Raw genomic sequence first — 115,343 nt, forward strand, 5'->3', positions numbered from 1 at the left:
CAGGGGGCGGATTGCCTCGGAATTTGCATTCTGCCCGTTGCCGGGCGTTCGAAAGGGCGAGACGTGTCCGAATAGAGCGTCGCCCAGGCGTCCTCGTCGATATCGGCCTTGAGCGCCGTGCGCAGGCTCTTGTAGGGATCGTTGGCGCCGAGGAAGTAGGCGTGGCGGACGAAGAAGCTTTCCTCGTTGTAGTCTGTGTCGATGAACCAGGCGGCGATGCCGGCGGTGTCGTTCGAGCGTATGTCCCCTGTGTTCGGGTCGAACACATCGACGCCGTTCACCTTGACGCGGATCTGCGGACCGCCATCATCGAGAATATTGACATCCGGCTCGCCAAAGACGACGAACATGTTACCCCGGCCGGTGTTCTTCAGCTCCTCCGACATATGCATGTCAGGGTTGATGCGCGCCTTGAGGATTTTCAGGCTGCCCAAGCTCCCGAGTTCCGACGAATGGGCGTCGAAGTTGAAGGCGCAGGCGATCAGCACGTCGAAGCGGGCGTCGACCGCCTCGCGTGCAGCGGCGACAATGTCCTGCCGCCCCACCGTGCCGTATTCAGGCCCGATCAGGATTGCGGCACGGCGCTCCGGCCCGCTCTCGCCTTCGATGAAGGTGCCGCTCGCGCCGATGAACTTGCCACCCGGCCAAGGCGTCAAGCTGTCGAAGGTGATGCGGTCGCCCTTGTCCTGCTGCTTGACACCTTCCGACTTGAGATAGTCGATGACGATCGCCGCGAAGTCCTGGCCGGCGAGATCGGCGTCGGCGGCAGAGCGTCGGCCTTCTACGGCCGCGATGTCGTCGATCAGTTCCTCTTCGCTCGCCGGTAGAACGCGGTGCGGCGACAGGCTCTCCACCGTGAAGGGTCCGGCGACACGAACGCGATTGGTGTCGGCGTACGGCTTGTCGTAGAGATATTCGACATCGGCCCGTGCGGCGATCGAGGCGTCGATCTCAGTCTGGCGGGCAATTCGGGCTTCCCACCAGGCTTTGTGGACACCTCGGACATTATCGGACCACGACTTGTCTGGCTCTCGCGGGATATCCCATTCCTGCCAATCCTTGCCGACAAGCTGATTCAGTTCCGCCCGACGCGGCTCCAGCACCGCCTGCCACTTTTCCCAGATGTCATCGATCAGAGGGTTGTTAGCGATCGACTTCAACGTGATGTGCGGCACGCGCTCGTAGACGAAACCTTGGCGGATGTCGTTCCGGACGGGCGTGTCCGCCTGAGGACGCTGCGTCAACGCGGCTTCCTTTGCGCGTCCTTCGCGACTATCAGTCAGCAGATACCAAGGATAGCGCGCCGCCATCATACGCGTGCGAGCCAGCGCCAACGAGACGCGACTGGTGTCCATGGTGATCCAGCGCCGTCCCCATTGTTCCGCGACATAAGCGGTAGTGCCGGAACCACACGTGGGATCGAGAACGAGGTCGCCAGGGTCTGTGGCCATCAGGATGCAGCGTTCGATGATACGGGGAGATGTTTGTACGACATACACTTTCGGATCGGCAAAGCCGGAGATGACCGTATCGTCCCAGAAGTTGGTATATGGGAACACTGAGAAATCATTGAGGAAACGTACGTACCGCATTGTGTTGCCAACGAATATCATCCGCTTGGCTGCAGCTAACCGTCTTAATCCGGTCAGGTCAGTTTTGAACGTTCCCTTGCCTGTCTTGAAATTCTTGCCCTCGTACGTAAAATCTCTAACGTCTTCGCCCTGAGCCGGTCTTTGACTGGTGATATTGTCGTGAGCAAAAATTCGGACGTCAGTAAAGCCGCTCTTAGACCAATCCTTTAGTGTTCTTCGCTCTCCTTGTGCATTCTCGCCTAGGCTGTACTGCGAGGCACCTTCGGCTCCTGCAATCTTTGTTTGGAACAGCGACCTAATTTTCGGACTATCAGATTTTCCATACCACAGCACGTAGTCGAATACAGATGATAGCGCTCCAGAGGATGAAGATGTCGTCTTGAGGAAGGCTATTTGGCTGACGTAGCGCGTCGAGCCAAATACTTCATCCAGAACTGTGCGGACATTTTGAACATTGTCATCGCTAATCTGCACGAAGATCGACCCATTCTCCGTCAGCAAATCGCGCATAGCCGTCAGTCGGTCGCGGAGATAAGTTAGGTAAGAGTGAATGCCGTCTTTCCATGTGTCGCGGAACGCCTTCACCTGCTCGGGCTCGCGAGAGATATCGGATTGCTTGCCGTCCTTGACGTCGCGCGACTGCGTCGAAACCTGCCAGTTTGAGTTGAACTTGATTCCGTAGGGCGGGTCGAAATAGATGCACTGCACTTTGCCGCGCAGGCTCTCCCGCTCGGCCAGGCTCGCCATTACCTGCAGACTGTCACCAAGGATCATTCGGTTCGACCAGTGCTGGTCGTGCTGGTAGAACTCTGCGCGCTGGTCGGGCTCGATGCCGTTGAAGTCGGCGAACAGGTCCGGCGCGTCAGTCTGCGCTTCCCGGTTCGCCGCCGTCCGGCGCTTCAGGTCGTCGATGATCGCCTTGGGGTGAATCTTCTCCTGAATGTAGAGCGGCGGCACGTTGACCACGAGGTCGGACCAGTCCTGACGATCCTTGCCACGCCAGACGAGTTGCGTGTCCGACAACGTAAGCCGTCCTGTCTCGGCCAATTCCTCCATTTGCTCGTCGGTGATGGTGATGGTCGCGCCGTTCCAGATCAACTCGGGCTTGCCCGGCTCCTCCGAGGTCCGTGTCATGCCGGGCGAAAGCGGCCGAGCACGCGGATAGTGCATCGGCGGCATCGGAGAGGTGTCCTCGTCGCGCCGGAAGAAACTCTCCATCTCGGCCGTTGGAATGTTGATGCGGCTGGCGCCTGCATGCTTCAGCGCATCAATGATGCGGGGGGATTTGGGGGTACGGGCCATTAGGTCAACCTCGCTCCAGGGGAGCCATAAAATGTCGGATTCCGTGAAGCTTCACCAATGCGGCGATCTCGCCGGGCAGTTCGTTCTCGGTGACAAGTAGCGCCTCGATTGGTGTGGCCTCTCGAACATCCATGGCCTGCCGTACCGCACGATACTTGACGCATTGATATACGCCGCGTCGCAAATCCACGTCGTTCGAAATGCGGGACTTGACCTCGACGACGATGGTGCGATCAATCAATTTATAAACGACATCGATCCTGTCACCCGAGTCCAGATCAACTTCAGTGTCAGTCGTCGCCTCGGCGAAAGCGTTGTCGACCAATCCGGGATTGTCCTTGATCCACAGCCGAAGGGCTTTGTGATATGGTCCTTCGCCACCGCTGCCATAGTTTCGACCGGTCTGGATACCGTCCTTTTCGGTACCTCGCTTGCGGTCTTCGCGCTCATTCTCAATCGCATGCCCATCAAGAGGTGCATCGAAAACCTTCCGGTAGAGATCAGCCCACTCGGCTGCGGAAACCTTGTAGACTTCGCCCGCTGCTCGCTCGAAACTGTGCTGCCAGAGGTTAGGGAAGCGCGTCTTGGCGTCGTCGCGACCAAGACGCTTCTCTTTAAAGCGGTGTGCCATAAACGAGCCGGCGCCCTTGCTGGGCTGTCGATCCTTTTGGTTGACCGCCAGGACGTTGATTAGGGGAGCCGTCGGCTCGACCATCTGAATCTTGCCCATGAGGGAGCCGACGACAAACCCGAGGCGCGTCCTGAAGATAGTGGAGAAGCCTGCCTCGCCTTCGAGCTTCGCGCCAATTTCCCCGTAGGTCATCGTCGAACCATCCAAGGCAACCGCGATCAGAAATCGCATGGTCGGTGCAAGCCCGTGTGTGATCAGGTTGTCGTTTGTCGCCGCATAAGGCTTCAGTTTAGCCATTCTTCGCCTCCAGCAACCTTACAACCAGCGCGGAGAAGTCGTCCTCCATCACCGTCCAGTCCCGAAACTCAGCAAAATCCCAACGGCCGAAGCCACCGAGGGCATTGACACCCTTCACCCAAAGGTCCCGCGTCGTCTGAGCCTTCGCCTTGTCAGCTTCATCGCGAATACCCTTGACCTCCAGGACGATATTAAGCGGCTCCGCGCCGCCGTCATCAAGCCGCACAAGGAAATCAGGGACGTAGCGACGCAAGACGCCGCCATCGAGATATGGAATTTCGAAGCCCATCGCCTGGTTCTTGGCATAGGCCATAACGCGCGGGTGCCCTTCCAGCGTCAGCGCGAGCTGTTCCTCCCAGGTTGAATCGAGGACGACATGGCTGATGTGGCTCTTTGCAGGCCGAGCCCCAGTCGTCCAGCACGGCTTTGATGTGATGAAGTTGACGTGCCGCGTGGATCCCTTGGGATTGTAGGGATCGAGGACCGCAAGGATTCGACCTTCGCCGCCGCGCGTGAGCGCGATGTCAATCTTCTCGGCCGCGCGGGCAAGCTGGTCTTGGTAGAGGATCGCTCCGACAGGTACGCCCTTCGTGACGAGATAGCCCTCGTCCAGCCATCGGCGCGCCAACCGTTGGATCTGCGGAAAGAGATGTTGCTTGGGAAAGCCGTCATCATCACGGAAATGGGTGTAGAGAAGGTGCTTCGCGAGATTGAAGCTGATCTCGGATGGTCGCAGCCGCTCAAGAACGGCCGGCGTAATCGTGACACCAGCACCGACGATGCCTTCCATCACGACAGAAGTCGGTCCTATGTCTTCGGGTGTAATCACCAGACGGCTGTCGTCGTTAAAGACAGCTTCCAGCTTCTCTGATGGCAGTTCGCGCCGGTAGCCACTGACGCGTGGGAAGACGATCTCCAGGCTTGCCCGCTCCTTGACCGCGTGCACGCGGGTCACGGGCTTCGGCTTCGTCGGCTTAGCGACCTGTGGAGCGGACGCGAAGTCGAAGGGGATGCCCATGATGTCGGCATACTCGACATCAAACAGGCCGGTCTTCGGGTTCAGCTCGTAGGACTGGCGACGTAGCCCCCGGCCGACCACTTGTTCACACAGGAGCTGCGTGCCGAAGGCACGAACGCCCAGGATGTGGGTGACGGTGTTCGTGTCCCACCCCTCTGTCAACATCGACACCGACACAACGCAGCGGATCTGCTCGCCGAGTCGGCCGTGACGGCCGACTGTGTTCATCACCTCGCGCAGCAGCGCGCTCTCGTCGGTCGCGGTCCCGATGCTGCCGGCGCCTTCCCGGTCTGCCATCTCGCGTCTGAACTGCTCGATCTCCACTTTGGCGGCCTCGTGGAATCCTTTGTCCAGCACGTCCCCGGATTCAATTTGGCGCGAGTCGATGAGCAGCGTGCGCGGGCGTGGCAACCTAACGCCGTTTTCGTCATAGTTTCGGAATAGTTCGAGATGTCCTGCATGGAAGGCAGCGCGTTCGCCTTCTTCGACGTCGCCTCGCTCGAATCCTGCGATCCATTCGAACACGAGCTTGGAGATTGCGGTGTTCTGGCAGACCACGATGAAGACCGGCGGAACCTCAATTCCTTCGCGCTTCCACCGATCGAACTCACCCTCGTAGTGGCTGTAGAGGGCATTGAGGGCGGTCCTGAGCTGGTTTGGAAGATCGAATGGGCTGAGCTTGTTCGCGCCGGCTGCTGTTTTCGGTAGGTCCTTTCCGATGTGCTTCCAAAGATCGCGGTAGATTACCGAGTCGGTCTGCACGAGATTGTCCGTCACCGGGACGCGCGGAAGTTTCACGATGCCGCATTCGATAGCGTCGATCAGGCTGAAGTCGGAGACGACCCACGGAAACAAAAAGCCTTCCGGATATCCCGATCCTTTCAGGAAAAATGGCGTCGCGGAAAGATCGTAGACAGCGCGAACACCCTTCGACAGCTTTCGGTCGAGCGCCTCGATACCATTGATCCAAAGACGCGCGGCTTCCTCGTTCTCGGCTGCCTCTTTCTTGTCGTCGCCAGTCAGGGGCGCTTCATCGTCTCCATCCAACTTGTGGCGATAGCAGTGATGCGCTTCGTCGTTGATCACATTGACGCGGTCGAAATTCAGCAGTTTTTCGCATGCTCGCTTGAGCATGTCCGCGTCCGTTTCGGTAGTATTTACCGGCTCCGGCGAGTTGCCTTGAAGGAAGCTCCGAGCGACCTTGGGGAGAGCAAGCGTCTCGCGGTGCTGAAACGAGTGGTAATTTGTGATCACGATTTCGGCCCGACGAATGTCCGGCAGCATCTCCGGCGGCACGATCTCGCGAGTCTCGTAGTAGTTATCGGCCTCGCTGGGCAACAGGACTCGCAGCCGGTCGCGGATTGTGATGCCCGGTGTGATGATTAGAAAGGCGCGGGAGAAATCCTTCGAGGCACGCCTGACAGCATTAACTGTTTGCCATGCGATGAGCATTGCCATCACAGTCGTCTTGCCGCTGCCCGTAGCCATCTTCATCGCCAGGCGGAACAGTGCTGGATTGGCTTCGGCATTGGCGGCAGCTATGTCATTTATGAAAGCCTTCGTGGCGGCGCGCTTCGGCGCCACCTCTGTCAACCAGATGATCGTCTCGACGGCCTCAACCTGGCAAAAGAAAGGTCTCGGTCCGTTGAACTCGTGCATCCGCCAATGCTCCAGCAGTCTCTGCGTCGCCGCTGTTACTCCCCAATCTGCCGGATTGTGTAGCTTTCGCCATGCGTCGAGATGTCCCCGGATCGCGTTGATCAACGCGTTCTCATTGTACGTCTCCAGATCCAGGGATGTCTGGGATGCAGCCACTTTCTTGCGAGATGCTGGGACCGGGACGATGAAGCGGGAAGCGCGACGACCTTGCCGAGGCTCGCCGTCGAGAGGCTGACCATTCTTATCCAGGGGATGATGGAATTCGGGGGCGCGGTAAGGCGAATTAAGAATAGGACGTTCGTAGAAACTGCTCACTACTAACGCCCCCCGAGACGTCGATTCGATTGCGGTGTATCGGTTGCAACTCGTAGCGTCGATATGGGACAACGACCAGTAGGAAATTGACGGTACGAGAAGTCCGCGTGAAAAGAATTAAAGAGAATTCCTTTACAATTACCGGCCTCTTAAAGCTGTTCCCGCATGAGAGAAAACGCCCTGACGTCTATCCCGCGTCACGTCCAACCAGAAGCAGCGTGAAAATATGAGTATGCAATGGCTATTGGCAAAAGCTCCGGGCTTCCAGGCATTGCCCGAAGCAGATCGCGCCGCGATCTTCAACTTCACGTTTCTGTGGAGCCTTTTCGAGTCCCAAGTCATGGGCAACTTCGCGCGCGCCGACTTGATTTGCACGAAAGCCGACGAGTGGTATAAAGCCGGCACGCTCGATGCTGATTAGTACGCACCGGAGCTGGCTTATTTCCGGCAGCGCTATTTTGCCAACGGCGCCTTCACTCACCACTTTCCGCACCTGAACTTGCGACCTGCAGATCAACCCGCTGTCGTCAAGTCGGTGCTCGACGGCAACAATAACGATCCGCGCGATCGGCTACTTCCGTAATAACCTCTTTCACGGCGAGAAGTGGGCGTACCAGCTCCAAGGCCAACTTTCGAATTTCACTCACGCCAATGCGGTCTTGATGCGGCTGCTGGAACGACACGGGCGATTGGCCGCGTAGTCATCATCACATTTCAAGATCGCAGCGATCAAACGCAACTCCGGTGCTTGGCCCCGAGAGCTGTCGGTTCGCTGTAGTCCACCCAGCCACCGTCCCGCAGGTTTCCAGGAACAGCCGGCCGGCATCTTCGACGTTGTCGACGTTTAGCCATCCCGGCCCGATCTCGACCCCAAATCTCCCTTCTTGAGAATCTGAGCTCGGGATGGCTCACGACAGGAATTTGAGACGTGCGAACCCAAAAGACGGCCCGCACGCGTGTATCGGATCCGGGATACCCGCGCTCGGCTTCACCCTTCGCCGAGTCCTTGATTGATGCCTATGAGCTCGGGGCATGACTTCCTGGGATTCATAGTCCGCCAAAAAGCTGTGGTTGTCGTCAACGCCCGCTGATCGGTCAACGTTGTGAAGCCTTTGAAATGATTTGGCTGCTTCGCAACGCTCGTAGCCATGTCGTTTACGGCGAGATGTTGGCAAAAAGACTCGCAGGCGCTCAAGCAAGGATTCAATCCTTAGGCGAGTCTTTAAGGGATGGGGTCGACATGAGTCCTTTACCCAATTGTTGACATCAACTATTTGATTTCAAATGATATTTTTTAGAAGAAGCCTTGACTTGTTAATCGAGTAATTTACCCTTGCGCCCGACATGTCGCTAGAGAGATACACGCGAAGAGAGAAGAAGTTCGAAGGGCTTGGGAGCACAGAGAATGGCGTCAATGCAATTCCCCGGAGAGCGGCATGTCCCCTCCCGAAGTCGCGTGATATCGCATCTGCCGTTCATCCTGACGCAAGACGACGACTATCCCGACGGGATCAACTACTTCATGCATGATCGCTGTCGTGGCAAGATAGACCCCCGCAACATCGACAAGCCGCACACCAGGCTAAAACCGTTGGCCCAGGAAACGGTCGAGGGCATCGGCTACAAAATTTGCGACCTCGTGACTTGGGCTGAGACCGAGGAAGCACATCCCGACCTGGGCATCATTGCGTGGCACGAAATAAAAAGATGGCATGTCGAAGGCCCGTATCTCGACGCGATGCGGCGCGGATATTGGAGCCAACGATACTGGCAGACGGGAGTTCCGCACAAATTAAACCCGCGATCGACGATCGCTCCCCGGCTGCACGAGCAGCTTCTCTGTTATCAATGGATGGAAAAGCACGGCTACATTGAGGACTTCGATTGTGAGCCCGTTCCCGTCGCAGCCAGGTCTGCGATTGAATCGGCAAACGTGAACTACGCATCTAAAGCAACAGCCGACGACGATCCAAAAGAGAAGCCCCAGTTTCGCAGAACACGAAAGAAGCCCGGCGACGGCGTTCTTCCTTCACCCGACCAGATGCTCGACTTCTTCGCGGCTGTTACTCCCATTACCAATCGGAAAGCGGTCATGAACATGTACGAGCTGGGATGGCGCCTCAACGAAAACCAACGAAACGCGCTTTTGCCGGGCGTTGTGTACTCTCGCGACGTTTCGGAAAGAAACCGCGATGTTTGTCACTATAGCTGGAGCAGTGAGCCGCGACTTCTCAAATACTCTCTTAGCGACGACGCCATGATAGGTGTTCTACCCGATCGAGCACTGGCCTTCTCCAATCCGGCATCGCTGAGTATGAGAATAATCGGGAAAGGGCGAAAAGTCAGGCTTTGTCACGCACGCGTCGGCTGGATTCAGTCGCTATGGAACTTTGTGGATGGCCCTCGGCGCGACATCTTGCGACGGAATGGCATCGCAAATGTCGACGCAACCGCACACCTGTTCATAGATAGCGAGGGAAAGCCCCTCACGAATGAAGCGCTCAGTAAAGCGCTAACGCGAACCAACGACCGGCTTAAACCCTCAGTTCGGATCACCGCCCACACATGTAGACATCTCCACGCTTGCTACTTCCTGAAACACCATATTGAAGCGCGGGCCGCCGAAGCGGGAATACCGGTTGACCAGCTTACCCACGAACAGATCTATCAGATCGCCGAACTTCCTGCCCGAACGCTGCAATTGCATCTCGGGCATGAGCATTTCGAAGACACAGAAACCTACATCGAAATGCTGATCCACTCGTGGCTTGCACCGAAACTCTACGGCGCTTGGAACGAAGCATTGGATGGCCTCAATTGAAGAAAGGGCCACGGAAAGGTCAGCGAGCGGCCGGACTCTCTCTCCTGTCGAATGTCGGGCGGCATGTGGCTATCCATCCAGTGGTCGCGACTAGCGATCTGGAGAGAGGCTGTGATTTCGGAATTTTCGCTGATGTCCCACTTATCCGCGATAACGAAAGCAAGATCAGGCGCAACTTCTTCGAAGAGCGCAAATCGGCGAGTGAAATAAACAAATTCCTACGATTTTTCGCAAAATTTGTCAGGAAGTATGAAGTTGCCTTCCGCACAACAGTGCCGACGACGGCGGCAGCAGTAGACTGGTCGTTCGGCTCCTATTTCGTGTTCGAATGCCACCCCTTCGCCACCGCCGCTTCCAAGGTTCGCCTCTTTCTTCGACTGATGACTGCTATCGGCGTTCCATCGTCCGTCCTTCCGCCGAACCCGTATCGCGATCCCGACCCTACGGAACGCGATGTGCTCGACGAAAAGAAATGCCGATCACTGATGAAGCTCGCGAAAGAAGAAGCTCAGCTTGTTCGCAACCGACACGCGCTCGCGTGTTCCCTGCAGACTTCGGGAAGAGATCCCAGACGAAACTCAGGCGCACCGCATGGTTCATGGAAATCGCTCGAGAACCGTTTGTGGTTTTGCAGAGAAGTTCTTCAGCTTAAGCCAGTCACCCATGCAACGCTTATAGCCCAAGGCAATAAGTCCGCAATTGCGGGTATGGAAAGGCCTCCCGGAGTGAGCGTCATCAGTAATGAGCGCGGAGCCGAGACGGTTCACGGGATATCCGCTCACTTCAGATACTATCACCCCGGACTCGGCGACCTCCTTCCATTCGTTGTCATGTTTCTCATTCGATCGATGGCGAACTTCCAATCTCTCGCGGACATCCAAGCATCAGCAGACTGGTGGAAACCTTACCCCTTTGCTCTCGACGCCGCGACCGACGACGACCGTTACGTGATGATAATCCTCTCAAAGAGCCGAGGAGCACAAAAGGGAAAAGTAGCGGACGCTCCTGCGGCGGTAACATTTCCAAGTCTGAAAAAGCCACAATCCCATCCGTACCAGATTTTGAAGTTCGTCAAGGAACTGACCGCGCCACTGCGAAGAGAAATAGCACGGCGGATTGACGAGCTTCGAAAGCCTGAGCTTTCGGCCGATGAAGTGGCAGAGCTCGATCGTCTGCTTTTCATCAAGGATGATCTCTTCATATACAAAACTGAATTGCAGATTACCTCGCTTCGGTGGGTTGCGCACAAATTGAATGGCCCGCCTGAGGAGCTGCACAATGGAATGCGCAGGTACGGTATCACCACCGTCCGAGAGCTGCGCGATGCCGGATTACATTTTTCCTTTCGCGCATCGTCATACAACCTAGTCATTCTTCATATGCTCGCTCGGCACAGCAACGCAGCTACGGCCCGTGACTACGCTCGCCGGCGGGCATTCTTCCAAAAGAGCGAAGACCTATTTGTCGCGATATTCGACCGAACTGTGGAACTCGTTCGCAAAGGCAAATACTCATTGGAGGCCCTGAAGCTTGCGTTAAAGACACAAGGCTTGGAAGACTGGCAGATCAAAAATGTCTTGGATCCCGAAACCGAGACGAGATGGGGGAATCGATGCGCAGATCCCACACATCCACCTGAAGGGTTAAACACGGTAACCTCTCCGGGCGCTATCTGCGGCTCACAGAACTGTATCGACGGATGCAAATGGGCGCGCTTCTTACCTGATTCACTGACTATGCTCGTTCAGCACGATGTGGATATCGCTCATCAGCTCGACAACATTGGCGCAGCAAAGGAAATCGAAAACACATTAAGCCAGCGGCAGAAAAACATCCAAAGAATTCTGGCAGCCTTCCCGCAACGAACCGTGGATCGCGAGCGCCGTCGGCTGTCTGTGGCGTCAGTCGAGCAACGCACATGAGGATCAAAAAGCTTGAGGAGTATGATCTGACGCTCGACGCGGACGACGCGATACTCTGGCTCATTCGGGAGCGCACGCTAAACGAGATCCGGCCACCTTACATCGGCAGTTTCGCCGTTCTCCCGGGCTTCCTCTATCTCCATATGCTCTGGATGATGCCTCGAAAATGGTTTCCGCCGGGATCGGGTCACAAACGGATTTTGGATTTCCTTGGTGGATCACAATTGAGCGACGGCCGCACCTGGAAATTGCATGGAGAATCGCTACTCCTGGAACAACTGAAGCAGATCGCTGTGGTTCTTTTGCATCACGCGAGCCTAGTCGGCCACCGAGCAAAGCCCGTATCGATTTCAGCGACCTTCAAAGTACTTAGAAAATTCATGCATGCCGTACAGGCGTGTGGCTGCGAAAGCCTTTCGGAAGTTACGCCTCACAACATCCAGCAGATAATAGACCTTCACTCCAGAAATCAGGGTACGAGACTTATTATAGCGCTTTGGGTTGAACGCCTCGTTCGCTTGTCCGATCTCGGCTACATTCAAGATGGCCTCAATGACTACGACTTCGAAATTGAAGTCGGAAACGAAAACGCGGACACATCGACGGAAAAGGGCGAACAACCGCTCAATGACCAAGAGCGCCAACTCGTGCTTTCGAATGCGCTACGCGTTGTTGACCACAGAAGGGAGTTCACGAATTGGGTTCGCGCTTGCCTCGAGGACGTCGCTGCCGTGCCCGACGCCCGAATGTGGCTCTCGGAGAGATTTCCTGGAGCACAACGTTCTCGCTACTCATACCCGTCAATTTTCCATCGGCTCTATCATGGGGCTGCTGGTTATTTGATCGCAGATGCGATCGGACCGAGACCCTCTGAACTTCTGTCGGCCATGCGAGGCTTCATCAGAATCGTGGACGGGGAACCGGCCACAGTCTTCGATCGCTATGAACTCACCACTGAAACATCCAAGGCCCAGAAGTCGTGGCGCGGCGTCCAACGTCACCTGCGCGTGTCTAGTCTCCTTTTCGAGGTCGCAGAAGGTCTCGAGGAAATGCATGACCTGTTCGAGAAAACAACGGAGCGACTTTTTTCGCCACCGTATGGCGGTAACGAATACACTACCAATAACTTTAACCACGTTCTGCGTACGTTTTGCCGCATAACCGAAATACCCTTCAGCCTAACGGCCTACACTGGGCGAAAAACGCTTGTAAGAAATGCTGCCCGTGCCGTGACCAACGGACTCGCCGCAGCCGAAGTAATCCTTGACCACGCCCACCGGGGAGAAACCGCGGGCTATGCGCTGTCGAACTCGTTCGTTCGAGAGGATATTCACGCTGAAAGCATGGATATCTTTCAAGACAAATCCCGGACTCTCTTGGAAAGCACCGTTGCCGCCGGCGGCGCTGGTCTGGGCGGCGAACAGGGCCGCAGGATCGAAATGCGTATGGCCGCGCTCATGTCGGAAAACCAAGGCGTGGTCGTGAATGAAATAATCGAAGTTTTTTTGGAGGAACTAATGCGCCAAAATATCGCGCCGATACCTGTGATGCCGGGTGTCTTTTGTCTCAAAAGAGGATCTGTGCGCGGATCCTGTTCCAAAGCCACCGGCGATACCCTTCCCGATGTTGGCAAATGCACAGCCGAATGCCCCTACCAGGTTCAAGAGATGAATCGCCATGCACTCCTTCAGTGGGAACTGGAAAAGGTCGCAAGCGAGGGATTTGCGTCGTTGTCTCGGCTCCAAAAAGTGTACTGGGTAAATCACATCCGGGAGCAGTTGCACGCATGGCCGGATCTCAAGCCCAAGTTCGATGAAGTTCTCACCCTGCACCCGGAAATTGGGAGAATGATATGAAACCTTGTAAGCCTATTAGCGCGTCAAAAAAAGCGGCCGAAGGTCTGGCGAGGCATTCGGCCAACCGAACGGACAAGTCGTTGGACAAAATCAAGGCCGGGAGAAAGCTCGTTGAGCAGATGTTGGCTAGTGGTGAGCTCGCAGCAAAGGTGTGTGGCGACGGTAAGAAGTCACTGGAGCAAGGCGTCTTTTTGGAAATGTGTGGACTTGGCCATAACTTCCTCAACGGCAAAAAACACAAAAACGATACGAAAGGCGACGTTCTCGCCTTCCTCAGAAACGTGAATGAGCGTCTGCTGAAGTCTCTGCCTCAAGAAACCAAGGATAAAGACGACGGTTGGAGAATAAAGTACCTTAAGCTCGAGGCCCTCCACGAAAGCCTCCAAAGGTCCTACGACGACAGCCAGGAGGCGTATTCAAGGCTCGCCACCAGGGCTCATCATTGGTTCCTAGGCATCAGGGAGGCGCGGCGCGAAAACCGGGTTCTCAAGGAGAAGCTGGGGGTGAAAGTCGTTCCCATTCCTCGTTGATTATCTACCGTGGCCATTGAAATCTCCTGGCGAATGAACTATCTCCCTATTGGCCCTGCAAGGGGTCTATGGCGCTAAACCTTTTGTGCAATAGGTGTACAGGACGCGGCTTCGAAGCCGCCGCCTCCACCAAGAACAGCCGGATGCGGCTGCTGTTGATGGGGGCGAAATGGGATCGACTGGCATTGAAAGACAAAAGCTGTGCTCGGCATGATACCACCGTTATCGGGTCAAAATAGTAGTTGCAAACGACAACTATGCGGAAGCTCGTCTCGCTGCTTAATCGCAGTGTGACACTTCAAATCAAGTCCTGAAGGTTCGCACCTTAAGGCGGGGTTCGGAGGTACCTGGCAACAGAAACCTCCACCTATCCCTCCTGGTAATTTGCCTGATATTGCTAATACTTTTACGGCAAAGGTTTCCGACGCTTCTAACTCGTCCACGCCTTTTCCGCCGCCTCTGCCTTCGTGCGAAGATAAGGATGCTTTTTCCAAACCTGCTCAAGTTCAGCCTGGGCGATGCCCGGCCATTCATCTTCGTCGAGATACTCCATCATCGCACGGATGAACCAACTCATGCGATGCAAGTCGAAGCCTAGCGTCGCCTGCGGAAGGGGCACAGGGTATCCCGCGAGTAGCATCATCAGATGTGCGCAGCCGATTTCTGATGAGGAGTTGCCCATGCTGAAAGCAAGAATGAGAGGTTTGATGCTGCTGTGTTCCGGCATCGCAACCTGGTTCATCCACCGGTCCATTTTTGAATGCGAGAGGTGTTTCGACATCTACCTACCTTTTCAAGTTGAGCCGCGCACGGCCATGATGCTGCGGCCATCAGCGTAAGGTGGCAATTCTCGTGCGCAAGCGGATTCTGAGTCAACCATTTGATTTGTATGAGTCCTTGTCGCCCCGGCGTGACGAAATCGGCCCCAATTTGATACTTGGCGAATCCTTCGCAGTTGTAGTGTCCCCGCCGGAATTGGCGCGCCCGCCCCAGCGGTCATAAGTAGATTATTCAAAGCAAAACTGGCACATAAAGACTGACAATGGCTCCCGGGATGGCACATGGCGCGCGCGCGCCAGCAACCATGCGAATCCATGGTTTTCACAGAGGGGAGACATCGCTGTCGGCAAGATCGAATCCTGCATCCGACGTCACGCGAAATCGGGACCGGCGCCCGCACCGATCCAAAAATATGGCAAAACTGTGGCAGCGGGAATACCCGGCCGTGTGTCGGGAGCGCCAACCGCCCGCCATCGTTGGCGGTGAACGCGCACCTGTTCGCCAGCAGGTCTTCGAAGAGCGTGATCGCTTGATCCCCGACGGCGTTTTCGACCATGGCTGCAAGGTGATCGTTCGCGCAGTCAGCGAGTCCACTGTGAGCGACCCGTTCGATGCCGCTGTCCTAGCTGAACGCCGCGACGATTGCGTCCTCGCGATGCACTTCGAGTTGGCGGACGCTCAAAAGGCCCTCACTTGTGGATGCCGGCCGGGACGATACCTGGCGCGCGTCCGCAGCGGGTTATTGAGATCCAACCTCCGCGTATGCCCACGCGGCACGCACCTTCCAAGTCTTCTCCTCCTTGTCGAGCGCGTCGAGCAGGTGACGAAGCACCCTGACCGCGGCATGAACAAGGAGCCTGTCCCGCTCCAGGAAATTAACCTTTGACCCATGAAACAAGTTGTTCCGGATCCGCCTAACCTGGAGGAGGAGTTCCACGGCGTCTTCGGGAACCGGGCTGTCCGCGAACATGCAGTCGCCGCTTTCGGTCTTTATCAGCTTTCGCGCCGGCTGTTGAAAGAGCACGGCCACTGCGTTGTCGGCGCGCATATCCAAGAAAAAAGATGGGTGGACGTCTCTACCGAAGCTATCCCAAGTCACCCATGCATTGTCTCCAACCTCACCGCCAGAATAGCCTGATGACAGCAAGGCGAATTCGAGGCGCGAAAACATGGCAAAAAATTCCACCGCAACCGTGGGAACCGTACCCACATCAGAGATGGTAATGACGTCCCGTTGCTGAACTACGCGCTGTTCAGAATGCATATTTACGCCCTCTATGTTCGAATGCGTCGCGGCCACCTTCTTTTGTGTCGATGATAGTCCTCCGGACGTCTGGTGTTTCGATCGCTCCATCGGCTTCAATCTCGATCCCGGCGGGTTGAGACTTCAAACTGAGCCCTAAGGGGTCGCATTCTGGCGGGGTTCAGGGGGCCCTGGCAATAAAAACTCCACCTTCCCCGCCCTTCGCAGTTAGTCGACGCTGATAATATGGTAACTTACTGATATTGCGAAGATGTTTACGTCAACTAACTGTTCGTTTGTCTTTATAAAGTTCGGTACCCGGCGCCTCCACCAAAAACCGGCGGCAAGGAAGGCCGGCTTTTGATGGGGGCGAAACAGGATCGACAAGGGTGTAAAGATCGACTTTTTGCTCGGCATTGTACCGCCGTTATCGGGCTAAAATTGTAGTTGCAAACGACAACTATGCGGAAGCTCGTCTCGCTGCTTAATCGCGGTGTGACACTTCAATCAAAGTCCTAGTGGTTCGCACCTCTAGGCGGGGTCCGAAGGCACCTGGCAACAGAAGCCTTCACCTTCTCCCTGCTGACGAAATCATGTATGCTCCGAAAAAACGTGACTCGGCTCCGGTCTTTCCCAAGGCGCCCGGACGTGGCATATAACCTTGTGAAAAGACTTCCGAACCGACGAAAGACAGGAAAAGCATGGGGCAGGATCATATCCGCTACGACATTCTGGCGCAGGATGCACTTCGCGGCGTCATCCGCAAGGTTTTGGCGGAAGTCGCAACGACGGGCCGTCTGCCCGGCGACCATCACTTCTTCATCACCTTCCTGACGGGTGCGGCCGGCGTACGCATTTCCCAGCACCTGAAGTCGAAATATCCAGAGCAGATGACCATCGTCATCCAGCACCAGTTCTGGGACCTGAAGATCACCGAGACGCATTTCGAAATCGGCCTTTCCTTCTCCGACGTTCCGGAAAAGCTGGTCATTCCGTTCAATGCGATCCGCGGCTTTTACGATCCCTCCGTCAATTTCGAGCTCGAATTCGACGTGCCGCTCGCCGATGGCGAGGAGCTGCCGTCCGGCGAGATTACCGCCTATCCGGTCGATGCCGCAGGAAAGCCTGACGAAACCGCCGGCGCAAAACCGGCCGAAGGCGAAGAGAAGAAACCGGGTTCCGTCGTCTCGCTCGACTCCTTCCGCAAGAAGCAGTGATTTCAAAGGGAGGCTCAGCCTCCCTTTTTTCTTAAGGGATTTCAGCCACCGCATGAGCGCCGAAATCATTAATCTGCGCCAGTTCCGCAAGAAGCAGGCCCGCTCCGAGAAAGAGAAACAGGCCGAGCAGAACCGTATTTCCTTCGGGCGCACCAAGGCCGAAAAGCAGCTCACCCGCAGCCTGAACGAGAAGGCCGACAAGGCGCACCGCGACGGCAGGATCGAGACGGATGACGACGGCGCATGAGGCTTCACGCAAAGCTTGAGAAGCCGAAAACGAATCTGCGATCAGCCACTTGCCCGATTTGCTTGAATCGACCTTCGAAGCCGATTGCGATGTGACGTCCTTCATGATCCGCAAGCACTCGGCAACACTGCATGGCCATCGCACCAGTTTTTCGCTGGAAGATGAATTCTGGGCCGAACTGAAGACCATCGCGGCAGGCCGCTCGATGTCGCTGGCCGCCCTGATTTCCGAGATCGACGACCACCGCCAGCCGGACAGCAACCTGTCCTCCGCGCTGCGGCTCCATGTGCTTTCCTGGGTGAAGGCCGGCGGTGGCCGCCAGCCGTGACGCAGATATAAAGGCGATTTCGCTAACACGAAGACCTGCAGCGCCTCAGGTCAATCAGATCCCGCGCGCCGTCATTGCGCCTGAACGCCCGGCACCTGATCGAAATTGAGTGGACCGGGCTGCGCCTGCCCGTTGCGCCGCGCCGCTTCCGCAGCCGCCCTCGCCTGCGCATCGGCCTTGTCCCTGGCCTCGGCCGCGCGCGCGGCCTCCGCCTCGGCGGCCGCCTTCTGCGCCGCCGCTGCCTGCGCCAGTGTGCGCAGCCGCTCTTCCTCCGCCTGCCGTTGCCGCTCGATCTCGGCGGCCCTGACGCGCTCGGCGTCATTGAAGCGATAGAGCGCGGCCTCACGACGCAGCCGCTGCTTTTCGAGCACGATCGCCTGCAGCCGTTCGACGCGCCGCCGTTCGCGCTCGAAGGCGCGCAGCGACAGGTAGCTGGTGATATCGGTCACATCCATCGTCTTGCCGGGGGACGGCAGCAGGCCGGAAAAATTCAGCCTGAGCGCCGGCTCGGCGCCGGGAAGCGTTTCCGTACCGGGATTGAGGCCGATCCCGACCGTCGCGCTGATCCGCTCTTCCGGCAACGCAATCTGCGCATCAGCGGTGACGCGGGCCAGATCGTTGGCGACGGTGACATTCTGCACCCTCAGCGTCCCGTCGGCAATGTTGAAAGGAATGCCGAGCGGCGGCAGCTTCGCCTCGCCGTTGCTGAGCAGCGTCTCGACGATCGGGTGCACCTTGCCGGCATTGATCTGTTCCTGCATCGTGTCGGTCGCGGCAAGCAGCGGCGGAAGGATGGCAAGGTTCAGCCCGCGTATGCTGGTATCGCCGAGCCGCAATTCACCCGAACCGTTGAGCGAGCTGGCGATTTCGCCGACCGTCTTGCCCGAGGCCTCCATCGACAGCGACAGGCCGAACTTACCATTGGCGATCGGCGCACCGTCACGCAGCCAGACGACGCCGGCAAGATCGGAATCGGCAAGCGCAAGCTTCGTCTGCAGGAAGCCGGTGCCGTCGGCATTGGTAAAAAGCAGGTTGCCGGAGAGCTTGCCACCGTCCCAGTTGCCGGCCATGTCGTTGAGCTGCAGTTCGTCGCCCTTGTAGGCGACGTTGCTGGTAAAATCGGACACCGCCGTTTCCGGCAGGCCGGGCCAGAATTCCTTGGCCGAAAGTTTCACCTTGACGTCGAGATCCTTGAAGACGGGCAAGCCCAGCGGGGCCTTCGTCAGCGCACCGTTGGCGGGATCGACGATCTGGCCGAACACAGCCTCGCCAAGCCAGCCGGCATCGGCTTTGGACAGCGTCAGCGCGCCGCTTGCCGTCGTCTTCGCGGCCTTCCGATCGAAGTTCAGTGCCCCTGAAAATGCGTTGTCGGCCGCATGCCCCTTGATATCGGACAAGGCGATCTTGTCGCTGTCGACGGCGGCATTGACCTGCAGGCTGAACGGCAATCCCGTTCCGGTCTGCGGCAGGGCGATGCCGTTCATGATGAGATAGGGGTCGATATCGGCGCTATCGAGCGAAAGCGCAATCTGACCGTTCATGAAACTCTCCGGCCGGACATCGACCTTGCCGTTGGCGGTAAACGAAGTCCGGTCGGTGGCAAAGGTCAGCGCCGCATCGGCGGGATCATTGCCCGATGCCTTCACCTTAAGCGTCAGGCGGCCGTTGGCGCCGACATCGACCGGCAGCGGGTCGAGCCCGGCCTGGCCGAAGAGGATGGACGGCACGGCGTTTTCGAGCGTCGCCTCGAGGCTCGTCGTGCCATTGCCGGTCAGCGCCAGCAGATCGGACATGCGATAGTCGAGATTGACGCGGCTGCCGTTCGCCACACCGGCCAATGTCACCGTCAGCGCATCGCCTTCGTCGCCGCCGAGCGTCAGCGCGCCGCGCAATGCCGTATTGCCGTACCAGCCGGCATTGCGCACCAACCGGTCGAGCACCGGGTGGTGCGGCAGATGCTCGCGGAGCATGGTGAAGAAACCGCCGGGATCGGCCGATTTGAAGGTGATCTCACCTGCACCCTTGTAGTCGAGCAGCGAGCCTTCCGCCCGGCCCGTCGCCGTCAGCTCGGCGCCGGCGAGATTCTTGACCGACAGCCGGTCGACCGCAAGCGCCCCGTCGGCGATCGTGAAGGTGGTTTCGACATTCTCGGCTTCGACACCGAAGGCGGTGAACTTGTCGGCCTTGAGCTGGGCGGCGATCTTGTGATCGAGGACATTGTCGCCGCTATCCTGGCCTGTCGCGAGCCCGGCCAGCGCCTGCAACGCGTCAAGATCGAGCGTGTCGCCGTTCAGCGCCACCGATAGGGTCGGCGTCTGGCCGGAGATCGCCTGCCGCTCCAGCCTGCCCTTCAGTGTCGCCGAGCCGACGGCGATTTCGAGATTTTCGAACCGCTGCAATTCATGAGTGAGGCTGACATTGGCGGAAAAACCCGCCTGCCGCAATTGCCGGATGGCCGGATCGACCGAGCCCGCCAGCCAGGAGGCAAGCCCCGTCGGCTGGTTCGAGGCCAACACGATCTGGCCGTTGAACGAGGGCTCGCCCTGAAGCAGGAGCTTGCCCTTGCCTTCCACCAGTGTGCGCCCCGGCAGCGTGCCGATGGCGCTATCGATCATCCAGCCGGTGCCGGCCGGCTCCAGCTCCAGTTGCACGTCGCGCAGCGTCGTGTCGCCGGCGACGATTGCCGGCAGCTTGACGCTCGCTTTGCCCGGCACTTGCGGGATCGGCACCTGCGCAACGATATCGATCAGCGAATTCAATCGCTGGCGCGCCGAAACCGCGGGATCCCGCGTCGTCTTGCCAGCCGCGCCTTCATTGCCGATGCGGTTGACGTCGATCTGCTGCCCGTCGGCCGTCAGCAGGAATTCCGGCGCGTTGCCGGTGTCGAGCGTCGCCTCGCCTGTTATGACATAGGGATCGTCCGTCGGGCCGATCTCCATCCGGTATTCGGGAATGCGGATGCGTTCGTTGGTGAGTTCGAAGCGGCCCTTGACCCGCGGCGGCTGCTCGTTCTTGTTGGCCGACTTGGCGCTGTTGCGGTTTTCGATCGCCGCTGAAAGCTGGCCCTGGTAATTCGGCTTGCGATCGACGAGCTTCAGCTCGCCGTCAAGATCGATGCTGACCGGGTGCTTATCAGGGGAAAGCTTCGTGCGCATGCGCAGCACGCCCTTCTCGTCCGGCTGGCTGCTCGAGATCGAGAAATTCCCGTGTTCGCCGTCGAGAGCCGCGTCGCCCTCGATGCGCCAGGGGCCGGCGAGCGACTTGGCCGACATCTCCGCATTCAGGCCGGTGATGCGGCGGCCCCGGCCCGACTGGTCGTCGATGAATTCCACCTCGCCGCCGCTGACATGCACATTTTCGAGGACGACCGTTTTCGCCGGTATTTCGGCGCGGCTGCCGCGCATCCAGTCGAGGGTGCCGTCTTTGAGCAATCTGAGGCGCACCTTCGGATTGACGACGCGCATGTCGAAGATCAGCGCCTCGCCAGACAGGAAAGGCGCAAGCTCCGCATCCATGGAAAACTGTTCGACCTTGACGATCGGCGTGCCGTCGGCCTCCTGGCCGACACGCACGTCATGCAGCGTGACCGACGGAAACGGCAACAGGCGGGCATCGACCGTGCCGTGGACGGTGACTTTCTTGCCGATGATGCGGCTTGCCTGATCCTCGAAGTTCTTGCGGAAATCCGTCCAGTCGATGAACAGCGGCGCAAGCAGCGCCACAAACAGCGCTACGACGATCACTCCCCCCAGAAAGACGAGGAACCGGCCTACCAATGCAAGGATTCTCCATTCGGGATTCTATTGCCGACACTAGCGCTATTCATGCAGGGGGCAAGGCCCAAGTTCATGAGAATATTCCGTTTTCAGCCGTGATGGAAAATCTTGCCGGGATTGAAGATGCCGTCCGGATCGAGCGCCTGCTTCACCTGTCGCATCAGATCCACCGTCCCTCCCAGCTCCTGCTCCAGAAAGGCCATCTTTCCCTGCCCGATTCCATGTTCGCCGGTGCATGTCCCGTCCATGTCGAGCGCCCGCCGGTTGAGCCGCTGCACGAAGCTCTCGGCCACGGCAATGTCGTCGGCGCTTTTGTCATCGAACAGCAGCAGCACGTGGAAGTTCCCGTCGCCGGCATGGCCGACGATTGGGCCGAGCAGCCCGTTTTCCTCGATATCCGCCTGCGTTTGCGAAACGCAATCGGCAAGCCGCGATATCGGAACACAAACATCGGTCGAAAGTGCGGCAAGCCCTGGAGCCAGCGCCCTGGCCGACCAATAGGCATCGTGGCGCGCCTTCCAGAGTTTGGTCCGCTCCTCGGCATTGGCGGTCCAGAGGAATTCGCCCCCACCGCATTCAGCGGCAATCTCGGCAAAGGCTGCCGATTGCAGCGGCACGGTTTCGTCGGTGCCGTGGAATTCGAGGAACAGCGTCGGGCTTTCGGCATAGGAAAGCCCGGAATAGGCATTGCACGCCCGCATCTGCACAGCATCGAGCAACTCGATGCGCGCCACCGGAATGCCCATCTGGATCGTCATGATGACGGCATCGCAGGCCGCCTTGATGCTCGGGAAGGCGCAGACGCCGCCGGCGATTTTCTGCGGGATCGCCTGCAGGCGCAGCGTCACCGATGTCAATATTCCGAGTGTGCCTTCGGCGCCGACAAAGAGCCGCGTCAGGTCGTAGCCGGCCGAGGACTTGCGGGCACGCCGGGCAGTACGGATTTCCTCGCCATTGGCGGTGACCGCGGTGACGGCGAGCACATTGTCCTTCATCGTCCCGTAGCGCACGGCATTGGTGCCCGACGCCCGTGTCGAGGCCATGCCGCCGATCGACGCATTGGCACCGGGATCGATCGGGAAGAACAGGCCGGTATCGCGCAGGTGGATATTCAGGGCCTCGCGAGTGATCCCCGGCTCGACCGTGCAGTCGAGATCCTCGGGATTGACCTCGAGCACGCGGTTCATGCGGCTGAAATCGATTGAAATACCGCCATTGGCGGCATTGACCTGTCCCTCGAGCGAGGAGCCGGTACCGAAGCCGATCACCGGCACCTTGTGGGTCGCGCAGACCCTGACCGCCATCTTCACATCCTCGGCGCTCTCGGCAAAGAGCACGCCGTCTGGCAGCTGCGACGGGATATACGTGGTCGTATGGGCATGCTGCTCACGGAAGGATTGGCCGGTCTGGAAGCGCTCGCCGAAGCTCTGCTTGAGAATGCCGAGCACAGCGGCAATGCCCGCCTCGTTGCGTGTACCGGCCTTTGCGTCCTTCAGCGCCATCTCTTTGATCTCCCTGCCATTCCAAGAAACCACGTCGTGTTTCGTGGGACCAGGCAGGGTATGCGGCAAGTCAAAGCGGCTGTCCAGTTAAGATTGGGAGAAGATTTCATTCCCCTTTTGTCATAGGACGGTCCGCTTTGTCCGACACCTCAGACGATCGGCGGATTGAGCCGGGCGAAGCCCTCCTGCCGTCGATATGGGAAATAGGGATAGGGCGCCGTCTCGGCGCTGACTGCGTCGAGCCTTTCGATCTGCTCCTTCGACAGGCTCCAGCCGACGGCACCGAGGTTCTGCCTGAGTTGCTCTTCGTTGCGGGCGCCGATGATGACGCTCGACACCGTCGGCCGGCCGAGCAGCCAATTGATGGCGATCTGCGGCACCGTCCTGCCCGCCTCCGTTGCGACGGCGTCCAGCACCTCGACGATGTCGTAGAGCTTCTCGTCGTCGACAGGCGGGCCGTATTGCGCCGTCTCGTGCAGGCGGCTTGCCGCCGGCAGCGGCTCACCGCGGCGGATCTTGCCGGTCAGCCGCCCCCAGGCGAGCGGGCTCCAGACGAGAGCGCCGACGCCCTGGTCGGCGCCGAGCGGCATCAGCTCCCATTCGTAATCCCGTCCCGCCAGCGAATAATAGACCTGATGGGCGACATAACGCGGATGGCCGTGGCGCTCGGCGGTCGCGAGCGACTTCATCAGTTCCCAGCCGGCAAAATTGGAAACGCCGATATAGCGGATCTTACCGGAGGCGACGAGCCCGTCGAGTGTCGAAAGCACCTCCTCGACCGGCGTCGAGGCGTCGAAAGCGTGAAGCTGCAGAAGGTCGATATAGTCGGTCCCAAGCCGGCGCAACGCCTTCTCGGTCGCGCGGATCAGCCGCGCCCGCGACGTTCCCCAGTCCTGCGGTCCCTCGCCCGTCGGCAACGCCGTCTTCGTCGAGATCAGCACGGCATCGCGCCGGCCGCGGATCGCCTGACCGAGCACTTCCTCGGAGGCGCCGGCCGAATAGACGTCCGCCGTGTCGAAAAGATTGACGCCGGCTTCGAGACAGATGTCGACGAGCCGTCGCGCCTCCTCGGCATCGGTATTGCCCCATGCGCCAAACAGCGGCCCGCTGCCGCCGAAAGTGCCGGCGCCGAAGCTCAAGACCGGCACCCTGAGGCCGGACGCACCGAGATTTCTATATTCCATGGCTCTGTCTCCTGTGTTTCTCCTGAGATAGACCCGGCCCCTGTGGTGATATAGATTGCCTTTCAGCAAAGCATTTGTGATTTGAATTCATCATGGGCCGCCAGGACATCAACCGCTCCGGCGAGATGGAAGTCTTCGTCAGCGTCGTCGAGCGCGGTGGCTTTTCCGCGGCCGCCACGGTGCGGCGCATGACGCCGTCCGCCGTCAGCAAGCTCGTCGCCCGGTTGGAGGTGCGCCTCGGCGTCCGCCTCGTCAACCGCTCCACCCGCAAACTGCAACTGACGCTGGAGGGCTGTGCCTTCTACGAGCGCAGTATCGCCATCCTTGCCGATATCGCCGAGGCCGAACGCCAGGCCTCATCAGGCGAAGAAGCGGCAGGCCGCATCCGCATCAACACCAGCGGCTCCTTCGGCAATCATGTGCTGGCGCCGCTCGTGCCGGCCTTCATGGCGCTTCATCCCGCTGTGACGCTGGATATTGCCCATACCGACAAGGTGATCGACCTGATGGAGGAGCGCGCCGACATCGCGATCCGCGCCGGGCCCTTGAAGAGCTCCAGCCTGATCGCCCGCAAGCTCGGCGCCACCGGCAAGATTATCGTTGCCTCACCTGATTACCTCGGCCGTCACGGTGAACCGCGCACGGTCGCCGATCTCCGTCGTCATTGCCGCATCGGCTTTTCCTATGCCCGCGCCATCGAGGGCTGGCCGATGCGGGAGAGCGGCGAGACGGTGACGATCCCGATCACTCCGGGCATTCAGGTCGCAGACGGCGAAGCCATGCGGCATCTCGCTCTGTCGGGCGCCGGCCTTGCCCGACTGGCCGCCTTCACCGTGCGTGCCGATATCGAGGCCGGTCGCCTGGCACCGGTGCTCGAAGACGCAAACCCCGGCGATCTCGAGGAGTTCTACGCCCTCTATATCGGCCAGGGCGGTCCACTGCCGGCGCGGGTCCGCGCCTTGCTCGACTTTCTCGCCGGCCATGTGCGGCTCTGAGGCATCGAAACGGTGCCTTATGAAAACAGCGACTTAAGCCGGCCACTTGAATCAAACTCGCATCCCAAAGCACCGAGAAGCCAGATTTCGCGATTGACCGCGTCCGGAGCACGCCTCTATACCGGGCCTGCGCCAGCCGGCCGTTGCTGTCGGCCTCTCTTCGTCACGCCGGAGCTTCCTCCCACCTTCAGCCTCAGGGCTTGGCGCCGGCTAGGAAAGATACGGGACACATGCCATTCAGCCGCCTGCTGCGCGATGCCGGCCTGCCGAAATGGGCGCTGCTGCTGGCGCTCTCGACCGCCTTCACCGTCTTCCTCGAACTCTTTGCCTTGCCCGCTTCGCTGCTGATCGGACCGATGGTCGCCGCCATCGCGCTGGCGCTGACCGTCGGCAAGGGAAAGCTTCGCGTCCCGCTCTGGCCGCTGCAACTCGGCCAGGTGCTCGTTGGCCTGATGATGGCGCGCACCATCACCCCCGACATTCTCGGCACCATGGCGAAGGATGCGCCGCTCTTCCTGCTGTTCATCTTCTCCGTCATCGCTATTGCCACCGGCCTCGGCTGGCTCCTGACGCGCTGGCAGGTGCTGCCCGGAACGACCGCCGTCTGGGGCTCCTCGCCGGGCGGCGCCTCGGCGATGGTCATCATGTCGGAAGCCTATGGCGCCGATGCCCGGCTCGTCGCCTTCATGCAGTATCTGCGTGTCGTCTTCGTCGCCGTCGGCGCCTCGGTGATTTCACGCCTGTGGGTGGCCGCCGACGGCGCCGAGCCGCCGCCGCTCATCCTCTTTCCCGAAGTCGACTGGCCTGCCCTTGCAGCGACGATGGCCTTTGCCGCCCTCTGTGCCTACACCGTGCGGCGCCTGCGCATCCAGGGCGGGATGATCATCGTGCCGCTCTTTCTCGGCGCCTTCCTGCAAGGGATCGGCCTGATGAAGATCGAGCTGCCGATGTGGCTGCTCGCCATCGCCTATGCGCTCGTCGGCTGGAGCATCGGCCTGCGCTTCACCCGCTCGATCCTTTCGCATGTGGCGCGCGCCCTGCCGCGAGTGTCGGCCTGCATCGTGCTGCTGATGGCGCTTTGCGGCTGCATGGCAGCCGCCCTTCACGTCTTCGCCGGCATCGATCCGCTGACCGCCTATCTCGCCACCAGCCCCGGCGGCGCCGATTCCGTCGCCATCATCGCCGCCTCCAGCAATGTCGACGTGCCCTTTGTGATGGCGATGCAAACCGGCCGCTTCCTTGTCATCCTGCTGATCGGCCCGATGCTCGCCCGCTTCATCGCCCGCCGCTCCGGTCTTGCGGAAAATCCCGTTTGATTCAGATCGACCAAACAATCCGGACTTGAAGCCTCGTCTTCATTAAGCCCGAAGCGGACTTTCCATAAACCTTGACACTTTACCTATATCGCGCAGGTAACCGCAAAGAGGACATCTGGGAAGCTCAATGGCATCGCGATCAGAAGTTCATGTCTTTACGGCTGTATTCGAAAGCAACGAGGCCGCGTTCGCCTTTGTTCATCCTCACTGGGAACCCGAACCCGACGAGCATACCTCGGATGAGGACTATGTCGCGTGGGAGGATCGTAACCCGATATGGCCGATGAAGGAGGAATTGGGCGGCCTTCGCATTGATGCCGATTTTGTCGAGGTGATCTGGAAAAGCGGTATGGTGCCGGATTGGAATTACCTGGAATCACGTCTGCGCGCCGTGGACGTGCTCGGGATCAGCGATGGTACCGCACCTGCCAATACATTCGTGCTGATCGACCAAACAGCGTTTGGAGATGCGAAGCCTGAACTACGCTCCACCGCTAACCTGACCTACCGAGGATGCTATCCGAGCGTGCTATAGAGCATTTCCGAGCTTGATCGGATGTCCGCTCATGGCGCAATGCAAGCTCTAGAATCTGCGCAGGCCGCGGTGGTGGCTTTGCACCATTATGAGCCTGAGGCACGTGCGACAGGAGGCGCTGGGGGCATTCTGTTGCCACGAACGAGTACTGACCACTGCCCGGGCGTCATGCCGTAGGCCTTCTTGAAGTGGCGGTTGAGATGGCTCTGGTCGGCAAAGCCGGTCGCCGCTGCCGTATCCGAAATGCCCTCACCCGCGCCGATCATGGCGCGGGCCTGCTGCAGCCGCCGCATCAGGAGGTAGCGGTGCGGACTGGTGGCGAAGGCCGCCCGGAAATGCCGCGACAGCGCGAAACGATCGAGCCCGGTAACCGCTTCCAGTTCGCCGGAATGAACCGGCCGTGTGGCATGCGCTTCAAGATAATCGCGCGCCGCCCGTGTTTGCCGCCAGGCGATCGCCCCGAGCGGCCGGCGCGGCAACCGCGCGTGCCGTGACAAGCCGCCCGTCACCCGCGACACGAAATCGTCGACGAAGAGCTCATCCAGTTCGCGGTCGAGTTCGCCGAGGGCGGCAAGCAGCACGCCGGCCATCGCCGGATCGCCGATGACCGGTTCATCGACGAACGGCAGCCCAAGGCCTTCCGCCTCCAGGCATTCGAGCAGCAGCGCCGGCTCCAAATAAAGCATGCGGTATTGCAGCCCGTCCTCCGTTCCTGCCCCGCCGTCGTGTTCCTCGTCGGGGTGCAGCACGATAACCTGCCCCGGCAGGCTGAAGCGCCGTTCGCCGCGATAGCGAAAAGTCTGCACGCCTTTCACGGTGACGCCGAGCGCGTAGGTGTCGTGCCGGTGCGGCTCGAAGGCATTGCCGGAGAATTGCGCGCCGATGCGCTCGATGCCGGGAAAGGCGGGCGCGGTCAGAATGCCGTTGCCGGATGGCCCGGTGCACAAACGTTCAAGACCTTCGAAGACCTGCGGATATAGATCCTGGCTCAATGCCCTCGATACTCCTATTCCATGCAGAGGTGAAAGACTGTCTGATGTTTGATACCAAAATCGCCGTCGTCCTGCGAAACAATCTTGCTGCCTGGCAGAAGCTGAATGTCACCGCCTTCCTGATGACCGGCGTCGCCGGCGGGCATCCCGAGATCATCGGCGAGCCCTACCGCGACCGTGCCGGCAACATCTACAACCCCTTGTCGATCCAGCCGATCATCGTGCTTTCCGCCGACGAGGCGACGATGTCGGCAATCCACCGCCGCGCGCTGGAACGGGATGTCACCGCCTCGCTGTTTATCGAGGAGATGTTCACGACCGGTCACGACGCCGCCAATCGCGCCGTCTTTTCCGAATATGCGCCCGACGATGCCAAGGTCGTCGGCATCGCGCTGCGCGCCGAAAAGAAGATCGTCGACAAGATCACCAAGGGTGCGGCGATGCAGCATTGATGGACGCCGGGTACGTCTCTTCAGCGAACCGCCACCGAAGAGAGCAATCGATTATCAACTATCCTGAGTTGAAATCTTTTTCGGAAGCAGTCAAAAGTTCGTCCATGGCCATGGAGGAATCGATGACGGAAGTGGAGCTGGCTGTTGCAATGGTCCTGGCGAGTTCGGCGGGCGGGGCGCTTGGCGCGATGAATGCCAAGGCTCAAGCCTGGAAAGGCTTCGTCATTATCGCCGTCTCGGCCATCGCGACGGTGGTCATATTTACATTGTTGAACGTCGACAACGAGATTCTGACGTCCCTCGGCAGTATCATCATCGCAGGGATCGTCGGCGCCATCCTGAAAATGTCGCCGCGTCAGATCTCTATCGTGATCATCGGTGCGATCCTGGCGAGCGCGATCGCCGCCATTATCATCAGCCTCATTGTCTGAACGCCGCAGTCAGTTCGAGCGCCTAGGGGGGCGCTCGAACCATGGCGATGAACGGTCGGATACGTGACCGGCCGCTCCTGACACAAATGAGCTCAGCCCTGGGTGATCGGCGCGATCTGAATTTCGACGCGACGGTTCTGGGCGCGGCCCGCTTCGGACGCATTGGAGGCGACCGGCTGGGACGGGCCGAAGCCGACGGCGGAGACGCGGCGCTGGTCGATGCCCTGGCCGCCGAGATAATCGGCAACCGAAAGCGCACGGCGCTGCGACAGATCCTGATTGTGCTGCAGGCTGCCTGTCGAATCCGTGTGGCCGTTGACGTCGATCAGCGTGCGGTTGAACTTGCGCAGCACGATCGCGACCGAATTCAGCGTCGGATAGAAGCCCGGCTTCACCGCATCCTGGTCGACGTCGAAGGTGATGTTCGAAGGCATGTTGAGAATGATGTTGTCGCCGTTGCGGGTCACCGAAATGCCGGTACCTTCGAGCTGGGCGCGAAGCTCTGCTTCCTGCTGATCCATATAGTTGCCGATCGCACCGCCGGCGAGAGCGCCGATGCCGGCGCCGATCAGCGCCGCATTGCGCTTGCCGTGCCCGCCGCCGCCGACGGCGACACCGACGAGAGCGCCGCCAAGCGCGCCGAGCGCCGCGCCCCCCGCCGTATTGGAAACCTTCTGTTCACCGGTATAGGGATCGGTCGTCGTGCAGGCGCTGAGATAGCTTGCTGCGACAGCCAGAAGTATGAATTTCTTGATCATGGACAGGACAGTCTCCGTTCAAAGCTGATGCGAGCAAATGGCAAGGATTACGGCAAGAAAATGAAGATGTTCCCTTGATAGGGGAATTTCAGGCGCCGAAACAGCGGCCATGTTGCTTGAATGCGCTGATATCACCAGTTTTAGCAACGAGGGCGGGTGCCGATACCGCATGAGCGCCGGTGGCCCGGCCCCGTCCTTCGAGGCCCTGCGGGGCACCTCAGGATGAGGCCGGAGAGAGGTTACCGCTTGCCCAACGGAGAATGCAGTGCCTTGCCGCCGATAGCCTCGCGGCAGGGCACAACAACTAGCCCTCATGGTGAGGAGGCCCGCAGGGCCGTCTCGAACCACGAGGGCGGGTGGCTGGGTGATCGCACCTTTAGAAATTCTGGAACAGCTGCCGCACCGTATCGTAGGTCGCGTTGGCGATGTTCAGCGATTGCAAGCCGAGCTGCTGCTGCGTCTGTAATGCCTTGAGCTTGCTGGCCTCCTCCTCCATGTCGGCATCGACCAGCCGGCCGATGCCGGCGGTGATGTTGTCGTGCAGTTTGGCGGCGAAATCGCTTTGCAGCTCGATGCGTTTTTCCAGCGCGCCGAAGGCCGAGCCCACCGTCGTCAGCTGCGTCAGCGCCGCATCGACGACACTGATCATCTCGCCGATCTGCCCCTGCGTCGTCGCGGCCGATAGCGAAATGACGACCTGACCGGTGGTGGTGCCGTTCTTGCTGGTCATCAGCACGTAATTCTGCGAGGTCCCGAGCTCGCTGGCGAAATGGGCCGAGGTCAGTACGCCGTATTCGCCGGCGCCGGTCGCCCGGTCATCGATGAGATAGCGCGCATCCTTGGAGCTCGTGGCGCCAACCGGCGTATTGTCGATATGGTAGCTCAGCATGCCGACTGAAATCGTGCCGTCGGCATTGCGGATAAAGGAGGCCGGAATTTGCCGCGGTTGCGTCGGCGTGGCGTCGTTGTTGAGGACGACCCAGTTATCGCTGTTGAAGGTCGCCGATTCAGAGACGCTACGCAGCTGCTCCTGCAGTTGCTTGAGCTCTTCGTTGATCTTCGTTTTGTCGACCCCGTCCTCGGTCGCGGCGACCAGCTTCGCCTTGATCTCCGACACGACGTCGACGACGTTCTGGACGCCGGTATAGGCGGTACCCATCGTCGCCGCCGCCATGCCGAGCGCATCCTGGACCGCCGAAATCGCCTTGTTGTCGGTCCGTGCGGTGGTGGCGATCGACCAGTAAACCGCATTGTCGGCCGCTTTCGCGACACGCATGCCCGTCGTGATGTGATTCTGCGTGACCGTCATATTGCGGTTGATATCGCGCAGCACATGGAGCGCCGCATCGATGGAGACGCGCTGATAAATACTCACGGGAACTAAACTCCAAAAACACAACAGAACGCAACTGAACCAGGAATGAACCATCCGCGCAGACACTCATGTCCGGGGTCGCTGAATCCAGCGCGTTGCGGCCTTCGAGAAACGGAGAAGACCAGTTGGTTCCTGGTCACGATCATTGCCGCTTATGCTTAACAAACGGCTAATCTTCAGACGAAATTTATCGTATTTGGCAAGGCTTGATATACCATAAGAAACCCCGCCGAATGAAAATCCGGCGGGGGGATTCAGTCCGATGCAAGCCTCATTCTGCGGCTTGCAGCTGCTCTTCGTCTGGTGCGGCGCGAGGCCGGGTGGCGATCGCCATCTCCTCGTGCAGGCGCGCTTCTTCATGGGCGTGCGGCTTGGCAAAACGAGCGAGCAGCAGATAGGCGACCGGGGTGATGAACAGCGTCACCAGCGTCGCGAAGCCGAGGCCGCCGACGATCACCCAGCCGAGCGCCACGCGCGCTTCCGCACCGGCGCCATGAGCAAAGACCAGTGGCACGCCGCCAAGAATGGTGGCGATCATCGTCATCATGACAGGGCGAAGGCGTAGCGCGCAGGCTTTCTCGATCGACGCGCGCACGTCCTCGCCCCGGTCGCGCAGCTGGTTGGCGAATTCGACGATCAGAATGCCGTTCTTCGCCATAACGCCGACGAGCAGCACCAGGCCGATCTGGCTGTAGATGTTGAGGCTGGAGCCGGTGATAACAAGCGCGAAGACGGCGCAGGCAAGGCCGAGCGGCACCGTCGACATGATGATCAGCGACGACAGCACGCTTTCGAACTGCGCCGCCAGCACCAGGAAGATGATGACGATGGCAAAGCCGAAGGTCAGCGCCATGCCGTTCGAGTTCTCTTCCAGCGTCGCAGCTTCTGCAAGCGGCAGCAGGCGCGCACCCGGCGGCAGCAACGGCTCGGCGAGTTCGGTCACCTGCTTGACGGCATCGCCGAGCGACACGTTGTTCTTAAGCCCGGCGGTGATCGCGACGGAGGCGAGCTGCTGCTCGCGGTTGAGCTGCGGCGCGACCGAGCCCTCCTTCATCGTGGCGATGACCGACATTGGCACGATCTTGCCGTCGCCGGTCTTCAGGAACACGTTTTCGAGGTCGGTCGGATCGTCGATCGGCCGCGTCGTGGAGGTCAGAAGCACAGGGTAGGATTCGCCGTCGACGAAGACGTCGACCACCGAGCGTCCTTCGAGCAGCGACTGTATCGCCGTCGAAAGCCCCGTAATGTCGATGCCGAGATCAGAGGCACGCTCGCGGTCGATCGCCACCGACACCTGCGCCTGGCTCGGTTCGTTGGTCAGGCGCGGCGTATCATATTGGCCGGTGGCTTCGAGCGCCTGAACCAGCTTGGCGGCCGCCGCCGTCAGCGCCTGGTGATCATTGCCGACCAGCGCCATCTGCACGCCGCTGCCGGCGCCGCGGATACGCAGGCTGTTGGAGGAGATCGCGTTGCCGCGCAGCGCCGGCACCTTCGCCGCCGCCTGGTTGATGTCGGCGACGATCTCGGCCTGAGTCCGGTGGCGTTCACCCCAGGGGGCAAGTGTCAGCACCATGAAACCGCTGTTCAGCGAGCCGCCCTGGCCGGAGATCGAGAAGACGTTGCGGATGTCGCCGCTGTCGACCAGCGGCTGCAGATATTCCTCGACGAGCTGCATCTTGTCGCGGGTATATTCGAGGCTCGATCCCTGCGGCGTCGTCAGCCGCATCATCACCATCGACCGGTCTTCCTCGGGCGTCAGCTCGCTCTTGACTGTCGAGAAGGCGATGAGTGCGGCACCGGCGAAGATCACCGAAAACAGGATGACGACGAAGGGCGCGTTCAGGCAGCCATGCAGCGCCCATTTATAGAGACGGGCGAGCGCACCTCCGAAACGGCCGAGCGCACCGTGGTCCTCGATCATCGGCTTCGTCAGCATGCGCGAGGCGAGCATCGGGCAGAGCGTCAGCGCCACGATCGATGACAGCCCGACCGAGAAGGCGAGCACGAAGCCGAATTCGCGGAACAGGCCGCCGACCTGACCCGGCAGGAAAGAGAGCGGAATGAACACCGCCGCCAGCGTCGCGGTCGTGGCGACGACGGCGAAGAACACCTCGCGCGTGCCGAGCACGGCCGCCGCCCGCGGCCCCATGCCCTCGGCGCGCCGGCGCACGATGTTTTCGAGCACCACGATCGCGTCGTCGACGACGAGGCCGGTCGCCAGCACGATGGCAAGCAGCGTCAGGATGTTGATCGAGAAGCCGACCATGTAGATCGCCGCCAGCGTCCCGATCAGCGCCACCGGCATGCTGACCGCCGGGATCAGCGTCGCCCGCCAGTCGCGCAGGAAGAGATAGATGACGGCGGTGACGATGACGGCGGCAAGCACCAGCGCCAGCACCACCTCATGGATCGCCCCCTGGATGAAGACGGCGTCGTCGCTGGTGATGGCGATCGTCGTTCCCGCGGGCAGCGTCTTCGACAATTGCTCGACGGCAGCCTTGATGCCGGTCGAGATGTTCAGCGTGTTCGACTGCGCCTGGCGGATGATGCCGAGGCCGATGCCGGGCTTGCCGTTGGAACGCAACGCAGTATCCCCGTCGCGAGGCCCAAGCGTCACCGTCGCGACGTCGCCGAGGCGGACACGGTCCTGCAGCATGACATTGGAAAAATCGGCCGGCGTCTGCAGGTTGGCGGTGGCGCGCACGACAATATCCTGCGTCGTGCTCTTCAGCGAGCCGGCCGGCACATCGAGCGCGGCATTGTCGAGCGCCTTCGTCAGGTCGCCGATCGTCAGTCCGCGGCTTGCCAGCGCGCCCTGGTCGACATCGACGCGGAAAACCTTCTCCTGGTCGCCATATTCCTCGACATCGGCCACGCCGTCGACGGAGGCCAGCCGATCGATCACCTCGTTCTCGACGAGCAGCGTCAGGTCGTCCATGTTGAGGTTGGTGGAGGTGACGGCAAGGCGCATGATCGCCGAGGAGTCCGAATCCGCCTTGACGATCTGCGGCGCATCCGCCTCGTCGGGCAGGTTCTGGGTGATGCGGCCGATCGCGTCGCGCACGTCGTTGGCGGCGACTGCGAGATCGATCGCATCGGAAAATTCGAGCGTCACCCGGCTCTGGCCAAAGGAAGAGGTGGACGAGATCGATTTCAGGCCGCTGACGCGGGCAACCGCGCCCTCGATCACCTTGGTCAATTCCTGGTCGATCGTCTGCGGCGATGCGCCGTCGAAGGTGGTGCGCACGGTGACGACGGGACGATCGACATCCGGCAGCTCGCGGACCTCGACGCCGACATAGGCGGCAAGGCCGGCGACGACCATCAGCGTGTTGAACACCAGCGCCAGGATCGGCCGGCGAACGAAAAGCGCGGTGAAGCTCTGCTTGCCCGACGATCCGCCCTGATGAATCTCGGTCACGTTCATTGGGTCGCGACCTCCCCGTTCGCGGCGACATCGGCGGAAACACGCACCGCCCCGCCCTCACGCACCCGCTGCAGGCCCTGCGTCACGATCTTGTCGCCATCCTTGAGGTCGGCCTTGACGAGAATGAAATCGGGATTGCGCTGCACGATGCTCACCCGCACCTTATGCGACTTGTCGTCGGCCACTTGCCAGACGAAGGATCCTTGCGAATCCCACTGCACGGACTGCGGATCGACCGCCGGATATTTGTCGCCGGGGAATTTCATGCTGACGCTGAAGGACATGCCGGCGCGCAACTCGTCCGACGAGTTGTCGATCCGGGCGCGCAGGCGCAGCGTGCGGCTTGCAGCATCGATGCGGTTGTCGACGGCCTCTATCACGCCTGAGAACATCTGCCCCGGCTTTGCGACCGACATCGCCTCGACCGGCTGGCCGACCGCAACCGTATTGGAGAAGCGCTCCGGCACCCAGAAATCGACGAGGATTTCCGAACGGTCGTCGAGAGTGACGATCGGCGTCGTCGTCGTGACGTTGTCGCCGATATTGACCGGCACGATGCCGACGATGCCGTCGATCGGCGCGATGATATTGCGCCGGGCGAGGTTGAGCTCGGCGGCCTGGAGCTGCAGGCGGGCGCCCTGCTCGGCGATCTCGGAATCGAAGACGTCCATGCGCGACACGCTGGACTTGATGTTGTGATAGAGATTGGATTTTTCGACGGCGGCCCTAACCGCCACATCCGCCTGGCCGCGGGCGATCACCTGCTCCTCGCTGTCGAGCTTGGCCAGCACCTGGCCGGCCTTCACCCTGTCGCCCGACTTGATAAGAATCTCGCGAATAGTCCCGGATGCCTGCGGCGTCACGGCGACCGAACGGATCGCGTCACCTGTGCCGATGGCGTTGAGCCGATCGTTGACGACGCCCTGGACGACAGCCTCGGTCGCGACGAGAATCGCGCTGTTGCGCCCGCCGCCATTGCGGCGGTTCTGCCCCTCACCCTCGCCCTGGCCACGCCGCTGGCCTTGCGCCCCGGCCGGAGCCCCGGCATCGACCGTCTCTTCTGCCTTCGGTGCGATCTTGGAAACGAGGCTCTCCGGAATGCCTGCATCGCGCATCATATCGCCGGCACCCGGCACAAGGAAAACCCATGCGGCAAAGCCGGCAATAATGACGGTGAGCGAAAGTATAAACTGCTTCCAAAAGGCCATTCACGTCTCCGGAGGGACTCGAGGTTGGACCAGGGTCGGTCGAAAGAGGCGCTGTGGGAACGAAGTCCCCCAGGGATCAAGAACCCCTGTTGATGCGACAATATCGCGCGTTTACAGCTTAACGGCAAGCATAAGCACCCGGCATTACCGATTTGTAATATCAGCAAAGAATGGAAATAACCCGGACGCTCACTTTTGCTTGAACGAAGCTCGCAAACGTCTTGACGAAGCCGGCTTCGAGGCAAGATTGCTCGGCAAAACCGGTGCCGGTGAATGTCTACCGACGCATTGACCACCGCAGGCCGAGCACGGCCGCCAGTCCCAACACCGGCCACACCGCCCAGAAGCGTCCTTCCCAGGTGAAGAGGTTGATGCCGATGATGCCGAGCGCCACGATCGCCAGCGCCGCGAGCTTACGATCGAAGAGGGTCTGGCCACGGTTCCAGGCCAGCGCCGCAACGACGGCGAGCGCAAGGACGGGAAAGCGCGCCCAGAAAACGCCCTGCCACGACAAAAGATTGATACCGATCAGCACGGCGGCGATGACGCCGAGCACGGCAAACAGCCTTCGTCCGCCGGGAGCCGGCCTTGCCTCCCCCGTGACGGTGGGTGCCGGCAATGGCCGGGCAGCGGCAGGTCGCTCGGCAGACGGCGCCTCGTCGCCTCCGTCGCCGATCCTCACCGCATAGCTCGGCACGCCTTCTTCGACATTCTTGACCATCAGCGCCCCGAGAAATTCGAAACCAACCGCCACCTTGTTGCGAACCTGGTCGTAGACGGTACTCGATATGACGATTCCGCCCGGCGCGGCCGAGGCCTGCAGCCGCGCGGCGATGTTGACGCCGTCGCCATAGATGTCGTCGCCCTCGACGATCACATCGCCGAGATTGAGGCCGATACGGAACAGCATGCGCCCGTCGTCCGGGCGGCGGGCGTTGAAGCCGGCAAGTTCGTTCTGCGTGTCGACGGCTGCACGCACGGCCTCGACCACGCTCGGGAAATCGGCGATCAGCCCATCGCCCCAGGTGTTGACGACACGGCCGCCATGGCTTTCGATCAGCCGCCCCATCGCCTCCCGGCAGCGCTTCAGCGTTGCAAGCGTCCCCTCCTCGTCGGCTCCCATCAGCCGCGTATAGTCCTGCACGTCAGCACAGAAGATCGTCGTCAGCTTGCGCCGCGTTTCACCCATGGCCCTTCGTCTCCGCGCTGTCCGACCCGGAGGGATCGCAACGACAGCAGATTACGAAGGCTTTGCCTTTGTTGCCACCGGTAATTGCCGATCGATCATCCATCACTCCTGATGTAAGCGGTTCAGCTTCTTTCGCCCGTCCAGTCGTCGACCTTTAAAGGCTCAGAAATGCGAGCAAAAGCCTTGTCACGCGTGACGAGGGTTGCCGCGGTCGCAACGGCATGAGCGGCAATCATCATGTCCAGGGGCGCCAGAATCGTGCCTTTGGCTTCACAGGCGGCGCGCAGGTCACCATAGGCTCGCGTGACGTCGTGATCCCAGGGGAGAACATCGACCCTGAGGAGGAATTGCCTTACCCGCTCGGATAGCGCCTTCGGATAGCCTCGCTTGGCAAGACCGTAGAACAATTCCCCTTCCGTGATAGATGAGATGGCGATCTCGTCCATTGGAAGCGCCGCCAGTCTTTTAAGTATCTCCGGCCGATCGCCTTTGATGACATGACTGGCGATATTGGTGTCGAGCATCCATGCCGTCATCCCTTCCAACCTTCGAACGGATCACGATCTTGCGAAGGCTGGCTACGATCGGCCGGCCCAAGGAAATCGTCGGGAATCGGATCCTTCCGATGGAGTTCGAAAAGGCCATCCCATGAATCCGGCTTGCGCGATAATATGACATCACCGGTCTTCGGATCACGACGAACGAACACTTCGCTCTCCTCAAAGCGAAACTCCGCAGGGAGCCTCACCGCCTGGCTGCGGCCGGTCGTAAAAATCTTAGCCGTTTTCGTTGCCATGACAGCCTCCCCATTGCGATAGCTATCATGGTATATACCATCGACTGGCAGCAGACAAGCATGTCACCGGTGCCGGCGATTATTGAACGATCTTGCGCGGGCTCGCCGTGTGCTCCCTCGCCACCGTATTGGAACCGTCGATCTCCTGGAGCAAGACATCGTAGCCCCAGAGATCGGCAAGATGCTGCAGGACGAGTTTCGTGTCGTTTTCCTGAAGATAGCAGCCGTTCATGACGATATGCTGCAGCAGCAGACGGCGGTCGCCGGCGAGGTCGACATCGACGATGTCGATGGCCGGATCGGTCCAGCCGATATCATATTCGCGGGAGAGCTGGCGGCGGATGCGCAAGTACCCGCGCTCATTGTGGATCGCCGAAACCAGCACACCCTCGGTCTGTTCCGGATCGTCATAAAGATGGAACAGGCGCAGCTGCCGGATGAGGTTCGGGCTCAGGAACTGGCTGATGAAACTCTCGTCGCGGTAATTGGCCCAGACGTCGCGCAGGACCGCCATCGCATCGCCGCGGCCGGCGATGTCGGGGAACCATGCGCGATCCTCCTCCGTCGGCTTCGTGACGATCCTCTCGATATCCTGCATCATCGCAAAGCCGAGCGCATAGGGATTGAAACCCGAGAACCGCCGGTCGTCATAGCTTGGCTGGAAGACGACATTGGCGTGCGACTTCAGGAATTCGAGGAAGTTCCCATCGCTGATCTGCCCCCGCTCGTGAAGCCGGTTCATGATCTGGTAATGGACGAAGGTGGCAGTTCCTTCATTCATGACCTTGGTCTGCCGCTGCGGATGGAAATATTGCGCGACATGGCGGACGATGCGAAGAATCTCGCGCTGCCACGGCTGCAGCCGCGGCGCAGACTTCTCAAGAAAATACAGGATGTTGTCTTGCGGCAGGCCGAGCGCGGCACGGCGCTTTTCCAAGCCGATGTCACCCGCCTTTTTCGCCTTGCCGACGGGAACCGTGCGCCACAGGTCGTTGAACATCTGCTCTTCGTGGGCGCGGCGCTCCTGCTGCCGCTTCTCCTCCTGGCGAAGGTCGGTCGCAGTCTTGCCCGCGTATCGATGCACCCCGTGCGACATCAGCGCATGCGCTGCATCGAGCGTCCGTTCAACCGCCGTCTCGCCATACCGTTCTTCGCAGCGCGTGATATAACCCTTTGCGAAATCGAGGTAATCGAGAATTCCTTCCGCATCGGTCCAGAGCTTGAAGAGATAATTGTTCTTGAAGAAGTGATTATGGCCGAAGGCCGCATGGGCGGTGACGAGCGTCTGCATCGTCGCCGTGTTCTCTTCCATCAGATAGGAAATGCAGGGGGAGCTGTTGATGACGATCTCGTAGGCAAGGTCGCGCATCCCGCGGCGGTAGAATGTTTCATGATGCGCGAAGTGTTTTCCGAAGGACCAATGGCGGTAAAACAGCGGCATGCCGGTTGAGGAATAAGCATCCAGCATCTGCTCCGAAGTGATGACCTCGATCTGGTTCGGATAGACATCGAGGCCGAGTTCGCCGAGCGCAATCGCCTCGCAGGCGTCGTGAATGCGCTGCAGTGTTGCGAAGTCCCAGTCGGCACCTTCGAACAAAAGCCGGTCTTTCGGCCTCACCGTCATGGTCATGGCGTCACCCTCGACTGTGCGTCACGTTTCTGGAAGAGATCGTGGAAAACGGGGAATATCTCGCCTCGCCGGCAGACCTTGCGCATCGAAAGCGGCAGCGCTTCGGAACGGATCCCGTCATAGAGCATCCAGAGCGGTGACCGGGATACGGAAGAATCGCCGCCTTCCTCGCCCACCTCGATATAGGCAAAATACTGGCACAACGGCAAAATATCGCGCAGCAGCTGCCCGGTCAGGTTGCCGTCGGAATGGGCGTTGTCGCCGTCCGAGGCCTGGGCGCCGTAAATATTCCATTCGGCCGGATCGAAACGCGCCGCGATGATCGCCCGCATCGCCGCAAGGGCGCTGGAAACAAGCGTGCCGCCCGTCGCCGGACCGTAGAAGAAGGTTTCCTCGTCGACCTCTTCGGCCCTGTCGGTATGACGGATGAAGACGATTTCCACTTTCTTGTAGCGTTTCGACAGGAAAAGGTAGAGCAGCAGATAGAACCGCTTCGCCAGGTCCTTCATGTGCTCCGACATGGAGCCGGAGACGTCCATCAGGCAGAACATCACCGCTTTCGCCACAGGCTTCGGCTCGTTTTCGAAGCGGCGATACCGAACGTCGAGCGGATCGATATAGGGAATGCGCCGGCTTTTCTCCGTCAGCGATTTGAGCTTGGCCTCAAGCGCCAGACGGCTCTCGTCGTCTTCGCATTCCTCGATCTGCCGCTGCAGCGCTTCGATCTCTTCGCGGCGTGGGCGTCCCAGCGCGACGCGGCGCATCATCGCCAGCCTGGTCGTGCGACCGACGGCAATGTTGGACGGCGATCCTGACACGGAATAGCCGGCCCGGAAGGGCGTTTCCTCTTCGGTTTCGGCCAGACGCCGCTTGGCGAGATCGGGCAGTTCCAGATCGTCCAGGAACACATCGAGGAATTCCTCGCGCGTCAGCACGAAACGGAAGCCGTCCTCGCCGTCGCCTTCGCCCGCATCCTTGGGTTTTCCGCCCCTGCTCCCCGGCGGGCGCGGAAGAATGTCGCCTTCGACGAAGGCCCTGTTTCCGGGCAGAATATGATCGCGGATGCCGCCATCGCCCCTCCGCAGGTTCGGCTCGGCCATCCCGTCGATCGGCAGGCTGATTTCCCCGCCGTCGAGCACATCGCGAATGTTACGGTTTTGCAGAGAACGTTTGACCGCCTGCTGCACGGCGCCCTTCATGCGTCGAAGGAACCGCTGCCGATTTTCCAGACTTTTACCGCGCGGATTCAGCCGCCGGTCGACAATGTGCATAATGGCTCCGCATTAACTTGCCTGTTTGACGCGCATGTACCATTCCACAAGGCGTCGAACCTGCCTCTCGGTGTAACCCCGCGCGGCCATGCGCGAGACGAATTCGCTGTGTTTCTTTTCGGTTTCCGAATCCTTCTTCGACCCGAAGGAAATGACCGGCAAAAGATCTTCCACCTGCGAGAACATACGTTTCTCGATGACTTCCCGGATCTTCTCGTAGCTCGTCCATGACGGATTTTTTCCGCCGTTGGCTGCCCGCGATCTCAGCGAGAACTTGACGATTTCGTTGCGGAAATCCTTCGGATTGGCAATGCCCGCCGGCTTTTCGATTTTCGTCAGTTCCTGATTGAGGAGCTCGCGGTCGAGAAGCTGGCCGGTATCGGGATCCTTGAAGTCCACATCTTCGATCCAGGCATCGGCATAATCTACGTAGCGGTCGAACAAATTCTGTCCGTAGTCTGCATAGGATTCAAGATAGGCCTTCTGAATCTCATTGCCAATGAACTCTGCGTAGCGTGGCGCAAGATCGGCCTTGATGAATTCCAGATAGCGCTTCTCGACATCGTCGGAAAATTGCTCGCGACGGATCGCCTGTTCCAGCACATACATCAGATGGACGGGGTCGGCGCCGATATCCGTGGTGTCGTGATTGAAGGTCGAGGCGAGCACCTTGAAGGCGAAGCGGGTCGATATCCCGTCCATGCCTTCGTCGATGCCGGCAGCGTCCCGGTATTCCTGAACGCTGCGGGCGCGCGGATCGCTTTCCTTCAGGCTTTCGCCGTCATAGGTGCGCATCTTCGAGAAGAAGGTCGAGTTCTCATGCTTGCGCAGGCGCGAAAGCACGGAAAAACGAGCCAGCATTTCGAGCGTTGCCGGGGCGCATGGTGCATCCGCCAGTTCCGACCCCTCGATCAGCTTTTCGTAGATCTTCTGTTCTTCCGTCACCCGCAGGCAATAGGGCACCTTGATGACGCAGATACGGTCGATAAAGGCCTCGTTATTCTTGTTGGCCTTGAAGGTCTGCCACTCCGCCTCGTTCGAATGCGCAAGGACGATGCCGGAGAAGGGTATGGCGCCGATATTCTCGGAGCCGATATAGTTGCCCTCCTGCGTCGCCGTCAGCAGCGGATGCAGCATCTTGATCGGCGCCTTGAACATCTCGACGAATTCGAGAATGCCCTGGTTGGCGCGGTTGAGCCCGCCCGAATAGCTGTAAGCATCGGGATCGTTCTGGGAATAGGTTTCCAGCTTGCGGATGTCGACCTTGCCGACCAGCGACGAGATGTCCTGATTGTTCTCGTCGCCAGGCTCGGTCTTGGCAATGGCGATCTGGCGCAGCCGCGAAGGTTGTATCCTGACGACGCGGAATTGGGAAATATCGCCGCCGAAGTCGTCGAGCCGCTTCAGGCACCATGGGCTCATCAGCCCGTTCAGCCGCCGCAGCGGGATGCCGTACTGCTCCTGGAGGAGCGAGCCCATTGTCTCAGGATCGAAGAGGTTGAGCGGGCTTTCGAACACCGGACTGATCTCGTCGCCCGCCTTCAGCACGTAGATCGGATGAACCTCCATCAACTGCTTCAGCCGCTCCGCCAGCGACGACTTGCCGCCGCCGACCGGGCCGAGCAGATAGAGAATTTGCTTGCGCTCCTCGAGTCCCTGCGCCGCGTGCCGGAAGAAGGAAACAATGCGTTCGATGGTCTCTTCCATGCCGTGAAAGCCGGTAAAGGCTGGATAGACCCGGATGGTCCGGTTCATGAAGATCCTGCCGAGGCGCGCATCCCTGGCCGTGTCGACCATTTGCGGCTCGCCGATCGCAGCGAGCAGGCGCTCCGTCGCATTGGCATAGGCGATCGGTTCTTGCTTACAGAGGTCGAGATATTCCGAAACCGACATGTCGGCCTCGCGGCGCGCTTCATAACTGCGCGTGAACGCATCGAATACGGATTCACTCAGCATGGGACCTCCATTAAGGTTATGCCGCAGGCTCTAAGCCGTATAACCATCGAGATGGCCACGGCGTTCCTAAGAATCAATAGTTTCGTAGGTATATTCGACGCTCACCGGCTGTTTGTAGCAATGCACAAAAAATTGCATGCACCGGTAATTTTTTACTCTGCGAAACTGTTTCATATTGTAGTTGAAAAAAGGCCTATTGCGATATCAGCACATTTAGCGACGTGACATGAATGTCAAAAAGGTGTGCAATGGCGCCCGTGATTCGAGAATGCGAGAAAACAGCGATCGGCAGCCGATAAGGGCAGCCTCGATCGGGCGGATGCCGATGCGCCGCCAGTAAATTCGGTAAATTTCAGGGGAAAATGGCGCGTGGCGATCACGCGCCCCGATTCGTAATCGTGCCTCCGCCGGCCTCAGCCGTTGAACGCCCTCTCCAGCGCAGCAAGATCAATCTTGACCATGCCGAGCATCACCTCGGTGACGCGCTTGGCCCGCTCTCGATCGCTGTCGGCGACCATCTCGGAAAGCACCCGCGGCACGATCTGCCAGGAAAGGCCCCAGCGGTCCTTCAGCCAGCCGCAGGCTTCAGGCGTGCCGCCATTGGCGAGAAACGCATCCCAGATCCGATCGATCTCGGCCTGGCTGTCGAGCAGAATGGCAATCGAAAAAGAATGGTTGAAGCTGTCGAGCGGGCCGGCCTTCATCGCCAGGAAGGCTTGATCGCCGAGCGTGAATTCGATCAGTTCGACGCTGCCCGGAGGCCCGCTCGGCGTTTCCGCCGGCAATATGGTGGTGCGGCCGATCCTGGAATCCGGAATGACCGATACGTAGAATTCGACGGCTTCGCGCGCTTGCTCCGCGAACCAGAGATTTGAAACGACCTTCGGCATGAACAGCCTCCTGTTGGCGAGGGTTGCCGGACTCCTGTCCGATGCCCCGAGGACGTCTCGCCGGCATCGGTTCCGACAGGCTGGGCTCAGATTTTTTTGCTGCGCGGCCGTACGACGATCGCAGTCACACCCAGCGGCGGCCCTGCCGCCCGCATCGGTCCGCAACAGCGGTGGTTCAGGAATGAAAGCAGAACATCTTTTCTGGTCTTTCCCTCCCGAATCACTACATTACGCGCCATGAGCAATAGTTTCGACGATATTCCCTTCTTCGACGAAGAGCCGGGCGAAATGGCGCGCAAGCCGCAGCCGCCGGCCGCACCCCGGGGGGGGCACGCCCCCTTGGGAAGGGCGCCCGCTGCGGCCGGCGGGATCGCCGCCCGCGCCATGGCGGCGCGCGACGGCGGCAAGCGACCGGATTACCTCGCAGGCCTTAATCCCGAACAGACGGAAGCCGTGGAAACCCTGGAGGGTCCGGTTCTCGTCCTTGCCGGCGCCGGCACCGGCAAGACACGGGTGCTGACCACGCGCATCGCCCATATCCTCAATAGCGGCCGCGCCTTCCCTTCGCAGATTCTCGCCGTCACCTTCACCAACAAGGCCGCCCGCGAGATGAAGGAGCGCATCGCCCTGCTCGTCGGCGGCGCCGTCGAAGGCATGCCCTGGCTCGGCACCTTCCATTCGATCGGCGTCAAGCTTCTGCGCCGCCATGCCGAACTCGTCGGCCTCAGCTCCGATTTCACCATTCTCGACACCGACGACGTCGTCCGTCTGATCAAGCAGCTGATCCAGGCCGAGGGTCTCGACGACAAACGCTGGCCGGCCAAGCAGTTCGCCGGCATGATCGACACCTGGAAGAACAAGGGCCTCGGCCCGGCCGATATTCCCGAGGGCGACGCGCGCGCCTTCGCCAATGGCCGCGGCCGCGATCTCTATTTCGCCTATCAGGCGCGCCTGTCGACGCTCAACGCCTGCGATTTCGGCGATCTGCTCATGCATCCGATCGCGATCTTCCGCAAGAATCCGGATCTTCTGAAGGAATATCACGGCCGCTTCCGTTATATCCTCGTCGACGAATATCAGGACACCAACACCGCCCAGTATATGTGGCTGAGGCTGCTGGCCCAGCGCAGCAAGGGCGAGCCGCAGAATGTCTGCTGCGTCGGCGACGACGACCAGTCGATCTACGGCTGGCGCGGCGCCGAGGTCGACAATATCCTGCGCTTCGAGAAGGACTTCCCCGGCGCCAAGGTGATCAAGCTCGAGCGCAATTACCGCTCGACCGAACATATCCTCGGTGCGGCCGCCCATCTGATCGCCCATAATGAAGGCCGCCTGGGCAAGACGCTGTTCACCGAACGCGCCGATCCCGATGACGTCAAGGTGCAGGTCCACGCCTCCTGGGATTCGGAGGAGGAAGCCCGCGCCATCGGCGAAGAGATCGAGCAGCTCCAGCGGGGCAAGCATCTGCTGAACGACATGGCGATCCTGGTGCGCGCTTCCTTCCAGATGCGCGAGTTCGAAGACCGCTTCGTCACCCTCGGCCTCAACTATCGCGTCATCGGCGGCCCGCGCTTCTACGAGCGTCTGGAAATCCGCGATGCCATGGCCTATTTCCGCCTGGTCGCACAGCCGGCCGACGACCTCGCCTTCGAGCGCATCATCAACACGCCGAAGCGCGGCCTCGGCGACACGACGGTGCGCGCCCTGCACGACTATGCGCGTGCCCGCGACATCCCGATGCTGGCGGCAGCCGCCGACATGATCGAGACCGACGAGTTGAAGCCGAAGGCGCGCAAAGCCCTCTTCGACGTGATTCAATCTTTCCGCCGATGGCAGGAACTGCTTGAAAACACACCGCATACCGAACTTGCCGAGCAGATCCTCGAAGAGTCCGGCTATACCGACATGTGGAAGAACGACAAGAGCGCCGAAGCGCCGGGCCGCCTTGAAAACCTGAAGGAACTGATCCGCTCGATGGACAGCTTCGAGTCGATGCGCGGTTTCCTCGAACACGTCTCCCTCGTCATGGACGCAGAAACCAACGAGAACCTCGACGCCGTCTCGATCATGACGCTGCATTCGGCCAAGGGCCTGGAATTCGATACCGTCTTCCTGCCCGGCTGGGAGGAAGGCCTCTTCCCCCACCAGCGCTCGCTGGATGAGAGCGGCCGCGCCGGTCTGGAGGAAGAACGGCGGCTCGCCTATGTCGGCATCACCCGCGCCAAGCGCCGCTGCCATATCTGGTTCGTCTCCAACCGCCGCATTCACGGCCTCTGGCAATCGACCCTGCCCTCGCGTTTCCTCGACGAACTGCCGGAAACCCATGTCGAGGTCGCCGAGATGGAGCAGAGCTACGGCGGTTACGGCCGCGGCGGCTACGGCCAGTCCCGCTTCGACAAGGCCGAACCTTTCGCCAACTCCTATTCCACGCCCGGCTGGAAACGCGCCCAGGCCAACAGGACCGACGCCACGCGCGACAACTGGGGCACCCGCTCCGGCCACGCCGTCGAACGCATCGGCTATGGCGAAAGCGGCCCGAAGGGACGCACGATCGATGGCGAGCTGGTCGCCAAGTCGACCTCGTCGGAGCCGTCGCGCTTCACCCTCGGCGATCGCGTATTCCATATGAAATTCGGCAATGGCAACATTACCGGCATCGAAGGCAACAAGCTGACGATCGACTTCGACCGTGCGGGGCAGAAGCGAGTGCTGGACGGCTTCGTCGAGCGCGTCTGACTACGCGACGATACCGCAGGAACAGTCACCCGAACATCCGCATACTGCTGAGCCCGAGGATGTCGTTCAGCAGGGCGATCCCCATGCCGGTGGCGACGATCGACAATCCGATCAGGAACAGCCGGCGCGCCCGGTCGTATTTGACGGCGAGCAACGAGTCTCGCGCCAAAAGATCGGCAAACACCTTCACCTGAATGGCGATGCCGACGGTCAGGAATGCCATCGGCAGCAGATCGACGCGGCTCCAGTCATTGGGATTGGACACCCAGAGGCTGATGAAATTGAGGGAGAAACCGAGAATGATGCCGGTCGCCGTCAGCGATCCGTTACGGAAGGTCGCATCGATCTTTTCCTCGGAGTGAGGCTCGGACATGGTTTGGGTTCCGGCTTGCTGCTGAGGCAAGAAAGGCAGAATTCGCGCCCTTGAGCAAGGCCAGGCGTTTTGCGGTTGCTGTCACACCATTGAAAACTCCCGCATAGATTGAATTAGAGCATTCTTTTTCGGCCGATTACTACCATCAGTGACAGAATTAACACTTGCATGCGGGCCCCCGGGAATTCACTAGTTGATGCATTCGGTGCATTTGGCATTTGCATTGCCGTAACGCGAAGGGATTGGCCTTGATGAAAGCGCTGCTGCTCGTCGATATCCAGAACGGCTTCTGTCCGGGTGGAAACCTGCCGGTGCCGGACGGCGACAAGGTTGTTCCCGTCGCAAACAGGCTGATCGAGAGCGGCAAATACGATCTGATTGTCGCCTCCCAGGACTGGCACCCGCCCGGCCACGGCAGCTTCGCCTCCGCCCATCCGGGTGCCGCCCCCTTCGAGATGGGCGAATTGTCCGGCAAACCGCAGATGATGTGGCCCGACCACTGCATCCAGGGCACGCTCGATGCCGAACTGCATCCGGAGCTCAAATCCGAAGAAATCGACCTGATCCAGCAGAAGGGCGAGGATCCCAGGATCGACAGCTATTCGGCCTTCCGCGACAATGATCGAGACGCTTCGACCGGCCTTTCCGATTTCCTCGAAGACCAGGGTGTGACCGATCTCGACGTCTGCGGTCTGGCGACCGATTACTGCGTCAAATTCTCCGCGCTCGACGCACTGGAGATGATGCCGGGCGTGCGCGTGCGCTTCATCGAGGACGCAAGCCGCGGCATCACCCCTGAAGGCGTCGCCGCTGCCATCGACGAGATGCAGGCGCACGGCATCGCCGTGATCAACAGTGCGGATGCCTTGCGCGAATGAACCGCCGATCTTTATTTCAACAGATAGGCATCGAATGTCTCATCGCTGCCGGCGACGGGGCCGAAACGCTTGACGAGGGTCGTCTCGCTCCGGAAGGCGGAAATCTCCTCCGGCGTCAAAGACAGCAGCCAGCTGTAACTTTCGCGCAATGAGACGGGCGCGGCAATTCGGTCAAGCCGCTGTGAGAGAAGAATGACGATGGGCGCGTGCTCGCTCTGCTGCAGTTGCCGCGCCGTCTGCAGTATATCGGCAAGGCTGAGCGAGAGCCGCGCATTGCGGGTATACCGCACGATCGCGCCGAACCGTTGCTCCCGTAGAAGATAGGTGCGATTGGGGATGTAATAGGGCAAGGGCTCCACGAGATAATCGGGATCCGCCATGATGATCGCATCCTTGAGATCCGGGCGCGATTGAATGAACGACCCGAGATCCCGGGCTCGGCTCAGCGGAATGTCGGTGAACAGGAACTGATGGACCTTTTCGATACCGGAGGCGACCTGCAGCGCCAGCAAAATCATGAAGCACAGACGCCCGATCTTGACGACGCCACCGGCTGACTCGACACCGGCAATGCCCGCGGCTGCGGACCGGGAGCGGCTGACCAAGGCAATCATGCCGATCATGAACACCAGCCATAGGGCCTGATGTCTGTAGCTACCTGGGTAGACAAGCGTAAAGAGCAGCGAAAACCCTAGGAGAACCGCTGCGGCCGCGAACATCGCCGGCCGCCGATTGGCCAGCCCAAGCAGACTGCCATAGATGAGCACCGCCATCAGCGAGGCGAAAACCCGAGCAAGCAATGGATCGGCCACGACCAGCCGAAGGATCCTGTCGGGGTAGAACTCCATGAAATAGGAACTCGCCCCGGCAAAGGCATAAAGGACCAGCGGGGCGAAATTCTTGCCTGCGAGATCGTTCTGCCCGGCATCGTTGAAGGTGGGATAGACTGTCATCACGCACAGAACAACGCCGACCGCGGCAATGACAGCGGCCGTCGCAAAGGCCCGATATGCCGACAGAGAAGGTCTCGGACGCGCCAGGACCAGATCGAAAAACCAATAGGCAAGAAAACCGCCGACCAGCACGACCGAGTGGACGTTGGTATTTGCCAGCAAGGCAAACAACAGGCCGAGCACCATGCCGTTGCGCATTCCCCTCTCCCAGCTCAGGACGATAAGGAAGACCAAAAGCATGCTGATGCCGTAGTTTCGCGACATCGCGGCGTAGTCGAAAACCGAAAAGCTGCTGAACAACGACAGCAGCATGATCGAGCGCGGCAGTTCAAGCCTGAAAACAAGAAGGTAGGCCGAGGCGGCGGCGATCGTCAGCGCGACGATTTTCAGGACGACGGGAGAGCCGACGACAAGATGAGCGGCGCGCAACAGGACATACCAGAGTGCCGGATGACCTTCGCCATGCATCTGCCGAAGCATATCGATGAAACTCCCACCCTGAAGGGCGAGGGACAAAGCGCGAACCTCATCGCGCCACACGGTTTCTGACCAGCAAAGCGCGAATGCCAGCGCAAACCACACCACAAAGATCAACGTCTTGCCGAGCGTTGTTGATCGAGGTTCATCGATTTTAGAGACAATAACAGCCAACGGAAGCAACCCGGTCATCGAAAATGCCGTGACGATAGCGGCGCCCCGATAATTTGACGTTAAGGTGAAATATACTCGCCGGATTGAGGCGTCCGGTGTCGGTTCGGCTTATATCGATCCGTCCTTGCTTCTGAACGAACCAAACATGGGAGTTGAGAGATGAGAAAGCTTGTAACCGCGGCCTTCGTGAGTCTCGACGGCGTTATGCAGGCGCCCGGCGCACCCGAGGAAGATCCGACCGGCGACTTCAAACTTGGCGGCTGGACCGTCAATTACTGGGACGAGCCGATGGGGGAGTTCATGGACGGGATCTTTACCGATCCCTTCGCTCTGCTGCTCGGCCGCAAGACCTATGAGATCTTCGCCGCGCACTGGCCCTTTGTCGGGCAAGACGACCCCATCGGAAAGGCCTTCAATGCCGCCACCAAATATGTCGCGACGACATCGCAAGAGCCGCTCACCTGGGAAAATTCCGTTCCGCTGCGCGGCGATGCCGTCGCCGAAATCGCCCGGCTGAAGCAGGAGGACGGCCCTGACCTGCTGACGCAGGGCAGCAGCAGCCTGTTGCAATCGCTGCTCGCGCACGACCTGATCGACGAACTCCGGCTCCTGACTTTTCCGCTCATCCTCGGCCCCGGGAAGCGCCTGTTCGGCGCGGGTGTCACACCGGCAGCGCTGAAGCTCACCGCCAACTCGGTATCGACGACGGGCGTCATCATGAGCGTCTATCAGCGCGCCGGCGAGGTCAAACCCGGCAGCTTCGCGATGCAGGAGCCCTCGCAGGCCGAACTGGCGCGCCGGGAGCGGATGAAGCGCGAGGGCTAGAGCCTTTCCTGGTTAGATTGAAGCATTCTGTTGGCTCAAACGGAGTCGGATGGTCGACCGGCCGGCGCACGTCGTAGCCCAGCTCTACGGCCAAGCCGGCCGGTCGATCAGCCGGCCCGTTTCAGCCAACCCTCCCGCAGATTTGCCAGGCAAATCTGCAAGACTCAAAAGCGCCGGACGCACTTATCGCTTCGCCATAGCGAAGCGGTGCGGCCGGTGGGCCGGGCATCTCTAGCCAGGATCAGAGGCGATCGGCTCGGACGTACCTTGGGGTATGCCCATCGCCAATCGCCTCTGCCCTGACGAAAACCTGCTCCGGCAGAATGCTTCTCTAACCAGGAAATGCTCTAAGGCGGGCCGCTCAGGCGCCCGCGGCCTTGTTCTTCTCGTCACGCTCGAGCAGATAGATGTCCTCGGCGAGGTCCTCCATCTTCTTCGAAAGGGCCGCGTGCGCATCGCGAAGACCCTGATTGTAATAGTGAGCGCCGATCTCCTCGGCGAAGAAGTCGAGCAGGAACTCCGCCGGCAGCGCGCCGATCGGCTGGTCGAGTTCCGTCTCGAAATAGCGGCGGATGCGCGAGACGATCGCCGCTTTCGCCTCCTTGGTAAATTCGATCTTCTTCATTGGCACCTCTCCGCCGGTTGCGATCAGCACGTTGATGCTTCAGCGAAATCGATTGATCAATCAACGAAATTCAATTGCCGTGGCAATCCGCAGACCATAAGGGAAAGCTGAATTTCCAACAGGATCATCCAGATGAATCGCGCCGACTTTGTTGAAGGTTTGCGGGGCGGCTCCGCCGTTGCGCTGGCGTCGGCGCCCTTCGGCGCGCTGTTCGGAGCGCTCGCGGTCGAAAACGGCATGTCGCTTTCCGAAGCCGCCTTCATGAGCGCCACCGTCTATGCCGGCGCCAGCCAGATGGTCGGCATCGAGCTCTTCGGCCACAATGTCCACGCCTGGCTGATCGTGTTGTCGATCCTCGCCGTCAATTTTCGCCACGTGCTCTATTCGGCGGCCTTAGCGCGCTATATCGGCCATTTCACGCCGGTGCAGAAATTCTTCACCTTCTTCCTGCTCGTCGATCCGCAATTTGCCGAAGCGGTGAAGCGCAGCGAGGCCGGCAAACCGCTGACCTTCGCCTGGTATTTCGGCTTCGGCATCATCATCTATATTCCCTGGGTGCTGATCAGCGTCGCCGGCGGCATGCTCGGCGGCTTCATCGGCGATCCGAAGGCGATCGGCCTCGATATCCTGCTGCCGGCCTATTTCCTCGGCATCGTCCTCGGCTTCCGCAAGCGCGATAATTTCCTGCCCGTCGCACTCGTCAGCGCGGTGGCTTCGGTGCTCGCCTATCGCTACGTCGGCTCGCCCTGGCATGTGAGCCTCGGCGCTGCCGCCGGCATCGTGCTCGCCGCCCTGCTGCCATTGGCGCCGCAAGAGCCCGATCTTGAAGCGGACGCCCTTCAATCCGAAGTGCACGAGGTCTGAGCCATGGAATTCGATCTTCACATGGCGCTCGTCATCCTCGCCGCCGCTGCCGCCACCTTCGCCACCCGTATCGGCGGCTACATCCTCATCACCCGGATGAAGAGCATTCCGCCGCGCATGGAGGCGGCGCTGAATGCCGTGCCGGCGGCCGTGCTGACGACGCTGGTCGCACCCGCCTTCTTCATCGGCGGCTGGGATTCGAAGCTGGCGCTCGCCGTCGCCCTCTTCGTCGGCCTGCGTTTCACCCATACATGGATGCTGGTCGCCGCCTGGATTGTCGTGATGATCTGGCGCCATAGCGCCGGCGTTTAACGCCGGCGCTATGGCGCCACTACGCTAATATTCCAGGGGCAGCGTCGCGTTTTCGAGCCACGCCCTGACGTCGTGATCGTGGATCAGCGGCATCAGCGCCTCGCGCGTGCGGCGGTGATAGTCATTGAACCAGTGCAGCTCGTCATGGGTCAGCAGCTCGGGGATGACGAGGCTGCGGTCGATCGGGCAGAAAGTAAGCGTCTCGAAACCGAGCATGGCCATATCGCCGCCCTCGATCTCCTCGGCCCCGCGCACATAGATCAGGTTCTCGATGCGGATGCCGAAGCTGCCCGGCCGGTAATAACCCGGCTCGTTCGAAAGGATCATGCCGGGCAGCAGTTCCTGCGTCGAAAGCCTGGAGATGCGCTGCGGCCCCTCATGCACCGAGAGATAGGAGCCGACGCCGTGGCCCGTGCCATGGGCGAAATCGGCCCCCGCCCGCCACAGCGCGATACGCGCCAGCGGATCGAGGTCGCAGCCGCGCGTACCCTTCGGGAAACGCGCCGTGCTGATCTGGATCATGCCCTTCAGCACCAGCGTGAAGAAGCGGCGATGCTCCTCCGAGACCGCACCGATCCCCACCGTGCGGGTGATGTCGGTCGTGCCGTTGATATATTGCGCGCCGGAATCGATCAGGAAGAGTTCGCCGGCCTCGATCATCCGGTTGGTCTCGGTCGTCACCCGGTAATGCATGATCGCCGCATGTTCGCCCGCACCCGAAATCGTGTCGAAGGAAATGTCCTTCAGCGGGTTCTGCATGCTCAGGCCGACGCGCGCGCGCGCCGCTTCGAGCCGCTCGGCGGCGGCAATCTCGCTGACCGTGCCGGGTTTTTCCTGCGACAGCCAATAGAGGAATTCCACCATCGCCGCGCCGTCCTGCAAATGCGCGGCGGCCGAGCCGTTGATTTCGACGTCGTTCTTCACTGCGCGCGGCAGCTTGGCGGGGTCGATACCCTCCACTGCCTCTCCGCCCGCCTTGCGGATGACCTCGGCAAGCGCATAGGAAGCGATATCGGGATCGATCAGCACACGGCCGCCATCCCTGGAAACAGCGGCGAGCCGCTCTTCCAGCGCCGAACGCGGCAGCTGGGAGCAGATCTGCCCGAGATAGGCCTCCGGTTCGATGCCTGTCTTGCGCTTGTCGAGAAAAAGTTCGGCCCGCCCGTCGGCATGGATGATGGCCCGCGCCAGCGGATGCGGCGTGTGCGGCACGTCGGCGCCGCGGATGTTGAAGATCCAGGCGACCGACGACGGATCGGCGATCAGCACCGCCGCGAGCTCCTTCTTCTTAAGATTGGCAGCGATTGTCGCGATCTTGTCGCTCGCCAGCACGCCGGCCTGGGCGACATTCTGGATGGTCACGGCGCCGAGCGGCTCGGCCGGCCGGTCGTTCCACAGCCTGTCGAGCGGATTGTGCGGCAGGAAGACGAGGCTGCCGCCGATCTCCGAAAGCGCCCTTTCCAGACGGCGCACTTCGGCGCCCGCATGCAGCCATGGATCGATGCCGAGCCGCAGACCCTTGCCGCCGTTTGCGGCAAGCCAGACATGCGGCGGCTCGTTGACGAGATCGCCGCCCGAAAATACCGAACCGTCGACCTGTTCGGCAAGCTGCGTCACATAGCGGCCGTCGACGAAGACGATCGCCTGCGTGCGCAGGATCAGCGCCACACCTGCCGAACCGGTGAAGCCGGTCAGCCATGCCAGGCGCTCGGAGCAGGCGGGAACATATTCGCCGTTGAATTCGTCGGCGCGCGGCACGAGGAAGGCGTCGATGCCGAGCGAATCGAAAGTGGCGCGCAACGCCGAAACCCGATCCTTGCCGAAGTGCGGCGTGGAGGTGACCTCGAAAGACTGGAACATGCTGGAAACCCGAATGATTGAAACGAATCCGGTTAATGGGATGCCGGCCATGTTAGCGAAATTTCAATCGATGGGGAGAAAAAGCGTCGAAACGAGTCGAAGTCGCTGCAGGCGCCCAATATTTTGACAGAACTGTGACGCCAAAAGTTAATTTGGCACGCTTTATGCATTGGCCGCATGGCTCCCATGAGCAAAACCCTCTGCCTCCGCATTTCAGAATAGCTATATAGGCGCCATCGAACGGTTCGGACGAACCAGCAACCAAAGGATTTTTTGAAATGACCGCCTCTCTCTCGCGCTTCGCATACAGCAGCCCGGTGCAGGCTGGCGAACGCCAGACCGTGCGTCACGTGATCGGCGCCCGCCGCCCGCAGAGCGAAGACAGCCTCAAGCTGCTCGGCGCCGGCCAGCGCGTCACGCGCCACCAGGGCGCCCCCAGCTACGCGTTCTAAGCCTGAAAGCCCGTCCGTCTCCTCCCTCCCGGACCGGCCTATTGGAATGCAGTAGAGCCCGCTCGAGCGCTCCTCCTCCTTCGAGCTCGCGGGCATTGGCCGGATAGACCGGTCCAAGGCGGTGCCAACGGCACCGCCTTTTTTGTTCGGGAAATCAGGAAAGGTGGTCAAGGTCGCGGTTTGCTTCCTCTTCTCCCCAGCGGGGGGAAGGTGGCCCGAAGGGTCGGATGAGGGGGCCACGCGGCACACCCTATCTATTGCCCTTCGCTACGCTCAGCGCATTCGCGGCTTTGCCGCTCACCCCCTCATCTGCCCTTCGGGCATCTTCTCCCCGCTGGGGCGAAGAGGGAGCAAGCCGCCCTGTCAGGCCCAATTTTCCACCTCGTCACGGCCGATCCAAATGGATCGTCACCCAGCCGTTCCGCCAGATGGTCCTAACGTGCCGGAGCCTCGCACCGCTATAGGCGGCGATCACCTTCCATCGCTGCGCGGCCAGAATCCCCGAAAGAATCACCGACCCGCCGGGCGCAAGGTGGGCGGCGAGCTGCGGCGCCATCCGGATCAGCGGCCGGGCAAGGATGTTGGCGATGATGAGATCAAAGGGACCATGCTCGGAAAAAGCAGTCGAATGAAAGCCTGGTGCGGTTCTGGTCGCGATGCCCGAGGCAATACCGTTGCGGCGGACGTTTTCGGCGGCGACCCGTGTGGCGATCGGGTCGATGTCGGTGGCGAGCACCGGTATGTTCTTGAGCTTGCGCACGGCGATCGCCAGCACGCCGCTGCCGGTACCGAGGTCGAGTGCGTTGCGGACGCGGCGCGACCGGACGACGCGATCGATCACCTCCAGGCAGCCGGCCGTCGTGCCGTGATGGCCGGTGCCGAAAGCCTGGCCGGCATCGATCTCGATGGCGATGTCGCCGGGACGGACCTTGTCGCGGTCATGCGAGCCGTGCACCAGAAAGCGCCCTGCCCTGACGGGCTTCAGCCCCTCCAGCGACTTCACCACCCAATCGACGTCGGGAATGACCTCCCGCAGCAGCTCAGCATCAGGAAAGGGGCTTTTCAGCGCCGTCTCGACACGGGAGCGCACCTGCGCCTCGTCCTCTGCCATCATGTAGACGGAGGCTTCCCAGATATCCCTCTTCTCATCGACCTCGGTGGTGCCGATGGCAAAATCTTCTTCGCCGAAGACCTCGCTTAGAAGGTCGAGAATCTGTTCGGCCTTGCTCTCGGTCGTCGATACGTAAAGGCGGATTTCACTCACGATAGGCGGTCTTTCCCGTTTCCGTTGCCCGCCACCGGTCGGGCCAGCGCCCTATCACCCCTTGCGGACGAGATTCTCCAGCTTCTTTACCGCCGTGTCCGGGTTTTCGCCATAGGCGATCGTTCCGGAAAACCGCCCGGCCGAATCGAGCAGGAAAACCGAGGCGGTGTGATCCATCGTATAGTCGCCGTTCGGATCCTTCTCGTCGACCGGCACCTTCTTGGCGTAGACGCGGAAACCCTTGATGACATCGGCGATCTTTTCAGGCGGACCCGAAATGCCAGTGATCCGCTTGGAAACGTTGGAAACATACTCGTTAATGATCTCAGGCGTGTCGCGTTCAGGATCGACGGTGACGAAATAGGCCTGCAGTTTGTCGCCCTTGGGATCGACCTTCTCCATCCAGCCGTTCAGCTCGAACAGCGTGGTCGGGCAGACTTCGGGGCAATGGGTGAAGCCGAAGAACAGCGCCGTCGGCTTGCCGCGCAACGCCTGCTCGGTGATCGGCTGTCCGCTTTGGGAAACGAGCGTGAAAGGCACGCCGAAGGGGGCTTCCGCCACCACATCTTTCGATTTGTCGAGATTGAGCGTGGCCCAGCCGAGAATTCCGGCCAGCATCAGAACGCCGATCCAGATGGCGATACGGAATGTCTTCATTGGCACGATCCTCGATCCGAGGCGGATATGTCCGCCTGCCCTTGCCCCGCCTGATATAGTCTCGATCGGACGCGCGCAATTCAACAATATGTTTTCTGACCCGTGATTAATTGTCCCACCCACTGGGGCCGTCCGCAACGGGAGATCCACCGATCGGCATTGAGGACGGAACAAAAAATATCATTCTTTCCAGTAACTTGCCGAAACAGCCTACCGGCAATCTCAAGATAGATATCGTTAGGAAAGACTTAAGCCGTCATATCTATATTTAGTAATGCGTGCGGCGCTCTTCTGCCGTTCTGACATGATGTCTGCCGAGCGGCGAAAAAACCCCGGACCTCCGCATGAAATGAGGGAAACACGAATCCGAGCGGTTTGTGAGGGGTATTTCATGACCAATTCATTAGTGCGCAAGAGCCTGTCGGTCAGCCAGCGGCTCTGGACGCTCGGTGGCGCGGCATTCATCGGTTTCGGAACGATGCTCGGCGTCGGCTGGTATGAGAACATGCGGGTCGACACGGCCTTGCACCGCGCCACAGAGATCCAGGCAAGCGTCAATCATCTCGGCGACATGCGGCTTGCAAACCTGACAATGGTTTTGGCTGCTATGGACATCATCGTCGACAAGGACAGCAAGGTCGTCGAGCCTGCACGCATCAAACTGATCGGCGATTCACTGACCGCTCTTTCCAGCGGCTCGAAGGAAATGCGCCTTCTTGCAGATGAAATGCATGACGACGGCCTGTTGAAGAGCTATGACGCCGATGTCGCCGCAATCGGCAAGGCAATACAGGTCGATCTGATCGCGCTGGTTCAACAGGGAGCGCCCGACGCGGAGTTCGACAAGATCGACGATGCGATCGACGGCGCCGGCGAAGAGCTGACCAAGACGCTCGACAAGCTCGCCGCGGACGGAACCCTTTTTGCCAAGCAGCATGTCGAGCTCGCCAATGCCGTGTCGCGGGAGGCTCTCGTCCTGCAGGTCGGCCTCGGTGTCTTGGCTATCCTCACCATGGGCATCCTGCAATATGTCCACGGCGGCTCGATCCGCCGCGGCATCGGTGCCGTTCGGGAAAGCATGCAGCGCATCATGAGCGGCGATCTTGCCAGCGAGGTTCCGGAAAAGACCCGCGGCGACGAAATCGGCGAAATGGCTCGCGCCGCTGACGGCTTCCGCCTCGCCGCCATCGAAAAGCGTGACCTTGAAGCCCAGAACCAAACCGACCGGCAGCGCAGCGATGCCGAGCACCGCGCCCGCGAAGCCGCCAAGCTTGCCGACGCAGAGGCCTTGAACGCCGCCGTCGCCGCTCTCGGCGCCGGCCTCACCCGCCTGTCGGGCGGCGACGTGACCGTTACGATCGACCAGCCGTTCCGCGAAGAGCTGGAGCGTCTGCGCCTGGACTTCAACCAGACGACCGCGACGCTGCGCAAGGCGATGGGCGATATTGCCCTCAACAGCAGCTCGATCGAAGCCAACAGCCGCCAGATGCGCGCCGCAGCCGACGATCTCGCCAAGCGCACCGAGCAGCAGGCCGCTTCGCTGGAAGAGACCTCGGCCGCCCTCGACCAGATCACCGCCACCGTCCGCAATGCGACCAACCGCGCCGAGGAAGTCGGCCACATGGTTTCGCATACCCGTGAGAATACCGCGAAATCGGACATCGTCGTCGGCGATGCGATGGCCGCGATGGAACGGATAGAAGGTGCCTCCCGCGAAATCGGCAAGATCATCAACGTCATCGACGAAATCGCTTTCCAGACGAACCTGCTGGCGCTCAACGCCGGCGTCGAGGCGGCGCGTGCCGGCGAGGCCGGCAAAGGCTTCGCCGTCGTTGCCCAGGAAGTGCGCGAACTCGCCGGCCGTGCCGCGGGTGCGGCCAAGGATATCAAGACCTTGATCGGAAAATCCGGCGAGGAAGTGAAGATCGGCGGCGAACTGGTGACGGCCGCCGGTGAAGCGCTTCGCCAGATCGGCGAAGATGTTCTGCGCATCGACGAACACGTTAAATCAATCGTAACCTCTGCGCGCGAACAATCGGTCGGATTGAACGAAATCAATACATCGATCAGTCAGATGGATCAGGTCACGCAGAAGAACGCGGCCATGGTGGAAGAGACGAACGCCGCAAGCCACACGCTCGCCGTCGACGCGGAAAACCTGACGCAACTGATCAAGCAGTTCAAGACCGGCGAGGGCATGACGGCCCGGCAAACGCCGCGAGAGGCAACCGCCGCCTCGCATTCGAGACCTTCTCCCGCGCGCAGCCTGATCGGCAAGGTCGCGGGCGCATTCAACGGCGGCTCTGCCGCCAAAGTCATCGCCTCTCCCGCCGGGGACAACTGGGAAGAATTCTGACCATGAACAACAACGCCATCAAGCAGTCGGGCGCCTATCTCGAAATCGTTTCGTTCCACCTGGGTGATCAGGAATTCTGCATCGACATCATGGCCATCCGCGAAATCCGCGGCTGGGCGCCGGTGACGCCGATGCCGCATACTCCGCCTTACGTGCTGGGCCTCATCAACCTGCGCGGCGCGGTGATCCCGGTCATCGACATGGCCTGCCGCCTCGGCATGAAGATGACCGAGCCTTCCGAGCGCTCGGCGATCATCGTCACCGATATCGCCGGCAAGCTGGTCGGTCTGCTGGTCGAGCAGGTTTCCGACATGATGACCATCAAGAGCGAAGACCTGCAGCCGCCGCCGGAAATCATCCCGGAAGCCCAGCGCGCCTTCTGCCGCGGCATCGTCGCACTCGAGAAGACCATGGTCTGCTTCCTCAACCTCGATACCGTGATTGCGGACGAGCTGAATCAGGCGGCTTGAAATTATTCTCCACACTGACGTTGGAAGGCCCGGCTCGTCCGGGCCTTTTTCGTTGAAAAGACCGGTTACCGCCAATCTGTGCGAGCGGCACAGCACACCTTCTCCTCCCTCATCTCTGTCGTCGGGCTCCGACCTGTGACGGGCACAGGAATGAGGGCGAGGAGGAGGCAACGACCTGCCCAAAATCGAACGCTACCCTCGCCTTATTGCGGCTTCCCATTCTTCCAGGTCACGTTCTGCCCATAGAGCGGAATCGTCGAAATCGACATCTTCGCCGAGCCATCCGTCAGCTCCCTGGAATGGGCGAGATAGATCAGCGTGTCGTTCGCCTTGTCATAGATGCGGTTGACGACCAGCGTCTTCCAGATCAGCGACATGCCTTGGCGGAACACTTCGCTGCCGTCTTTGGACAGGTCGATATTGCCGACCTCGATCGGTCCGGTCTGCCGGCAGGCGATGGAATTGTTGGACGGATCTTCGAACCAGTTGCCTTTCTTGAACCTGTCGATCAGGCTGCGGTCGAAATAGGTGACATGGCAGGTGACCCCCTTGACCTCGGGATCGGAGACTGCCTCGACGATGATGTCGTTGCCGATCCAGTCAACCCCGACCTTGCCGACGACTTCAGCCGGAGCGGCGCCCGCCGAGACTGCGAGGAAAGACAGGGTGGCGAGGAAAAGATTACGCGGCTTGGACATGGCTGCTCCCTGGGAGCGCCGCGCGTCCGACGGACGTGCCAAAAGCGCTCCATCGCTTGATTTGCCGCATTCTAGATAAGTGCGCACCCATGCTTTGCAAGAAAGGCTCAGGCCTTTCGGCAGGTGCAGGGGGCATAGCCGCCCGCCGTCAGCCGCCCCGGCGTCATGCCGATCAGGGCCGGGATCGCCTCGACGGCTTTCGCCTTGACCGCCTTCGCCATCTCGATCGCCGCCGCCGCGCAGACCGCGGCGTCCTCGGCGGCATTGTGATGCATGAAACGCAGGCCGAGATGCTCGGCGATCAGGTTCAGCCGGTGCGAGAGAAAGTGCGGCCAGATCCGCTGCGCCATCTTCAGGCTGCAGAGATAGGTCAATTCGGGATAGGATTGCCGGTAGAGATCGAGGCTTGCCCGCCAGACGCTGAAATCGAAGGCGGCATTATGCGCAATCATCGTCGCGCCCCTGAAATCGTCATGGAACTCATCCATCACCTCGGGAAACTCCGGCGCGTCCTCGACATCTTCCGGCCGGATACCGTGGATCGCGATATTCATCCCGGAAAAGCGCATGTCGCGCGGCCGGATCAGCCGCTCCTCGACGCGCGTCACCCTGCCCTCCTCGATCCAGGCAAGGCCGACGGAACAGGCGCTGCCGCGCTGCTCGTTGGCCGTCTCGAAGTCAATTGCGATCGTCTTCAATGCCGCATCCGAATCGTTTCACCAACGACAGGAATAGCGCTCGGCTTGCGGCCGTGCAAATTACCCACGCGCGTTGGTTGACATTCCGCGGCAGATATCCAAAATTGCTACCCATGATCAGTTCCGTGACCATGGCAGCGCTTATCCATCACACCACGACCCTTGAAGGGTATGCGGGAGCAATGGCGCGTTAACAGCGATCCGATCATCCCGAAACCCTGCCGAGGCGAGCAGGGTTTTCGGAAACCGGCTCTCCTCCTGAACCCCAAGGAGAGCACCCAATGTCCGAAAATGAAGAGAATGAGCCCCGCGACCGAGCGCGCCTGCCAAATGGCGTCGTCGTGCGCGCCGTCCGCCTTTCCGACGCGGAAGAAATAACCGATCTCATGAATTTGCCGGGCTACCGGGCCGGCACGCTGAGGCCGCCGTACCAAACGATCGAAGAGGTTCGCAAGCGCATGGAAAATCCCTCGCCGGGCGCGCTCAATCTCGTCGTCACGCTGAACGGCAAGATCGTCGGCAATTGCGGCCTCAACCGCCTCGGCGGCCGCCGGCAGCACGTCGCCAGCGTCGGCATGGGCGTGCATGACGATTTCACCGGCCGCGGTTTCGGACGCATCCTGCTCGGCGCCATGGTCGAGGCCGCCGACGACTGGCTTGACGTCAAGCGGCTGGAACTGACCGTCTATACCGACAACGACGCCGCCATCGGCCTCTATGAGAAATTCGGCTTCGAGCGGGAAGGCCTGCTGAGGGCCTTTGGCTTTCGATCGGGAGAGTATGTCGACGCCTATACCATGGCGCGGTTGAGACCTTGAACGAACGAGGCTGACGGCCCGCCGTCAGCCGCTCACCCGCTGATCAGCGCTAGCCACTCGTCCTCATCCATGGTCTGCACGCCGAGTTCGCGCGCCTTGTCGAGCTTGGAGCCGGCGCCGGGACCGGCGACAACGATGTCTGTTTTCTTCGAGACCGATCCCGCCACCTTGGCGCCGAGACTTTCGGCCCTCGCTTTCGCCTCGTCACGCGTGAATTTTTCCAGCGAGCCGGTGAAGACCACGGTCTTGCCGGCGACCGGGCTTCCTGCCGTCACCGGCTGTTCAGCCTCCTGCGGCGTCACTTCGTCGAGCAGGCGGCCGATCACTTCGACATTGCGCGGCTCCTTGTAGAATTCGACCATGGCGCGCGCCACGACCTCGCCGATACCCTCGATGGCGTTGAGATCGTTCCAGGCGTCGCCGGAAAGCGGTGCTGCTTCTTTCATCGCCGTCGCAAAGGCTTCGTAGGTGCCATAGGAGCGCGCCAGCAGCTTCGCCGTGGTCTCGCCGACATGACGGATGCCGAGCGCATAGATGAAGCGGTGAAGCGAAATGCTGCGCCGTTCGTTGATCGCTGCATAGAGCTTGCCGACACTGACTTTGCCGAAGCCGTCGATGTTCTCCAGCTTGGTCAGCGAGTCCTGCTGCCGCTTCTCCAGCGTGAAGATCTCGGGGGCCGTGCGGATCTGCAGCGACGCATCTTCGTTCTCGAAAAAGAAGTCGACCTGCTTCGAGCCGAGCCCCTCGATATCGAAGGCGTTACGCGAGACGAAGTGCTTCAGATGCTCCGTCGCCTGCGCGCGGCAGATGAAGCCGCCGGTGCAGCGGCGCACCGAATCCATCTTGCCGGTCTTCTCGTTGACCTCGCGCACGGCATGCGAGCCGCAGACCGGGCAGGTCTTCGGAAACTCGTATGAGCGGGAGTCGGCGGCGCGCTTTTCCATCACCACGTCGAGAATCTGCGGAATGACGTCGCCGGCACGCTGGACGATGACCGTATCGCCCTCGCGGATGTCGTGTTCCTCCGGCCGGATGCGCTCGCCGCTATTGCCGATGCCCTTGATGTAATCCTCGTTGTGCAGTGTCGCATTGGTGACGACCACACCGCCGACCGTGATCGGCTTCAGCCGCGCCACCGGCGTCAGCGCGCCGGTGCGGCCGACCTGGATCTCGATCTTCTCGACCTCGGTGAAGGCCTGCTCGGCCGGAAACTTGTGCGCCGTCGCCCAACGCGGCGAACGCGAGCGGAAGCCGAGGCGCTGCTGCAGTTCGAGGCTGTCGACCTTATAGACGACGCCATCGATGTCGTAATCGAGGTCCGGCCGCTCGAGGCCGATCTCGTCATAATGGGTCAGAATGTCGGCGACCGAATTCAGCCGCTTCATCAGCGGGTTCACGGGAAAGCCCCAGTCCTTGAAGGTCTGCACCATGCCGAACTGGGTGTCGGCGGGCATCTCCGCCATCTCGCCCCAGGCATAGGCAAAAAACTTCAGCTTGCGGCTGGCCGTCACCTTGGCGTCGAGCTGGCGCAGCGATCCGGCGGCCGTATTGCGCGGATTGACGTAGGTCTGCTTACCCTCCGCCTCCATCTGCCGGTTGAGCGCCAGGAAGTCGCTCTTGGCCATATAAACCTCGCCGCGGATCTCCACCACGGCGGGAACGCCCTTCGGCAGCTCGTTGGGGATCTCGGCGATGGTGCGGATATTGGCGGTGACGTTCTCCCCGGTCGTGCCATCGCCGCGCGTGGCGGCCGTCACCAGCTTGCCGTTTTCGTAACGGATCGACATCGACAGACCGTCGATCTTCGGCTCCGCGGTAAAGGCGATCGATTGGTCCGGCAGGCGGCCGAGGAAGCGATAGACGCCGGCGACGAAATCCTGCACGTCCTCCTGCGAAAACGTGTTGTCGAGCGACAGCATCGGCCGCGCATGAACGACCGGCGAGAAGGTGACCGAGGGCGCAGCACCGACATGCCGCGACGGGCTGTCCTCGCGGATCAGCTCGGGAAACCGCGCCTCCAGCGCATCGTTGCGGCGCTTCAGCGCGTCGTAATCGGCATCCGATATCTCCGGCCGGTCCTTGCCGTGATAGAGCGCATCGTGATGCGCGATTTCCTTTGCCAGCCGCTCAAGCTCGGCGGCAGCCTCTTCGATCGTCAACGCGTCGACGGCGGAACCTTCGATGGACATACAACCTCACTCCAGGGAATCTGGCCAGAAAATCTGCATTGTTTTTAGAGCAAAATTTCCGGATGAAAAGAGAGGCCGGATATTGCTGCACGCCGGGCCGCACACCTCTCCGCCCTCATCCCTGTGCTCGTCACGGGGATGAGGGAGATTGGGGTCAGCGTTCGCGCCAAATTCATACCGCTGGGACGCTTGTCATGGCCTCCGGCCCGGCGGATCTTACCGGCCTATTCCCAGTCTCGCGCATTGCGCAGGCGAATGCCGCTGACATGCAGGCCGGTGTTCCAGAGGTCCTTCAACGGCCGCAGGTTATCGACCACCCGGAGATCCACCTTGCGTGGCGTAAACTCCAGGTCGAGCTGCGACATGGCGGTCCGCTTGACGGGAACGACGCGTCTGCTGGACACCCACATGCCTGCATCCTTAAGCTCTTCGAAGCCGTCGGACGCCATTTCATAGCGGTGGATCGTCTCCGCCTCGAGCCTTTCCAGCCAATGACGCTCGACGAAGGCAACGGCGCGCCAATCACCGAGCCAGCGCCGCCGTTCGGCCTCCGGCGTATCCGGCGTCCCCCACAGTAGGATACGCGGACAGTCTCGCGGAAAGAGGTACATAAAGTCATGATCGCCATCGATCGCCCAGACGAGCGGGCCATTCAGCCATTCCCGGCCAACCGGGCGAACCGAGGGAATGAGAACAGGGCGCGGCTCGAACACCGCGATATCAGGATCGTCGCTGAAATGGAAAAGGCGCATGGCAACGGATCACGTCGGATCGGGAAGATGCGCCTAGCGCGAAGCGCGGTGCTTGTCACGCCACAGCCTTAAATCGGGTTAGGCGATTAGCCGTTGCCGGCAAGCAGCCGCTTGGCGGCCGCCCTCGCCTCTTCGGTCACCGAAGCGCCGGCCAGCATGCGGGCGATCTCCTCGGTGCGGTCCGTCTGCGCCATCGTCGCCACGCGCGTGGCGATCTTTTCCGAACCGTCGGTCGTCGGCCCCTTGGAGATCAACAGATGCGTTGCCGCCCTTGCCGCGACCTGCGGCGCATGGGTGACCGACAGCACCTGGACACGATCGGAGAGCCGCTTCAGCCGCTGGCCGATCGCATCGGCCACCGCACCGCCGACGCCGGTATCGATTTCGTCGAAGACAAGCGTCGGCGCCGATCCGCGATCGGCGAGCGCCACCTTCAGCGCCAGCAGGAAACGCGACAGCTCACCGCCCGAAGCGACCTTCATGATCGAGCCTGGCCGCGTGCCCGGATTGGTCTGCACGTGGAACTCGACGACGTCGATGCCTTCGGCCAGCGCCTCCTGCGCATCGGTCGTGATCTCGACCATGAAACGGGCGCGTTCGAGCTTCAGTGCCGGCAGCTCGGCCATCACGGCCGCGGCCAGCGCCGTGCCGGCATGATGGCGCTTGTCGGAGAGCGCGCGCGCCGCGGTATCGTAATTCTCCCGCGCCAGGCCGACCTCGGCTTCCAGCCGCGCAAGCTTCTCTTCGCCCGCATCGAGATCGGCAAGATCGGCGATCATGCGGACGGCCAGCGCCGGCAGCTCGGTGACCGGCACGGAATATTTGCGCGAAGCGGCCCGGAGCGCGAAAAGCCGCTCCTCCACCCGCTCCAGCTCGCGCGGATCATATTCGGTCTTGCGTAGCGCCGCCTCGACTTCCATCTGGGCGGTGGAAAGCTGATCGAGCGCGGCATCGAGCAACGTCACGGTGTCTTCGAGCAGTCCCGGCGCCTCATGGCTCTTGCGCTCCAGCCGGCGTACCAGCGAGGCGATATGGGGCACCGGCGAGGCATTGCCGTTCAGGAACTCGGAGGCTTCGGCGATGTCGCCGGCGATCCGCTCGGCCTTCATCATCTTCTGCCTGCTTTCGGCGAGTTCGTCCTCCTCACCGTCCTGCGGCGAGAGTTTCTCGAGCTCTTCGACGGAGGAGCGCAGATAGTCGGCCTCGCGCGCCGCGCTTTCCACCTTCTCGCGGTGCTTCTTCAGCGTCCGCTCGCTGTCGCGCCACAGACGATACAGCCGGGAGACTTCTGCAACTTCATCGGTCAGTCCGCCGAAGGCATCGAGAAGGGTACGATGGGCGTTGGTATCGACCAGGGCGCGATCGTCGTGCTGGCCATGGATCTCGACCAGCATCTGGCCGGCCTGGCGCATCAGTTGCACGCTGACCGGCTGGTCGTTGACATAGGCCTTGGTGCGCCCGTCCGCCGATTGCTGGCGGCGGAAGATCAGATCGCCCTCGTCGTCGATGCCGTTTTCACGCAGTAGTGCACGGGCGCCATGATCCATGCCGACGTCGAACACCGCCGTCACCTGACCCTTGTCTTCGCCATGGCGCACCAGGCCGCCGTCGCCACGCCCGCCGAGCGCCAGCGAAAGACTGTCGAGCAGGATGGATTTGCCCGCCCCGGTCTCGCCCGTCAGCACGGAAAGGCCGGTCTCGAAGGCAAGATCCAGCCGCTCGATCAGGACGATATCGCGGATCGAAAGCTGGATCAGCATTGGACTTAGGAACCGAGCAGGAGTTTCTTGCCTGCCGCAGCGATCCACGAGCCCTTGTTTTCACGCGGCTCGGCGCCACCGGTCTGCAGCAGCTTGTAGGAATCGGCGTACCACTGGCTGTCGGGGTAATTGTGACCCAGAACGGCTGCCGCGGTCTGCGCCTCGTCGACGATGCCCATCGCGTAATAGGCTTCGACCAGACGGGCGAGCGCCTCTTCGATCTGGTTCGTGTTCGGATATTTCTCGACGACGATGCGGAAGCGCGAGATGGCGGCGAGATATTCCTTCCGCTCCATGTAGTAGCGGCCGATCTGCATTTCCTTGCCGGCCAGCTGGTCGCGCGCATAGCGGATCTTCGCCTGCGCGTCGTCGACATATTCGGAGTTCGGGTAATTGTCGACGACGGCCTGCATCGCTTCGATCGTCTTGGCCGAGGCGCGTTGGTCCTGCGTCACGTCGACGATCTGTTTGGAATAGGTGAGACCGACGAGATACTGCACATAGGCGGCATCCTGGGACTTCGGATATTGCGCCATGTAACGGTTGCCCGAAGCCAGCGCATCGTCGAGCCGGCCCTGGCGGTATTTGACGAAGGTGCTCATCACAAGCGCCTTGCGCGCCCATTCGGAGAACGGGTTCTCGCGGTCGATGGCGTCGAACTTGCGCGCCGCTTCCGCCATGTTGCCGGCCTTCATGTTGGCAAGGCCCTGGGTGTAGAGCACGTCAGGCGGGTCGGTTTCGAGGCCGAGCTTGGTGATGTCGATGTCGGGATCCGACTGGCAGCCGGATATCGAGGCGCCTGCGCTGAGCACCAGAAGCGATGCGAACAAAGCGCGCGCTGTCTTCATCATACCTTCAGATCCTGCATAAGCCATTCGAAAGAACCCCACTGCCGCCGCTCGCTCCACGGCAGCCACGCCTCGCTGGCGTTTCTAGCCACAAATGTGCATCGAGAGCAACGCAATGATAAGGCATTAACGCATTTTTGTGGCAGCCGCGGCCGGAATGACCGGCTTTTCACCTTCTTTCCGACCTGTTGCAACTAAGCACCTGCCGGAAATGCCAATCACTGCAGACTCGGGACGACATAAAAAAACCGCCTCCGGGAAAGAGGCGGCCTGGTCTTAAGAATATGCTGGAGGTCATGCCGACCAGGGAGCGAATTCCGAAGCGCTGACGGCGATCATTTCCCGAGCAGCGACGCGCTGGCGCGGCGTCGACGTCTCGACCACTTCATAGGCGGTGGGATCGGCGAGCAGCGCCTTCAATGCATTGGCATTCATCTTGTGGCCGCCACGGTAGGAGCGGTAGCAACCGATGAACTGGACGCCGGCGAGCGACAGGTCGCCGACGGCATCGAGCGTCTTGTGGCGGACGAACTCGTCCTTGGCGTAGCGCAGCCCTTCGACGTTGATGACGGTGTTGTCGTCGGAGATGACGACGGAATTTTCGAGCGACGAGCCGAGCGCATGTCCGGAAGCCCAGAGCCGCTCGACATCGCGCATGAACCCGAAGGTGCGGGCGCGGGAAAGCTCGGTCTTGAAGACCGCGGCGCTCATGTCGCCGGCCCATTTCTGCCGGCCGATCAGCGGGCAGTCGAAATCGATCTCGACCTCGAAGCGCGTGCCGTCATAGGGACGGAATTCGCTCCAGGAACCGCCATGCTCGATTCGCACCGGCTTGGTGATCCGGATATAGCGGCGCTTGACGCCGAGCGAGACGAGACCCGCCTGCTCGATCGCCTCGACGAAAGGCAGCGAACTGCCGTCCATGATCGGCATTTCGGCGCCCTGCACTTCGATCACCACATTGTCGAGGCCGAGCGCATAGATGGCGGCCATCACATGTTCGATCGTCGCGACCGAATGCGCCGGCGAAAAACCGAGCACGGTGCAGAGGTCGGTATTGCCGACCTGCGACGAGACGGCCTTGAGTTCGGTGATGTCGCCATTGTCATGCAGGCGCTGGAAAACGACGCCGGTGTCCGATTCGGCCGGGTTCAGCGTGATCGACACATTGGCACCCGAATGGACCCCGATGCCCGAGAGCGTCACGGGACGCGATACCGTCGTTTGAAAACCCAGCAAGCCAATTGCCATAAAATCTGCCTTTATTTTTCCGCTCCAGCGATCTGTTCCACGGTGCGGTTTTCATTCGTTCTGCAGAAGGAGCCTCGTTGAGGAGTCTCCTAGGGCAGTTTCCTTGCACCATACTTACGTGCGCCGGCGCTCCAATCCAAATCACTGTTTCTTTCGGTTTGTTACGAAGTCACACGATTGATATCGCTCAGCAATTCCAGGCTGAAAAACGCAAATGCCCGGGACCTGAATCCCGGGCATGAACGGTGTCGATTCGCAGCCTCAGTTCGACTGGCGGCGCAGGAATGCCGGGATTTCCAGCTGGTCGTCTTCCTGCATCATGCGGGCCTGCGGAACCGCACGACCCTGATCGTCGAGATTGCCGCGGCGCGGTGCGTAGAGGCTTGCCTCCGGCGACAGCGGACGGCGCTGCTGCGAAGCGGCGGGCGGTGCGGCGGTCATGTCGGCGGCAACCGCATCGTCGTCGCGACGCCCCAGCGAATTGGTGATTCGCTTGAGCAGGCCCATTGGGCCGCGCTCTTCCTGGCCATGCGCGGAAGCAGCCTGCGTGCGGTGGTCGAGTTCGGCCTGAACGACCGGCGGGAAATCCTCCACCTTCGGCATGCGGACGGGTTCAGCCGCCTGACGGATGACCGGCTCCTGCCGGACCGGCTGCGGCTGGATCGGTTGCTGCTGGATGGGCTGGCTCATCACCGGTGCCGGAGCCTGCTGCTGCACCTGAGGACGCATGGCTGGAGCCTCCGGTGCAGGCGCGAAAATCTTGCTCTGCGGACGGAAGACTTCCTGCTGCGCAATAGGCTGCTGAAGCGGTGCGGCGGCACGCGGGGCCGGAATCTCAAGCTCGCGTTCCATCTCGGCTTCGCGGATGGTCTGGGCGATCGGATCAATGGCCTTTGGTGCCTGCATCACCGGCGCAGGCTGAACTGCGGCCGCTGCCGGAGCAACAGCCGCGGAGGGACGGATAGCGGGCTTGGCAACCGGCTGGAAGTTGCGCTCGGCGGCTTCGCTGATCGCCCGGTCGATACCGGTCGCAACGACCGAGACGCGGATGATGCCTTCGAGCGATTCGTCGAAGGTGGCGCCGAGGATGATGTTGGCGTCCGGATCGACTTCCTCGCGGATACGCGTTGCGGCTTCGTCGACTTCGAAGAGCGTGAGGTCGCGACCGCCGGTGATGGAGATCAGCAGGCCCTGAGCGCCCTTCATCGAGGTCTCGTCGAGCAGCGGGTTGGCGATTGCAGCCTCGGCGGCCTGCAGCGCGCGGCCGGAGCCGGAAGCCTCGCCGGTACCCATCATCGCGCGGCCCATTTCGCGCATGACCGAGCGGACGTCGGCGAAGTCGAGGTTGATGAGACCTTCCTTCACCATCAGGTCGGTGATGCAGGCAACGCCCGAATAGAGAACCTGGTCGGCCATCGCGAACGCGTCGGCGAAGGTCGTCTTGTCGTTGGCAATGCGGAAGAGGTTCTGGTTCGGAATGACGATCAGCGTGTCGACAGACTTCTGCAGTTCCTGGATGCCCATCTCGGCCAGACGCATGCGGCGGCCACCTTCGAAATGGAACGGCTTGGTGACGACGCCGACCGTCAGGATGCCCTTGTTGCGGGCGGCCTGCGCGACGACGGGCGCTGCGCCCGTGCCGGTACCGCCGCCCATGCCGGCGGTGACGAAGCACATATGCGTGCCGTTCAGGTGATCGATGATCTCGTCGATGCACTCTTCGGCGGCCGCGCGGCCGACTTCCGGCTGCGAACCTGCACCGAGGCCTTCGGTGACGTTGGCGCCGAGCTGGATGATGCGCTCGGCTTTCGTCATCGTCAGCGCCTGCGCATCCGTGTTGGCAACGACGAAGTCGACGCCCTGGAGGCCGGCGGTGATCATGTTGTTGACGGCGTTGCCGCCACCGCCACCAACGCCGAACACGGTGATGCGCGGCTTCAGCTCTGTGATGTCAGGCTTTTGCAGCTTGATGGTCATGGTACCTGTTCCTTCTCTCTCTGGCCGCATCGCCACGCCGGCCAATTACTCAAATTTCAGAAGCTTTCCTTCAGCCACTGGCCCATCCGGGCTATGCGGCTGTTATTTCCCCCAAGCGACATGAGCAGACCGCTCTGTGACGCATGTGTCTCCATGTCCGCGACCTGCGGATAGATCATCAGGCCGACAGCCGTCGAAAAGGCCGGACCTTTCGCCGCCGTCGGCAGCCCCGACACGCCCATCGGACGGCCGATGCGGACGTTGCGGGCAAGGATGCGCCGCGCCACCTCGGCAAGGCCGGTCAGCTGGCTCGCGCCGCCCGTCAGCACGACACGCTTGCCGACGATCGGGCTGAAGCCGGAGCGCTGGATGCGGTCGCGGATCAGTTCCATCGTCTCTTCGATTCGCGCCGAAACGATGCGCGAAACCAGCGCCCGCGGCACCTGCGACGGCTGGTCGCGATCATCCTCGCCGATCGGCGGGATCGAGATCAGCTCACGCTCGTCGGAGGAATTCGAAAGTGCCGAGGCATGCACGACCTTCAGCCGTTCCGCATCCTCGATGCGGGTCGAAAGGCCGCGCGCCAGGTCGGTGGTGACGTGATGGCCGCCGAGGCCGACGGCGTCGGTGTGAACAAGCTTGCCCTCGGCAAACACCGAGATCGTCGTCGTGCCGCCACCCATGTCGATCGCCGCGCAGCCGAGCTCGACCTCGTCGTCGACGAGAGCGGCAAGACCCGATGCATAGGGCGTCGCAACGATGCCCTCGACCGACAGATGCGCCCGATTGACGCTGAGCTCGAGGTTCTTCAGCGCCGAGCGCTCCGCGGTGACGACATGCATGTCGACGCCGAGCGCATCGCCATACATCGCCAGCGGATCGCGGATGCCGCGCTCGCCGTCGAGCGAGAAGCCGGTCGCCAGCGAATGCAGCACTGAACGGTCCTGGCGCAGCGATTGCTGGCAGGCGGCCGAGAGCACCTTCTTCAGATCGTTGAGCTCGACTTCCTGGCCGCCGAGATCGATGGTCGCCGTGTAAATGTCGCTGCCGAGGCGGCCGGCCGTCAGGTTGACGATCAGGCTCTCGACGGTCAGCCCCGCCATGCGCTCGGCCGCATCGACGGCGAGCCGGATGACGCCTTCCAGCGCGTCGAGATCGGCAATGACGCCGGTCTTGATGCCGCGGGACCGCTGGTGGCCGATGCCGATGATCTCGATATTGTGCGTGCGGCCGGGCAGGATCTGGCTTTCCTCGCGCGGCGTCAGCCGGCCGATCATGCAGACGACCTTGGTCGAGCCGATGTCGAGCACCGAAACGATATGCGACCGCTTCGACGAAAGCGGCTTCAGGCGCGGCAATCCGAAATGGGATGAACCGAACAAGCTCATATATTCTGCCCCGCCTTCTTCAATTCTTTGGTACGCTCCGTGACTGCCGCCTGCCGGCGAACCGCCGCTTCCGGCGTCAGCTGGATGGCGGTTCTGTCCGGCAATCTCAGATCGACCGCGGCGATGTCGCGCTCCAGCAGCTGATGCTGCTTGTCGAACTTCGACAGTGTGGCCAGCGCCTGGTCGATGCCGTCTTCCGGCAGCTTGACGACGACGCCATTGTCCATGTGCAGGTCCCAGCGACGGCCGGATATCCAGACATAGGCCTTCACGCGGGCCTTCACGTCGGGCCACTTCGAGAAGGCCTCGTCGAGCGAAGCCGCTGCCGTTTCCGCATCGCGACCGACGACGAGCGGCAGCGCCGAAAACTTGTTGTCGCGCAGCGGCGCAATGACGCTGCCGTTCTTTTCGATCAGCGAAAGCTCCTGCCCGTGCTGCCAGATCGCATAGGCCTGGCGCTCCTTGAGCTTCACCTCGATCGTCTTCGGGTAGATCTTGCGGACCTCGACATTTTCGACCCAGGGAAGATGCGCAATCTTCCGGCGAGCGGCATCGACGTCGAGCGCAACCAGTGAGGTCGTGCCATCAAGGCCGATCAGCTGCAGGATTTCGATTTCGGAGGTTTCGGAATTGCCGGAGACCTTGACGTCCTCGATCGCAAAGCCCGCCGCCGTCGTCGTCGCCTGGGCGACGGCTTCCGTGTGACCGCCGAGCGACATGCCGTAAAGCCCTGTCGCGCCCAAGAAAGCCAGCGCCGAAACCGTGCCGGTATGGGCCGGGATATAGATGCGGCCGCTGCCGAGGCTGATCAGGAAACGAGTGACGCGGCGCAACGGACGCGGCAGGACGAATCGCTCTTCGGCTTCCACGGTCGGAAGCACGGCATGATGGCTGGGGCGCCCTATCTTCTTGACCGTCAACGCAAACAAGACGCGTCCTCCACCATCCACCGGAGAAACTCACCAAAGGAATAGCCGGCATGGCCGGCCATTTCGGGCACGAGCGAGGTTGGAGTCATGCCAGGCTGGGTATTGACCTCCAGCCAGATGATTTCGCCGTCTTCGGAGAAACGATCGTCGTAACGAAAGTCGGACCGACTGACGCCGCGACAACCGATTGCCTGATGCGCCCTTACGGCCAATGTTTGTATTTTTTGGTAAATATTCGGTGAAATTTTCGCCGGGATGACGTGTTTTGAACCGCCCGCAGCATACTTGGAATCGTAATCATAGAAATTGTGTCCCTGCGGCACCACCTCGGTGACACCAAGCGCCGTCTCGCCCATGACGCCGCAGGTGAGCTCGCGGCCATAGACGTAGCGCTCGACGAGCACTTCCTCGCCATAACGCCACTCGGGCGAGCTGACGATTTGCGGCGGATGCGCCTGATCTTCGGTGACGATGACGACGCCGAAGCTCGAGCCCTCGCGAACCGGCTTCACCACATAGGGCGGCTTCATCGGATGCGTCGAGGGAAAGGCGAAACGGTTGATAACCTGCGATTCGGCAACCGGAATGCCGGCGGCGGCGGCGACAAGCTTCGCCTTGTCCTTGTCCATCGCCAGCGCCGAGGCGAGCACGCCCGAATGCGTATAAGGGATTTCGAGATATTCGAGGATGCCCTGGATGGTGCCGTCCTCGCCGAAGGGCCCATGAAGGGCATTGAAGACGACGTCAGGCTTCAGCGCCGCGAGCCTTTCGGAAACGTCGCGCGCCACATCGATGCACGTCACCTGGAAGCCTTCGGCTTCGAGGGCTGCTGCGCAAGCCTTTCCCGAGGAAAGGCTGACCGGCCGTTCCGAGGAAAATCCGCCCTTCAGGACAGCGACATGCTTGCGACTCATCAACACCCCCAAAAATAACTTCCACTTTTGAAAACGACGCTTGCGCGAAGCTGTCTGCGCCGTTTCGGGCCTTTGTCCGATCTGCATGCATTAGAGCATCATTATGGTTAATGAAGTGTTTACTTTCGTTAACTCCTGCCCCGGAAATTCGCGATCTTTTACCTTTTGCTCATTTCGCCATCATTCCGCCGCCGTCTGGGGATGAACGCGAGCAGAGGAAAAAGATCATATATTTTCAAAAGGATATCGTGTCGCGCTGAAGCACGACGGCCTCAGTCAAAAGAGTGAGATGTCATCCCTCAACAGCGGCCGGCGGCTTGATTGATTAATGCGGAGAGCGGCAAGGCTCGGTCCGCCCTGCTTTTTTATTGATGCGGATCTGACTTCCGGCTAGCGAAGGCGCATGGATGAGCAGGGAGAAGATCATGCGATGCCTCGTCACCGGCGCTGCCGGCTTCGTCGGTAGTCCACTTGTCGAGCGGCTGCACGCAGAGAAGATTTGCGATCTTGTGGTCACCACCAGATCGGCAATCTCTGCCTTTCCTGATGACGTCAGGCATTTTCCTATTGACATAACCGACAGGACCGACTGGGCGGCGGCACTTGCAGGCGTCGACGTCATCATCCATCTTGCCGCCCGCGTTCACATCATGAACGATCGCGCAGCCGATCCGCTGGCGGAATTTCGCCGGACCAACACCGCCGCCACGCTCAACCTCGCGGAACAGGCGGCCCGCGCCGGCGTTAAGAGATTCGTCTTCGTCAGCACCATCAAGGTCAATGGCGAAGAGAACGATCGGCCGTTCCGGCATGACGACACGCCGCAGCCGATCGATCCCTACGGCATTTCGAAACTGGAAAGCGAAATCGGCCTGCGTGAAATCGCCGCCCGCACCGGCATGGAAATCGTCATCATCCGCCCACCCCTGGTCTATGGCCCCGGCGCCAGAGGCAACTTCGCTCTTCTCGTCGGGCTCGTCCGCAAGCGGATACCGCTCCCTTTCGCTTCGCTGAAGAACCGCCGCACATTGGTGGCGGTGCAAAATCTCGTCGATCTGATCATCACCTGCGCGGCGCATCCCGCCGCCGGCGGTGAGATTTTCCTTGCCGGAGATGGTGAGGACCTGTCGACCCCGGAGCTCATCCGGGGAATTGCCGCGGGGCTCGGCGTCAAGCCGATGCTGGTTCCCTTCCCCTCCGCATTGCTGCACATGGCGGCGAAGGCTGTCGGGAAGGAGGCCGTCTATCAACGCCTTTGCGGTTCGCTGCAGGTCGACATATCCCAGGCACGCAAGGTTCTCGGCTGGACGCCCGTCGTCACGCCGCGCCAAGGCCTGAAACTGGCAGTGAAGTAGCCGTTATTCGCTGGTGACACCCTGGAACGGGCGCACTTCGCGGCCGGGCATGAAGACGCCGAGACGCTTGATTTCCCATTCGAGCTTGATGCCTTCTTTCTCGAAGACCTCGCGGCGCACCTGCTCACCGAGATATTCGAGATCGTAGCCGGTCGCCTGCCCCATATTGATCATGAAGTTGCAGTGAAGCGACGACATCTGGGCGCCGCCGATCACGAGGCCGCGGCAGCCCGCCTCGTCGATCAGCTTCCAGGCAGAATGGCCCGGCGGGTTCTTGAAGGTCGAGCCGCCGGTCTTCTCGCGCACCGGCTGCACCGTCTCGCGGTGATTGCGCACGGCGTCCATCTCGGCGCGGATCTGGGCGCGATCCTCCGGATAGCCCTCGAACAGCACCGAGGTGAAGATCAGGTCGGCCGACGCTGCGGAATGCCTGTAGGAATAGCCCATCTCGGCATTGGAGAGCACATGCTTGTTGCCCTTGCGGTCGACCGCGTTGACCTCGATCAGCCGCTCGCGCGTCTCCACCCCGTTGGCGCCGGCATTCATCCGCGCCGCGCCGCCGATGGCGCCGGGAATGCCGTAGTAGAAATGAAAGCCGCCGATGCCGTTGTCCATCGCCATCGCCGCCACATGCTTGTCCGGGCAGATGGCCCCGGCAAGGATGCGGTTTTCACCGGCCAGCTCGACGAAGCCGAAGCCCTTGGCCGACAGGCGCAGCACGACGCCGGGAATGCCGCCGTCGCGCACCAGGATGTTGGAGCCGACGCCGATCACCGTCAGCGGCACCTCTTCCGGCAGGATCTTCAGGAAGGCGATGAGATCGTCGACATCATGCGGCTGGAACATCAGCTCGGCGAGCCCGCCGGCCCGGAACCAGGTGACGCGGTCCATGGGGGCATCCGGCGTGATGCGGCCGCGGATATCCTTTACACCGTCTCCGAGAGACGCGAGAAGCTTTTCCCCATTCACCTGTTTCATGCGGACTTTCCCGATAGGCCTTCCAGTTGTCTGGGCAGTGCGGCTGCCCAGGATGTGATGCTCCCAGCCCCCAACAAAACCACGAAATCGCCAGGCTTTGCAACCTCTGCAACCATCTGCGGCAGAAGCTCGGCCGAAGACAGGAAGCGGGCGTCGCGATGGCCGCCGGATTTGATGCGCGAGACGAGCGACGTGGAGTCGGCGCCTTCGATCGCATCCTCGCCTGCCGCATAGACGGGCGCCAGAAAAATGCTGTCGGCATCGTTGAAGCAGGCCGCGAATTCCTCGAACAGGCTTGCGAGACGGCTGTACCGGTGCGGCTGGTGGACGGCGATGATGCGGCCCTTGCAGGCTTCGCGGGCAGCGCGCAGCACCGCCTTGATCTCGACCGGATGGTGGCCGTAATCGTCGAAGATCTGCACCCCGTTCCATTCGCCCGTCAAGGTGAAGCGGCGCTTGACGCCGCCGAAGGAGGCAAGCCCCTTGGCGATATCGGCGCTCGATATGCCGAGCCGGTTGGCGACAGCGATCGCCGCCGTCGCGTTGGAAATATTGTGCCGCCCGGGCATCGGCATGACCAGCCCCTTGAGCTCGGTCACCTGGCCGGTGCGGCGGCGGCGGATCTCGACATCGAAGATCGAGCGCGTGCCGTCGATGCGCACATTCTTGAAGCGCACGTCGGCCTGCGGGTTCTCGCCATAGGTGATGATCTTGCGGTCCTCGATGCGGCCGACCAGCGACTGCACTTCGGGGTGGTCGAGGCACATGACGCCAAAACCGTAAAACGGCACGTTCTCGACGAACTGCCGGAAGGCGGCGCGCACCGCATCGAAACTGCCGTAATGGTCGAGATGCTCCGGGTCGATATTGGTGATGACGGCGACATCGGCCGGAAGCTTCAGGAAGGTGCCGTCCGATTCGTCGGCCTCGACCACCATCCACTCGCCCTCGCCCATCCGGGCATTGGTGCCGTAGGCATTGATGATGCCGCCGTTGATGACGGTCGGGTCGAGCCCGCCAGCTTCGAGCAGGGTCGCCACCAGCGAGGTGGTCGTCGTTTTGCCGTGGGTGCCGCCGATGGCAATCGCATTGCGGAAGCGCATCAGCTCGGCAAGCATTTCGGCGCGGCGCACCACCGGCAGCAGCTTTTCACGCGCCGCGATAAGTTCCGGATTGCTCTTCTTGATCGCCGTCGAGACGACGACGACTTCGGCCTCGCCCAGGTTTTCCGCCCGGTGGCCGACGAAGACTTCGATGCCCTTGTCGCGCAGGCGCTGGACATTGGCGCTGTCGGCCTGGTCGGACCCTTGCACCTTGTGGCCGAGATTGTGCAGCACCTCGGCGATGCCGCTCATGCCGATGCCGCCAATGCCGATGAAATGGACGAGACCGATCGCCTTCGGCAGTTTCATGCGCGTGTCCTCTTGAATTCTGAGACTGTCTTGCCGGCGGCAATAGCCTCAACCATGTCGGCAAGCAAGTTTGCCGCATCCGGTTTCCCGGCAAGCTTCGCCGCCGCCGCCATGTGCGACAGCTTTTCCGGATCGTTCATCACATGGCTCAATATAGAGGCGATGCGTTCCGGCGAAAGCTCGGATTGAGCAATCACCTTCGCCCCGCCGGTCGCAGCCAGTGCGGCGGCGTTCGCCGCCTGATCGTGGTCGAGCGCATGCGGATAAGGCACCAGGATGGCCGGGCGTCCGATGACGGAGATTTCCGAAACCGTGGACGCGCCGGAGCGGCAGATCACCAGATGCGCTTTGGCAAGACGCTCGGCCATATCATTGAAAAACGGCGCGATATCGGCACCCATCTGCAACTGCGCCACGCAGCCGCGCACCATCTCCATATCCTCAGGGCGAACCTGCTGCGTCACCCTGAGCCGCGCCCGCAGCTCGTCGTCGAGCAGGCTGATTGCCGTCGGCATGGCCTTGGAGAAATACTGCGCGCCCTGGCTGCCGCCGAAGACGACGAGATGGAATGGCTCGCCGGGATGCGACGGGTGATAGGGCTGTTCGGCCGCGGCAAGGATAGCCGGGCGCACGGGATTGCCGGTCGCAACCGTCTTGTCGGAAAAAGCATCGCCGCTTTCCGGCAGAAAGCCGCCGGCAATCGCCTTGACGCGCGGCGCCAAGGCCTTGTTGGCGCGCCCCATGACGGCGTTCTGCTCATGCAGCATCGAGGCGACGCCGAGCCGCGTGGCGGCCAGCAGCGGCGGCACCGTGGGATAACCGCCGAAACCGACGACGATGACGGGCTTCAGCCGCTGGATCAGCTTCTTGGCCGCCCGCATGCCGCTCCACAGCGTCCACAGCGAGCGGGCGACGGCAACCGGGTTCTTCGAACCGATCGTCGCCGACGGCACAACGTGAATTTCCTCGGCCGGGAACTTGCCGGCATAGCGCTCGGCCCGGCTGTCGGTGACGAGATGCACCGCGTAGCCACGCTCCTTCAGCTTGAAGGCCAGTGCCTCCGCCGGGAACACGTGGCCGCCGGTCCCCCCGGCGGCAAGCAGCACGATGCCTTTGCTCATGATCTTTTACTCCGCCGGCATGCCGTGCGGGACGCGGAAGAGGCTCCGGTCCTGCGCGCGCTTTTCCGGCCGATGGCGCGTCAGCGCCAGAATGAAGCCGGCGGTGACGCAGATCGCCACCATGGACGAGCCGCCGTAGGAAATCAGCGGCAGCGTCATGCCCTTGGCCGGCAGCAGTTCGAGATTGACGCCGATGTTGATGATCGACTGGATGCCAAGCTGCAGCACCAGGCCAGCGACAGCAAAGCGATTGAAGTCATTGCGCTCGCGATAGGCATGCGACAGGCCGCGCAGCACCAGCACGGTAAACAACGCGACGAGCGCCATGCAAAAGACGATGCCGAATTCCTCAGCCGCGACCGAAAAAATAAAGTCGGTATGGGCGTCGGGGATGATGCGCTTGACGATGCCCTCGCCCGGTCCCTGGCCGAACCAGCTGCCGCGGATGATCGCCTCGCGCGCCGTATCGATCTGGAACGTGTCACCCTCGCCGGTCATGAACTTGTCTATTCGGCCGGCGACGTGCGGAAAGACATAATAGGCGCTGAGCAGGCCGCCGGCGCCGCCGATGCCGAGCAGCACGATCCAGATCCAGGGCATGCCGGCCATGAAGAACATCCCGCCCCAGACCGCCGTCGTCAGGATGGTCTGGCCAAGGTCCGGCTGCGCGACGAGCAGGGCCGCAACGATGCCGAACAGGATGATGGCGAAGAGATTGCCGGGAATTTCCGGCTGGCGCGCATGTTCGGCAAACAGCCAGGCGCAGACCACGACGAAGGCAGGCTTCATGAATTCCGACGGCTGGATCGAAAGGCCGGCGATCCAGATCCAGCGCCTGCCACCCTTGACCTCCTGACCGATGAAAAGAACCAGCACCATCATCGCCAGCGAGATGATCAAGAGCAGGATCGCGGTTCGCCGCACCTGGCGCGGCGTCAGGAACGACAGCCCGAGCATGACGGCAATCGACGGGATCATGAAGGCCGCATGGCGCTTGACGAAGTGGAAGGGTTCGAGCCCGATACGCTCGGCAACCGCGGGAGAAGCAGCAAAGGACAGCATGAAGCCGATGCCCATCAGGAAGATGAACATCGCCAGGAAGAAACGGTCGATGGTCCAGAACCAATCGGCCAGAGGCCCACGTTCCGCGCGGCTTACCATGTCATTTCTCTCCTGCTACAGGACCGATCAGCATCGTCATTCCGTCAAGCGCGGCCACATGACCGACGAAGGCATCGCCCCTGACTTCGAAGTTCTTATACTGGTCGAAGCTTGCGCAAGCCGGGGATAACATCACGGCCGAAGCAGCCGCCTCGTCGCGATCCGCGTCGGCTGCCGCATGCGCGACTGCGCGCTCCAGCGTGCCCGAAATTTCGTAGGGCACGGCCTCGCCGAGGGTCGCTGCGAATTCCGCCGCCGCCTCGCCGATCAGATAGGCCTTGGCGATGCGCGGAAAATAGGGAGCGAGCGTCGTGATGCCGCCGGATTTCGGCAGGCCGCCGGCAATCCAGTAGATACGGTCGTAGCTCGAAAGGGCGGGTGCTGCCGCATCGGCATTGGTGGCCTTGGAATCGTTGACGAAGACGACACGGCCGCGCCGGCCGACCGGCTGCATGCGATGTTTGAGACCGGGAAATGAGGCAAGGCCGGCGCGGATGTCGTCGGCGGAAACCCCGACTGCAAGGCAGGCGGCGGCGGCGGCCGCGGCATTTTGCGCATTGTGGCTGCCGCGCAGCGTCTGAATGCCGTCGAGATCGACGAAGGGCAACATGGCGCCGCCGGCGGCCTGAACGAGTTTCGTGCCCTCGGCATAGATCCCCTCGGCCACCACGTTGCGGCGCGAGATGCGGACCACCTTGACGCCTGCCCGCTGGATGCGGTCAGCGATCAGGGCCGAATGGCTGTCGTCGACGCCGACGACCGCGACATCGCTGCCGGCGACCAGCCGTTCCTTGACGTCGGCATAATGCTGCATCGTGCCGTGACGATCGAGGTGGTCGGGCGTCAGGTTGAGCAGAATGCCGGCCGAGGGGTTCAGCGTCGGTGCCAGATCGATCTGGTAGGACGAGCATTCGACGACGAAATAACGCCCCGCTTTCGGCGGATCGAGCGTCAGCACCGCCGTGCCGATCTTGCCGCCGAGCTGCGTGTCGTAGCCTGATGATTTCAGGATGTGGGCAATCAGCGCCGTCGTTGTCGACTTGCCGTTGGTGCCTGTGATGGCGATGAACGGGCAGTCCGGCGCATGAGCGCGGCGCTCGCGCACGAAAAGCTCGACGTCGCCGACGACGTCGACACCGGCCGCGCGCGCAAGATCGACAGTCCAGTGCGGCTTGGGATGGGTGAGCGGCACGCCGGGCGACAGCACGAAGAGCGCCTGCTGGCTCCAGTCGATGCTGTGCAAATCCTCTGTCCGGATGCCTTCGGCGGAAGCCTTGGCGACGCTGTCGGGATTGTCGTCCCAGGCAGTCACATCGGCGCCGCCAGCGATCAAGGCAAGTGCGGTGGCGAAACCGGAGCCGCCGAGCCCGAAGAGCGCAACCTTCTTGTCCTTGAGCGTCGTGACCGGGATCATCGCCGCCTCACCTAAGCTTCAGCGTCGAGAGGCCGAGCATGGCAAGGCCGACCGCGATGATCCAGAAGCGGATCACCACCTGGCTCTCGGTCCAGCCCTTCTTCTCGAAGTGATGGTGGATCGGCGCCATCAGGAAGACGCGCCGGCCGGTCATCTTGAAGAAGCCGACCTGGATGATGACCGACAGCGTCTCCATGACGAAGAGGCCGCCGATGATGGCCATGACGATCTCGTGCTTGGTGGCGACGGCGACGGTGCCGATCGTGCCGCCGAGCGCCAGCGAGCCGGTGTCGCCCATGAAGATGGCGGCCGGCGGCGCGTTGAACCAGAGGAAGCCGAGGCCGGCCCCGATGACGGCGCCGAGCACGACGGCAAGCTCACCGGTGCCGGGCACGAAATTGATCTGCAGGTAGTTCGCAAACACCACGTTGCCGGCGAGATAGGCGATGACACCGAAGGAGGCGGCGGCGATCATCACGGGCACGATGGCGAGCCCGTCGAGCCCGTCCGTCAGGTTGACGGCATTGCCGGCGCCGACGATGACGAAACCGCCGAAGACGACGAACATGATGCCGAGATTGATCAGGAAGTCCTTGAAGAAGGGAAAGGCGATCGAGGAGCCGAAGGTCGAGCCGGCGGTCCCCGAGGCAAGGGCCGTGCGCATCATGAAGTAGACGGCGATGCCGGCGATGACGAACTCGATGCCGAGGCGGGCCTTGCCGGAAAAGCCCTTATGGCTCTGCTTCGTCACCTTGAGATAATCGTCGTAGAAGCCGATCGCGCCGAAACCCAGCGTCACCAGCAGGGTGGCGACGACATAGACGTTGGAAAGATCGGCCCAGAGCAGCGAGGCGCCAACGATGCCGGCCAGGATCATCAGTCCGCCCATGGTCGGCGTGCCGGCCTTCTTGAAATGCGTCTGCGGCCCGTCGGCGCGGATCGGCTGGCCCTTGCCTTGCCGGATGCGCAGCGAATTGATGATCGTCGGCCCGAACAGGAAGACGATCAGTGCGGAGGTGAAAAGAGCGGCGCCCGTGCGGAAGGTAATATATCTGAACAGGTTCAGAAACTTGAAATATTCCGACAGTTCGACAAGCCAGATCAGCATTCAGGGCCCCTTGTTACCCGATCAAAGTTCGCGTTGCGTGTCGGCAAATGCCGGGAACTTGTCAAGAAGCGCGGCGACGATCTTGCCGAAACCGATGCCCAGAGACGATTTCACCATCAACACGTCGCCCGGGACGACCGAGTTCAACACGTAGTCCGTCAATTCGTCCGTCTTTTCCCGGTATTCGACATGGACGCTTTCCGGCAGCGATTCCTTGAGCGCAGCCATGTCGGCGCCGGCAAGCCAGACATGTTCGATGCCGGCAGCAAGCAGCGGTCCGGCGAGATCGGCATGGACCTTCTCAGCATATTCGCCCATCTCGAGCATGTCGCCGAGCACGGCGATGCGGCGGCCGCGGCCGGTCGGCTCGGCGGCCGCCAGCAACGCGATCGCCGCCCGCATCGAGGCGGGGTTGGCATTGTAGCTCTCATCGATCAGCGTGAAGCTGCCGTTGCCGCCGCCGATCGATAGCCGGTGACGCTTGCCCCTGCCCTTTTCCGGCTTCAGCGTCGCAAGCGCTTCGATTGCCTTGCCCATGTCGGCGCCGACGATCCTGACGACGCCGAGCGCTGCCAGCGCATTCTCGGCGATGTGGCGGCCGGGCGCGCCGAGCGCGACCTCCAGCGTCTCGCCGCCGATCGTCAGCCACAGCGTTGAATTCTCGTCCGCACCGTTGAATTCCGCCAGGCGAAATTCGGCCTTGGCATGCTGGCCGAAGGAATGAATATGCTCGATGCCGAGCGATTGCGCCGTGCGATCGAGGAAGTTGAACTGGTCGTTATCGCGGTTGAGCACGACATGACCGCCGGGTTCGAGCCCCTCGAAAATCTCCGCCTTGGCGGCGGCGATCTCCTTGATGCTCTTGAAATTTCCGAGATGCGCCGGTGCGATCGTCGTGATCACGGCGACATCGGGGCGGATCATCGCCACCAGCGGCCGGATCTCGCCCGGATGGTTCATGCCGACTTCGAAGACGCCGTAGTCGGTATCGTCAGGCATGCGCGCCAGCGTCAGGGGAACGCCCCAATGATTGTTGAAGGAGGCAACAGACGCGTGCACCTTGCCGGAAGGCGACAGCACCTGCCGCAGCATTTCCTTGGTGGTGGTCTTGCCGACCGATCCCGTCACCGCGATGATCCGGGCCTGCGAACGCTCGCGCGAGGCAAGGCCAAGTTTGCCAAGCGCCGCGAGCACGTCTTCCACGACGATCATCGGCACCGTCAGGCGGCCCATGGCGGGGAGCCTCGCCTCGCTGACAACAAGCAGGGAGGCGCCGTTCGCCATCGCCATCGACGCGTAGTCGTGACCATCGACGCGGTCACCCTTGATCGCGAAGAAGGCCTCGCCTGATGTGATCGATCGGCTGTCGATGGAGATGCCGGTGATGCCTTCCGGCAGCGTGCCGAAAGGGCGCCCCGCCATCGCTGCGATCATGTCGTCGGTTGTCCAGAGCCAGCTCACGATTTCAGTTCCTCCAACGCCTTGCGCACCTCCGCATGATCGGAGAACGGCAAAGTGACGGCGCCAATCGTCTGTCCTTCCTCATGTCCCTTGCCGGCAACGATCAGCGTATCGCCCGATGTCAGCATGGCGACCGCCTCGCGGATGGCGGTGGCGCGGTCGGCGATTTCCGAGGCGCAAGGCGCGGCTGCCATGATCTCCGTCCGGATCGCTGCCGGCTCCTCCGAACGGGGATTGTCGTCGGTGACGATGACGACATCGGCAAGACGGCAGGCGATTTCGCCCATGATCGGCCGCTTGCCGCGGTCGCGGTCGCCGCCGCAACCGAAGACGACGACGACGCGGCCGGTCGTGAATGGCCGGACCGAGCTCAGCACGTTTTCCAGTGCATCCGGCTTATGGGCATAGTCGACATAGGCGAGCGCGCCGTCCTTGGTATGACCGACGAGTTCGAGGCGGCCGGACGCACCGACGAGTTTCTCGAGCGCGGCCATCGCAACTTTCGGCTCGACGCCCGTCGACATGGCAAGGCCTGCGGCGACCAGCGCATTGGCGACCTGGAAATCGCCGGCCAGCGGAATGTCCACCTCGAAGATCTCGTCGCCGATATGGATCTCGGCCGTCTGCTTGTGACGGAAATGCTCGACGCGTTTCAGCGTGAGGTAATCACCCTTGCGCCCGACGGTGCGAACGTCATGACCGGCATCGGCGGCGGCCTTGACCGCTTGGCGCGACCAGGGATCGTCGGCGAAGATCACCGCCGGCGCACCCTTCGGCAGCAGCCTATCGAAAAGCCGCATCTTGGCGGCCATATAGGCCTCGACGGTCGGATGATAATCCATATGGTCGCGGCCGAGATTGGTGAAGGCGGCGGCGGCAAGCTTCACGCCGTCGAGCCGGCTCTGGTCGAGACCGTGGCTGGAAGCCTCCATCGACGCATGCGTGACGCCTTCGTCGGCAAGTTCAGCCAGAAGCTTGTGCAACGACACCGGATCCGGCGTCGTCAGCGCGCCATATTCGTTGCGCGTCGGCGAAACCACGCCCGTCGTGCCGATCATCGCGGCCGCATGGCCTGCATGCGCCCAGATCTGACGGGTGAACGAGGCGACGGAGGTCTTGCCCGCCGTGCCGGTGACGGCAACCATGGTCTCGGGCTGCCTGCCGTAGAACCGCGCGGCGGCGATCGAAAGGAAGCGGCGCGGCTCCTTGACCGCAAGCACCGGAATGGAAGCATCGACCGGCTGGGAGGCGATCGCGACGGCAGCGCCTCGGCCGGCGGCATCGACGATGAAGCCCGCGCCGTCCGCCTTTGTGCCGGCGACCGCGACGAAGGCGTTGCCCGGCGCCACATGACGGCTGTCCGAAGACAGGCCTGAAATATCAAGCAGGCCTGCCGGGCCTTCGAGCTGTGCTTCAAGTTCCGGAAACTGATCTCCGGCCAGGTCTCGCAATTTCATCGAATGCACTTTTCCCTCTTGAAGCCGGTCCGCCCCTCGCGAATCGGCGCCGATATTCATTCACGCTCAATAAGACACCAGCAAGGCCGATCCGCCGTCCCCGAATTTCGGCTCGATGCCGAGAATGGGAGCCGCGCGGCGGATGATCTCGCGGGCAATCGGCCCGGCGGTGCCGGCGGAGATCGTTCCGCCATATTGCTTCTCGCCGGTCTTCGGCTCGTCGCAGAAGGTGATCACGGCATATTTGGGATTGTCGATCGGGAAGGCGGCGATGAAGGAATTGAAGTTCAGAGTCGAGGAATAACGCCCGTTCACCACCTTGTCGGCGGTGCCGGTCTTGCTGCCGACGCCGAAGCCCGGCACGCGGGCCACGCGCCCCGAACCCTTGTAGCCGTTGAAATCAAGCAGATAGCGAACCGCGTCGCTGGTCGACTTCTTGAGGACTTGCGTGGCGATCTGATCGGCCTGTTCGCGCGTGCGCGGCAGGAATGTCGGCTCGATCAGCTTGCCGCCGTTGACAAGGGCGGCCGCCGCCACGCCGGTCTGCAGCGCCGTCGTCGAAACACCGTGGCCAAAGGAAATCGTGATCGAATTGATCTTCTTCCAGACGCGCGGCTGGCTCGGCATCTTCACTTCCGGCAATTCGGTCTGCATTTTCGTCAGCAGGCCGAGCTTGGTCAGATAGTCCTTCTGCGAATCGATTCCGACGAGGTCGATGACGCGCGCCGTCCCGATATTGGAGGAATACTGGAAAATCTCGGGAACGGTCAGCCAGCGGCGCTGCCCATGAAAGTCGTTGATGGTGAAGCCGCCGATATAGATCGGTTTGCTGGCGTCGAACGTGTCGGACATCTTGACCTTGCCGCTGTCGAGCGCCATCGCCAGCGAAAAGGTTTTGAAGGTCGAGCCCATTTCGAAAGTGCCGTTGGTCATCCGGTTGAGCCAACCCTCCTTGGCCCCTTCCTGCGGATCGTTCGGATCAAAATCCGGCGCCGATGCCATGCCCAGCACTTCTCCGGTATGCACGTCGATGACAGCTGCACCCGCACCCTTGGCCTGAAAATTGTTGACGGCGTTGACGACCGCATCCCGGACGATGTTCTGCACGCGCAAGTCGATCGAAAGCCGCACCGGCTCGAGCGGCTGGTCGCTGGTCATGCCGACCGAGGCGAGATCGGCAAGCCCCTGATCGTCGATGAACTTCTCCATGCCGGCGACGCCGCGGTTGTCGATGTTGACGTAACCGAGGATATGCGCGGCGGTCGGGCCGCCCGGATAGAAGCGGCGCTTCTCCGGCCGGAAGCCGATGCCGGGAATGCCAAGCGCCAGGATCTGGCTCTGCTGCTTCGGCGTCAGCTGCCGGCGCAGCCAGGCGAAATGCGAGGTTTTGACCGAGAGCTTTTTATAGGTATCCCGAACGTCGAGCTCGGGCAGAACCGTCGCAAGCTTCTCGACCGCCTCGTCGGGATCGACGATCTTGTTGGGTTCGGCAAACAGCGAGACGGTGCGGATGTCGGTCGCCAGAACTTCGCCGTTGCGGTCGAGAATGTCGGGACGCGACGCCATCAGCCGATCGGGCGGCAGGATGCTGGAGACGACCTCCTGATCCTTCATCGCATATTCGACGAGACGGCCGCCGATGATGACGTAGACGCCCATGAAGCCAAGGATCAGCAGGCCGACGCGGCTTTTTGCCTGTCCTGATTTCTTCTTGCGCGACCCCTCGATCGCCAGGCCGGCGGGGGACGGACCACCGAACCTGTTATAGACGCCGGCGGAGAAATGCGCCTGGCTCTTCAAGACCATGATGCGGGAAAGAAACGACATTATTCTACCGACCCCGTTTCGATCTGGTCTGCATCATCCGCTGCCTCGCCGCGCGGCGCGGGCATTGGAACCGGCTGGGCCTTGACGGCGCCCGGCACGCCCTTGGCGCTGGTCACGGTCGCGCCTTTGGCGCTGGCCACGGTCGCGCCCTTGGCGCCGGCTTTGGCCTCGGTCACGTCAGGCACGGGAACCTCGGATTTCAACATCGGCAATTCCTTGGCATGCACCAGCGCCGTCGAATCCGTCGGCTGCAGCTGCAGCTCGCCCTCATAGGCCTTGACCAGCCGCTCCAGACGGTTCGGCTGAGATTGCAGCGCCCAGTCGGCCTTGAGAAGGTCGATCGTATCCTCCTCGAGCTTGATCTCGGCTTCGAGGCGATGAACCTCCTCGAGCTTCAATTCGGCGCGGTGCTTGATCGTGTAGGTGACGGCGGCAGTTGCCGTCATGACGCCGATGAGCACGAGATCGAACGTTTTCAGCATATCAAGCTCCAAGCTTTCCAAGGCTGGCAAGATTGGGAAAACCGAAGAGCGACATATCCGCAGCCTCGGCGGCGGCGTCCGTTCTTCGGCCGGCGCGCAGCTTGGCCGAGCGGGCGCGCGGATTGGCCTCAGCCTCCGCCTCGCTTGCCGAAACCATCGACTTGCCCACAGCCGCAAAGGTTGCCGCCCGCTCATGTGCGGCCGGCAGGTGCCGCGAACCCGACGCCTTGCCGGCGCGGTCGGAAAAGAACTTCTTGACGATGCGGTCTTCGAGCGAATGGAAGGTGACGACGACGAGCCGCCCACCGGGCTTCAACACCGTTTCCGCCGCAAACAACGCCTGCGCGAGTTCGGCGAGCTCATCATTGACGAAGATGCGAAGTGCCTGAAAGACGCGCGTCGCCGGATGGATTTTGTCTTTCATCTTGCGCGGTGTGACCAGTTCGATGAGGCCGGCGAGATCGCGTGTCGTCTCAAATGGTTTTTCGGCGCGGCGCTTCTCGATCGCATGCGCGATGCGCGGCGCCTGGCTCTCCTCGCCGAGAAAATGGAAAATGCGGATGAGATCGGCGACCTTGGCGCGGTTGACCACATCGGCGGCGGAAACACCTGTCGCCGACATGCGCATGTCGAGCGGTCCGCTCTTCTGAAAGGAGAAGCCGCGCTCGGCCTCGTCGATCTGCATCGAGGAAACGCCGATATCGAGCACGACGCCGTCGAGGCCGCCTTTCGGCGCATGATCGGCCAGATGCGAGAACTGCGAATGAACGAGCCTGAGGCGGCCGCCATGGGCGGCAACCATCGCCTGGCCCGCCGCAATCGCCGTCGGATCGCGGTCGAGCGCAATCACCTCGGCGCCGGCGGCAAGAATGGCCGAGGTGTAGCCGCCTGCACCGAACGTACCGTCGAGGATGAGCTTGCCGGGCGCCGGCGCCAGCGCCGCGAGGACCTCGTCGAGAAGAACCGGAATGTGGCGAACCGGTCCGCCACCGGCATCAGTTGAACCTCCGCCAGGATTCGCCGCCATTCCGTTCCCTCGCTCTTTCAGGAACGCTTGCCCGCCAGCTTGCGCTCCCCTCGTGCCTGCGCCTGCGCAGCCATAAAAGCCTGCGGCTGCCAGAGCTGAAAATGATCCGCCCGACCGACGAAGGTCACTTCGTCCGAGATACCGGTGAAGCCGCGGATGAAATCCGTGACCATCAGCCGCCCCTCGGCATCGAGCCGCATGAAGACCCCGCCTCCGTGAATCAGAAGCGACATCTCGTTCGCATCCGGCGAAAACGGATCCTCCGCAGCAATCTGCCGTTCGAATCTTTCGAGAAGATCCGGACCGCCGACGCTGATCGCCGGAAACACAAAGTCCTGAAAGCAGTAAAGCTCCTGGACATTGCGCTGCGCCAGCACGGAACGAAACGCCGAAGGCACGGAAACCCTGCCCTTGGCATCGATCCTGTTGGTCGCATTCGAAAGGAAGCGGCTCATCACACGAAACATCCGTTCCCGCAGGGATCCGGACCAAAAGACGCCCGAAACTCCCGATATCAGGCACAGCTTCGCAAGCCGGATGAGTAAAAACCCCTCCGACGCTTCCGGAGAGGAAGACGCCTTTGCTTTGCGATGAACGGGCAGGTGATTGCCCTGGTGCAGTGCGAGTTTGGGATAGCATGGGACCATATGGGCGTCAATGGGATGCGCCTGCTTTGCAACAGACGCATGATCAAAAATTTATAAGCCGTTAAGTTTAACAAAGGGTTAGGATCACCCTCCCGCAAGAGACGCGCGACGGTGCTATCGCAAAAACAATTTTCGCGCAGAGGATTGTATGAGCATTCGCTTGAAAACTGTCGATTTCAGCGGCTTACCTGGAGGTGATTCGTCAAATCGGAGATTTTCGCGCCACGAAAGTTAATCGCCAGTTGGCCTGTAAGCCGGGTTCTGTATGGCTCCGGCGTGAACCGGAACGTGGCAGCCATTCCTCTGGGACAGCGTTCGCACGCTGCCTCGCGCAACCCACCCGGATGACTGGCCTGGAAACCGGCCGGAAGGCCTTTCGGCCCGCCGCGTCATCCCTATTCGGTCTTGCTCCCGGTGGGGTTTACCGTGCCATATCCGTTGCCGGAAATGCGGTGGGCTCTTACCCCACCCTTTCACCCTTACCTGTCATGACAGGCGGTTTGCTTTCTGTGGCACTTTCCCTGAGGTCGCCCTCGCCGGACGTTATCCGGCACCGTGTCTCCGTGGAGCCCGGACTTTCCTCACCCTACCGCCTTTCGGCATTGGTAAAGCGCGGCTGCCCGGCCAACTGGCAGGGGCTCCCATAAACGAGAGAGCGCGCAATTGCCATCAAAAATGATAGGCTTAGGAAAATTGCGGTGTGAAATCCGTGGAATAACCCTGCTGGCTGATCCTGCCTGACAAAAGCAGCTCCGCCCCGAGCCGTCCGATTTCGTCCGAACTCTTGGCCGACGTGCCGGCACAGCCCGTCAGCACAGCAATGGCAGGCGATGAGGTGTAGCCGATCATCGGGTAGTCGCTTTCCGTATAGGACACCACGCAGGCGGCCGTCGAAATCGAAAGTGGCGCCAGATCGGGCACCAAGTCGGCAGCAATGCGCTGAAGATGCGTCCGCACGGTTTCGCGCCCCTCCGTTCTGAACCAGGCACGCATTTCCGCCTCGTCGCCGAGCACCAGATCGTCCGGATCGCCGCCGATCTTCAGATAGAATTTGCCGTCGGGATAACGGATCGGCGGCAGCAGATAGATATGGATGCCGGGCATATCGAGAATGAGCGACGGCATGGTCGCAAGACGCTCGGCATCGGCCTCGCTCACCTCGAAAAGCGTGACCGTCCGGCCATAAACCGTCATTGCAACGGGACGCGGCAACAGATTCTCCGCAATGGAAAATCCGCCCGCAGCGAGCAGCAGCTTTTCAGCGCGATAGGTCAGGCCACCGGCAGTCCTGACGACAGCCGATCCGCCCTCCTCGCGGATGGAAACGGCATGGTCGCGGATGACGGCGGCACCCGCCTTTTCCGCCAGCAGCGACTGCGCCTTGACCAGCTTGCGCGGGCTGATATGTCCGGCGCCCCTCGCCTCGAAAACCCCGGCGCAGTCATCGGGAAAGGCAAAGAAAGGAAAGGCGGCCTTCAGCCCCGCCTGGTCGAGAAGGCTGGTTTCGACGCTGAGCGAAACGGCGGCCTGCCGCGTCTCCTCGAGGTATTCGCTTCCACCAGGTGCGGCGACGACGCAGCCGACCTCGCGATAAAAATCGATGCCGCTGTCGCGAGCGATCTCGCCATAACGGCCGATCGAGCGGTTGGCGAGCAGAGCCCAGTTGCCGTTGGGATCGATGGTGCGGGTGATGCGCCCCTCGTCGTAGTGGCTGGCGAAGACGCCCTGATGCGCCTTGCGGTCGGCTGGCTCGTCCGGGCCGATCACCGCCACGCCATCCACCTGGCGCGCCAGATGCCGCGCAGCTGCCGCCCCCATCAACCCGCGGCCGACGACGATATATTTGAAATCGACTGCCATGATGCTCCCTTTCAGGCAAAGACCGGCGTCAGTTCGCCGCCGAAATCCGTGTCGCCAAGCCGCCCTTCGGTCAGAAGCACCGCGCCCAATCGTCCAAGTTCGTCGGAGGATTTGGCGGCGACGAAATTGCCGCCGGTCAGCACCGCGATGCGCGGCGACTGCGTAAACCCGGCATAGGGATAACCGGTCGGCGTGAAATTCGCCACGCACGGCCCTGATGTCACCGGGCAGCCGGCAAGCGCCGGCATTAGTTGCAGGGCAATGCGGCAAAGATGATCGCGCTCGGCAGCGCTTCCATCGGAACGGAACCACGCGCCGGCATCCTCCAGCCGATTGATGGAAAGCGTCTCGGTATCGCCGCCGAGCTTCAGATAGATTTTGCCGTCGGGATAACGCACCGGCGGCAGAATATAAATGTGATCCTCTTCCCGGTCGCCGAGCACGATCGTCGACGGCATGTCGCCGAAGACCGCCATTTCGCGCTCACCGATTTCATAGAAGACGACCGTGCGCGCCATCACCTTGGTGTCGACGGGACGCGGCAGCAGCGCATGGAAATTGCTGAAGCCGCCAGCCGCCACCAGCACCCTCTCGGCGCTGTAGCGCCTTCCGTCGACCGTCACCTCGACATGGGCACCGGCGTCGCGCACGGATGTCGCGGTTGCCTCGATCAGCGTAACGCCACCCTGTTCCGCGAGCATCGCCTGGGCGCGCACGAGCGCCCGCGGATTGATATAGCCGGCACGCTTGCGTTCGAAATAGCCGCGAAAATCAGGATCGACGGCGAGAAAGGGGAAGCGGCCCGGAAGTTGCGACGGGGCGATGGTCTCGATCTCGCTGCCGAGCGTCCGGCTGACGGTCAACGCCCGATCGATGTAATCCTGCTCGCTTTTCTCAGGGGCTGCAAAGAGGCAGCCGACTTCCGAAAAGAAGGAAATGCCGCTCCTTGCCTCGATCGCACGGTAGCGGTCGAGCGCGCGGGCGGCGAAGGTTCCCCAGGCCAGATTGCCATCGAACGTCCGTGTAATACGCGCCTCGTCGTAGTGGCTGGCGAAGACGCCATCATGCGCATTGCGCTCAGCCGGCTCGCGCGGGCCGATCAGCGCGATGCCGTCGGCCATCGCAGAGAGATGCCGGGCGGCCGCGGCACCCATCATGCCGCGTCCGATGATGATGAACCTGAAATCGACTGCCATATCCCACCTCGCTAAATTCCAGCGATACCATGGCAATCATCTTGAATCATCCAGCTCTTGTCAGGGATAAGCACTTCAGGCTCAGAGCATTGCGAGAACCTTGCCGCAATAGGACTTGGACACCGGGTTCATGCGCGTGGCGCCATGACCGGCATTGTATTTGAGGATGGTGTTGCAGGTCTCGCCGCCACCGAGATCATGGGCGGCAGCCAGATATTTCATGCCGTACTTGATGTTGGTTTCCGGATCGAACAGGCCCTTGGCGCTGCCGGAATAGCCCATCATGCGGGCAGTTGCAGGCTTTATCTGCATCAGGCCGATTTCACCGTGGCTGCCGCGCGCATTCGGATTGAAATTGCTTTCGATACGGATGACAGCGGTCGCAAGCGCAACCGGTACATTATATTGGTTCGCATATTTGCTGATCAGTGCGGAATAGGAATTGCCGGAAACATTGGCGACGGGATAACCGCTCTGGCGCTCGACCGTCTTCAGTGTGCGTTCCGCCGTCTTGAGCGGACGCTTCGCCGGCTTGACCGAACGCTCCGCTTTCTTCAACGGACGCTCTGTCTTCTTCGAAGGACGCTCGACTTTCTTCACCGGCGCATCAGCTCGCACACCCCAATCATTCGCAAAGGCAAAGCTATTTCCGGCCAGCACCATGCCAACGCACGTTGCAGCAACAACAATCAGTTTTCTCATGTAGTCTTGAACACTCCGACCCAAAGAATTTCCGGACGGCGCGCCTCGCTGTCATAATGAATACCAGATCAATGACCGATCTGGATTCGCGGCAATTCTTATAGTTTCACATAGCGCCCGTGGTTTAACTCGAAAACAGCCCCGAGTACCGCTTGGCGGAGGTTCTTAGACCATCGCAATGAGGAGATAATAGGGAAATGATGTGGCAGGCGGAATTTCGCGCTGCAGTGCGAAATTCGGCGTTTCAGTAATTGTCGAGGAATCAGGAATAACGCGGCAAAGCCGACAGTAGCCGGTGCAACGTGTCGATCGTCGAGAAATCGGCGATGCCATCTATCCGTTCGGGCCGAAAATGCCGCTGGAAAGCTTCCACGTCGCCTGCCGTTTTTTCTGAAAATTGCCCCGTGATTTCAGTGCCGTAACCATAGAGCGACAGCATCGACTGCAGTGCTTCGACGGGTTGGCCGGCATCGCCGCGCTGGAAGAAGCGTCCGCCGGTGATCGTTGCCGGCTCGACCCAGTGCCCGATGCCCGCCCGGTGGAGCTCCGCCCAGGGGAACTTTTCACCCGGATCGACCTTGCGAATCGGGGCGACATCGGAATGCCCAAGCACCCGTTCCGGCGCGATCGACCAACGTTTGACACAGTCCCGACACAATTCGATCACTGCCGCGATCTGCTCTTTTGGATAGTCGGGAAGGCCGCCGGGATGGCCGGCATTGGCGATCTCAATGCCGATCGACAGCGAATTGATGTCGCTCTCGCCTTGCCAGCTGCTCTTCCCGGCATGCCACGCCCGCCTGCCCTCCGGCACGAGTTGGATCACCTCGCCGCTCTCATGCACGAAATAATGGCTGGAAACCTGGCTTTCGGCGCGGCAGAGCCAGTCGAGCGCGCCGTCCGGCGTCGGCATGCCGGTATAGTGCAGCAAGATCATATCCGGGCGACGCCCGTCGGCCCGCTCTCCGTGATTGGGCGACGGCCGCACGCAAGCCCCCGCGTAATCCGCCTCGAAGGAGGTCATGCGGCGCGGCGTTCCTTCTCGATTGCCGCATAGGCTGCGTTGAGTGCCGCCATGCGCTCATTGGCAATCACATGGAATTCCTTCGGCACGCCGCGCGAGATCAGTCGATCGGGATGATGTTCGCTGACGAGGCCGCGGTAACGCCGGCGGATCGTCGGAAAATCGTCGGAGGGCGACACGCCGAGCACCTTGTAGGGATCGCCGCCGGACGAGACATGGCGGGCGGCGATCTGCTCGAAGCGGGTCTCGCTCATCTGGAAGATCACGCCGATGTGACTGAGGAAATTCAATTCCTTTTCGTGAATCAGCCCGTCAGCCTTGGCGATATGGAAGAGGCCGTCGAGCACGTCTTCCAGCACCGTGCAATTGGCCGCACAGGTAATGCAGAGCGCGGAGAGACGTTCGGCATAGGCCTCATAGCCGGCAACATCCTGACGCGCGAGATTATAAAGTCTGGCGACGTTCTTGGCTTGATCCTGCGGAAACTCGAAGATTTCCCGGAAAGCCTCGACCTCCCTCTCGCTGACGATGCCGTCGGCTTTGGCCATCTTCGCCGAAAGCGCGATGATCGCTACCGAGAAAGCGACCTTCCGCCGTGTCTCCGGATCGCCTTCGAAAACCGTGCGGATGGCCTCGACCACCGCGGAAAGCGCATTGCCCGCAGTATTGCCAATGGCATTCACCAGTTTTTCCCAGAAGGACATTGAAAATCTCGCGTACTTGTCAACTTATAAGCAAACAGCTTGATCAAAGAATCGTAGCCTTTGCAAGGCGACGATTGGTCCTAGGCGCGAACACAGTTTTCACGATTTGGTAATTGTCGCACCGCAGCAAATGATTCACCCCTTTCGATTGAGAGAATGGCGCGCACCGCCGCACCATTCTGACGGGCGCGCGACGCGACGCCGCAATTTCCACAACAGTTCTCGGTCCGCGTGTCGGGCTTGAAACGATTATATCAGCCCTTCCGGCCGCAAAGCGGAAAAAGGCTGCGTTTTTCGCAAATTCTTTACTTTACAGGCCCCCTTCCCTGCCGCATCCATGCGCTGATGCATGTCGCCCCGGAACTCTACGGCGGCACCGGGGACACGGCATGCACATACAACGGGCAAACGCATCGCATAAACGAAGTTCGATGCGACGCGCCTTAGCCAGCGCCGCCGCATCGAAACGCCATAGGAGGAATCATGGCCAAGCAGAAAGTTGCAATGCTGACCGCCGGAGGCCTCGCACCCTGTCTTTCCTCCGCTGTCGGCGGCCTCATCGAACGCTACAGCGACGTTGCCCCTGAACTCGATATCGTCGCCTATAAGTCCGGCTACCAGGGCGTGCTGCTCGGCGACAGCATCGAGATCACCCGTCAGATGCGCGAAAAGGCGCCACTGCTGCACCGCTATGGCGGCTCGCCGATCGGGAACAGCCGTGTCAAGCTCACCAATGCCGCCGACTGCGTCAAGCGCGGCCTCGTCAAGGAAGGCGAGAACCCGCTGCGGGTCGCCGCCGAACGCCTTGCCGATGACGGCATCACCATTCTCCACACGATCGGCGGCGACGACACCAACACCACAGCCGCCGACCTTGCGGCCTACCTCGCCGCCAACGGCTACGATCTGACCGTCGTCGGCTTGCCGAAGACCGTCGACAACGACGTCGTGCCGATCCGCCAGTCGCTGGGCGCCTGGACGGCCGCCGAGGTTGGCGCCCATTTCTTCGACAATGTCGGCAACGAGCAGACCGCCGCCCCCCGCACCCTCGTCATCCACGAGGTCATGGGCCGCCATTGCGGTTGGCTGACGGCCGCCACCGCTCGGGCCTATCTCCAGCGCACCAGCCGCAATCAATATGTCGACGGTCTGATGATGGATGCGCAACTGAAGGGTATCGACGCGGTCTATCTGCCCGAAATGGCGTTCGATCTCGATGCCGAAGCCGCCCGGCTGAAGGAGGTCATGGATCGTACCGGCCATGCCACCGTCTTCGTGTCGGAAGGCGCTTGCCTCGACGCCATCGTCGCCGAGCGCGAAGCCGCCGGCGAGACCGTCAAACGTGATGCCTTCGGCCACGTGAAGATCGACACGATCAACGTCGGCGCATGGTTTCAGAAGCAGTTCGCCAGCCTCCTGAACGCCGAGCGTTCCCTCGTGCAGAAATCGGGCTATTTCGCCCGGTCGGCTCCGGCGAACGGCGACGACCTCAGGCTGATCCAGAGCATGGTCGATCTCGCCGTCGAAAGCGCACTCAATAAGGTGTCCGGCGTCACCGGCCACGATGAATCGCAGAATGGTAAATTGCGCACTATAGAATTCCCGCGCATCAAGGGCGGGAAGGCTTTTGACCTTTCGACGGCATGGTTTGCCGAAGTCATGGACAATATAGGCCAGAAATACAAAGAAGCATGATTGACGGATGGTTAATAAGGTGTCTTTGCTTGTTCCTGAGGAATGGGAGGAGACACCATGTCGTTTGAAGCTTGGCTCGCTTTTGCAGCCGCATCCGCCATTATGCTGGCCATACCGGGACCGACGATACTGCTCGTGGTCTCATATGCGCTTGGCCATGGACGCAGGATGGCGTTTGCGACGGTGAGCGGCGTGGCGCTCGGTGACTTCACCGCGATGACGGCTTCACTCTTCGGTCTCGGCGCCGTCCTTGCCGCCTCTGCCACTCTTTTCACTGTCCTCAAGTGGATCGGCGGCGCCTACCTGATATGGCTCGGAATCAAGCTCTGGCGGGCTCCCGTCATCGGTGAGCCGGTTGCCGACAACGACAATCTTCCGGAGGAAAGATCGCTCAGGATTTTCCTCCACGCCTACGTCGTCACCGCCCTCAATCCGAAGAGCATCGTCTTCTTTGTCGCCTTCGTGCCGCAGTTTCTCAACCCGGCCCTCCCCTTCTTCGGGCAGATGGCGATCATGGAAGCGACCTTCCTCGTGCTGGCGATCCTCAACGCTTCCGCCTACGCATTCCTCGCCCACAGGGCGCGCGGACTGATTCGCAAGGCGAGCGTCCAGCGCGCCGTAAACCGCACCGGCGGCACCCTGCTGATCGCTGCAGGCGCCGTAACAGCCGGCTATCGCCGTATTGCGGCTTAGAGCCTTTCCCGGTCAGGCTGCATCATTCTGCCGGAGCAGTTTTTTGTCAGGGCAGAGGCGATTGGCGATGGGCATCCCCTGGTATGTCCGAGCCGATCGCCTCTGATCCTGGCCAGAGATGCCCGGCCTTTCAGGTTGGCTGATACGAGCCGGCCGGTCGCATCCGACTCCCTTTGAGCCAGCAGAGTGATGCAATCTGACCGGGAAAGGCTCCAAAAATTTTCCGTGGTTGCCGGAATGCCACGAATACGTTAATGGGGTCGGCAGGGTTTAAGCTTTTTAGTAACTTTTATAACGCTGCTGGGGCGGCGCGATTTCACGAAAGTGACGGAATGGTAGCGATCGGATTGTCCGGCCTGAAACGCAGTCTTGTCGTTTCTACGGTGCTCTGCTGCGGCGTGGTGACCGGCTGCACGAGCGTCGAATACACCTCTCAGGCCGAACTGACAGCCGCTCAGACCGTGGTGCCGACACCCAAGCCCGGCGAAGACGTCACATTGGCCGCAATCCCGACGGCCGAGGGCGCAGCTGGCCAGGCGGCCGCAGGCGCCATGCTTCCGCAAACGCAGACGTCGCCCTCCCTGACCGCAACGGCGATGCCGACGGTTGGCGCGTCTCAGCCCGCCGATCTCACCATGCAGGCAGGCATACAGCCGGCAGCCTATGCGCAGATCCCCCTGACGCCCGAGATGACGGCGATCCAATCCGTCGTGCCGACGCCGCGTCCGGTGACCCCGGCACAGCCGGCGACGCAGCTTGCCTTTGCCGCGACACCGCAGAACAATGCGCTTGCCGCACTTGCGGCAGTCGACACGACGCCGCGTTCCGGCATGGATTACGGCTTCGACGAATCCGGTCCGATCGATCCGCCGACGGCTCCCCCAATGTTCAGCGACGACCATAAGGACGACGCGCCGACCGTCGAGAAGAGTTTCGTCACCAAGCTCATCCAGAAATATTCGAAGATTTATGCGATTCCCGAGACGCTGCTCCACCGCATCGTCCATCGCGAGAGCCGCTACAATCCGAAGGCTTACAACAAGCGCGGCTATTTCGGCCTTATGCAGATCAAGTACAATACTGCCAAATCGATGGGCTATGACGGTGCGCCGGGCGGCCTCTTCGATGCCGAGACCAACATCAAATATGCCGCGAAATATCTGCGTGGCGCCTGGCTCGTCTCCGACAACAAGGAAGATGATGCCGTCCGGCTCTATGCGCGGGGCTATTATTATGACGCCAAGCGCAAGGGCATGACCGACATCGCCCATGGCAATTACTGACAACCACAATAGAGCCTTTCCTGGTTAGATTGAAGCATTCTGCCGGAGCAGGTTTTCGTCAGGGCAGAGGCGATTGGCGATGGGCATACCCCCAGGTACGTCCGAGCCGATCGCCTCTGATCCTGGCTAGAGATGCCCGGCCCACCGGCCGCACCGCTTCGCCGTGGCGAAGCGATCAGTGCGTCCGGCGCTTTTGAGTCTTGCAGATTTGCCAGGCAAAGCTGCGGGAGGGTTGGCTGAAACGGGCCGGCTGATCGACCGGCCGGCTTGGCCGTAGAGCCGGGCTACGACGCGCGCCGGCCGGTCGACCATCCGACTCCGTTTGAGCTAACAGAATGCTTCGTTCTAACCAGGAAAGGCTCTAGAAACGGATTCGATGCTGCCGCCTATGGCTGCGTCTCGACCTGCCGCTCCGGTCCGGCCTGCTGTTGCGGCACGCGCGATTGCGGCGACGCCTCCAGGACCGCCTTGAGAAGCGCCTGCGGTTGATAGCCGAGCCAGCCCGGCGTCAGGCCGAGCCGGACGACGACCAGATTGGCGGAGGGCACGATCGCCATGCTCTGCCCGTCATGCCCCGACAGCCAGAACGTATCCTCCGGCAGCCCGAACGCGGCGTTCGAGCTGCCGGGCGCAAGCCACGCCTGGCCTTGCGTATAGCGGCCGTTCGACGCCGCCGTCGGCGTGCGCATGGCGCCGACGAACCCCTCCGGCAGCAATCGCCGGCCATTCCAGACGCCATCCTGCAGCAGGAACTGTCCGAAGCGGGCCCAGTCATGCGCCGTCGCGTAGAGATAGGAGCTTCCGGCAAAGGTGCCGCGCGCGTCGAGTTCGAAGACGGCGCTGCTCATGCCGAGCGGGGAGAAGAGCGCGTCATGCGGATAAGAAAAGGCTGCCTGCGCATTGCCGACCTTGTCCATCCAGATGCGTGACAAGAGCACCGCCGTGCCGCTCGAATAGCGGAAGCGCTGGCCGGGTGCCGCCTCCATCGGCGCATTGGCCGGCAGCGATACCATGTCGGGATCGAGATAAAGCATACGCGTCACATCGGCGACGCTGCCATAATCCTCATTGAAGGCAAGGCCGCTCTCCATGCCGAGCAGGTCGGAGACCTTGATCCTGGCGCGCTGATCGTCCTTCCATTGCGCCATCAAGTGATCGTCGTCGAAGGAAACCTTGCCGTCGAGCATCAGGCGGCCGAGGATGGCTGCGTTCACCGTCTTCGTCATCGACCAGCCGATCAGCGGCGTCTTCGCCGAAAATCCGCGGCCATAGGCTTCGGCGACGATACGGCCGTCGCGCACGACCACGATCGCCCGCATCGCCGGGCCGGCAAAGCGGGAATCGGCCAGCACCGCGGCGATCTTCGCGTCCGGCTGATTGCCGCTGCCCTCGCCTTGCGGCCATACCGCGTCGTTCGCCTGCATCTTGGCCGGTGCATCGAACGGCACCGCGTTAATCGCCGCCTCGAAATTGCCGTCCGGCACGCTGGTGCAGCCGAGACTGCCGCGATAGAGCGCATAACTCGATGCGAACAGCCCCATGAAGCGCGCCGTCACCCGGCCGCTGTCGCGCTCGACACTGACGCGCACCAGCCTCAGCAGTGGATTTCCCGGCGCCTGGACGTCGTCATGCAGCACATCGTCGGCATCCCGGCCGGCAATGAAGACATTCGAGCAGACGATCTTGGCGGCGTAGCCGTCCCCGACGCGCAACAGCTCCGGCGGCCGGGCGAAGAGCCAGCCGGTCCCGGCGGCGATGATGAGAACCACAAGGAGAGCAAGCGCCTTCAGGACACGCAGCACAAATCGCATGGCATTCCTCCATGCCGGGAGAGAAGCAGGAATCGCGCCGGTCGAAAAGGGGCCGGCGCGAAGAAGGCGCCCCATTCCGATCACTCTTCATTGATGCCGGAGCCTCCCGGGACCGGCGCCCACAGCCCGCGTCATCAAACTGTAGCAGTGGCGCGCTACACGCCCTGAACGCTAAAAAGGTGACAGACTCATGTCAGAATTTGCACCGGATGCCGGCTTCCGCAAGAACCGGAAACTCAAGGACGCCCTTCTCCGCCACAAGGCTTTTTCGAAGGAAGGTTTTTCCGAGCGTCTCTTCGGCCTCCTCTTCTCCGGCCTCGTCTACCCGCAGATCTGGGAAGATCCGGATCTCGACATGCAGGCGATGGAGCTGAAGCCCAACCACCGCATCGTCACCATCGGCTCCGGCGGCTGCAACATGCTCGCCTATCTCTCCAAGGCGCCGGCCTCGATCGACGTCGTCGATCTCAACCCGCACCATATCGCGCTGAACCGCCTGAAGCTTGCCGCCTTCAAGCATCTGCCGGATCATGCCGACCTCGTCCGCTTCCTGGCGATGCCGAACGAAAAGTCGAACAGCCGCGCCTACGACCGGCATCTTGCCGCCAGGCTCGACGAGGCGACCCGCAGCTACTGGAACGGCCGCAAGTTCGGCCGCCGCCGCGTCACCGTCTTCGACCGCAACATCTATGAAACCGGCCTGCTCGGCCGCTTCATCGGCGCAGCTCACCTTCTTGCCCGCCTGCACGGCGTCAAGCTGCGCGAGATGACCAAGACCCGCTCGATCCGCGAGCAGCGCCAGTTCTTCGACGAGCAGATCGCGCCGCTTTTCGAAAAACCGGTCGTGCGCTGGATCACCGGCCGCAAGAGCTCGCTCTTCGGCCTCGGCATTCCGCCGCAGCAATATGACGAACTCGCAAGCCTTGCCGCCGATCATTCGATCGCGCCGGTGCTGAAGCACCGCCTGGAAAAGCTCGCCTGTCATTTCCCGATGCGCGACAACTATTTCGCCTGGCAGGCCTTCGGCCGCCGCTACGGCACTGAAGAGGAAGGCCCGCTGCCGACCTATCTGAAGCCGGAGCACTATGAGGTGATCCGCGCCAATGTCGACCGCGTCAACGTTCACCACGCAAGCTTCACCGAGCTTCTGGCCCGCGAGCCGGCCGCCTCGCGCGACCGCTACATCCTGCTCGACGCACAGGACTGGATGACCGATGGGCAGTTGAACGACGTCTGGCGGGAAATCACCCGCACGGCGCGCGACGGCGCCCGGGTGATCTTCCGCACCGCCGCCGAAAAGAGCATCATCGAAGGCCGCCTGTCTCCGTCGATCCGCGACCAGTGGGAATACTTCGAAGAGAAGTCACGCGAACTGACCGCGCTCGATCGCTCGGCGATCTATGGCGGTTTCCACATCTACGGGAAGAAGGCGTGAGCAAGGTCGGCACCGAGACGGCGGGAATGAGCGACGAACATGCCAGCCTGATGGATGGCATGTACCGCTACCAGCGCCATATCTACGACCTGACGCGCAAATATTACCTTCTCGGCCGCGACAGCACGATCCGCAATCTCGACGTGCCCGAGGGCGGCACCCTGCTCGAAGTCGGCTGCGGCACCGGTCGCAACATGGCCTTCGCCCACAGGCATTTCCCGACCGCCAAGCTGTTCGGCCTCGACATTTCCCAGGAAATGCTGATTTCAGCCCGCAAGACCTTCGCCACCAAGGCGACGATTCCGGAGTTCCGCGTCGCCGACGCCACAGCCTTCACGCCGCGCGAATTCGGCGTCAGCGGATTCGACCGCATCCTGATCTCCTATGCCCTGTCGATGATCCCGGACTGGGAGCGCGCCGTCGATGCGTCGATCGCCGCGCTCAACCCCGGCGGTCAGCTGCACATCGTCGATTTCGGCCAGCAGGAAGGTCTGCCGCGCTGGTTCCGCCGCATGCTGCAGTCCTGGCTTGCAAAATTCCACGTCACCCCGCGCTCCGATCTGCGGGAGGTTCTGGAAGCGCAGGCTGAGGAGCACAATGCGCGATTGTCGTTCGAAACCGTCGGCGGCGGTTATGCCTGGCGGGCGGCTATTATCAGCAAGCGCACATAATTCGCTTGAAACTAACCGATTTTTTACGTTGATATGGTGAAAAGAGGGTTATTCCCTCTGCGGGACTCGTCTTTTTCGAAGGTCAGGCTGTGGGGCAAAGAGATCATTCGGTTCACGACGGGATACCCATGCGCCGGCTTTTGTTTTGCGTTGTGCCCTTGGCCATCATGCTCGCCGGCTGCTCCTCCTCCGGTTATGACTACCTCGAAACGGCATCGGTCAACCCGAAAACGCGCTTCAAGGACACCGATCCGCAGAATTTTGGCGCGAAGCACCCGCATCAAAATGATGTGCACGGCATCGACATCTCCAAATGGCAGGGCGATATCGACTGGGCGAGCGTGAAGAATTCGGGCGTCGCCTTCGCCTTCATCAAGGCGACGGAAGGCAAGGACAGGCTCGATGCCCGATTCGACGAATATTGGCGCGAGGCCCGCGCCGCCGGCATCCCGCACGCTCCCTATCATTTCTACTATTTCTGCTCTTCGGCCGATCAGCAGGCCGACTGGTTCATCAGCAACGTGCCGAAGGAGGCGATCCGCCTGCCACCAGTGCTCGACGTCGAATGGAACGGCGAATCGAAGACCTGCCGCTATCGCCCCGACCCGACAACCGTGCGCGCCGAAATGCAGCGCTTCATGGACCGGCTGGAGGCCTATTACGGCAAGCGCCCGATCATCTATACCTCGGTCGATTTCCACCGCGAGAATCTTGCCGGCCATTTCCAGGACTATCATTTCTGGGTCCGCTCGGTGGCGAAACATCCCGAGGTGACCTATTCCGACCGCCGCTGGGCCTTCTGGCAATATACCTCGACCGGCGTCATTCCCGGCATCAAGGGACCGACCGACATCAACGTCTTTGCCGGCAACGCAAAGAACTGGAACAATTGGGTCGCCGCCGTTTCCAAGGATAGAAATTCTTAGTAACGTCTTTCAATGTTTCTTGCTTCCGTCACATTCCTCTGGGAAAGCGGCGGACATCAGTTTGATATAAGGACCGCATTCATGCACCGCTCGCTCACAAGCCGCTCTGCACTCGCCCTCCTGTTTGCCCTCACCATTGCCGGCGGCGCGGCCGCCCAGCAGGCGCCTGCTGCCTCCGCCCCCTCGACAGCGCCCTGCGGCGGCGATCTGTCCGCCTTCCTTGAGGGCGTCAAGGCCGATGCGGTTGCCGCGGGCGCCAGTGCCGCGGCAACCGACGAAGCGCTTGCCGGCGCCGAGATCGACCAGAAGGTGCTTAGCCGGGATCGCGCCCAGGGCGTCTTCAAGCAGACCTTCCTCGAATTTTCCCAGCGTACCGTCAGCCAGGCCCGCCTCGACATCGGCCGCCAGAAGATGAAGCAGTATGCCGACGTCTTTGCCCGGGCCGAGCAGGAATTCGGCGTTCCCTCCGGCGTCATCACCGCCTTCTGGGCGATGGAAACCGATTTCGGCGCCGTCCAGGGCGACTTCAACACCCGCAACGCGCTGGTGACGCTGTCACACGATTGCCGTCGCCCGGAGCTTTTCCGCCCGCAGCTGATCGCTCTCATCGAGATGGTCCAGCACGGTGACCTCGACCCTGCCACCAACACCGGCGCCTGGGCCGGCGAGATCGGCCAGGTGCAGATGCTGCCGCGCGACATCATCGCCTACGGCATGGACGGCGATGGCGACGGCCATGTCCGCCTGAAGCAGAGCAGCCCTGACGCCGTCCTGACGGCGGCGAAATTCATCCAGCACCTCGGCTTCGAGCGCGGCCAGCCCTGGCTGCAGGAAGTCACCCTACCCGACAATCTGCCCTTCGAGAAATCCGGCCTTGGCGGCACGATGAAGGCCAGCGAGTGGTTCGCGCTCGGCGTCAAGCCGCGCGACGGCAACACCGCTTTCGGCGATCTCGAGGGCGACCTTGTGCTGCCGCAGGGCCGCATGGGACCGGCCTTCATCGCCTACCCCAATTTCAAGATCTATCTCGAATGGAACAAGTCGTTCATCTATACGACGTCGGCCGCCTATTTCGCGACCCGGCTTTCCGGCGCCCCGACCTATCTCAAGGGCACGCCTGAACAAGGCCTCGCCAACGACCAGATGAAGACGCTGCAGACCAAGCTGCAGTCGCTCGGCCACGATGTCGGCGAGATCGACGGCATCCTCGGCTCCGGCACGCGTGTCGCGATCCAGAAGGAACAGCAGCGCCTCGGCATACCGGCCGACGGCTGGGCGACGCCGGCGCTTCTCAACGCTCTCTGATCGCCGCTGCCGCCGCGCCGCTCGCTTCGCAAGAAACGGGTGGCGCCGCCGTCGGCGTTAAAGCTTGATGGTGAGGATCCGCGGTCGGGTTTCGACGCGACGGCGGCGACGCGGCTTGGGATGGAGGAAGGCGGCATGGACAACAGAATGAATGCCTGGACCTGGAGCCTGCTGCTCCTGCTCGGTCTCATCTGGGGCGGCTCTTTCTTCTTTGCCAGCATCGCCGTCCAGCATGTCCCGCCGTTGACCCTCGTCTTCCTCCGTCTGCTGCTGGCCGCGATTGCGCTGCACATCTACATCGCCGGCCGTTTCGGCATCTATCCGATCCTGGAAGCCCGCTGGCGCGAATTCCTGATCCTCGGGCTCATCAACAATGCCCTGCCGCACGCTCTGATCTTCTTCGGCCAGACCCGCATCGGCGCCGGCCTTGCGGCGATCCTGAACGCGACGACGCCGATTTGGACCGTGTTGATCGCCAACTACGTCACATCAGACGAGAAGCTGTCATCTGCCAAGATTGCCGGCTGCCTCGTCGGCCTGGCCGGAACGATCGTGCTGATCAGCCCCAGCCTGTCGGCCGGTGGCGAAGCGCCGCTCTGGGCGCTGCTGCTTCCGGTACTTGCCGCCGTCTCCTATGGGTTCGCAGCCACCTACGGCAAGCGGTTCAAGACTATTCCGGCCCCCGTCACCGCAGCCGGCCAGCTGACGGCGTCCTCGTTGATCACCTTGCCACTGTCGCTCTTGGCCGATCGGCCCTGGACGCTCCCCTGGCCGTCGCTCGATATCGTCGTCGCCGTACTGGCGCTGGCGCTGGTGTCGACCGCCTTCGCCTATATTCTCTATTTCCGGATCATGGCGGCGGCCGGCGCCACCAACGCCTCGCTCGTCACGCTGCTGGTACCACCGAGCGCCATCCTTCTCGGCGTGCTTTTCCTCGGCGAGCGGCTCACCCTTGCCGAACTCGCCGGCATGGCGCTGATCGGCTTCGGCCTTGTCATTCTCGACGGCCGTGCCTACCGCCTGTTGGCCAGGGCAGCGTGAAGAATGGTTGCAAATCCCGCATGATTTCAACCGCTTGGCTGCGCGCCATGTTTCAGGCGCATAGGTAAATCGGCAATCGCCCGATTTAACCGCATGTTAAATTCTGTGAATAAAATTTTGTCGCGAATACGGCTTCAATTTCAACAGTTTGCGGATTCAGTGTTCGACTTATCCACCGCCCTGTTCTGCGGCGCAGCATAGATTCCGCTTCCCAACCGACACATTTCCGACATATTATTGACAGGTTAACGCGAGGAGACAGACATGGGACTCACGCAATCCTTGAATGTTCTGTTGGTCAGTGCAGCGTTTGCCTTCGTCCTGTCCATGCTCTTTATCTGAGCTGGCCGGCGGGGTGTGACGACTGGTAGTACCTGAACTCCCCTGATCAATCCGCCAATGAAAAAGCGCATGTCCCGCCCGACATGCGCTTTTCACTTTGATGGACGCGGAAAATCAGGCAGCCGCGCCGGCGTTTTTTGCCGCCCGGCGGGAGAGGCCGAGATTGTCGAGCACGGCGGAAACCAGCGGCGAACGGTTCATCGTATAGAGATGGAAATCGCGGATGCCGCGCCGGACGAGATCTTCGATCTGCTCGGCGGCGACATCGGCTGCGACCTTCGCCCGTTCTTCGGGCTTGTCGTCAAAGCCCGCAAAACGCTCGTCAAGGAAGCCGGGGATGATCGCGCCGCAGGCGCCGGCGAAACGCTTGAGCTGTGTCAGGTTCTGGATCGGCATGATGCCGGGCACGATCGGGATCGAAATGCCGGCCTTGCGCACCCGCTCGAGGTAACGCTCGAAATTGTCGTTGTCGAAGAAGAACTGCGTCAGCGCCCGGTCGGCGCCGTTGTCGGCCTTGCGTTTCAGCATGTCGATATCGGCGGCTGTGTCGCGGCTCTCCGGATGTTTTTCCGGATAGGCGGAGACTGAAATTTCGAAATCGCCGATCGCCTTGAGGCCGGCCACGAGCTCCGCCGCATTCGCGTAACCGCCGGGATGCGGCTGGTAGGGCGCGCCGGCGCCGCCCGGCGCATCGCCGCGCAGCGCCACGAAATGCGTCACGCCGACCTTGCGGAAGGTCTCGATCATCTGATGCGTCTCATCCTTCGTCGCTCCGACGCAGGTCAGGTGCGAAGCGGTGGCAAGCGGCGTCTGCGACAGGAAACGCGTGACGGCGGTCAGCGTCGGCGCCTTGGTGGTGCCGCCGGCGCCATAGGTCACCGAGACGAAATCCGGATCCCAATCCTGCAGCTCGCTGACGGTATTCCAGAGCTGTCCTTCCATCTCTTCCGATTTCGGCGGGAAGAATTCGAACGAGATCCCGATGTCGCGCGCCTGCGCTTCGCTTTTCAAAGCCATGTCATACTCTCCCGGCAAATGTAGGTTCGGCGCCTTCGCTTAGTTGCGAAGCCATGAGGCGCCTCGGATCACGCGCGAGCCAGACGGTGACCGTCAGCCCCTGCCCGCTCTGCTGACCCGGGTGAAGATCGACGACCTGCTCGACGTCGAGCCCGGCCTTGCGCAGCCAGTCGGACATCGCCTGGTGCGAAAAGCCGAGACGCACATGCGCATGCTCGTCGCGGAGATATTCGAGCGTATGCGGCGCAAGGTCGATGACCACGAGCCGGCCGCCCGGCCGCAGCATGCGCGCCGCTTCGGCGATGGCAATCTCCGGCTGGTCGAAGAAATGCAGCACCTGATGGATCGTCACCAGGTCGAAATCCTGTCCCTCGAACGGCAGGTTCAGAATATCGGCGTGGCGCACGGTGGCCTTGGTGATGCGGGACTTGTCGAGATTGGCGCGCGCCACGCTCAGCATGTCGCGGCTGGCGTCGACACCGATCGCCCGGCGGTAGAGCCCGGCCAGGAGTTCGAGAATGCGGCCGGTGCCGGTGCCGAGATCGAGCAGCGAATCGATCGGCTGGCTGCCGAGCAGCCGGATGACGGCGGCATCGACTTCCTCGTCGGCCGCATGCAGGCGGCGAAGCTCGTCCCATTCCGCCGCGTTGCGGCTGAAATAGGCCTGTGCCCGCTCGGCCCGCTGGCGTTTGACCGCCGACAGCCGCTCGCCGTCACGAAGGACGGTCGGATCGTTTTCGGAGACATGCTTCAGCAAGGTCCGCACGAGCATTGCCGCCTTGCCGTCCTGCTTGAGGCGGAAATAGGCCCAGGCGCCTTCCTGATAGCGCTCAATCAGTTCGGCCTCGCCAAGCAGCTTCAGGTGGCGGGAGATACGCGGCTGGGACTGGCCGAGAATTTCGGTCAGATCGGTGACCGTCAGATCGCCGGCGTCGAGAAGCGCCAGAAGCCGCAGACGTGTCGGCTCGCCGGCCGCCTTCAAGACGTCCACCAACCCATCCAGTCCCAGCTTCAAAGGTTCGCTCATCATCGGCCCAATCAAGATATAAAGATATCTTTATGTGATTTGAAAAGCGGTGGCAAGCGGCAATTCGCACTCTCCGCGAAATTGCCTGCTCAAATTGCGACAGGGCCGGACATGAAAAAGCCCCGGTCGAACCGGGGCTTTCGCAATCGAAAAGTGGGACGATCAGCGCGTCAGACGCTTATGCGCCTGGCTGCCCGGGTTGAGGGCATCGGGGCCGAGGCGGCGGACCTTGTCCTGTTCATAATCCTCGAAGTTGCCTTCGAACCATTCGACATGGCCTTCGCCTTCGAAAGCCAGAATGTGCGTCGCCAGACGGTCGAGGAACATGCGGTCGTGGCTGATGATGATGGCGCAGCCGGCGAAGTTCTCCAGCGCGTTTTCCAGCGCGCCCAGCGTTTCCGTGTCGAGGTCGTTGGTCGGTTCGTCGAGCAGCAGAACATTGCCGCCGGCCTTCAGCATCTTGGCGAGGTGAACGCGGTTGCGCTGGCCGCCGGAGAGATTGCCGACCTTCTGCTGCTGATCGCCGCCCTTGAAGTTGAAGGCGCCGCAATAGGCACGGGAGTTCATGTCGAACTTGCCGAGCTTGATGATTTCGGCGCCGCCGGAGATTTCCTCCCAGACCGTCTTGTCGCCGGCAAGCGCGTCACGGCTCTGGTCGACATAACCGAGATGCACGGTCTCGCCGATGCGGATCGAACCGCTGTCCGGCTTTTCCTGGCCGGTGATCATCTTGAACAGCGTCGTCTTGCCGGCGCCGTTCGGGCCGATAATGCCGACGATGCCGCCGGGCGGCAGCTTGATCGACAGGTCGTTGATCAGCGTGCGGCCCTCGAAGCCCTTGGTGATGCCTTCCATCTCGATCACCACCTGGCCGAGGCGCTCGCTGACCGGGATGATGATCTGCGCGTCGCCGGGACGCTGCTTCTCGGCGGCATCCACCAACTGCTCGTATGACTTGATACGCGCCTTGGACTTGGCCTGGCGGGCCTTCGGGCTGGAGGCGATCCATTCCTGTTCGCGGCTGATGGCCTTCTGGCGCGAGGCCTCTTCGCGGTTTTCCTGCAGCATCCGCTTGGCTTTCGCCTGCAGGTAGGCCGAGTAATTGCCTTCGTAGGGAATGCCGCGGCCGCGGTCGAGTTCGAGGATCCAGCCGGTGACGTTGTCGAGGAAGTAGCGATCGTGGGTGATCATCATCACGGCGCCGGGATAGTCGCGCAGATGCTTTTCGAGCCAGGCGATGGTTTCGGCGTCGAGATGGTTGGTCGGTTCGTCGAGCAACAGCAGATCCGGCTGCGAAAGCAGCAGGCGGCAGAGCGCGATACGGCGGCGTTCACCACCGGACAGGCTGGTGACATCGGCGTCGCGCGGCGGGCAGCGCAGGGCTTCCATCGCCATCTCGACCTGGCTTTCCAGATCCCAGAGGTTCTGGCTGTCGATGATGTCCTGCAGCTTGGCGCCCTCTTCCGCGGTCTCGTCGGAATAGTTCATCATCAATTCGTTGTAGCGATCGAGGATCGCCGTCTTCGAGGCAACGCCTTCCATGACGTTTTCGAACACCGTCTTGTTCGGGTCGAGACGCGGTTCCTGCTCGAGATAGCCGACCGTGGCACCCTCGGCCAGCCAGGCTTCGCCGGTATACTCCTTGTCCTGGCCGGCAATGATGCGCAGCACAGTGGATTTACCGGCGCCGTTCGGCCCGAGGATGCCGATCTTGGCATCCGGGTAGAAGGAAAGGTGGATGTTCTCCAGGATCTTCTTGTTGCCATAGGCCTTGTTGAGGCCGGACATATGATAGATGAATTGACGTGCCATGCTGCGCTGCTCCGGGCGGGAAACTTCGTTTCGTGCCGCTATGTAGGCGAAACAGCGCCTGTGGGCAACGCCGAAACCCGGTTTAGGCAGGATTCCGGTCAGAAGCCCGCCGCATCGACGACACCTTCATCGCAGCCGAAAGAGGTTTTTCCCGCCCCCTGGATCAGATCGCCAAGGCCACCGCTTTTTGCCGCCGCCGTTCCCGCATCCTGAGACAGGCCGATCGTCAGCTCGCTGATCATCCTGACATTGCCGGCCCGCCGGCAGCTCATCTTGACGCGATCGCCCGCCCCCGGCCCGAAGCTCTTGTCGAAAGCCGCCTTGATCGCATCGGACTTGACCGTCTTGCCGATATTGGCAGCGAAGAGGTCGCGCACGGCCGATGCATTGAGCGCACTGACGAGATGGACGCTGACGCCGAAATAATCTTCCGCGCTCATTTTCGTGCAGGTGCCATGCTTTGTCCATTCGTGCCGTTCCAGGCCGGACTGCGTGCCGGGCATCGCCTTGGCCAGCGCCGCCTGCGTCTCGGCCGAAAGCGTGACCGCCGGCAATGTAGCCCATTTGCCGTCCTTGTCGGCAGCCTTCTGGTCGTCGCTGACGCCGCAATAATCTTGCCGCATCGGCCAGAGGCCGTGCAGCGAGAAATTCGTTGCGTCGTGGCGCTCGCCGGTCTGGCTTGCGCATTCGGCCTTCTTCTGGTTCGTCTGACAGAAGGCGGGCTGCCAGCTCGCCGCAAGAATGAAACGGGTGCGCCCCGTGGCCTCCTGCGCCATGGCGGCGCCGGCAACGGCCATCGATACGGCGAACGTCAAGGTACGCAACTGCATGCTGCTCATTTCAACCCCCATAGAAGAACAATGCAGGAACAGATAAGCACAAAGAGTAAACGGCAGCAACCCTGAATCGCAATATTCCTTTAATTTGTTATCGACTGCATTCAGCGCCTTAAAGTCACCCAACCGACACTTTGTCACTTTGAGTTGAAGCATAATCGCTCAAATCGATTTCGCTTTAGGAAATTATGCGCTAGCGATCTGTTCTGCGGCGGCAGGGAGGATCCGAATGTTTTCTGAAACGCAATGGCTCTCCGTGCCGGGAGCATCGCTGGCCTATCACCATGCCGAAGCCACCGGCCCCGCATGCGGCATTCTGTTGATATCGCACGGTCTGGCGGAGCACTCGAAGCGGTATCGCCGCTTTGCCGAGGCGATGGCGGCGCGCGGCTATCACATCTATGCCCATGATCACCGCGGCCATGGCGAGACGACGGCGCCCGACGCTCCGATCGGCCGCTTCGCGCGGCGGGACGGCGTCGAACGGGTGATCGGCGACATCATCGCCATGCGCGCGCATGCGGCCTCGCGCCATCCCGGCCTGAAGGTGATCCTCTTCGGCCATTCGATGGGTGGCCTCATCGCGCTCAATGCCGCCGTCGCCGCTCCGGCCGAGTTCGACGCGGTCGCCGTCTGGAACTCCAATTTCGCCGTCGGTCTTGCCGGTCGCGCCGCCCAGGCGATCCTCATCGGCGAAAGGATGCTGAAAGGTTCGGACGTGCCGAGCGGCCTCCTGCCGAAACTCACCTTCGCCGCCTGGGGCCGGTCCATTGCCAACCGCCGCACGGAATTCGACTGGCTTTCGCATATTCCCGACGAAGTCGACAAATATGTCGCCGACCCTCTTTGCGGCTTCGACGCCTCGGTTTCGCTCTGGCTCGATGTCTTCGAACTAACCTTCCGCGCACCGCAAAAGATCCATCTCGACCGGCTGCGGCGCGACCTGCCGATCCATCTGGTCGGCGGCGCAGAAGATCCGGCGACCGAGCGTGGAAAAGCCGTGCTCTGGCTGTCAAACCATTTGAAAAGCCAAGGCTTCTCCCGTATCAGCACTGAGATATATCAGGACACGCGGCACGAAACGCTGAATGAGATTGGCGCAGATGCAGCCATTACCGCCTTCGCGGACTGGTGTGACGGCGCGGTCGGCAAAAGCCGGAACGGCCAAAATCCCGGATAACGAGAATTCCACCATGAGCAGCACCTCCGCCCGGTCCGTTTCGTCCCCCTCCGACGTGACGATGGGGCTTGCGCTGATGTTTCTTTCGGTGATGTTTTCGCCGCTCATCGACATCTTCGCCAAACTTGCCGTCGTCACCATCCCCTCCGCCGAGATCACCGCCGGCCGCTTCGCGGTGCAGGCGCTCTGCATGCTGCCGATCGTCATCTGGCGGCGCAGCTTTGCCGATTTCTCCTGGCGCCAGAGCCAGTTCCATGCCATCCGCGGCGCGATCATCACCATCTCGATGATTTCCTTCGTCACTACGCTGAAATACATGGCGGTCGCCGATGCGATCGCGATCTTCTTCGTCGAGCCGATCATGGTGACGATCCTCGGCGGCATTTTCCTGAAGGAGACGATCGGCTGGCGGCGCTACACCGCCTGCGGCGTCGGCTTCTTCGGAGCGATGCTGATCATCCAGCCGAGTTTCAACGAAGTCGGCTACATCGCGCTCCTGCCCATCCTCAGCGCTCTCTGCATCGCCATTTTCGTGCTGATGACCCGCGTTCTGTCGCACAAGGAAGATCCCTGGGCGATGCAGTTCCAGATGGGCATCTGGGGCCTCATCTTCTGCACCCTTCTGCTTCTTGCCGGCGATGGCAGCGGCTCCGATATCTTCGATCCCGTCATGCCGGCAGGCAGCGCCTGGTTCTATGTCGCCGGCGTCGGCGCCATGGCCGCGATAGCGGGCATCTTCGGCGTCTACGCCTATCGCGCCGCACCGGCTTCGACGCTGGCGCCGCTGCAATATTTCGAGATCGTCTCGGCCACGATCTTCGCCTGGCTTGTTTTCGGCGACTTTCCGGATGCGATCAAATGGCTCGGCATCATGATCATCATCGCCTCCGGCATCTACATCCTTTGGCGCGAGCGCCGCTTTGCTTCCAAACCCGTATCCGATACATCTGAGGTGACGCTGGCGCCGTAGATTGCCCGGGAGGACCATGACCGAGAGCCTGACGAAAAAACCGCCGCTTGCCGGCATCCGGGTGATCGAGCTCGCCCGCGTGCTGGCCGGCCCCTGGGCGGGACAAATGCTCGCCGATCTCGGCGCCGATGTCATCAAGGTCGAAAATCCCGACGGCGGCGACGATACGCGCCAATGGGGCCCGCCCTTCGTCGAAGGTGCCGACGGCGAAAATCTCTCGGCCGCCTATTACCACGCCGCCAATCGGGGCAAACGCTCCATCGCCGCCGACCTGAAAAGTCCCGAGGGCCAGGATCTCGTCCGCCGCCTGGCGTCCACTGCCGACGTGGTGATCGAGAACTTCAAGCTCGGCGGCCTCGTCAAATACGGGCTCGATTACGACAGCCTGCGCAGACTGAACCCGAAGCTCGTCTACTGCTCGATCACCGGCTTCGGCCAGACCGGCCCCTATGCCAGCCTCGCCGGCTACGATTACATCGTTCAGGGCATGTCCGGCTTCATGTCGATCACCGGCGAGCCGGACGGCCAGCCGATGAAGGCGGGTGTGGCGATCGCCGATATCTTCACCGGCATCTATGCCGTCTCGGCAATCGAGGCGGCCCTGATCCATGCCCTGAAGACCGGCGAAGGCCAACTCGTCGACATGGCGCTGCTCGATGTGCAATCGGCCGTGCTCGCCAATCAGAACATGAACTACCTCGTCTCCGGCGCTGCACCGACCCGGCTCGGCAACGCCCATCCGAATATCTCGCCCTATGAGGTCGTGCCGGCGGCCGATGGCTACCTCATTCTTGCCGTCGGCAATGACGGCCAGTTCGCTCGCCTCTGCACCATCCTCGGCCTTGAGACGATCGCCGCCGACGACCGTTTCGCCACCAACAGGGCCCGGGTCGGCAATCGGGCCGAGCTGCGCCGGCTCGTTTCGACCGAGACGCTGAAATGGCAGAAAGCGGACCTGTTGAAGGCCTGCGAAGAGAACGGGGTGCCTGCCGGCGCGATCAATACGATCGAGGAGATGTTCGCCGATCCGCAGGTGCGCGCCCGCGGTCTGCGGATCGATCTTGCCGATGCCGCCGGCACGCTCATCCCCGGGGTCAGGACGCCGGTGGTGCTGTCCGAGACGCCGCTGCATTACGTCAGGCCGAGCCCGCGCCTCGACGAACACAGGCAAGAAATTCTGGCGGAGCTCGCCGAGCGCGAGAGGGAGGTATCGTCATGAAGAAGACCGGTGGGGAACTGATCGTCGAGGCGCTGAAGGCCAATGGCGTCAAACGCCTCTCCTGCGTACCCGGCGAGAGTTTCCTCGCCGTTCTCGATGCCCTGCGGGACAGCGATATCGATGTCCTCGTCTGCCGCCAGGAGGGCGGAGCGGCGATGATGGCGGATTGCTGGGGCAGGCTGACCGGTGAACCCGGCATCTGCATGGTCACCCGCGGCCCCGGCGCCACCAATGCCTCCGCCGGCCTGCATATATCAAGACAGGATTCGATCCCGATGATCCTCTTCATCGGTCAGGTGCAACGCGAAGCCCGCGAGCGCGAGGCCTTCCAGGAAGTCGAATTCCGCCGCGCCTTCACCGAATTCGCCAAATGGGTGGGTGAGATCGACGATGCCGCCCGCATTCCCGAGTTCGTCACCCGCGCCTTTGCGATCGCAACCTCCGGCCGCCCCGGCCCCGTCGTGTTGACGCTGCCGGAGGATATGCTGCGCGACGAAGTCGAGGCGCCCCGCCCCAAGCGTTACGTCAGCGTCGAGGCGCATCCCGGCCGCAGCCAGATCGACGATCTCTATGTCAGACTGCTGAAGGCCGAGCGGCCGATGGTGATCCTCGGCGGCACGCGCTGGGATGCCGATGCCGTCGCCGATTTTGCAGGCTTTGCCGAGCGTTTCCAGCTTCCCGTCGGCTGCTCCTTCCGCCGGCAGATGCTGTTCGATCATCTCCATCCCTGTTACGCCGGCGATGTCGGCATCGGCATCAATCCGGTCCTCGCCAAGGAAATCAAGGAAAGCGACCTGCTGATCCTTCTTGGCGGCCGCATGTCGGAAATGCCGTCCTCGTCCTATACGCTGATCGATATCCCCTACCCCCAGCAATCACTGGTGCACGTCTATCCCGATGCTTCCGAACTGGGACGCGTCTACCGCCCGGATCTCGCTATCTGCGCCGCTCCTGATGATTTCGTCGCCGCGCTCGCCGATCTCGAAGCGCCGGCCGAACCGCACTGGGCGGAGCGCACGCAGCGCATGCATCAGGCCTATCTTTCCTGGTCGAAGCCGCCGGCAACAGGTCCGGGCGCCGTTCACATGGGCCCGATCATGGAATGGCTGGAGGCCAATACCGCGGCGGATACGATCTTCACCAACGGCGCCGGCAACTATGCCACCTGGCTGCACCGCTTCCATCGTTTCCGCCGTTTCAACACCCAGGCCGCCCCGACCTCCGGCTCGATGGGTTATGGCCTGCCCGCCGCCGTCGCCGCCAAACGGCTCTTTCCCGAGCGCGAGGTCATCTGCTTTGCCGGCGACGGCTGTTTCCTGATGCACGGCCAGGAATTCGCCACCGCCATCCGCTACGGGCTGCCGATCATCGCGATCGTGGTCAACAACGGCATGTACGGCACCATCCGCATGCACCAGGAGCGCGAATATCCCGGCCGCGTCAGCAGCACCGATCTGACCAATCCCGATTTCGCCGCCCTTGCCCGCGCCTATGGCGGCCACGGCGAGACGGTGGAGCGGACGGAAGAATTCGCCGCAGCCTTCGAGCGGGCGCGCAACAGCGGCAAGCCGGCAATCATCGAAGTCAAACTCGATCCCGAGGCGATCACGCCGACCCGCACGCTCTCGGAAATCGCGCAAACAAAAAGCCGGTAAGCCCGTGACCGCCCCCATTTGGATTGGTCACGCACCTACCGGCTTTGATGCAATTCAGCAGTAACCTCAGTCGATCGCGGCGGTGACGATGAACTCGACCTTGTATTTCGGCGCAGCGAGCTTGGCTTCGCTGGTGGCACGGGCCGGCGGGTTGGCCGGATCGATCCAGGCTTCCCAGGCGGCGTTCATCTCGGCGAAATAAGCGATATCGGAGAGATAGACGATCGTCTGCAGGATCTTCGACTTGTTGCTGCCTGATGCAGCCAGCAGGCGGTCGACTTCGGCAAGCGAGGACTTGCACTGATCGGTGACGCTTTCGCCCTCGCCGACCTGGCCTGCGAGATAAACCGTGTTGCCGTGAATGACGGCGCCGCTCATGCGCGCGCCGACGTCGATACGCTTAATGCTCATCATAGTCTCCTGAGTGAATGGAAAAGTGACGGCGCTGCGGTGCAGCGCCGGAAAATCGGCAGCCGGACCGGGCCTAGCTGCGGATATGGTGGGTCTTCTGGTAGATCGCCGTCGAGCGGGCGCCGGAGCGGCAATAGCC

General features: G+C 61.4%; 96 protein-coding genes and 3 other RNA genes (1 of these 99 running past the window's edge). 37 read left to right on the forward strand and 62 right to left on the reverse strand.

Annotated features, from left to right (window positions below):
- The 3 genes from CO655_RS11990 to CO655_RS12000 form a co-directional block, all read right to left on the reverse strand.
- Positions 1-2,894: site-specific DNA-methyltransferase (locus tag CO655_RS11990; RefSeq protein ID WP_141514302.1), on the reverse strand; the 2,894-nt coding region annotated here is incomplete at its 3' end.
- 4 nt (positions 2,895-2,898) lie between these two features.
- Positions 2,899-3,822 carry a hypothetical protein gene (locus CO655_RS11995; RefSeq protein ID WP_097664802.1) on the reverse strand — a complete coding sequence of 308 codons (924 nt, stop codon included), beginning with the start codon at positions 3,820-3,822 and terminating at the stop codon, positions 2,899-2,901.
- The gene (locus tag CO655_RS12000) at positions 3,815-6,814 is read right to left on the reverse strand and encodes a DEAD/DEAH box helicase family protein (protein ID WP_097664803.1); all 3,000 of its coding nucleotides are present in this window, start codon (positions 6,812-6,814) and stop codon (positions 3,815-3,817) included. Before CO655_RS12000 ends, CO655_RS11995 begins: the two co-directional genes overlap by 8 nt.
- Before the next feature lie 232 nt (positions 6,815-7,046).
- Here CO655_RS12000 and CO655_RS34305 point away from each other — a divergent pair, with 232 nt between their 5' ends.
- From CO655_RS34305 to ssrA (CO655_RS12030), 6 genes are all read left to right on the forward strand, one after another.
- Positions 7,047-7,235, forward strand: a complete 189-nt coding sequence (locus CO655_RS34305) for a hypothetical protein (protein ID WP_245423787.1) — start codon at positions 7,047-7,049, stop codon at positions 7,233-7,235.
- Between the two features lie 984 nt (positions 7,236-8,219).
- On the forward strand, positions 8,220-9,635 hold the full coding sequence (locus CO655_RS12010; protein WP_097664804.1) for a hypothetical protein: 1,416 nt from the start codon (positions 8,220-8,222) through the stop codon (positions 9,633-9,635).
- Positions 9,632-11,557: a hypothetical protein gene (locus tag CO655_RS33360; protein ID WP_141514303.1), complete on the forward strand. Its 1,926-nt coding sequence runs from the start codon at positions 9,632-9,634 to the stop codon at positions 11,555-11,557. Before CO655_RS12010 ends, CO655_RS33360 begins: the two co-directional genes overlap by 4 nt.
- A complete protein-coding gene (locus tag CO655_RS12020) occupies positions 11,554-13,413 on the forward strand; it encodes a hypothetical protein (RefSeq protein ID WP_097664806.1) in 1,860 nt (619 codons plus the stop codon). Before CO655_RS33360 ends, CO655_RS12020 begins: the two co-directional genes overlap by 4 nt.
- Before the next feature lie 80 nt (positions 13,414-13,493).
- On the forward strand, positions 13,494-13,943 hold the full coding sequence (locus CO655_RS12025; protein WP_141514304.1) for a hypothetical protein: 450 nt from the start codon (positions 13,494-13,496) through the stop codon (positions 13,941-13,943).
- 12 nt (positions 13,944-13,955) lie between these two features.
- Positions 13,956-14,311: a transfer-messenger RNA gene (gene ssrA / locus CO655_RS12030) on the forward strand.
- A 62-nt stretch (positions 14,312-14,373) separates the two neighbouring features.
- Here ssrA (CO655_RS12030) and CO655_RS12035 read toward each other — a convergent pair.
- Complete coding sequence (locus CO655_RS12035; protein WP_141514305.1) at positions 14,374-14,685, reverse strand: hypothetical protein; 312 nt, start codon at positions 14,683-14,685, stop codon at positions 14,374-14,376.
- 777 nt (positions 14,686-15,462) lie between these two features.
- On the reverse strand, positions 15,463-16,086 hold the full coding sequence (locus CO655_RS12040) for a hypothetical protein (protein WP_141514306.1): 624 nt from the start codon (positions 16,084-16,086) through the stop codon (positions 15,463-15,465).
- 114 nt (positions 16,087-16,200) lie between these two features.
- On the opposite strand from CO655_RS12040, the gene ssrA (CO655_RS12045) reads away from it, so the two are divergent.
- The 4 genes from ssrA (CO655_RS12045) to CO655_RS12060 all read left to right on the forward strand — a co-directional run bounded on the left by ssrA (CO655_RS12045) (position 16,201) and on the right by CO655_RS12060 (position 17,758).
- Positions 16,201-16,539: a transfer-messenger RNA gene (gene ssrA / locus CO655_RS12045) on the forward strand.
- A gap of 128 nt (positions 16,540-16,667) precedes the next feature.
- Positions 16,668-17,183, forward strand: a complete 516-nt coding sequence (locus CO655_RS12050; RefSeq protein WP_064682679.1) for an SspB family protein — start codon at positions 16,668-16,670, stop codon at positions 17,181-17,183.
- A 52-nt stretch (positions 17,184-17,235) separates the two neighbouring features.
- Positions 17,236-17,430 (forward strand): DUF4169 family protein, encoded by a 195-nt coding sequence (locus tag CO655_RS12055; protein WP_011426047.1) that lies wholly within the window; start codon positions 17,236-17,238, stop codon positions 17,428-17,430.
- A 103-nt stretch (positions 17,431-17,533) separates the two neighbouring features.
- Complete coding sequence (locus tag CO655_RS12060; RefSeq protein ID WP_097605080.1) at positions 17,534-17,758, forward strand: ribbon-helix-helix domain-containing protein; 225 nt, start codon at positions 17,534-17,536, stop codon at positions 17,756-17,758.
- A gap of 71 nt (positions 17,759-17,829) precedes the next feature.
- Here the strand turns inward: CO655_RS12060 and CO655_RS12065 are convergent, their stop codons facing one another.
- The 3 genes from CO655_RS12065 to CO655_RS12075 form a co-directional block, all read right to left on the reverse strand.
- Positions 17,830-21,534 carry an AsmA-like C-terminal region-containing protein gene (locus CO655_RS12065; protein WP_097604993.1) on the reverse strand — a complete coding sequence of 1,235 codons (3,705 nt, stop codon included), beginning with the start codon at positions 21,532-21,534 and terminating at the stop codon, positions 17,830-17,832.
- Positions 21,535-21,623: 89 nt separating this feature from the next.
- The gene (locus CO655_RS12070) at positions 21,624-23,036 is read right to left on the reverse strand and encodes an FAD-linked oxidase C-terminal domain-containing protein (protein ID WP_097664811.1); all 1,413 of its coding nucleotides are present in this window, start codon (positions 23,034-23,036) and stop codon (positions 21,624-21,626) included.
- Positions 23,037-23,185: 149 nt separating this feature from the next.
- Positions 23,186-24,220 (reverse strand): aldo/keto reductase, encoded by a 1,035-nt coding sequence (locus CO655_RS12075; RefSeq protein WP_097664812.1) that lies wholly within the window; start codon positions 24,218-24,220, stop codon positions 23,186-23,188.
- A gap of 92 nt (positions 24,221-24,312) precedes the next feature.
- Here CO655_RS12075 and CO655_RS12080 point away from each other — a divergent pair, with 92 nt between their 5' ends.
- From CO655_RS12080 to CO655_RS12090, 3 genes are all read left to right on the forward strand, one after another.
- Positions 24,313-25,215 carry a LysR family transcriptional regulator gene (locus CO655_RS12080; protein ID WP_097664813.1) on the forward strand — a complete coding sequence of 301 codons (903 nt, stop codon included), beginning with the start codon at positions 24,313-24,315 and terminating at the stop codon, positions 25,213-25,215.
- 230 nt (positions 25,216-25,445) lie between these two features.
- On the forward strand, positions 25,446-26,531 hold the full coding sequence (locus tag CO655_RS12085; RefSeq protein ID WP_097604983.1) for an AbrB family transcriptional regulator: 1,086 nt from the start codon (positions 25,446-25,448) through the stop codon (positions 26,529-26,531).
- Positions 26,532-26,658: 127 nt separating this feature from the next.
- Positions 26,659-27,066, forward strand: coding sequence for a hypothetical protein (locus CO655_RS12090; protein WP_097664815.1), 408 nt, complete (start codon positions 26,659-26,661; stop codon positions 27,064-27,066).
- A gap of 86 nt (positions 27,067-27,152) precedes the next feature.
- Here the strand turns inward: CO655_RS12090 and CO655_RS12095 are convergent, their stop codons facing one another.
- On the reverse strand, positions 27,153-28,058 hold the full coding sequence (locus CO655_RS12095; RefSeq protein WP_097664816.1) for an AraC family transcriptional regulator: 906 nt from the start codon (positions 28,056-28,058) through the stop codon (positions 27,153-27,155).
- A 44-nt stretch (positions 28,059-28,102) separates the two neighbouring features.
- Between CO655_RS12095 and CO655_RS12100 the strand changes: the two genes are divergently transcribed.
- Positions 28,103-28,510, forward strand: a complete 408-nt coding sequence (locus CO655_RS12100) for a DUF2000 family protein (RefSeq protein WP_010030492.1) — start codon at positions 28,103-28,105, stop codon at positions 28,508-28,510.
- Between the two features lie 122 nt (positions 28,511-28,632).
- The gene (locus CO655_RS12105; RefSeq protein ID WP_097605079.1) at positions 28,633-28,941 is read left to right on the forward strand and encodes a hypothetical protein; all 309 of its coding nucleotides are present in this window, start codon (positions 28,633-28,635) and stop codon (positions 28,939-28,941) included.
- Positions 28,942-29,033: 92 nt separating this feature from the next.
- On the opposite strand, the gene CO655_RS12110 is transcribed toward CO655_RS12105, so the two are convergent.
- The 11 genes from CO655_RS12110 to CO655_RS12165 all read right to left on the reverse strand — a co-directional run bounded on the left by CO655_RS12110 (position 29,034) and on the right by CO655_RS12165 (position 43,441).
- Positions 29,034-29,699: an OmpA family protein gene (locus tag CO655_RS12110; protein WP_004673336.1), complete on the reverse strand. Its 666-nt coding sequence runs from the start codon at positions 29,697-29,699 to the stop codon at positions 29,034-29,036.
- Between the two features lie 376 nt (positions 29,700-30,075).
- Positions 30,076-31,074: a flagellin gene (locus CO655_RS12115; RefSeq protein ID WP_097664818.1), complete on the reverse strand. Its 999-nt coding sequence runs from the start codon at positions 31,072-31,074 to the stop codon at positions 30,076-30,078.
- Between the two features lie 271 nt (positions 31,075-31,345).
- A complete protein-coding gene (locus tag CO655_RS12120; protein WP_097664819.1) occupies positions 31,346-34,501 on the reverse strand; it encodes an efflux RND transporter permease subunit in 3,156 nt (1,051 codons plus the stop codon).
- Positions 34,498-35,709, reverse strand: coding sequence for an efflux RND transporter periplasmic adaptor subunit (locus tag CO655_RS12125; RefSeq protein WP_097664820.1), 1,212 nt, complete (start codon positions 35,707-35,709; stop codon positions 34,498-34,500). The genes CO655_RS12120 and CO655_RS12125 overlap by 4 nt, the downstream gene beginning before the upstream one ends.
- Before the next feature lie 277 nt (positions 35,710-35,986).
- Entirely contained in the window at positions 35,987-36,898 is a 912-nt protein-coding gene (locus CO655_RS12130; RefSeq protein WP_097664821.1) for an adenylate/guanylate cyclase domain-containing protein, read from the reverse strand.
- 122 nt (positions 36,899-37,020) lie between these two features.
- On the reverse strand, positions 37,021-37,434 hold the full coding sequence (locus CO655_RS12135; RefSeq protein ID WP_097664822.1) for a type II toxin-antitoxin system VapC family toxin: 414 nt from the start codon (positions 37,432-37,434) through the stop codon (positions 37,021-37,023).
- The gene (gene vapB / locus CO655_RS12140; protein WP_097604965.1) at positions 37,431-37,694 is read right to left on the reverse strand and encodes a type II toxin-antitoxin system VapB family antitoxin; all 264 of its coding nucleotides are present in this window, start codon (positions 37,692-37,694) and stop codon (positions 37,431-37,433) included. Before vapB ends, CO655_RS12135 begins: the two co-directional genes overlap by 4 nt.
- Positions 37,695-37,773: 79 nt before the next feature.
- A complete protein-coding gene (locus CO655_RS12145) occupies positions 37,774-39,324 on the reverse strand; it encodes a SpoVR family protein (protein ID WP_097604963.1) in 1,551 nt (516 codons plus the stop codon).
- On the reverse strand, positions 39,321-40,595 hold the full coding sequence (locus CO655_RS12150) for a YeaH/YhbH family protein (protein WP_097604960.1): 1,275 nt from the start codon (positions 40,593-40,595) through the stop codon (positions 39,321-39,323). The genes CO655_RS12145 and CO655_RS12150 overlap by 4 nt, the downstream gene beginning before the upstream one ends.
- A gap of 12 nt (positions 40,596-40,607) precedes the next feature.
- A complete protein-coding gene (locus tag CO655_RS12155) occupies positions 40,608-42,551 on the reverse strand; it encodes a PrkA family serine protein kinase (protein WP_097604958.1) in 1,944 nt (647 codons plus the stop codon).
- 413 nt (positions 42,552-42,964) lie between these two features.
- Entirely contained in the window at positions 42,965-43,441 is a 477-nt protein-coding gene (locus tag CO655_RS12165) for a VOC family protein (RefSeq protein WP_097604955.1), read from the reverse strand.
- Between the two features lie 237 nt (positions 43,442-43,678).
- Here CO655_RS12165 and CO655_RS12170 point away from each other — a divergent pair, with 237 nt between their 5' ends.
- The gene (locus CO655_RS12170) at positions 43,679-46,177 is read left to right on the forward strand and encodes a UvrD-helicase domain-containing protein (RefSeq protein WP_097664823.1); all 2,499 of its coding nucleotides are present in this window, start codon (positions 43,679-43,681) and stop codon (positions 46,175-46,177) included.
- 25 nt (positions 46,178-46,202) lie between these two features.
- Here CO655_RS12170 and CO655_RS12175 read toward each other — a convergent pair whose 3' ends face one another.
- A complete protein-coding gene (locus CO655_RS12175) occupies positions 46,203-46,550 on the reverse strand; it encodes a hypothetical protein (protein WP_097604951.1) in 348 nt (115 codons plus the stop codon).
- Positions 46,551-46,801: 251 nt separating this feature from the next.
- On the opposite strand from CO655_RS12175, the gene pncA reads away from it, so the two are divergent.
- Positions 46,802-47,428, forward strand: coding sequence for a bifunctional nicotinamidase/pyrazinamidase (gene pncA, locus CO655_RS12180; protein ID WP_010030837.1), 627 nt, complete (start codon positions 46,802-46,804; stop codon positions 47,426-47,428).
- A gap of 11 nt (positions 47,429-47,439) precedes the next feature.
- Here pncA and CO655_RS12185 read toward each other — a convergent pair whose 3' ends face one another.
- A complete protein-coding gene (locus CO655_RS12185) occupies positions 47,440-49,032 on the reverse strand; it encodes a hypothetical protein (RefSeq protein ID WP_097664910.1) in 1,593 nt (530 codons plus the stop codon).
- Positions 49,033-49,191: 159 nt separating this feature from the next.
- Here CO655_RS12185 and CO655_RS12190 point away from each other — a divergent pair, with 159 nt between their 5' ends.
- Positions 49,192-49,857, forward strand: coding sequence for a dihydrofolate reductase family protein (locus tag CO655_RS12190; RefSeq protein ID WP_097664824.1), 666 nt, complete (start codon positions 49,192-49,194; stop codon positions 49,855-49,857).
- A gap of 361 nt (positions 49,858-50,218) precedes the next feature.
- Here CO655_RS12190 and CO655_RS12205 read toward each other — a convergent pair whose 3' ends face one another.
- A complete protein-coding gene (locus CO655_RS12205) occupies positions 50,219-50,482 on the reverse strand; it encodes a DUF2164 domain-containing protein (protein WP_064682700.1) in 264 nt (87 codons plus the stop codon).
- A 132-nt stretch (positions 50,483-50,614) separates the two neighbouring features.
- Here CO655_RS12205 and CO655_RS12210 point away from each other — a divergent pair, with 132 nt between their 5' ends.
- Together CO655_RS12210 and CO655_RS12215 are read left to right on the forward strand one after the other, a co-directional pair.
- Complete coding sequence (locus CO655_RS12210; RefSeq protein ID WP_097604945.1) at positions 50,615-51,346, forward strand: AzlC family ABC transporter permease; 732 nt, start codon at positions 50,615-50,617, stop codon at positions 51,344-51,346.
- Between the two features lie 3 nt (positions 51,347-51,349).
- Complete coding sequence (locus tag CO655_RS12215; RefSeq protein ID WP_004668772.1) at positions 51,350-51,658, forward strand: AzlD family protein; 309 nt, start codon at positions 51,350-51,352, stop codon at positions 51,656-51,658.
- A 24-nt stretch (positions 51,659-51,682) separates the two neighbouring features.
- Here CO655_RS12215 and CO655_RS12220 read toward each other — a convergent pair whose 3' ends face one another.
- Positions 51,683-53,518 carry an aminopeptidase P family protein gene (locus CO655_RS12220; RefSeq protein WP_097664911.1) on the reverse strand — a complete coding sequence of 612 codons (1,836 nt, stop codon included), beginning with the start codon at positions 53,516-53,518 and terminating at the stop codon, positions 51,683-51,685.
- 278 nt (positions 53,519-53,796) lie between these two features.
- Between CO655_RS12220 and CO655_RS33820 the strand changes: the two genes are divergently transcribed.
- Complete coding sequence (locus tag CO655_RS33820) at positions 53,797-53,970, forward strand: hypothetical protein (RefSeq protein WP_010031974.1); 174 nt, start codon at positions 53,797-53,799, stop codon at positions 53,968-53,970.
- Between the two features lie 385 nt (positions 53,971-54,355).
- Here CO655_RS33820 and CO655_RS12225 read toward each other — a convergent pair whose 3' ends face one another.
- Together CO655_RS12225 and CO655_RS12230 are read right to left on the reverse strand one after the other, a co-directional pair.
- Positions 54,356-55,234, reverse strand: coding sequence for a 50S ribosomal protein L11 methyltransferase (locus CO655_RS12225; RefSeq protein ID WP_097604943.1), 879 nt, complete (start codon positions 55,232-55,234; stop codon positions 54,356-54,358).
- A 54-nt stretch (positions 55,235-55,288) separates the two neighbouring features.
- Positions 55,289-55,891 (reverse strand): SCO family protein, encoded by a 603-nt coding sequence (locus tag CO655_RS12230; protein WP_097664825.1) that lies wholly within the window; start codon positions 55,889-55,891, stop codon positions 55,289-55,291.
- A 391-nt stretch (positions 55,892-56,282) separates the two neighbouring features.
- Between CO655_RS12230 and CO655_RS12235 the strand changes: the two genes are divergently transcribed.
- Both CO655_RS12235 and CO655_RS12240 read left to right on the forward strand, forming a co-directional pair.
- A complete protein-coding gene (locus CO655_RS12235; RefSeq protein ID WP_097664826.1) occupies positions 56,283-58,247 on the forward strand; it encodes a HAMP domain-containing methyl-accepting chemotaxis protein in 1,965 nt (654 codons plus the stop codon).
- A gap of 2 nt (positions 58,248-58,249) precedes the next feature.
- Complete coding sequence (locus CO655_RS12240) at positions 58,250-58,717, forward strand: chemotaxis protein CheW (RefSeq protein ID WP_004668786.1); 468 nt, start codon at positions 58,250-58,252, stop codon at positions 58,715-58,717.
- Between the two features lie 203 nt (positions 58,718-58,920).
- Here the strand turns inward: CO655_RS12240 and CO655_RS12245 are convergent, their stop codons facing one another.
- Both CO655_RS12245 and CO655_RS12250 read right to left on the reverse strand, forming a co-directional pair.
- Positions 58,921-59,415, reverse strand: a complete 495-nt coding sequence (locus CO655_RS12245; protein ID WP_097604935.1) for a CreA family protein — start codon at positions 59,413-59,415, stop codon at positions 58,921-58,923.
- Positions 59,416-59,522: 107 nt separating this feature from the next.
- Positions 59,523-60,113, reverse strand: coding sequence for a 3'-5' exonuclease (locus CO655_RS12250; RefSeq protein ID WP_097664827.1), 591 nt, complete (start codon positions 60,111-60,113; stop codon positions 59,523-59,525).
- 281 nt (positions 60,114-60,394) lie between these two features.
- On the opposite strand from CO655_RS12250, the gene CO655_RS12255 reads away from it, so the two are divergent.
- Positions 60,395-60,931, forward strand: a complete 537-nt coding sequence (locus CO655_RS12255; RefSeq protein WP_097664828.1) for a GNAT family N-acetyltransferase — start codon at positions 60,395-60,397, stop codon at positions 60,929-60,931.
- Between the two features lie 32 nt (positions 60,932-60,963).
- On the opposite strand, the gene ligA is transcribed toward CO655_RS12255, so the two are convergent.
- The 9 genes from ligA to CO655_RS12300 form a co-directional block, all read right to left on the reverse strand.
- The gene (gene ligA, locus CO655_RS12260; protein ID WP_097664829.1) at positions 60,964-63,120 is read right to left on the reverse strand and encodes an NAD-dependent DNA ligase LigA; all 2,157 of its coding nucleotides are present in this window, start codon (positions 63,118-63,120) and stop codon (positions 60,964-60,966) included.
- Between the two features lie 224 nt (positions 63,121-63,344).
- The gene (locus CO655_RS12265) at positions 63,345-63,872 is read right to left on the reverse strand and encodes a DUF6886 family protein (protein WP_097604923.1); all 528 of its coding nucleotides are present in this window, start codon (positions 63,870-63,872) and stop codon (positions 63,345-63,347) included.
- 86 nt (positions 63,873-63,958) lie between these two features.
- Positions 63,959-65,632 carry a DNA repair protein RecN gene (recN, locus tag CO655_RS12270; RefSeq protein ID WP_097664830.1) on the reverse strand — a complete coding sequence of 558 codons (1,674 nt, stop codon included), beginning with the start codon at positions 65,630-65,632 and terminating at the stop codon, positions 63,959-63,961.
- Between the two features lie 5 nt (positions 65,633-65,637).
- Positions 65,638-66,507 carry an outer membrane protein assembly factor BamD gene (locus tag CO655_RS12275; RefSeq protein WP_170964711.1) on the reverse strand — a complete coding sequence of 290 codons (870 nt, stop codon included), beginning with the start codon at positions 66,505-66,507 and terminating at the stop codon, positions 65,638-65,640.
- A gap of 267 nt (positions 66,508-66,774) precedes the next feature.
- Positions 66,775-67,731 carry a UDP-3-O-acyl-N-acetylglucosamine deacetylase gene (gene lpxC / locus CO655_RS12280; protein WP_010030289.1) on the reverse strand — a complete coding sequence of 319 codons (957 nt, stop codon included), beginning with the start codon at positions 67,729-67,731 and terminating at the stop codon, positions 66,775-66,777.
- Positions 67,732-67,992: 261 nt separating this feature from the next.
- Positions 67,993-69,708: a cell division protein FtsZ gene (gene ftsZ, locus CO655_RS12285; protein ID WP_097664831.1), complete on the reverse strand. Its 1,716-nt coding sequence runs from the start codon at positions 69,706-69,708 to the stop codon at positions 67,993-67,995.
- A 56-nt stretch (positions 69,709-69,764) separates the two neighbouring features.
- Positions 69,765-71,096 carry a cell division protein FtsA gene (gene ftsA / locus CO655_RS12290; protein WP_004668807.1) on the reverse strand — a complete coding sequence of 444 codons (1,332 nt, stop codon included), beginning with the start codon at positions 71,094-71,096 and terminating at the stop codon, positions 69,765-69,767.
- Positions 71,093-72,025, reverse strand: coding sequence for a cell division protein FtsQ/DivIB (locus tag CO655_RS12295; protein ID WP_097604916.1), 933 nt, complete (start codon positions 72,023-72,025; stop codon positions 71,093-71,095). Before CO655_RS12295 ends, ftsA begins: the two co-directional genes overlap by 4 nt.
- Positions 72,013-72,939, reverse strand: a complete 927-nt coding sequence (locus CO655_RS12300) for a D-alanine--D-alanine ligase (RefSeq protein ID WP_097664832.1) — start codon at positions 72,937-72,939, stop codon at positions 72,013-72,015. The genes CO655_RS12295 and CO655_RS12300 overlap by 13 nt, the downstream gene beginning before the upstream one ends.
- A gap of 425 nt (positions 72,940-73,364) precedes the next feature.
- Between CO655_RS12300 and CO655_RS12305 the strand changes: the two genes are divergently transcribed.
- Positions 73,365-74,294: an SDR family oxidoreductase gene (locus tag CO655_RS12305; RefSeq protein ID WP_097664833.1), complete on the forward strand. Its 930-nt coding sequence runs from the start codon at positions 73,365-73,367 to the stop codon at positions 74,292-74,294.
- A gap of 3 nt (positions 74,295-74,297) precedes the next feature.
- Here CO655_RS12305 and murB read toward each other — a convergent pair whose 3' ends face one another.
- The 18 genes from murB to CO655_RS12395 all read right to left on the reverse strand — a co-directional run bounded on the left by murB (position 74,298) and on the right by CO655_RS12395 (position 93,875).
- Positions 74,298-75,272, reverse strand: a complete 975-nt coding sequence (murB, locus tag CO655_RS12310; RefSeq protein ID WP_097578802.1) for a UDP-N-acetylmuramate dehydrogenase — start codon at positions 75,270-75,272, stop codon at positions 74,298-74,300.
- Positions 75,269-76,684 carry a UDP-N-acetylmuramate--L-alanine ligase gene (gene murC / locus CO655_RS12315; protein ID WP_097664834.1) on the reverse strand — a complete coding sequence of 472 codons (1,416 nt, stop codon included), beginning with the start codon at positions 76,682-76,684 and terminating at the stop codon, positions 75,269-75,271. Before murC ends, murB begins: the two co-directional genes overlap by 4 nt.
- The gene (gene murG / locus CO655_RS12320) at positions 76,681-77,805 is read right to left on the reverse strand and encodes an undecaprenyldiphospho-muramoylpentapeptide beta-N-acetylglucosaminyltransferase (RefSeq protein WP_097604911.1); all 1,125 of its coding nucleotides are present in this window, start codon (positions 77,803-77,805) and stop codon (positions 76,681-76,683) included. The genes murC and murG overlap by 4 nt, the downstream gene beginning before the upstream one ends.
- Before the next feature lie 6 nt (positions 77,806-77,811).
- On the reverse strand, positions 77,812-78,966 hold the full coding sequence (gene ftsW, locus CO655_RS12325; RefSeq protein WP_064682720.1) for a putative lipid II flippase FtsW: 1,155 nt from the start codon (positions 78,964-78,966) through the stop codon (positions 77,812-77,814).
- 1 nt (position 78,967) lies between these two features.
- Positions 78,968-80,380 carry a UDP-N-acetylmuramoyl-L-alanine--D-glutamate ligase gene (gene murD, locus CO655_RS12330; RefSeq protein WP_097664835.1) on the reverse strand — a complete coding sequence of 471 codons (1,413 nt, stop codon included), beginning with the start codon at positions 80,378-80,380 and terminating at the stop codon, positions 78,968-78,970.
- 7 nt (positions 80,381-80,387) lie between these two features.
- Positions 80,388-81,488, reverse strand: coding sequence for a phospho-N-acetylmuramoyl-pentapeptide-transferase (mraY, locus tag CO655_RS12335; RefSeq protein ID WP_085737793.1), 1,101 nt, complete (start codon positions 81,486-81,488; stop codon positions 80,388-80,390).
- Positions 81,489-81,509: 21 nt separating this feature from the next.
- On the reverse strand, positions 81,510-82,949 hold the full coding sequence (locus CO655_RS12340) for a UDP-N-acetylmuramoylalanyl-D-glutamyl-2,6-diaminopimelate--D-alanyl-D-alanine ligase (RefSeq protein ID WP_097664836.1): 1,440 nt from the start codon (positions 82,947-82,949) through the stop codon (positions 81,510-81,512).
- Positions 82,946-84,466, reverse strand: a complete 1,521-nt coding sequence (locus CO655_RS12345) for a UDP-N-acetylmuramoyl-L-alanyl-D-glutamate--2,6-diaminopimelate ligase (protein WP_176539240.1) — start codon at positions 84,464-84,466, stop codon at positions 82,946-82,948. The genes CO655_RS12340 and CO655_RS12345 overlap by 4 nt, the downstream gene beginning before the upstream one ends.
- Positions 84,467-84,472: 6 nt before the next feature.
- A complete protein-coding gene (locus CO655_RS12350; protein ID WP_097664838.1) occupies positions 84,473-86,233 on the reverse strand; it encodes a penicillin-binding protein 2 in 1,761 nt (586 codons plus the stop codon).
- Positions 86,233-86,715, reverse strand: coding sequence for a hypothetical protein (locus CO655_RS12355; protein WP_097664839.1), 483 nt, complete (start codon positions 86,713-86,715; stop codon positions 86,233-86,235). The genes CO655_RS12350 and CO655_RS12355 overlap by 1 nt, the downstream gene beginning before the upstream one ends.
- Position 86,716: 1 nt before the next feature.
- Entirely contained in the window at positions 86,717-87,742 is a 1,026-nt protein-coding gene (rsmH, locus tag CO655_RS12360; RefSeq protein ID WP_097664840.1) for a 16S rRNA (cytosine(1402)-N(4))-methyltransferase RsmH, read from the reverse strand.
- Positions 87,743-87,759: 17 nt separating this feature from the next.
- On the reverse strand, positions 87,760-88,197 hold the full coding sequence (gene mraZ, locus CO655_RS12365; RefSeq protein WP_064682764.1) for a division/cell wall cluster transcriptional repressor MraZ: 438 nt from the start codon (positions 88,195-88,197) through the stop codon (positions 87,760-87,762).
- A gap of 426 nt (positions 88,198-88,623) precedes the next feature.
- Positions 88,624-89,021: RNase P RNA component class A (rnpB, locus tag CO655_RS12370), an RNA gene on the reverse strand.
- 52 nt (positions 89,022-89,073) lie between these two features.
- The gene (locus CO655_RS12375) at positions 89,074-90,249 is read right to left on the reverse strand and encodes an FAD-dependent oxidoreductase (RefSeq protein WP_097664841.1); all 1,176 of its coding nucleotides are present in this window, start codon (positions 90,247-90,249) and stop codon (positions 89,074-89,076) included.
- Positions 90,250-90,260: 11 nt separating this feature from the next.
- Positions 90,261-91,445, reverse strand: a complete 1,185-nt coding sequence (locus tag CO655_RS12380) for an FAD-binding oxidoreductase (RefSeq protein ID WP_097664842.1) — start codon at positions 91,443-91,445, stop codon at positions 90,261-90,263.
- A gap of 81 nt (positions 91,446-91,526) precedes the next feature.
- Complete coding sequence (locus tag CO655_RS12385) at positions 91,527-92,147, reverse strand: lytic transglycosylase domain-containing protein (protein ID WP_064818640.1); 621 nt, start codon at positions 92,145-92,147, stop codon at positions 91,527-91,529.
- A 262-nt stretch (positions 92,148-92,409) separates the two neighbouring features.
- Positions 92,410-93,171 carry an N-acetylmuramoyl-L-alanine amidase gene (locus tag CO655_RS12390; protein ID WP_097664843.1) on the reverse strand — a complete coding sequence of 254 codons (762 nt, stop codon included), beginning with the start codon at positions 93,169-93,171 and terminating at the stop codon, positions 92,410-92,412.
- Positions 93,168-93,875, reverse strand: coding sequence for a DnaJ family molecular chaperone (locus CO655_RS12395; RefSeq protein WP_064682732.1), 708 nt, complete (start codon positions 93,873-93,875; stop codon positions 93,168-93,170). The genes CO655_RS12390 and CO655_RS12395 overlap by 4 nt, the downstream gene beginning before the upstream one ends.
- 483 nt (positions 93,876-94,358) lie before the next feature.
- Here CO655_RS12395 and CO655_RS12400 point away from each other — a divergent pair, with 483 nt between their 5' ends.
- The 3 genes from CO655_RS12400 (at position 94,359) to CO655_RS12410 (ending at position 97,546) form a co-directional block, all read left to right on the forward strand.
- The gene (locus CO655_RS12400; RefSeq protein WP_010030886.1) at positions 94,359-95,570 is read left to right on the forward strand and encodes a pyrophosphate--fructose-6-phosphate 1-phosphotransferase; all 1,212 of its coding nucleotides are present in this window, start codon (positions 94,359-94,361) and stop codon (positions 95,568-95,570) included.
- Between the two features lie 57 nt (positions 95,571-95,627).
- The gene (locus tag CO655_RS12405) at positions 95,628-96,263 is read left to right on the forward strand and encodes a LysE family translocator (RefSeq protein WP_010030885.1); all 636 of its coding nucleotides are present in this window, start codon (positions 95,628-95,630) and stop codon (positions 96,261-96,263) included.
- 332 nt (positions 96,264-96,595) lie between these two features.
- On the forward strand, positions 96,596-97,546 hold the full coding sequence (locus CO655_RS12410) for a lytic transglycosylase domain-containing protein (protein ID WP_097664844.1): 951 nt from the start codon (positions 96,596-96,598) through the stop codon (positions 97,544-97,546).
- 386 nt (positions 97,547-97,932) lie between these two features.
- Here CO655_RS12410 and CO655_RS12425 read toward each other — a convergent pair whose 3' ends face one another.
- Positions 97,933-99,357, reverse strand: a complete 1,425-nt coding sequence (locus CO655_RS12425; RefSeq protein WP_097664845.1) for a serine hydrolase — start codon at positions 99,355-99,357, stop codon at positions 97,933-97,935.
- Positions 99,358-99,547: 190 nt separating this feature from the next.
- Between CO655_RS12425 and CO655_RS12430 the strand changes: the two genes are divergently transcribed.
- From CO655_RS12430 to CO655_RS12450, 5 genes are all read left to right on the forward strand, one after another.
- On the forward strand, positions 99,548-100,792 hold the full coding sequence (locus tag CO655_RS12430) for a DUF3419 family protein (RefSeq protein ID WP_097664846.1): 1,245 nt from the start codon (positions 99,548-99,550) through the stop codon (positions 100,790-100,792).
- The gene (locus CO655_RS12435; protein WP_097664847.1) at positions 100,789-101,463 is read left to right on the forward strand and encodes a class I SAM-dependent methyltransferase; all 675 of its coding nucleotides are present in this window, start codon (positions 100,789-100,791) and stop codon (positions 101,461-101,463) included. Before CO655_RS12430 ends, CO655_RS12435 begins: the two co-directional genes overlap by 4 nt.
- Positions 101,464-101,591: 128 nt before the next feature.
- The gene (locus tag CO655_RS12440) at positions 101,592-102,389 is read left to right on the forward strand and encodes a GH25 family lysozyme (protein ID WP_097664848.1); all 798 of its coding nucleotides are present in this window, start codon (positions 101,592-101,594) and stop codon (positions 102,387-102,389) included.
- A gap of 81 nt (positions 102,390-102,470) precedes the next feature.
- Positions 102,471-103,694, forward strand: a complete 1,224-nt coding sequence (locus tag CO655_RS12445) for a lytic murein transglycosylase (protein ID WP_097664912.1) — start codon at positions 102,471-102,473, stop codon at positions 103,692-103,694.
- A 135-nt stretch (positions 103,695-103,829) separates the two neighbouring features.
- Positions 103,830-104,735: a DMT family transporter gene (locus tag CO655_RS12450; RefSeq protein ID WP_097664849.1), complete on the forward strand. Its 906-nt coding sequence runs from the start codon at positions 103,830-103,832 to the stop codon at positions 104,733-104,735.
- A gap of 456 nt (positions 104,736-105,191) precedes the next feature.
- Here CO655_RS12450 and metF read toward each other — a convergent pair whose 3' ends face one another.
- The 4 genes from metF to CO655_RS12470 all read right to left on the reverse strand — a co-directional run bounded on the left by metF (position 105,192) and on the right by CO655_RS12470 (position 109,772).
- Positions 105,192-106,094, reverse strand: coding sequence for a methylenetetrahydrofolate reductase [NAD(P)H] (metF, locus tag CO655_RS12455; protein WP_097664850.1), 903 nt, complete (start codon positions 106,092-106,094; stop codon positions 105,192-105,194).
- A gap of 1 nt (position 106,095) precedes the next feature.
- Positions 106,096-107,121: a metalloregulator ArsR/SmtB family transcription factor gene (locus CO655_RS12460; protein ID WP_097664914.1), complete on the reverse strand. Its 1,026-nt coding sequence runs from the start codon at positions 107,119-107,121 to the stop codon at positions 106,096-106,098.
- 162 nt (positions 107,122-107,283) lie between these two features.
- On the reverse strand, positions 107,284-108,933 hold the full coding sequence (ettA, locus tag CO655_RS12465; RefSeq protein WP_097664851.1) for an energy-dependent translational throttle protein EttA: 1,650 nt from the start codon (positions 108,931-108,933) through the stop codon (positions 107,284-107,286).
- A gap of 98 nt (positions 108,934-109,031) precedes the next feature.
- Positions 109,032-109,772 carry a ribonuclease gene (locus tag CO655_RS12470; RefSeq protein ID WP_097604855.1) on the reverse strand — a complete coding sequence of 247 codons (741 nt, stop codon included), beginning with the start codon at positions 109,770-109,772 and terminating at the stop codon, positions 109,032-109,034.
- Between the two features lie 226 nt (positions 109,773-109,998).
- On the opposite strand from CO655_RS12470, the gene CO655_RS12475 reads away from it, so the two are divergent.
- Genes CO655_RS12475 through CO655_RS12490 form a run of 4 tightly spaced genes read left to right on the forward strand, consistent with a single transcriptional unit; the run spans position 109,999 to position 114,793 of the window.
- Positions 109,999-110,949, forward strand: coding sequence for an alpha/beta hydrolase (locus CO655_RS12475; RefSeq protein ID WP_097664852.1), 951 nt, complete (start codon positions 109,999-110,001; stop codon positions 110,947-110,949).
- Positions 110,950-110,962: 13 nt separating this feature from the next.
- The gene (locus CO655_RS12480) at positions 110,963-111,919 is read left to right on the forward strand and encodes a DMT family transporter (protein ID WP_097664853.1); all 957 of its coding nucleotides are present in this window, start codon (positions 110,963-110,965) and stop codon (positions 111,917-111,919) included.
- A gap of 16 nt (positions 111,920-111,935) precedes the next feature.
- Complete coding sequence (locus CO655_RS12485) at positions 111,936-113,138, forward strand: CaiB/BaiF CoA-transferase family protein (protein ID WP_097664854.1); 1,203 nt, start codon at positions 111,936-111,938, stop codon at positions 113,136-113,138.
- Complete coding sequence (locus CO655_RS12490) at positions 113,135-114,793, forward strand: thiamine pyrophosphate-binding protein (RefSeq protein WP_097664855.1); 1,659 nt, start codon at positions 113,135-113,137, stop codon at positions 114,791-114,793. The genes CO655_RS12485 and CO655_RS12490 overlap by 4 nt, the downstream gene beginning before the upstream one ends.
- A gap of 66 nt (positions 114,794-114,859) precedes the next feature.
- On the opposite strand, the gene CO655_RS12495 is transcribed toward CO655_RS12490, so the two are convergent.
- Together CO655_RS12495 and CO655_RS12500 are read right to left on the reverse strand one after the other, a co-directional pair.
- Positions 114,860-115,204, reverse strand: a complete 345-nt coding sequence (locus tag CO655_RS12495; protein WP_003580917.1) for a RidA family protein — start codon at positions 115,202-115,204, stop codon at positions 114,860-114,862.
- Positions 115,205-115,277: 73 nt separating this feature from the next.
- Positions 115,278-115,343 carry the 3' portion of a TIGR01244 family sulfur transferase gene (locus tag CO655_RS12500; protein WP_097664856.1) on the reverse strand. 273 nt of this gene lie beyond the right edge of the window, so only the last 66 of its 339 coding nucleotides appear in the window; the start codon falls outside the window, past its right edge; the stop codon is at positions 115,278-115,280.

The organism is Rhizobium sp. M1 (assembly GCF_002531805.1).
Classification (GTDB): Bacteria; Pseudomonadota; Alphaproteobacteria; order Rhizobiales; family Rhizobiaceae; genus Rhizobium; species Rhizobium etli_C.

What these genes read in the sequence shown, in the direction of transcription:
- CO655_RS11995 (WP_097664802.1), bottom strand. Translation starts at nt 3,822, where the DNA reads ATGGCTAAACTGAAGCCTTATGCGGCGACAAACGACAACCTGATCACA.
- CO655_RS34305 (WP_245423787.1), top strand. Translation starts at nt 7,047, where the DNA reads ATGCAATGGCTATTGGCAAAAGCTCCGGGCTTCCAGGCATTGCCCGAA.
- CO655_RS12010 (WP_097664804.1), top strand. Translation starts at nt 8,220, where the DNA reads ATGGCGTCAATGCAATTCCCCGGAGAGCGGCATGTCCCCTCCCGAAGT.
- CO655_RS12020 (WP_097664806.1), top strand. Translation starts at nt 11,554, where the DNA reads ATGAGGATCAAAAAGCTTGAGGAGTATGATCTGACGCTCGACGCGGAC.
- CO655_RS12035 (WP_141514305.1), bottom strand. Translation starts at nt 14,685, where the DNA reads ATGAACCAGGTTGCGATGCCGGAACACAGCAGCATCAAACCTCTCATT.
- CO655_RS12050 (WP_064682679.1), top strand. Translation starts at nt 16,668, where the DNA reads ATGGGGCAGGATCATATCCGCTACGACATTCTGGCGCAGGATGCACTT.
- CO655_RS12055 (WP_011426047.1), top strand. Translation starts at nt 17,236, where the DNA reads ATGAGCGCCGAAATCATTAATCTGCGCCAGTTCCGCAAGAAGCAGGCC.
- CO655_RS12060 (WP_097605080.1), top strand. Translation starts at nt 17,534, where the DNA reads ATGATCCGCAAGCACTCGGCAACACTGCATGGCCATCGCACCAGTTTT.
- CO655_RS12070 (WP_097664811.1), bottom strand. Translation starts at nt 23,036, where the DNA reads ATGGCGCTGAAGGACGCAAAGGCCGGTACACGCAACGAGGCGGGCATT.
- CO655_RS12075 (WP_097664812.1), bottom strand. Translation starts at nt 24,220, where the DNA reads ATGGAATATAGAAATCTCGGTGCGTCCGGCCTCAGGGTGCCGGTCTTG.
- CO655_RS12080 (WP_097664813.1), top strand. Translation starts at nt 24,313, where the DNA reads ATGGGCCGCCAGGACATCAACCGCTCCGGCGAGATGGAAGTCTTCGTC.
- CO655_RS12085 (WP_097604983.1), top strand. Translation starts at nt 25,446, where the DNA reads ATGCCATTCAGCCGCCTGCTGCGCGATGCCGGCCTGCCGAAATGGGCG.
- CO655_RS12090 (WP_097664815.1), top strand. Translation starts at nt 26,659, where the DNA reads ATGGCATCGCGATCAGAAGTTCATGTCTTTACGGCTGTATTCGAAAGC.
- CO655_RS12100 (WP_010030492.1), top strand. Translation starts at nt 28,103, where the DNA reads ATGTTTGATACCAAAATCGCCGTCGTCCTGCGAAACAATCTTGCTGCC.
- CO655_RS12105 (WP_097605079.1), top strand. Translation starts at nt 28,633, where the DNA reads ATGACGGAAGTGGAGCTGGCTGTTGCAATGGTCCTGGCGAGTTCGGCG.
- CO655_RS12110 (WP_004673336.1), bottom strand. Translation starts at nt 29,699, where the DNA reads ATGATCAAGAAATTCATACTTCTGGCTGTCGCAGCAAGCTATCTCAGC.
- CO655_RS12120 (WP_097664819.1), bottom strand. Translation starts at nt 34,501, where the DNA reads ATGAACGTGACCGAGATTCATCAGGGCGGATCGTCGGGCAAGCAGAGC.
- CO655_RS12125 (WP_097664820.1), bottom strand. Translation starts at nt 35,709, where the DNA reads ATGGCCTTTTGGAAGCAGTTTATACTTTCGCTCACCGTCATTATTGCC.
- CO655_RS12130 (WP_097664821.1), bottom strand. Translation starts at nt 36,898, where the DNA reads ATGGGTGAAACGCGGCGCAAGCTGACGACGATCTTCTGTGCTGACGTG.
- CO655_RS12135 (WP_097664822.1), bottom strand. Translation starts at nt 37,434, where the DNA reads ATGACGGCATGGATGCTCGACACCAATATCGCCAGTCATGTCATCAAA.
- vapB (WP_097604965.1), bottom strand. Translation starts at nt 37,694, where the DNA reads ATGGCAACGAAAACGGCTAAGATTTTTACGACCGGCCGCAGCCAGGCG.
- CO655_RS12145 (WP_097604963.1), bottom strand. Translation starts at nt 39,324, where the DNA reads ATGACCATGACGGTGAGGCCGAAAGACCGGCTTTTGTTCGAAGGTGCC.
- CO655_RS12150 (WP_097604960.1), bottom strand. Translation starts at nt 40,595, where the DNA reads ATGCACATTGTCGACCGGCGGCTGAATCCGCGCGGTAAAAGTCTGGAA.
- CO655_RS12155 (WP_097604958.1), bottom strand. Translation starts at nt 42,551, where the DNA reads ATGCTGAGTGAATCCGTATTCGATGCGTTCACGCGCAGTTATGAAGCG.
- CO655_RS12165 (WP_097604955.1), bottom strand. Translation starts at nt 43,441, where the DNA reads ATGCCGAAGGTCGTTTCAAATCTCTGGTTCGCGGAGCAAGCGCGCGAA.
- CO655_RS12170 (WP_097664823.1), top strand. Translation starts at nt 43,679, where the DNA reads ATGAGCAATAGTTTCGACGATATTCCCTTCTTCGACGAAGAGCCGGGC.
- CO655_RS12175 (WP_097604951.1), bottom strand. Translation starts at nt 46,550, where the DNA reads ATGTCCGAGCCTCACTCCGAGGAAAAGATCGATGCGACCTTCCGTAAC.
- pncA (WP_010030837.1), top strand. Translation starts at nt 46,802, where the DNA reads ATGAAAGCGCTGCTGCTCGTCGATATCCAGAACGGCTTCTGTCCGGGT.
- CO655_RS12190 (WP_097664824.1), top strand. Translation starts at nt 49,192, where the DNA reads ATGAGAAAGCTTGTAACCGCGGCCTTCGTGAGTCTCGACGGCGTTATG.
- CO655_RS12205 (WP_064682700.1), bottom strand. Translation starts at nt 50,482, where the DNA reads ATGAAGAAGATCGAATTTACCAAGGAGGCGAAAGCGGCGATCGTCTCG.
- CO655_RS12210 (WP_097604945.1), top strand. Translation starts at nt 50,615, where the DNA reads ATGAATCGCGCCGACTTTGTTGAAGGTTTGCGGGGCGGCTCCGCCGTT.
- CO655_RS12215 (WP_004668772.1), top strand. Translation starts at nt 51,350, where the DNA reads ATGGAATTCGATCTTCACATGGCGCTCGTCATCCTCGCCGCCGCTGCC.
- CO655_RS12220 (WP_097664911.1), bottom strand. Translation starts at nt 53,518, where the DNA reads ATGTTCCAGTCTTTCGAGGTCACCTCCACGCCGCACTTCGGCAAGGAT.
- CO655_RS33820 (WP_010031974.1), top strand. Translation starts at nt 53,797, where the DNA reads ATGACCGCCTCTCTCTCGCGCTTCGCATACAGCAGCCCGGTGCAGGCT.
- CO655_RS12230 (WP_097664825.1), bottom strand. Translation starts at nt 55,891, where the DNA reads ATGAAGACATTCCGTATCGCCATCTGGATCGGCGTTCTGATGCTGGCC.
- CO655_RS12235 (WP_097664826.1), top strand. Translation starts at nt 56,283, where the DNA reads ATGACCAATTCATTAGTGCGCAAGAGCCTGTCGGTCAGCCAGCGGCTC.
- CO655_RS12240 (WP_004668786.1), top strand. Translation starts at nt 58,250, where the DNA reads ATGAACAACAACGCCATCAAGCAGTCGGGCGCCTATCTCGAAATCGTT.
- CO655_RS12245 (WP_097604935.1), bottom strand. Translation starts at nt 59,415, where the DNA reads ATGTCCAAGCCGCGTAATCTTTTCCTCGCCACCCTGTCTTTCCTCGCA.
- CO655_RS12255 (WP_097664828.1), top strand. Translation starts at nt 60,395, where the DNA reads ATGTCCGAAAATGAAGAGAATGAGCCCCGCGACCGAGCGCGCCTGCCA.
- ligA (WP_097664829.1), bottom strand. Translation starts at nt 63,120, where the DNA reads ATGTCCATCGAAGGTTCCGCCGTCGACGCGTTGACGATCGAAGAGGCT.
- CO655_RS12265 (WP_097604923.1), bottom strand. Translation starts at nt 63,872, where the DNA reads ATGCGCCTTTTCCATTTCAGCGACGATCCTGATATCGCGGTGTTCGAG.
- recN (WP_097664830.1), bottom strand. Translation starts at nt 65,632, where the DNA reads ATGCTGATCCAGCTTTCGATCCGCGATATCGTCCTGATCGAGCGGCTG.
- CO655_RS12275 (WP_170964711.1), bottom strand. Translation starts at nt 66,507, where the DNA reads ATGGCTTATGCAGGATCTGAAGGTATGATGAAGACAGCGCGCGCTTTG.
- lpxC (WP_010030289.1), bottom strand. Translation starts at nt 67,731, where the DNA reads ATGGCAATTGGCTTGCTGGGTTTTCAAACGACGGTATCGCGTCCCGTG.
- ftsZ (WP_097664831.1), bottom strand. Translation starts at nt 69,708, where the DNA reads ATGACCATCAAGCTGCAAAAGCCTGACATCACAGAGCTGAAGCCGCGC.
- ftsA (WP_004668807.1), bottom strand. Translation starts at nt 71,096, where the DNA reads ATGAGCTTGTTCGGTTCATCCCATTTCGGATTGCCGCGCCTGAAGCCG.
- CO655_RS12300 (WP_097664832.1), bottom strand. Translation starts at nt 72,939, where the DNA reads ATGAGTCGCAAGCATGTCGCTGTCCTGAAGGGCGGATTTTCCTCGGAA.
- CO655_RS12305 (WP_097664833.1), top strand. Translation starts at nt 73,365, where the DNA reads ATGCGATGCCTCGTCACCGGCGCTGCCGGCTTCGTCGGTAGTCCACTT.
- murB (WP_097578802.1), bottom strand. Translation starts at nt 75,272, where the DNA reads ATGAAACAGGTGAATGGGGAAAAGCTTCTCGCGTCTCTCGGAGACGGT.
- murC (WP_097664834.1), bottom strand. Translation starts at nt 76,684, where the DNA reads ATGAAACTGCCGAAGGCGATCGGTCTCGTCCATTTCATCGGCATTGGC.
- murG (WP_097604911.1), bottom strand. Translation starts at nt 77,805, where the DNA reads ATGAGCAAAGGCATCGTGCTGCTTGCCGCCGGGGGGACCGGCGGCCAC.
- ftsW (WP_064682720.1), bottom strand. Translation starts at nt 78,966, where the DNA reads ATGGTAAGCCGCGCGGAACGTGGGCCTCTGGCCGATTGGTTCTGGACC.
- murD (WP_097664835.1), bottom strand. Translation starts at nt 80,380, where the DNA reads ATGATCCCGGTCACGACGCTCAAGGACAAGAAGGTTGCGCTCTTCGGG.
- mraY (WP_085737793.1), bottom strand. Translation starts at nt 81,488, where the DNA reads ATGCTGATCTGGCTTGTCGAACTGTCGGAATATTTCAAGTTTCTGAAC.
- CO655_RS12345 (WP_176539240.1), bottom strand. Translation starts at nt 84,466, where the DNA reads ATGAATATCGGCGCCGATTCGCGAGGGGCGGACCGGCTTCAAGAGGGA.
- CO655_RS12350 (WP_097664838.1), bottom strand. Translation starts at nt 86,233, where the DNA reads ATGTCGTTTCTTTCCCGCATCATGGTCTTGAAGAGCCAGGCGCATTTC.
- CO655_RS12355 (WP_097664839.1), bottom strand. Translation starts at nt 86,715, where the DNA reads ATGCTGAAAACGTTCGATCTCGTGCTCATCGGCGTCATGACGGCAACT.
- rsmH (WP_097664840.1), bottom strand. Translation starts at nt 87,742, where the DNA reads ATGGCGGCGAATCCTGGCGGAGGTTCAACTGATGCCGGTGGCGGACCG.
- mraZ (WP_064682764.1), bottom strand. Translation starts at nt 88,197, where the DNA reads ATGAGCCGCTTCCTTTCGAATGCGACCAACAGGATCGATGCCAAGGGC.
- CO655_RS12375 (WP_097664841.1), bottom strand. Translation starts at nt 90,249, where the DNA reads ATGGCAGTCGATTTCAAATATATCGTCGTCGGCCGCGGGTTGATGGGG.
- CO655_RS12380 (WP_097664842.1), bottom strand. Translation starts at nt 91,445, where the DNA reads ATGGCAGTCGATTTCAGGTTCATCATCATCGGACGCGGCATGATGGGT.
- CO655_RS12385 (WP_064818640.1), bottom strand. Translation starts at nt 92,147, where the DNA reads ATGAGAAAACTGATTGTTGTTGCTGCAACGTGCGTTGGCATGGTGCTG.
- CO655_RS12390 (WP_097664843.1), bottom strand. Translation starts at nt 93,171, where the DNA reads ATGACCTCCTTCGAGGCGGATTACGCGGGGGCTTGCGTGCGGCCGTCG.
- CO655_RS12395 (WP_064682732.1), bottom strand. Translation starts at nt 93,875, where the DNA reads ATGTCCTTCTGGGAAAAACTGGTGAATGCCATTGGCAATACTGCGGGC.
- CO655_RS12400 (WP_010030886.1), top strand. Translation starts at nt 94,359, where the DNA reads ATGGCCAAGCAGAAAGTTGCAATGCTGACCGCCGGAGGCCTCGCACCC.
- CO655_RS12405 (WP_010030885.1), top strand. Translation starts at nt 95,628, where the DNA reads ATGTCGTTTGAAGCTTGGCTCGCTTTTGCAGCCGCATCCGCCATTATG.
- CO655_RS12410 (WP_097664844.1), top strand. Translation starts at nt 96,596, where the DNA reads ATGGTAGCGATCGGATTGTCCGGCCTGAAACGCAGTCTTGTCGTTTCT.
- CO655_RS12425 (WP_097664845.1), bottom strand. Translation starts at nt 99,357, where the DNA reads ATGCGATTTGTGCTGCGTGTCCTGAAGGCGCTTGCTCTCCTTGTGGTT.
- CO655_RS12430 (WP_097664846.1), top strand. Translation starts at nt 99,548, where the DNA reads ATGTCAGAATTTGCACCGGATGCCGGCTTCCGCAAGAACCGGAAACTC.
- CO655_RS12440 (WP_097664848.1), top strand. Translation starts at nt 101,592, where the DNA reads ATGCGCCGGCTTTTGTTTTGCGTTGTGCCCTTGGCCATCATGCTCGCC.
- CO655_RS12445 (WP_097664912.1), top strand. Translation starts at nt 102,471, where the DNA reads ATGCACCGCTCGCTCACAAGCCGCTCTGCACTCGCCCTCCTGTTTGCC.
- CO655_RS12450 (WP_097664849.1), top strand. Translation starts at nt 103,830, where the DNA reads ATGGACAACAGAATGAATGCCTGGACCTGGAGCCTGCTGCTCCTGCTC.
- metF (WP_097664850.1), bottom strand. Translation starts at nt 106,094, where the DNA reads ATGGCTTTGAAAAGCGAAGCGCAGGCGCGCGACATCGGGATCTCGTTC.
- CO655_RS12460 (WP_097664914.1), bottom strand. Translation starts at nt 107,121, where the DNA reads ATGAGCGAACCTTTGAAGCTGGGACTGGATGGGTTGGTGGACGTCTTG.
- ettA (WP_097664851.1), bottom strand. Translation starts at nt 108,933, where the DNA reads ATGGCACGTCAATTCATCTATCATATGTCCGGCCTCAACAAGGCCTAT.
- CO655_RS12470 (WP_097604855.1), bottom strand. Translation starts at nt 109,772, where the DNA reads ATGAGCAGCATGCAGTTGCGTACCTTGACGTTCGCCGTATCGATGGCC.
- CO655_RS12475 (WP_097664852.1), top strand. Translation starts at nt 109,999, where the DNA reads ATGTTTTCTGAAACGCAATGGCTCTCCGTGCCGGGAGCATCGCTGGCC.
- CO655_RS12480 (WP_097664853.1), top strand. Translation starts at nt 110,963, where the DNA reads ATGAGCAGCACCTCCGCCCGGTCCGTTTCGTCCCCCTCCGACGTGACG.
- CO655_RS12485 (WP_097664854.1), top strand. Translation starts at nt 111,936, where the DNA reads ATGACCGAGAGCCTGACGAAAAAACCGCCGCTTGCCGGCATCCGGGTG.
- CO655_RS12490 (WP_097664855.1), top strand. Translation starts at nt 113,135, where the DNA reads ATGAAGAAGACCGGTGGGGAACTGATCGTCGAGGCGCTGAAGGCCAAT.
- CO655_RS12495 (WP_003580917.1), bottom strand. Translation starts at nt 115,204, where the DNA reads ATGAGCATTAAGCGTATCGACGTCGGCGCGCGCATGAGCGGCGCCGTC.